We start from the raw sequence: 99587 nt of genomic DNA, 5'->3' as shown, positions 1-99587 counted from the left end.
ATCCTTTTTTTTTCGTATATTGTTTTTCTGTTTTTGTAACATTTGAATCAATACCGAATAGTCTATAGCATAAAGAAAATTGGAGGTATTTACCATGAGTGATTTATCAGCAACACAGTGCGGTTGTGGAAAAAACGGAATGTTTGGTTTCGGCGGAGGCAGCTGCTCCTGCATCATCATCCTTCTTCTTCTCTTCTCATGCTGCGGAAATGGTTTTGGAAATGACTGTGGCTGTGGCGGCGGAAGTAATGGATGCGACTGCATCTGGATCATCCTGATCCTCCTTTGCTGCTGTGGTGGATGCGGCAACGGAAATGACTGCGGTTGTGGATGTGGATGCTAATCCTGAAATTCTGACCCCCGACTGTCATAAGCTATATCAGTTCTATATCCTTAACAGCTATAAAGCCTCTGTACGGATATAAAACTGTAAAAAAAGAACTATATGCCGGAATTATCACCGAAATCGCCTGATAATTCCGGTTGTTCCTTTATAACAGACAGGGAACAACTCATTCTGTTGTTATTTCTTTTTCATATTTTTATGCATTATATATCCATTTCTTTCATAAATAATAATTGTAAGCACTACATTACATACCTGAAAAATCCATCCGGATAAACCGTCTCTTACTTTTGAAGAAATGAAGGGAGCCTTGCATTGTATGGCACAGATACCACATTCTCATCCTCTTGACAAATTAATATCCGATGATCGTCTGTTTCTTCTGGAAGCAATTCTCCCCTTTGTTGACGGACCTATGCGTATGCCGCTCATTATCTATCTGAAAATGATGGAACTCCAACAGATCATGCGTGTGATCAACAACCAGTCCTATGTTCGTCAGTGTGATTTCAACCGCGATTTCCATAATCAGAATGATATTCTGGCATCGTTAGCTCAATGTGGTTTTTCGGATATCGCCGATCAAATGAAAAATATGCAGCAGGCAATGAATATGATGCAGGTTATGAATGATATGAGCCGGACCGATTCTGCGTTTTCGGATTTTCAAAGCATTTTCCAGGCTTATGACCAAACCGTTCAAGCTGCACCGGATAATACATCTATATCCACAGATACAGAATATACAAATAATAATCCATCCATACAGGGGAACAGAACAGATGGGAAAATTCACGATTCCTCCACACATGAAAACACGGAAAATACCGGTACAACTGATCAGTCATCATCCCAACATAGCGACAATTCCATGGATCACATCATGCAGTTGTTACAGGAATACGACACGAACACCCGGTCTGCAATCTAACCGGTCATTATAGATTATCCATACATATAACCGGAATCAAAATAAATCCTATAAAACAGAAAGGACGATCCATTGCCATGAATCAATTTGAAAACGACCCCCGCCTGAAAAATCTTATGCCCCTGAAACGTCAGATTATTCTGGAGCTTGCAAACGGTTCCCACAATGCTACTATGGAACAGATGCTCCCTCAGATCATGCAGTTAAACCGGGAGCTTCAAAAACGTAATCTGTCTTTCTCAAAAGAGGAATCCAATCTTATCATGGATATTATGATGGAACAGGCTTCTCCTGCCGAACGCCGGAAGATCGCTATGTTCCGCAATTTCCTGTAAAATATAAATAAGCAGTTTTGCCTGCCTTGCAGGCACACTGCTTATTTTGTATTTTTATTTATGAAATAATATGATTTCTACGTTCTTCGAACTCCCGAAATCATCCCACAACATGCGCATTCCGAGCATCCGCTCTACATGCTTATGTTGTTTTTTATTTGCTTGACAGATTTATTTCATCACAATGTTTACGATTCTTCCCGGTACATAAATTTCTTTTACGATGTTACCGGTCAGCTTGTCTGCGATAGCTTCTTTTGCCTTTGCAATAACATCATCCTTTGGATCGTCTTTATTGATAGCAAGAGTCGCCTTCATCTTACCATTGATCTGAACTGCGATCTCTACTGTCGACTCAACTGTCTTTGCCTCATCGAATGTCGGCCAGGATGCCTGATAAAGATATCCTTCGTAACCAAGAATGCTCCACATTTCCTCTGTGATATGCGGTGCAACCGGGTTCAATAATGTAAGAAGCGTCTTCATTTCGCCCTTTGTTACTGCATTCTTCTTATAGAAATCATTTACAAGTGCCATCATAGCAGCAATAGCTGTATTATACTTCAGATTCTCAAAGTCAGTTGAAACCTTCTTGATCGTCTGATGCATCTTTGTCTCCATATCCTTAGAGTAAGCATCACCATCTACTACGATATCCTGCAGCTTCCATACTCTCTCAAGGAAACGACGACATCCCTTTACACCATCATCTGACCATGATGCAGCAAGATCAAAGGCTCCGATGAACATCTCGTATGTTCTTAATGTATCTGCACCATATGCATTTACAATATCATCCGGATTTACAACATTTCCTCTGGACTTACTCATCTTCTCGCCATTCTCACCAAGGATCATACCATGGGAAGTACGCTTCTGATATGGTTCCGGTGTAGGAACAACGCCCTGATCATACAGGAACTTGTGCCAGAATCTGGAATAAAGCAGATGAAGTGTTGTATGCTCCATACCACCATTGTACCAGTCAACCGGCAGCCAGTATTTTAATGCTTCCTTGCTTGCCAGTGCTTCTGTATTCTTTGGATCCGTGTATCTCAAGAAATACCATGATGAACCGGCCCACTGAGGCATGGTATCTGTCTCACGCTTTGCAGGTCCTCCACAGCATGGACACTTCACATTTACCCAGTCTGTCATAGCTGCAAGCGGTGATTCTCCGTTATCAGTCGGCATATAACTCTCTACCTCCGGAAGCATCAACGGAAGTTCACTTTCGTTAAGAGGGACATAACCACATTTATCACAGTGAATGATCGGAATCGGCTCACCCCAGTATCTCTGACGGGAGAATACCCAGTCACGGAGCTTATAATTAACCTTTGCCTTACCAATTCCCTTTTCTTCCAGGAACTCGATCATCTTCTCTTTTGCATCTTTTACCTGCAAGCCATTTAAGAAGCCGGAATTAATCAGAACACCTGTTGCAACATCTGTAAATGCTGCTTCATTGATATCTACTTCTTCTCCGTCCTTTGCTACTACCTGAATAAGCGGCAGGTCGAATTTCTTTGCAAATTCCCAGTCTCTTTCGTCATGTGCAGGAACCGCCATGATCGCACCTGTTCCATATGACATCAGTACATAATCGGATACCCAGATTGGGATCTCCTTCTCATTTACAGGATTGATCGCTACCAGACCATCGATAGCTACACCGGTCTTATCCTTTGCAAGCTCGGAACGCTCAAAATCGGACTTTCTGGCAGCCTGCTCTCTGTAGCTTTCGATCTCAGACCAGTTCTTGATCTCATCTTTATATTTATCAAGCAATGGATGCTCCGGTGATACAACCATATAAGTTGCTCCAAATAATGTATCACATCTGGTTGTGTAGATACGAAGCTTATCTTCTTTTCCTTTGATCCGGAAATCTACTTCCGCACCTGTAGAACGTCCGATCCAGTTCTTCTGTGATACTTTTACTCGCTCAATATAATCAACAGTATCGAGCCCTTCGATCAGCTTATCTGCATATTCTGTGATCTTTAACATCCATTCGGATTTGACCTTACGGACAACCGGCGCACCGCAACGCTCGCAGACACCATTTACAACTTCCTCATTTGCAAGACCAACCTTACAGGATGTACACCAATTGATCGGCATTTCTTTCTTATATGCCAGACCTGCCTTGAATAACTTCAGGAAGATCCACTGTGTCCATTTGTAATATTCCGGATCTGTTGTATTGATCTCACGATCCCAGTCAAATGAATATCCAAGGGAATGAAGCTGTGCCTTAAATCTTGCTACGTTATTCTTTGTTACTTCCTTTGGATGGATCTTGTTCTTGATCGCATAATTCTCGGTCGGAAGTCCAAATGCATCCCAACCCATTGGATAAAGAACATTATAACCCTGCATTCTTCTCTTTCTGGCTACAATATCGAGTGCTGTATATGGTCTTGGATGACCAACATGAAGTCCCTGTCCGGATGGATAAGGGAACTCAACTAATGCGTAATACTTTGGTTTACTGTAATCATCTGTTGCAGCAAAAGCCTTGTTATCATCCCAGACCTTCTGCCACTTCTTCTCAACAACTTTATGATTATATGCTGTTGCCATGTCATTTCCTCCTGAAAAATGTTTGTAAAGTGTAATAGGAGCCTAATCATATATGACCAGCTCCTACTATCTCTCTTATATTCTGATCGAATTAAACTCTTGAAAGATACTCGCCTGTACGTGTATCGATCTTGATCGTATCTCCTTCATTTACAAATAAAGGAACATAGAGTGTTGCTCCTGTCTCAACTACACAAGGCTTTGTAGCACCTGTAGCTGTATCACCCTTTACACCAGGCTCGCACTCTGTGATCAGTAATTCTACAAATAATGGTGGCTCTACACCGAATACAGAACCATTGTGAGAAACAAGCTTACAGATCTCGTTCTCCTTAACGAACTTTAATGCATCTCCGATCGCTGCTTTATTCAATGGAATCTGATCGTATGTCTCCGGATCCATGAAGTAGTAAAGATCACCGTCATTGTACAGATACTGCATATCTTTTCTCTCGATATGAGCCTTCTCGCACTTCTCTGTTGGACGGAATGTCTTTTCTACCACACCACCACTCTTGATATTCTTAAGCTTTGTTCTTACAAATGCAGCACCTTTACCAGGCTTTACATGCTGGAACTCTATAATCTGATAAATATTTCCTTCAAATTCAATCGTAACACCATTTCTGAAATCACCTGCTGAGATCATCTCTGCCATAATTTTCTTTTCCTCCTTAAGATATGAACTTCTTGTGACATTTTATAATATTCTACAGAATATTTCAACTACTTTTTACCAATTCCTTAGGCGTTTCCTGACCTCCCGGACGATTAGCGGCTTGATATGTCTCTTTCATAAGGCTCTTGCGCTCTATTTCAACGTAACGGCACTAAGCTCGCCGAAAAATCCGGCTCACTAAGGGCCGACGTTGAAAAAGGCTTATTACAGAGACATATCACAACCCCCAATCTGGGAATGGGGATATAAAAGTTCTACACCCTCTATCATTCTTGATTCAAAATTTTTTAATTGTTTCATACAACTATTGCGTATAATCCTAACAGTTTCTGAAATACATTATAGTTTTTGTTTTTAATTAAACACATAGTTTATCTTACATTCTGCTAATTATTTCTTCTGCAATATACTCAGGGGATTGTCCGGTGGCAGGAATTGTCAAATCTGCCACGCGTTCATATAACGGGGTGCGGTAGGTTAAGAGATCGCGTACCTTCTGTTCCGGATCGTCGCCTGATAAGAGAGGTCGGGTATTGTCCCCCGATAATCGAGATATGACCTCTTCCGGGGTAATCTGTAAATAAATAACTGTTCCGAGGGTTGCAAGCTCTGCTGCATTCTCCTCCCGGAGCGGAAGGCCACCGCCGGTCGAAAGTACCGCATGCGTTAACGATGCGTTCAGTTCTTTTAGTATATCTGTCTCTAACTGTCTGAAATATGCTTCGCCCTTTTTACTGAATAATTCAGCGATCGTACAACCACATTTTTCTTCTATATACTGATCTGTATCTATGAAGGTATATCCGTATCTTTCAGATAACAGCTTTCCGACTGTTGTCTTTCCGGATCCCATAAAACCTGTCAGGATGATATTATCCCGTGTCTTTTTAAGCAACTTCCGATAAATCTCATCTGCTGTTTCTTCATCTATCGTTATATCATTCCACAATTCATATGCAATTATGCCTTGGTACAGAAGCATCTTCAGCCCATTATAGCTCTTTGCTCCCGCGTATCTGCACAGAGACATGAATCCGGTAGAGAATGGTTTATAGATCAGATCGATTCCGACCGATACAAGCTTATAAAATGCCGGATCTTCAATCACTACTTCATCACTATGCGGATACAAGCCTTTTGAAGTCGATTGAAATACAATATATTTTTTCTCCGGAAGCTTGTGATAGTCCTGAATGCTCATAGCCGTCATACTCTGATTCCCAAAGAAATCATTCATATGATCCGCGATCGCCTGTGCTTTGGCTACAGTACGATTTAAGATATATACATGTCCTGCTCCGTTTGACACACACATATAAGCTACGGCTTTCGCCGCTCCGCCTGCTCCTAATATAATAACGTCCTGTCCGTCAAGCTCTACTCCATAAGATCTCACCTCACGAAGAAGTCCCATCATATCCGTATTATAACCTTTATATCCATTTTCTGTCCGTACCAGTGTATTAACAGCACCGATCGCCTGTCCGCCTTCATCTAACTCTGACAGATATTGCATAACCTCATTCTTATGCGGAACTGTCACATTTAACCCCAGAATGTTTAACGCATACGCACCTTTTACTGCAGCTTCTAGATTTTCTGCTTTTGTATGAAACGGAACATATACATTATTTAATCCGAGCTTCTCGCTTAATGTATTATGTATAAGCGGTGACATTGTATGCTCCACCGGATCTCCCAGAAGTCCCAGCGTTCTTGTTTTTCCATCTATCATCATATTGTCTCTTCTCCTGCTGTTCTGTTAATTTCATATAATGATCGTAAAATTCCCATAGGTTTTTTCATATGGCAGCATTTCGTAATCATCTAGTTGTTATAGTAGCATTTTCTTTCAGGTCTTACAAGCAAAAAGGCGGGCATTGCTGCCCGCCTCTGGAATTATAATATGTGTTTTTAATAGCTCATATTAAGCTAATGTATATTTTTCTGCTTCAATACCATCTACAGTTACAATACTGTTTGTATTGTTCTGTGTCAGGTTGAAGAGTGGATCAGCAGCTTTAATCTTGATGATCTTCTGTACTGGTGTAGCTTCACCGCCATAATAAACTTCAACAACAATATAAGTATAATTACCACCATACGGTGCAAAACACTCTTCTGAAGGTTTCAGCTTATTATTTGAATACTGATCTCTAACCTTAATCTTTTCTGTCGCATCATCAAACTGTACAAATCCATCAAAAGTAGCTAACCAAGTCATCTTTGCCTGCTTCTCTTCTTCTGTCAATGCAATGTAACCATGCTGTGATAACTCGTTTTTCTCTGCTTCTGTCAGATGAGATTTAATAGCATCATACGCTTTCCACTTCCAGATTTTTTCATCCGTTCTGTCTTTCAACTCTGCATCTGTAAACTTTACAAACTGTTTTTCGATATCCGAACGTTTCCAGCTCCAAACCAGTTTATCCTTTGTAGCAGAATATACCGGACTTAACTTCTTAGGATCCTGATCATTCAGATCCAGATCATAATACACATTGATCCGATCTACGGTGATACCGTCCGGAATATCAATTTTTGCATCAAAGTTTGGCGATGTTGTCTTATCTGCTATTTCAATCAGATAAATATTATTGCCTGCTGACTCATCCTTACCAAGCTCATTCACAAAGTTTGTATCCGGCTGGAACAATGTTACATCCGGCTTAGGCACTGATGCTAAAGCACTGTTAATAATAACATTGATGAACAATTTTCTCTCATCATTATTCTTTGTTCCATTACCTGTTACAGATGTATGACCGGCTCCACAATATGTGATAGCTCCGTTACCATACGCTGTTGTATAAATGAAGTAACTCTCCATTCCATCATAAGGTGATGCAGCATAATAAGATGACATTGTCTTTGCATTACCATTGTTATTACATCCTGCAAGTGTATACCAGACTGTTGTCTTCGTAGCCTCAAGATCCAGTGAATATGCCTGCTGATGTGTACCCGATATATTCAGGGATGAACCTATCGCAAACGGATACAGGGTAACCAGACCTTCATTTAATCTGGAAGCCTTTGCTGTCTGCGCAAATGCAGACTCATCTCTGTTACCATCATTGGTTGTGGTACGAAGTGCACCGTTTACATCCATCTTTGAATAAATATATGGTGTATTATTCTCTGCATGTATACTCTTATTCACTGCAAAATACAGATATGACATTGATAATGCACTTATATTCCAGCTAGACTTATCACTCGGAATCTGTGTTACATTATAATTTGAATTATAATTCTTTAATGTCTTAATCGTGCTGTCATAGATTCCCGATGTCTGATTCAGCTTTCCTGATATTCCGGCTGTTGTATTGAATCCGTATGGTGTCAGATAATATGTATCTGACTTATCCTTATATGACTTATACTCATAGCCATCATTTGTCTGAGCATATGAACTCTTCTGGTTTGTAAGATCCACATGGAATCGGTTCAGTCCAACCATATCAAGCAAGTTTGTAGTAAGTGTATAAGCACCACCCGCCTTCTTTGAATATGGTGACATTGTATCATGGAAGAAGAACAAATCTCCTCCGGCTTTTACATAATCCTTAATGTACTGACATGTCGTTGCATTCATATCAACATAAGCACTTGTGCTGTCTCCATATGGTGAGAATGCTGCAGAAGGACCAAGTACCAGGATAGAATACATCTTCTTAAGGAAGTCCTTACCATAAGATCTTCTTAAGTATTTATAATACTCATCCTTTGCATTCAGCTCTGCATCCTTTGCATCACGATATGCCGTAAATAATGTTCCATATGTTCCAAACTCATTGAAATTAGTTCCCTTGTCTCCATAATATTTCATGAAGATCATAGAATAATCTCCGGTCTTTATACAGTAGTTAAACAGCTGCACAATCTCACTTTCCGGTACCCATCTGTTCAATGCACCAAGCAGAGACTGTGAACCCTGTCTGTATTTACCATACTTTGCTGTATCTATCTTAGTTGCATCATTTCCAAACTGGTCGATTGCACCCTCCAGATACTTATCAATATTTTCCTTTGGAGTTTCAACAGCAGCCTTTGCATTCTGATATGCAGTCCATTTCTCCTGCAAGCCATCTGCATAATCCTGCCGAGTCATTCCATCAACTTTACCGCCTGCTTTGGACAGTGTCTCTGCATCTGCAACCCACTGCTCCAGGCAGTTATAAGTTCCGCTTGCATTATCTGCTGTTGTAAAACTTGCTTTATTCTTATTGATAACCGCCATATCAAGATTGATATTATAATCATCCGTAATCGTATCTGCAAGGTTTGAATACCAGTTATCATCTCCGGCACTCAGGTCATACTGTACAATTCCAAAACGGTTCTCATGACGTCCAAGTGATTTGTACTGTGATAATGCTACTTCTGATCCCAGTTTCGGTTCTGATGTAAGGCCATTGTAATACATGATCTTATGTGCCCACTGAGACTGAATATCAAAGTATAAAGTATCCTTAAAATTATGGAAGTCTGTTGTCTGGCCATCATACATTGTCTGGATCTGAAGGACATTGATATTGTTCTTATCAGCTGTCTCATTCACAACCTTACTAAGCCCTGAACTGGTTGCTATAAGCTCAGTTCCCTCATAGATCTCCAGATACCAGCTGGCTGATCCGAAAAAGTCTTCATCCAATTCCAATGTGGTTGATGCAGTATATGATGTCATTCCTGCAGAAGCAGCTCCTTTTGTAAGAGTTCCCTCTGTATGATAATCACTTGAATCAAATGTCATGTTACGATCTTTATCACAATATAACTTATATGTATATGTGGCATCCGACTTACTGCTTCTGACCTCGAACTCAAATGGAAGACTGGTCGTTCTCAGATAAGAACTCGTAATTCCTTCCTTATAGGTAGCAGGTTTATTTGTAAATACTACTCTCACTCTGCTTGCTGAACTCTTGATCAGACTGTTCAGTGAGGTCTTCATCGTATCAGATGGTACGACTGCATAAGACTTAATCACTGAAGGATCGTCATTCTGGAACCAGCTCTCATTCTCTACATCCGTAGTCAGATGAATCTTGTAAGATCCGCCTGTACCGATCTCTTTCGCCGTATATAAGGTCTGACCATACGTTCCATTCTGATTATCTATCATCTGCGTATCATCATGATCATATCCCCATAATACATTTTTCACACTTGTAGAAGCTGCTTTTTTATCATATGCATACTTCACAAGCTTATACACTCTGGAAGATGGATCCAGGTAATAATTTCCCTTTTCGATCGTTCCATCATCTTTAAACCAGTAACCTGAAAGAAGCTGAACCTGAGTCAATGCATTCACGCCGTTCTTAACATTGTAACCCTGCATCTTCTCATATACAGATGTCAGTTCATCACCGAAGATAACCGGTTTTCCGGCATCTATATATTCTACAAGTTCATCATACTTTGTCTTTGTAAGATCATTACCGTTTTCAGGCATGTATACTGCCTTACCTACCAGATCTGCCGGCATATAATTATCTGTAATATACTCTAACATACCTGTATGTGTGTACATAATGAATGTCGGTAAACCATAACCTAATGCTTTGATCGCATCACCATTCAGATTACCACTATGTGCAGAATAAACTTCCTCAACGCTTCTATCAAGTGCTGTATAATCACCACCGATATAAACCAGATCATAACTTGTTGCGATATCATCTTTCATACCGATCAATGCTTCCGTAGAAACCTGAGTAAGTTCGATATCACCATAGTTTAATCCATCTATTGCATATGCAAGTTTGGCCTTTGTCAGATCAAAGTCATAATACTCAACATTCTTCTGAAGTTCTTCTTTGGCCTTACCCTCAATCACATCTGACGGAACAGTATAATAATCACCCTTTATCTCTGAACCATCCATATGTTTTGAATAGGAAGAATTTTTATTCTTGGTTTCTGCTAACTCGCGATCAATCGGATAATCCGGTTGAATTTCAAGAACCTTGAACTTATTATCAGAGCCATCACGATACTGACCTGCATTAATGATATCTGCAATTGCTTTTGCTGACGGACTGATAATGGTCTTATTTCCGCCATTATTGTCATCATCACCATCTCCAGAGCCAACACCATCTCCGGCTTTATCACTGGCAATTACATATACACCACCTTCAACAGCGTCGCATAATGATTTATATGCATCTTTTCCAATCTCATCTTTATAAGCACCCGACTCGATAAAGATAAAATCAAACTGTGTAAAGTCAATCACCTGTTTTGTAGAATTCTTGGTAAGTGCTTCCGCTTTGTGATCTAGATATAACTTATTGACATAATTAAATGCCTTATCTCTACCTTCTGTAGAATCTTCTGAATAATCCAAAACAGTATATTCATAAGATAAGTTTGATGAATAATTTGCATCATAAGCAGGATCTGATTCTGTTGTCTTCTTTGTAAACTCTGCATATGTATCTGCAACGTTTGTATAATCATAATCTGCTGATTTCTGCTCACCATTCTTTGTAACAATGAAATTACATCCATTGCTGCCAACTTCATAAGCACCCGTCACTATAGTATCATCTGTTCCAGTTCCGGTTCCAGTTCCGGTTCCAGTTCCGGTTCCTGTTCCGGTTCCACTTCCTGCAGCTGCAACAAGCTCATCAATTGCTGTTCCGGCAGGCTCAATGATCACTCCATACTGGAATTCAGAACCGGCATTCAGATATGAGAAATTATAATTGTACACATAAGTATTTGTCGCACTGTCAAAAGAACCGTTTCCACCTTCTAAAGATGAAAGCATAACTGAATACTTCTCTGTCTCATTCTTACCAACCAGATAAGTCTTTCCGTCTATTGTAACAGTAAGATATACATTTGATCCGGTAAGATCTACAGATGAACGAACCTCTCCGGATAATTCCTTAGTTGCAACATCCTGAAAACCGGTATTTGAAAGATCGGTCGTTGAATAGACAGCACCTTCACCTGAGGTCAAAGCATTCTTGATATCACGGCTCTGAAGAACATAGATATTCGCACCACTTGGCACATATCTGTATCCACGGCTTGCATAAGCGGCTCCTGTGAATACACTGTTCTCTGCTGTTTCTTCTGCTTCCCAGGTATTAGTCTTCTTATTGAAAGTATAGGCACTTGCATCCATATGTGTGGAATCATTGTTTGCTGCTAATTCATCAAACATCCTCGATGACTCACCATTTGAAATAACAAGTACTTCTGCATTATCAAAATCCCATTTTGTTCTGGAAGCCGTAATACCACCAATAGAACTTGATACCTTAATATATGCAGAATCACTGTGATTCGTCTGGAAATTCAGGAAGTCTGTCAATGAATTATCTTCATACCATTTATAATATCTGTTTTTGTTGATATAGTCATTTCCACCCTCTGTCGCAGAACGTTCCGCTGTAAGGATGAAATCTGAAATTGTCTTTGTTGTCTTTTGGGTTGGATCCGGTACATCATTATCACTTGCTTCTTTATAAAGCACATTGAAATATCCCGGCTCTACTGCTAATACATTATCTATACGGGCTGTCAGATTCTTTGTAATCAACTTGAATGCTAATGTTCCCATACGATATGTATCATTATTTCCCTTTATCGAACTTGCATCTTTTACACAAAGTGTATATTTATCAAGAACGATCGGATGGCGGTCATCCATTGTATAGCTTACAAGCCAATTATATAATGCTTCGCTTATATCTTTGTCTTTTGATGCATATGCATTCTCATCCGGTGCAACGATATATATGAAATCCGCTGCAGATAAAATTGCTTTTGCATTTGTATCCATACTGTTCAGATTGTCAACAGTAACCGTTGTTAATGTCACTGCTCCGGCTGCCATCTTCTGGGATGCAATCGTCTTATAACCATCAAATACCGCATATCTGAAATACTCACCATCATACACATACTTCCATAATGGTGTTGTATTTGTATAATCAGACTCATTTTTGATATTACCTTTATAGTTTGATGCAGTAACTTTAGCAGTCATATCTGTATCTGCTTTCGCAATATCGTCATTTGATTTAGACTTTGGAAGGATCTGAACAATACGATATTTGTCATCACCTGTTGCCTTTAAACTGGCGCTGTTCGAATTGATAACCGCAAGGTCAATATTCGAATAGCCTACAAGTCCTGTTGCAGCACTCAGTTCTGCGTTATTTTCATTTACAGGAGTTCCAGAATTAGCTAATGTGAAATTGACGAATACCGCACTAACAATCAGTGTAAAGATGATTGCTACGGAAGATAAAACAACTTTTTTATTCTTAAACACTATTCTTTCCTCCTTTTAGTTTGAATGCGCTTTTAACACATTTGAATTTCTAAGGCTGACAACTCCATCCACTGTATAAGATGCTGCTGTCTGTGCATCCTGAAGTTTCATGGTGATTGCAAAACTATCCTCATCCGGATTCACCTTCACATCAAACTGCTCAACATTCTTTGCAAGCAGACAGGCCTCATCATTACTTGAATCAATAAATGATCCGCCTCCGGAATTAGACGCCTTCATTCTGTAAGCATATAACTTCTTGTTTGTCTTATCATATAATAGAGTACAACTTGTTATCTCGCTATCACCTGTTGTTGAATCCAGACCGGATGCATAATTAAGCTTAATATAAAGCTTATCCGCCGTCTTTGAACCTACCGTTGTCGATACCGTACTGAGTGCTACATCTTTATCCAACTCACCGATGTTGTAGCAAGGTCTTTTATTCGATCCGCTTGCAGGATTTGAAGAAGGGGCTACCTGCACTGTTTTGTTTCCGCCTCCTTCTTTATAAGAACCATCATCCTGTCTTAAATCCGACGCATCAGGAACCAGATATACGCCTTCTTTCGATGATGTTTCACCTACTCGCTTTGCTTTTGCATAAATCTTAACATCTGTTGCTGCCATCAGCATATCAGACATAGTATCATAGGCTTCTTCAGCCTGTGTCTGTATCTTCTTTCTGGATGTCATCTTCCGATTGGAAGCAACCACTGATCCAATCAGGGTTGTAACTGCTACCATAAATACACTTAAGATACCTATGTAAAGTACCAGTTCAATGAAAGTGAAACCCTTATTCTCTGTTTTTTTCACTATTCATCCCTCCTTATGATCCTGTATAATGACTACCAGTCGTTTTGTTTAATGTTACTTTACCTACTGATGCATTCGACCGCTCCTTATTGAAAGTATAAATACCATCTCCCGACCAAACCGAACCATCTGCTTTATTAAACATAACGATCATAAAACCCGCTGTGCCATTTACTTCAGTAACCTCTTTTGCGGTATCTGAAGATTTTGCCGCGTACATAATCTTTACGCGATCCAGCGTTATAGTATCTATTGATGTGTCTGCAGTAAAGTTAGCTCTGTCTTTAAAATCATCTGAAGGGTCTCCATTCGCTTTACGCGTAACATCACCCGTAAAGGTTCCGTATGTAATCTGATATTTATCGTCAACCTTTTCAATCAACATAGCAGCTTTTTTATTTTGAGATTTTGTCAATTTTACTAATGTAGACAATTCCTCATTGAATGACTCTTTAGCCGAGGTAGCCCGGGCAGTTGATATCGCTGATATCGTAACAGCTGCCAGTCCGGATAACACCGCTATTATTCCAAGAACAATAATCAGTTCTACCAGAGAATATCCAGCATTGTTTCTTTTCTTCATCTTCACCCCTCCTAATCTACATTCTTCTTCCAGTTCTGGAATTCAAGAATATCACTATAAGAGATGTCAGATAAAGTAGAACTCTTCACCTCTGCACTACTGTCTTTTTCTTCTTTTACATAGTTCTTTAAGATTTCTCTTGTAACTACGCTTACATCTGTATCTGTGCTGTCTGCGCACTTCTTCAGCACACTCGCTGTATAAGATACATCTGCTGATATACTAATGCTGCTATCACAGATAACCTTACCACCTGCTATAATCAATCCTCTGAATGACTTTACCTTGTTACTGAACTTCACATCGCCACCGCAGATAACAATACCCTGTAATGAATTGCCTGTAGCTGTATCAAGCGTTACATCTCCATCATTGATAACAAGAATCGAATCTGCTGATCCATCATCAGACGAAATCGTTTTACTGATATTCTTATGCGCTGTATGGTTAGTGCCGTCAGGCAGTGTATGCGTTCCAAAAATCTTTGTAAAGTCAACATAGTTATTTAATGGTGTCAGACTGTAATTATAAGAGTACGAATCACTTCTTACATAATCTCCCTTATACTTTCCATCTGCATCCTTGCCAACATATGTGTACTGATACTCGCCTGATGCTAACTGAGTTCTTGTATAATCACCTTTATTAGCACCTACATTTTTGAATTGTGCATGCTCGTATCTGTACTTCTGAGACTGCTTTCCATTACTGGTCTCTGTATAATCTGTATATTTTACTAATGCCCATGCAGATTGCTCTTCATCGGTCTCCTTACCTTCAGCATCCAACACCTTATTGTTTAATACAGACAGATGATCTTTCATGTTGATATACATGTAATTAAGGAAATTACTCACCTTATGTGCCTCTGTTTCAGAATCTGATCCAGTTAACTGTCCTGCACTTGTTTTAAGGTTTTCATAAGCAAGATTATTTGCTGTCGTGTCTCCATTTCCAAGCAACATGGTGAATGTCTTAGATGTAGCTGCTGCTTTTAAAGCCGTTTCAACACTCATCGTACTCTTTGTTGATGCCTGAATATATAAAGATCCGTCATTCTTATTCTGTGCCGTTACAGCCGCGCCTGAACCAACCTTAGAAGAATCTACCTTGCCATCTGCACCAACAGGAAGTAACAATGTCACATCGAAGCTGTCATAATTAGATACGTTATATATCTTCTTATTTGTTTCTTCCAGATTCTCTGCCAGAAGATCATAATACTTCTTTACAAAAGCTTCTGCTTCTTCTACATTACTCTGCTTATTATCTCCCGCTTTAATATAAAGATAATAATAATCATGACCAGACACCGTCTGTTTGATCGCATTAACTACCAATTCATTATTACTCAGTTTTTCAGTAAACTCTTTGTATAATTCCTTTAATTTAACATCATTGTTAAAACTATTTGGGAACTTCAACTTAACATGTGTATAACCATTTGAATCTACTGTCTCGCTGCCTGCAACCGGCTCCCACTGTGTCAGGAAAATCAACTGATTGGATTTCACATCAAGCGACTGACCAGTTGAATAATCCTTCAATGTTGTAAATGCATAGTCCAGATTCTTTTCATTTCCATCTGCATCAACAAGACCGAGTTCTTTTCTCTCATTAGCATCTGTGATAGAAGAAGCTGCCACTTTTGAGAACTCAATATATGATTTACCCGCAATATAAAGAGATTGTAAGCTCTTCAGATCCAATGTGGACTTCTTACCATTTACAATAATCGCACTATCACTAAAATGAGATTTTAAACTGTAATTTGTAGGGAGTTTGCCCGCATTCCCGAGAAGCTTAATGCTCCGAATATCATCTGTAGAATAGCTATATCCAAAGTATGTACCCTTAAAGAATGTCAAATTAGATTCTTCTGCATTTAACTCTGTATCATCATATACATAAGCGTTTGCTGCCGCTGTAATAGAACCGCCTTTATCTCCATCAATGATAATATTATCGGTCCAGAGCTCTGAAAGGTTCGAACTTCTACCTGAAAGAGTAATATCTGCACCATTATATGCTGTCAATGCACCAGAATTTACAATAACATCTGAATTCATTGTCAATGATGCTTTGTCAACAAAAATACCAGAATTAGCGCTTTCATCTGTAGCGCCCCAGTTTCTTACAACACTATCATTATATTTGTTTGTAACTTTTGTTGCAGTCACAGCATTATAATCTTTATTATAATAATCAGATGCTGTGTATACATTTCCTTTAACATTTACAACTGTTGCACTTGCATCGTTATAATTCGTAGTTGTTCCGGATACCTGCAGTCCCATATCTGCCAGAAATGCATAACTATACAAACTATTGCTGTTTATACCTGTCATATCAAACGAAACATTATATTCTGGTTTTTTAAGTACCAAGTCCGTCATAATTGACTGCTCATACGTTCCTGGAGCCATCGTCTCCCTATCTGTTGCAGCAGTCAATGTAATTGTTCTCTTAACACCTACGTTCTTAAATGCAATCGTCTCTACAGTTCCTGAATTAAATCCCGGTTCCGTATTTGTCTGTCCGGAAATATCTCCCGTCAGGGAATTCTTAACATATTTGATATAACTGTGTTTTCCCGCATTATCTGTATATACAATTCGAAGATTATCACAATCAAGTGTAACATTCGGATCTGTAATATAACCCTGCAATGTAGCTACTAATGTAGGGATTTTATTCAGATTATCATCATCCATAATTCCCTGCATAAAAAACTTTTTGAACAGATTATTTGCCTCTGTCTCAGAAAGATTCGTATACTTTCCATCTTTATAATATACAACTAACTCTGCAGTCGTTGTATATGCGGAATATAAGTGTTCATTTGTCGTTGCACCAATTCCTGCATAAATCTCATCCATTGCCTTCTCTACACTGTAGAAGTTATTCAATGAATTAATCTTGTAATATCTGAGTTTGTATGCTAATAACATACCCATTAACAGGGCGGATACCAGAATACTCAAAAACGTTGCAGATACAATTACAAGGACAAAACTGGAACCACGATTACTCATGTGCTTCAGTCTGCTCTTTAATTTTTTAAGCATCTTCTAATTCCCCCTTGTTCCTGATATAGTCGTCTTGTCAGTCGTCTTATCATTACTGTCTTTTTCTTCCATAAGAACAGTCAGATCGTACATATAGACATCGTCCGCCGTATCATCCTTTGTTCCCATAACACTTACAGTTGAATTTGGTTTATCTACTGTAAAGTTCGCATATACTTTAGTCTTTCCGGCTAATGTATTAATCTTTGCTTCATCTGCCGGTTTCTTAAGTGTTCCGGTTGAATCTGCAAAATTCACACGCACCTTTACAGATGATGGAGATACCTTATGCTGATTATTTACATAAATCAGATCATCAAGTGTCTTGCTGCTATCACCGCCCTGCAAAGCTTCATTGATAATTTCTGCATACTTATCATCAATATCTGCTACAGTCTGGAAAATATAAATCTTTGCCTTTTCATCCGCATCTAATGCATTTGTATCTATATTCACATAATCACGATTTACATAGATACCATTACTGGTTGCAGGAACATATAACAGATAGATTGGTGGCAGTTTATCATAATCATTCTGATATACTACACCTTCTCCATTTGCACTGGCTGGTTTATATACGTTATTTGTATTGTTCTCATATTCAGACTTAATAACGCCGATTGTTGTCTTATCTACATACTTTACGATACACTGCACACGATATTTGTTATTTGCAGTCTTTGACACTTTAATCGTCGTTGTCTTTGAGAACTCATCATTCTTCCAGAATTCATCACCATCACTGGAAAGCATCTGATTATACTGCACTGTATGACTCTTTAACAGTTCTGTCTTCTGATCCTTAAAATATGCACTTGCCTGATTATCCAGATTATTTCCATCTGCGGTTCCGGTATCACCTGTGTAAGTTGCCCCGGCAATGATCGCTGCCTGTTTATTATCCAGTGTACGAACAGTACCTACTGAAGATGTGATCTTAACATAATCACCATTTTCATCAACTTTTGCATCTCCTGTTGCCGGATCCCAGATATACCCCATCGCAGCAACCTGCTGTGCAAGATCACTGACCGTGACTGTACAGCCATACTTCGCGTAATTTCCTCCTATAGATATGTCATTACATGTGTATGTCTTCTCCGTATAATTCACCTTCTTCACTCCGGCAATCTTATTATCCGTTGTTTTCGGAGTTGTAGTTGTGCAGGTGAAATTATAGCTACCTGTAGAATTGCCATCAGGTATACTGATGGCACTACTACTCATATCTGCAGTTTTAAAGCTTTCCATGATCTGTTCTGCTTTATCAATGGCATACTGTTTCTTGGTTGATTTCTTATTGATATTAACAGCGGAAATCAACTGGGAGGTAAGAGGAACGATCAATATGGCAAATACGGCTACAGCAATGATTACTTCTATCAAACTAAAGCCTTTATTGTTTTTCTTTGTCATTTTCTACTTCTCACTCCGTTTAAAAACTGTTTACGGGTTTCAGGTTTATAACTACCTACTGAGCATTATCGCTTGATGTAGTTGTTGTAGCTGTTGACTTCTTTGTCGGGTTACCGAAGATATTATCCTTTCCGTTCTGAACATTAACATCTACCTGATCTGTAGTTCTGTCTCCACCATTTACTGCGTATGATGTGAATGACATATCACCTGTATATTTTCCTGTCTCCTCATCAAAAGCGATACTGATAGAATCAACAGTCATACGGAAGTCTCCACTCTGAATATAATCAATGACATCCTTAAGATCCTTGTATGAACCTGAATAGGTAACAGGGAAGTTCGCTGAATAGCAGTTATAATTATCTCCTGAAGCTGCAGCACTATCAGCTACGGTTGTGTCAGCCGCAGTCGTATCGGTTGCTGCTGCTCCATCTCCGAGTGTAGCATCACCTACCGCACCGGTTCCGAGTGTGTAGAATAACTGTTCTTCTCCCATCGTTACAGAAGGGAAGTCAAACTTATATTCATCCTTGATACCCTGTAAATACATAATTGTATTCTCCTGATAGAGCTCTGATGGGAATTCATCAAGGATTGCCTGATACTCTTTCTTATAGTTCTCTGTATCTTTAATATACTGGTCACGATTTACATCCTTTGACTTCAGATCATTATAGTAAACCTGCTGTTTGTCCTTTTCGGATATGATACTCTTCCGGTCTTCAAAATTATTCATAGCCACATAACGAATCGGCACGAATAATATTACAACACCCAATAAAAATAATAATAAATTTCTTTGTCCTTTTGTCATTGCATCCATGTTCGTACCCTCCTTACTGAGCTAATGTTGCATCTGTCTCTGTAGTATCTTCTGTTGATGCATTCGCATCCACATAGATACAGGTTACAGTGAAATCATATGTAGTCTTGCCTGATTCCTCATCTACATTCTCTGTAATGCTTCCGATGAATGAATTATCGATACAGTCAATTTCTTTTAAGCTGATCGCAAGACCCGCAACATCGTCATACTTTTCTGCAGTACCGGATATGGATACACCGCTCGCATCTGAATTGAACGCTGTTACTTCTGTTCCCTTTGGCATCTTCTCTTCTAAAGCATTGATAAAGGTTACTACATTCTCATTCAGATTCTTAGTGTAGCTGTACATGCTCATGGCATCCACATAGATGCTCTCTGCATCCTCATAGTCCTGTACAATGGTTTCAATATCTTTAATTGATTCAATCTTTCGGTTTACATCATCCAGCTCACTCTGTGCCTTATTCTTCATGATAAATGAAGCCGCAGTCACACCACCGGCAACGAGCACTGCCAGAATCAGAAATGCAACTACAAAAGGCGTAGAATCAACAGCTCCTTCTTTCTTAGATGCTGTTGCCCCTTCTGATATTACAAATCCCATAGGTGCAAAAGCCGCACCGATAGGAACCATAAGGTATACAGGATTATAAATCTTCAAATCAATCTTCGGGTCAAACTTGATATTGAATAAACTATCCATAACTCTGGTTGATACATTAAGCTGTACCTTGAATAAACCATCGATTCCTTTGATCAGTGCTCCATCGCCTGTCAGGAATACATCATCAATCGGCTTATCCGGATTTTTTGATGCAAAGAAATCCATCACACGTCCAATGTTATTGATCAGGTAACGGAATGAACCGGTGATCGCATTATCATCGAAATCAACTGTGATCAGACGTTCATTCTGAAGTAAGGTCATAGCTGTCGTTGCATCTACGCCCTTTGCATCCATTACTTCATTTACTACAACATTGGTACCATATGGTACAGTTCTCTGGAGTAAAAGGATATCTCCTTTTACAATATTTAATACGGTAGATTCACTACCTAACTGGATTACCATCGTTGTCATGTTCTCACTGGTCTGTGTCTTGATCAGCTGTAACATGGCATTTCCAATGTAATCGAGCGCCACTACTTTCAGTCCCGCAAGTGCTGCCACTTCATAGTAGGAACGAACCATACTGGTCGGTGCTGCTACAGCAAGGACTCTTAACTGTTTGTTATTTTCTTCATCAGTGACTGTCTCTAATACAGAATGGGATACGGTGTAATCCTCTATATTAACAGGGAAATACTCTGATGAGTTCGCATTAATAATTCCTTTGATTTTGTTCTCCTTAACGAAAGGCACAAGGACCTCTCTGTTAACGATCTTTGTAGAGGTAAGGACGAAAATCGCGTCCTTGTTAGTGATTCCGTTTGCAGCAAGCTGTGATCTGATTGCTTCTGCAATTCTTTCTTTGTCTCTGATAAAACCATCTTCGTATGAGTCTTCCGGAGTCTCAAAGATGATGGCATTATGTACGGTTGAAGTCTTCTTCTCAGAAGCGGTTACTTCTGTGATAGTAATACTTTCATTTGTAATGTCGATTGTTAAGACTTTTTTATTACTCGCCATTTTAAATAGCCTCCCTCGCTAATCAGTAGTTTTGTCGGGAATTCTCCCTTAATTGCCTGAGTACCAGCTTACATGCTGTTCACCCCATATAAATAAAAATAGAATACGCCTGTATCTTACAGGCTATAAGGTGAACAACCTGTCACCCTCAAAATGGTCTCTATGTTTGACCCTCCATATGCGACCATTCACTTGTTTTCCAGCTTATATGCAAGCCGGTTGCCGTCATTAGTTTAATCACTCACTAAACTACTGACTGCTTCCAAGACATCATATATCTTTTCTGCATTGCATTATGATATAGTGATGTCTATAAATCCACAAACATCTTACTCATGTTATCGAAAGGCAACAACTAGCTATAATATGTCATACGAGGAATTTCAAACAGCTTAATTTTGTTGCCTTTCAATACTATTAAAATAAAATATTTGTTTTCAGTTAAAGCCTAGTTCTGTGGGGAAAGTAATTTATTTGTATTTCCGCCTGAATAAACTTCAACTTTATTGTTTGCTACATCAATTAAAACTTTGAATTCAGAATTCTTGTCGTAATATTTACCCTTTAATGATGCGCTACCAAGAATCTCGCTAAGTTCCTGTCCAAAACTTCCTGATGCTTTCCATGAAGTTACAGTAGCTGTTTTTGCAGTACTTCCAAGTGAAGCCATAGCCTCTTCATTTGACATTGCGGTCTGACATGCAGAACGAATAGTGTCAGCATTTGAAATATCTGTTGATGCTCTTGACTTGTTAATGTACTTGATAAGTGCCGGTGCAAGTGCGCCTGCAAGGATTGCCATGATAGCAATAACGATAATTAATTCTACTAATGAGAAACCTTTGTTGTTCTTCTTCATAATTATTCTCTCCTTTTTCTTTCTTAATTATTTTATGTTGTTGTTGTGTCATATGACACTATATCAATACCGGCATCCTCGTTCTACCGGAATCAATCAATGTAAAACTGTGTAAGTAAATTATGTATTGTTTATTGGTTTATTGTATTAATACTGATCCATTGCATCGTACATACTCATGATAGGACCGTATACAGCTGCTACGATCATACCTACGATACAGGCAAGTATAACCATGATCAACGGTTCCATTGCTGCCGTTAATTTATTAGTAGCTGCGTCTACCTCTTCATCGTAGTAGTCGGCAACCTTACTGAGCATCTCCTCGATATCACCGGTCTCTTCACCGATCTTTGTCATCGCTGATAACATCGGCGGAAGAACCTCCATATCCTTTAATGGTTTTGAAAGCGGGATACCCTTTGCAACCTGTGTCTTTGCATCCATCAGGCCATCACGTATGATCTTATTATCCATCATCTTCGCTACCTGTTCTACAGCATCGATCATAGAGATACCGGATGCCATCAAAGTGCTCATGGTTCTTGCGAATCTGGAGCAAGCTGATTTGATCGTCAGGTTTCCGAATACCGGAGCCTTGATCGCGATATTCGAGAAGAACTGTTCACCAACCGAACTCTTCTTGAACGCCTTACAGGCAAACACGATCGCTGCTACAACAATGATCAATATGTACCATTTATGAATAATGAAGTTACTTGCCGCAACCATCATTCTTGTTGCAAGAGGAAGCTTTGTTCCCATGTCTTCAAACATACTGGTGAAGTTCGGGATTACCGCGATCATTACCACGATTACTACGATGATCATTACGATAAATACTACGATAGGATAAACCATCGCGCCCTTGATCTTACTGGATAATGCATTATCCTTTTCAAAGTGTTCTACCAGACGATCCAGACACACCTCTAAGTTACCGGACAACTCACCGGCAGCTACCATGTTGATCATGATCGGAGGGAATACATCTGAGTTTACTCGAAGGGCATCTGCAAGAGTACCACCTTTTTCAACATATGTCTTCGCATCCATAACCGCACGCTTCAGTGTTGGATTCTCGATCTGGTCGCCCATCAGTTCCAATGCGGAAATGATCGTAACACCCGCTTTTATAACAGCTGAGAACTGTTTACAAAAGACACCCAGGTCTCGTGATTTTACTTTCTTCTTAATTAAACCCCCTGAAAATGGATTGTTCTGCTCTGTCAGGCTCATGATCGAATAGCCATCCGACTTCAGCTTTTTCTCCGCTCCATCTCTGTTTGGGGCCTCGATGGTACCTTTTTTATTCTTACCATCTTTGTCAACAACCTTGTAGTTAAATACTGCCATTGTTTCTCCTCCGACCCTATCATATTTCTTCCGTGATCATATCTGACCACACCCTTTATGCGTCTTTAAGCGCATAAAATCTCATTCATATAGATTATATAATACTATAATTTGCTACCATAATCAATATTTTCTTATGTCCGCCAGTTTTTTTGTGAGATTTGCACAAAACTGTTATACATTTTACTGTCCGTTAATCTTCTTTCTGAGGTACTGCTGATCCTGTGCATATGTCATTGCCATCTCTCTGGTTATAGTTCCCGCAGAGAACAGATCGTACAGTGCATCATCCATCGTAATCATTCCAAGCTGTCTGCTTGTCTGAATCGTTGACTGGATCTGATGCGTCTTTGCTTCACGGATCAGACTCCGTATAGCAGGAGAAGCAAGCATAACTTCAAAGGCTGCTACTCGTCCCTGACCATTTGCCGTAGGCAGAAGTGACTGTGATATAACGCCTTCAAGGACCATCGCAAGCTGTACACGTACCTGCTGCTGCTGGTTTGTAGGGAAGATATCAATGATACGGTCGATCGTACTTGCCGCGCCGATCGTATGCAGAGTCGAGAAAACCAAATGTCCTGTCTCGGCTGCAGTGATCGCTGTTGAAATAGTCTCAAGATCTCGCATCTCTCCTACCAGAATGATATCAGGATCTTCACGGAGTGCTGCACGAAGTGCATTTGCGTAGCTGAGTGTATCCATACCAACTTCTCGCTGATTTACGATTGCCTTGTTGTGATGATGGATATACTCGATAGGGTCCTCCAGTGTGATGATATGATCTGTCAGGTTTTCATTTGCTTTATTTATAATAGAAGCAAGTGTTGTTGATTTTCCCGAACCGGTAGGTCCCGTTACAAGTACAAGCCCTCTCTTTCTCTTATAGAGATCAACAACCTCTCTCGGAATACCAAGCTGATCAGGTCTTGGGATCTGTGTCTCAACTCGTCTGTAAGCCGCCGCCATATTACCGCGATCCATATATACGTTCACACGGAAACGTCCGGTCTCCGGTGAGTCAAACGAGAAATCGACCTCACCTCTGTCCTTTAAGATCGCTACATGTCTTTCTTTCATGGTTGCTCCGATCGCTTCTGCCGCATCAGCAGGTGTAAGCGGAGGAACTTCAACTTCTGTCAATCGTCCATTGATTCTGAGCTTTGGTGGTATTCCGACTGCAATATGTACATCAGATGCCTTCGCCTCAACCGAGAATGCCAGGAGCTCCTTCATATCCAGCATATTGTTTCCTTCCTTTCCTTGTTGCATTTCATAATTTCAATTTATTTTTACAGAGTTATGTATGTAAGTTCTTCTCTGTTAAAAATCTGTTTGGATTATTTCTTTGTTAAAAACATCCCTTTTTCAAATGAACACTCTAATATGAATGTATTAATGTCTTTGCATGTTTTAATGTTTTAATATTTTAATGTCTTTATATCATTTAGTATTCGTCACCGGTTGTATAAACGATCTTCTTCATCTCCGAAAGTGATGTGATACCGTTTAATACATGCTTTGCTGCGCCCATCTTCAGTGTGAGCATTCCTTCTGATAATGCCTGCTTCTCAATCTTATCTGCCGTCGCTCCGGTCGAGATAACTGCCTGTAATGCCTTTGAAACCGGCATCATTTCATACACACCGATTCGTCCTGCATAGCCGGTATCATTACAAAGCGGGCATCCTGCAGGCTCATAGATGATTACGTCTTCTTCATCAGCCGGTACGCCAAGCACCTGTCTCTCATCATCTTCTATAAGTCGTGGCTGTTTACAGGTTGGGCACAGACGTCTTACCAGTCGCTGTGCGATAACACCTACAACCGCATCACCTACAACGTAAGGCTCGATACCCATATCTTCCAGACGAGTGATCGTAGATGCTGCCGAGTTTGTATGGAGTGTTGATACAACCAAGTGTCCGGTGATAGCCGCCTGAACCGCGATCTGGGCAGTCTCACCATCTCGAATTTCTCCGATCATTATGATATCCGGATCCTGACGAAGAATAGATCTAAGTGCTGCCGCGAATGTCATATCTGCTTTATTATTTACCTGTACCTGGTTGATACCGTTGATATTCGCCTCGACAGGGTCTTCTACCGTGATAATATTAACATCTTCTTTGTTCAACTCACTTAATGATGTGTACAGTGTAGTTGATTTACCGGAACCGGTAGGCCCTGTAACAAGGATGATTCCGTGTGGGTTACTCAGGATTCCATCAAATACTTTGATCTCATCCTCATCAAGTCCAAGACCGCTCTTCGGCTTGGTCAGTCCGTCTTTAGAAGTAAGTCGCATAACCGTCTTCTCACCGTATACTGTCGGAAGGATAGATACACGGACATCGAACTCTCGTCTGTCTACGAAAATGGTAATACGACCATCCTGTGGTTTTCTCTTCTCTGCGATATCCATTCCGCCTATGATCTTGATACGGGCTGTAATACCTGCCAGAATACTGAGGTCATATGACATTACCTGCTTCAACGCACCATCAATTCTGTATCTGACACGAACGCTGTTCTCCAGTGCTTCGATATGGATATCGGATGCTCTCTGTCTTACACCGCCCTCAATGATCTGCTTAACCAGAAGAACGATAGGTGAATTATCAATATCTTCGTTTGTTTCTTCTTCATCTCCGCCACCAAGTGCATCCGCCTGTTCCTGACGATACATCTCAGCCGCTTCCATCGCTTTTGAGCTTCCATAATACTTGCCGATCGCATCATTGATCTGTTCCTCCGTTGCGAGCATCGGCTCTACCTGCATATTTGTTACAAGTCCGATATCATCAATCGCATTGATATCCATCGGATCAGACATAGCAAGTTTTAATATATTCGGGTTTTCCGGATCGATCTCGATAGGAATAACCTTATATTTTGTAACCATATTCTCAGGTACCATATGAATAACTTTATCTTCGATCTTGGCACCTTTCAATTCTATGTAATCAATACCTAACTGCTGTGTTAGAAGAGTAATAAGGATCTCGTTACTGATCATTCCCAGATCTACGAGAACATTTCCGAGCTTCCCGCCGTTCTCTTTCTGATATGCCAGAGCCTCCTGTAACTGCTCCTCTGTAATTGCTCCTGCTGCTACAAGGATATCTCCAATTCTAATCTTTTTTCGGCCCATTCCTAATCGCATACTGGTCTGTCCTCCTACACTTTTTAAATATACGAACACTCATTTAGAGATTATAGCACACCCTGGTAAAAAATTAAACATTTTGAACAGATTTTGGTCAATTTTTTTTGATTTTTTTCACATTTTAACAAGTTTTCTTTTTGGGATATGCACGTTCTTTACAGTTTCATCATAAAATATATACAAATCGCTGGAGCAGAAATTGATGTGCAGACATTTAAAAAGCCTCTCTCACCAAAAGAGGAAGCATATTTTCTGAAATTATGCAAAGAAGGCGATCCCCGGGCCAGAAAAACTCTGATTGAATATAATATGCGGCTGGTTGCCCATATTGCAAAAAAATACAATGGGAGCCACGAAAATGATGATCTGATATCCGCAGGCACGATCGGACTGATCAAAGCCATCGACACCTACGACTCAAAAAAAGGAAAACGACTGGTCACCTATGCATCCCGATGTATTGAAAACGAACTTCTGATGCTTCTCCGTCAGAACCGAAAGCACGCCCGTGAAGTATCCTTGTTTGAACCCATCGGCACAGACAAGGAAGGAAACGAGATCAGTCTGATGGATATCATCAGTCCCGATACTCCATCCATTCTTGATTCCATGGTACATGATTATAATCTGAAACAGCTTCCGGATTGTATGCTGCACCACCTTACAAAACAGGAAATGGTGCTCCTGTCCAGACGTTACGGTCTGTCCGGTGAAGCACCATGTACTCAAAAAGAAATTGCCTCCGCAATGGGCATTTCCAGATCATATGTTTCCAGGATCGAGAAACGTGCATTGCTCAAGCTTCGCAAAGCTCTCGAAACCTGACCTCCCTATTCCTGCCGTCTGAGTATCATCCCCGCTGATACCGGGCGGTCAAGTCTTACATAGAGCTGCATCTTCGGATGCGGTGCAGACTCCATTTTCTCCATCTTGTCATTGTAGATTTCTTCTACCCGGCACGAGATATTTGTGCCGTCAAAGTCCATCGCCTCTATCATCTCTCCAACAGAAAACTTATTCTTCTGTTCAAATACCGCAAGTCCGTCTTCTGTCACCAGCTGCACATTTCCGATATAAGTATAATTCTTGATATAAGTATTGTTATCATAGATCTGAGAGTCACTATCTGTCTTTCCGAAATAAAATCCAGTTGTGAACTGTCTGTATGTGCATTTTGCTATCTCTGATTTATAATATTCCATATTCGACCTGTAAAGCTCCGGCGACTCCATATAATCATCGATTGCCTTTCTATATGTTCTGGCAACCGTTGCAACATATAGCGCAGTCTTCATTCTGCCCTCTATCTTAAAGCTATCGATACCCGCATCGATCATCTCGGGAATGTGTTCTACCATGCAGAGATCCTTTGAGTTAAAGATGTAGGTTCCCCTGTCATCCTCATTAACCGGCATATACTCACCCGGTCTTGTCTCTTCTACGATGTGGTACTTCCATCTGCAAGGATGTGTGCACGCACCACGATTCGCATCTCTGCCTGTAAAGTAACTACTGAGCAGGCATCTTCCCGAATAAGAAATGCACATAGCTCCATGCATGAACGATTCAATCTCCATATCATCCGGAATATGATCCCTGATCTGTCTGATCTCAGCAAGCGACAGTTCTCTGGCTGTAACCACGCGTTTTGCCCCAAGCTTATACCAGAAGTTATATGTCAGATAATTGGTGTTATTTGCCTGCGTACTGATATGAAGCTCCATATCCGGCATAGTTTCCTTTGCGAGTGTAAAGATACCGGGATCAGACACCAGAACAGCATCCACGCCGGTATCCTTTAACTGTTCAAAATATGTTTTCATTCCATCGATATCATAATTATGTGCAAATATATTCGCTGTCACATACACTTTTGCGTTTTTTGCATGTGCATATGCTGCTGCTTCTTTCATCTCATCAATCGAGAAATTATCTGCTTTCGCACGAAGCCCATATGCCTGTCCGCCGATATAAACCGCATCGGCACCATAATCTACCGCAACCTTTAAAACTTCAAGACTGCCTGCCGGAACAAGCAGTTCCACTTTACGATCTGTCATTTATCCAATCCTCTTTTCAATTCTTATTTATCTTCTTTCATTCTGTAATATCATACACCAACCGCGCATATTCATATGTCGATTATTTACAGCATTCGTCTTTTCGTACAGACAGGCTCATTCCGTCCCCAATATTTAAAATAGCTGTTTCAAGCCGTTCATCATGTTTTAATTCATACAGATATTCTCGCATTCTTGCATGAATCGTCCGATTTCTTCTCGTTACCGCGAACCTGGATTCAAGCACGTCTCCATCCTGTAATACATTATCACACAGCAGGATTCCTTCCGGAGCAAGTAATGGGATCGTTTTTTGAAAAAAGCTTCCATACTGTCCTTTTGCCGCATCCATAAACACCAGATCAAATGATCCCTGTAATGTCGGAAGGATCTCGTTTGCATCCCCCTCCAATAAGGTAATCCGATCTTCAGCCTGTGCAAGTCTTATATTGGCCTTTGCCTTTTCTATTCTCGGTCGATAGTTCTCTATCGTTGTAATATGTCCTTCTTCTCGCAAAAACCTGCTCATAAAAATAGCAGAAAAGCCGACCGCCGTTCCTATCTCCAGTATATTTACCGGTTTCTTTATCATCATCAGAAGCTTGATGAACTCGCCTGCTTCTCTACGGATGATAGGAACCTCCTGCTCTTCTGCTTCTTTTCTGATAGCAGTTATCACATCGTCATAATCACTGTTAAATGAATTAATGAAGGACGCAATTCTTTCATCTGTTATCATTCACTTTTCTCCGTTGTATCATTTTCCGACTTGGCATCAGTCGTGCTGTCCGACGTCTTATCTTTTGCCTTTTCTTCCTTTTTGCTTTCGGCTTTTTTCTCCTTCTCGTCCAGCTTGCCACCCGTTATCACGGTTATGATCTCGTCATTTGTATAGTTCGGAGCAATCTCATACGTTCCCGGCTGGATCTTTGCTGCATAAGAACCGATTCTGATACGAATCATCAGTGCATATGCATTCTTTACAACTCCGGCATCATCTAATGTCTCACAGACATCTTTGATCGATGAATCCGGAAGTATCGTAACTGCTACTACCTTTGTATCCGCCTTATCTTTGCAGCTGTTACTTGCAAACACATCATAAGCAAAGCCGAATCCGAACGCAAACACCTTAACCAATATAAACAGGATAAATACATTCACAAGTAAACCGACCGAGAATCGCAGTACTCGTTTCATTGTCAGTGCTCCATCTATAGCCATATCTTAATCTCCTTATCCATTCGTGCCTTCAGACACTACGTAACTGTTGTAACATATCCTACTGCTTTATGTCAACATCCAGCCCATCAGCTATCTCATCATACATTGTTTTCAGCATCCTGCAAAGCTTTCGTTCTGCCCGAAGGAAATCATTTACAATAGTGTCATGAACGATCGGATCATATTCCTCGAATAATGCAACTACCTCATCATAAGGATTATCATTCGAAGCATTGTTCTGAATATCCGAGTTCTTCTTTTTGAACTCATTCAGCCCCCGAAGCAGATCCGGATGTTCGTATAATCTTTCGCGGCACACCAGATAGTGCCTGTAGAATTCCGATTCCTTTATCGTTTCATTCAGTTTTTTACTGAGTTCAACAACATCGCTCATTGTTCATTCCTCTTTTCTTCTTAGCCTATACCCATGCATGAGGTAATTATCAAAGCGTCTTATACTTCTGTAATGATCGGAAGGATCATCGGGCTTCTCTTCGTCCGTTTCCACAGGAATTCACTCAAGGAATCCTTGATCGTCGTCTTGATCTTGCCCCAGTCTGTAACATTCTTACGCAAGCATTTCTCCAATGCTTCCTCCACTACTGCACGACAGTCCTCCATCAACGTCTCCGATTCTCTTACATATACAAATCCTCTGGAAACAATATCCGGACCCGCTATCAGGTTATTGCTGTATTTATCAAGTGTCACCACAATGATCAGCAGACCGTTCTGTGACAGAAGCTGTCTGTCTCTTAAAACAATGTTACCGACATCTCCGACTCCAAGTCCGTCGACAAAGACTCCCTGTGCCGGAACTTTTCCGGTCACCTCAAGCTTATCTTCGCTTACTTCCAGAACATCTCCTGTTGTCAGAATCTTGATATTCTCTTTCGGAATACCCATCTCCTGTGCCAGCTCTGCGTGGCGTTTCAGATGCCTGTACTCACCATGTACCGGTATCGCATATTTCGGTTTTGTGAGCGCATAGATCAGCTTCAATTCCTCTCTGCAGGCATGTCCCGATACATGTGTGTCTTCAAAGATTACATGGGCGCCCTTCATTTCCAGCTCATTGATCACCTTGAATACTGCTTTTTCATTACCCGGGATCGGGTGTGAACTGAATATGACCACATCTCCCGGCATGATCGAGATCTTGTTATGGATTGACGCTGCGATTCTTGACAGAGCCGCCATGTTCTCACCCTGACTTCCTGTCGTGATCAGAACAAGCTTCTCATCCGGATAATTCTTGATCTGACTGATATCTATCAATGTGTTATCCGGTATATCGATATAACCGAGCTCGGAAGCCGTACTGATGATATTCACCATACTTCTTCCTTCGATGATTACTTTTCTTCCATACTTATATGCTGAATTGATGATCTGCTGCACACGGTCTACATTCGATGCAAATGTAGCTATGATGATTCGATGATTCTGATTATCATTGAACAGATTATCAAACGTTCTTCCTACTGTCTTTTCTGACTTTGTAAAGCCCTCACGTTCTGCATTTGTGGAATCTGCCATCAATGCCAGAACACCTTTTTTGCCAAGCTCTGCAAACCGCTGAAGATCGATCATATCTCCAAATACCGGTGTATAATCAATCTTGAAATCTCCGGTGTGGACAAGCAGTCCTGCCGGCGTATAGATCGCCAGTGCTGCGGAATCAGCAATCGAATGGTTTGTCTTAATAAATTCTATGCGAAATTTTCCAAGAATGATATTCTGTCCATATTTTACAACCTTACGTCTGGTGTTGTTCATCAGATTATGTTCTTTCAGTTTATTCTCGATCAGTCCCATCGTAAGCTTTGTTGCATAAATCGGCATATTGAGTTCTTTCTCAATGTAAGGAATGGCTCCGATATGATCTTCATGACCATGGGTAACCACAAGCCCTTTGACTTTGTCCGCGTTTTCCTTAAGGTAAGTGACATCCGGTATTACAAGATCGATTCCTAACATATCGTCCTCAGGGAATGCCAGACCGCAGTCAATGACTATAATAGAGTCCTCATACTCTATTGCGGTAATGTTCATTCCAATCTGTTCCAATCCGCCCAATGGAATAATCTTTACCGCATCGCTATTCAATTTTTTCAATGTTCTATACCTCCAAATCTACGTCCTCTAGCAGCTCTTCAAATATCTTCATAACTGCTTCTAATTCTTTGTCATCTTCAACGATGTCAAATGCTGCCATCTCACCTTCACTGTCTGAAGCATTCTCCTTCAGTATCAGGAAAGAACCATCATCTTCATCGTCTCCGTCTTCCGTAACAAGCAGATAATTCACTCCGCCAAGAGTCGTCTGCTCCATAACAGAAAAAGCAACTTCATTGCCATCTTCATCTGTAAATACTATGCTGTCGTTTTCCATTTCTGTTCTAATCCTTTCGACTATTCGGTCTGCCCTTCATGAGCCTGACTGTCAAGATAATTCTGCAAAATAACCGCAGCGGCCATCTTGTCTACATACTGTTTCCGATTTTCTCTTCTGACTCCGGTATCCATCAAAATCCGTTCTGCTTCTACCGTAGAAAGTCTTTCATCCCACAGGATAACCTCAAGGCCTGTTCTACGTTCCAGATCTTCCTTAAACTGTTCGGTCGCTTCTGCACGTTCTCCAATCGTATTATTCATATTCTTCGGATATCCGAGAACGATCCGTTCTGCCTGATATTCCTCAATAATACTCTCTATTCTCGCAAGTGTCTGTCGAAGTTTGTTTGCTGATTTTCTTTCTATTGTTTCAAGTGGCTGTGCCGTGATCATCAGCGCATCACTGACCGCAACTCCTACTGTCTTTGTTCCGTAGTCCAATCCAATTATCCGCATATTCTTATCCTGTTCTTCTCTCCATGTAATCCGAGCTTTTTTCGATGGGATTTTTTTCATCCGACCCCATCATTTTCGACACGATCCCGATCTACTTGATCAGATTATTCTTAATGTAATCTTCAAACAGAACTTCTATGATCTCATCCCGCTCTGCTTTCATGATCAGACTTCTTGCATTCTTATAGCTGGTGATATATGTAGGATCACCGCTCATAATATAACCGACAAGCTGACTGACCGGATTATAGCCTTTTTCTGTCAGTGCTTCATATACCTGTCCTATGATCTGTGTTACATCTATCGTGTTATCCTTCAGCTGTGCAATATGTTGTGTATTCTCTTTGTTATTCATATACTCACATCCTTACTTTTATCAAGTGCCATCAGCATCTTTGCATAAAAACCTTACCCTATAATAATATAAACCCATGCAAAATTCAACCTAAAGCCGCATATTTGTATATGTTGTAACGCATTTTGCGCATAATCCGGCTGTGCAATCTGCTCATTCCACGCCCACACCGTATGGAATCTTCACCACATGATTAATGATATCTGTCTGCCGGTCACAGATCCTGTGCATGCATTCTTCCTCCACAAAAATATCCATATATCGTTCCGTATGTCCACGATATCCGTCTTTTCCCTCTCTCCGGACTTTTTCTTCAACAAGAACATCGAGATTTTCTCCCCGGAAGGACGCTTCATATGCCTGTTTGTTCCTTTCGGATAAAGCCAATAGAACATCGCTTCTTTGATTTTTAATCTCAGGCGCAACCTGATCCTTCATTCCGGCAGCAACCGTTCCCTGTCTTGGCGAGAACTTAAATATGTGCATCTCGTACAAATTAAGCTTCGTCAGATAATCCACCGTCTCCCGAAACTCTTCTTCCGTCTCCCCCGGGAATCCTACGATTACATCCGTAGTCAGTGCCGGGCGGTCAAATGCCTTACGAAGCATCTCACATTTTTCAAAGTATTCTTCGCAGGTATACTTCCTGTTCATCCTTTTTAATACTGTATTACAGCCACTTTGCAGACTTAAATGGAAATGCGGACACACCTTTTCATTATCCACAATGCGGTCTATAAATTCATCTGTAATAATACTAGGTTCCAGCGAACCAAGACGGATTCTTTTAATTGATTCGATTTTTGAGATTGCATCAATTACATCTGCGAGTCCTACCTCATTTTCCTTATCCTTACCATAAGAGGAGATATGGATACCTGTCAGAACAATTTCTTTTACTCCGGTCAACGCCAGTCGTTCAACTTCTTCTATAATGGATGCGATGTCCCGGCTCCGAATCCTTCCTCTGACGTAAGGAATAATGCAATAAGAGCAGAACTGGTTACAACCGTCCTGAATCTTCACATATGCCCGTGTATGCTCTAAAGTACTGTTAATGGTCAAAGGCTCATATTCTTTTTCCGCTGATATATCGAGCATACCTTCATCTGTCACGCCTGCCTGCAGATAATCCTCCAGAATCCGAACAATATCTTTCTTTTTATTGTTTCCTATAATAATAGATATACGATCATCTTCCATCAGCTTATCCTTTGCAGCCTGAACATAACAGCCCGCCGCTATTACGACTGCATCCGGATTCAGTTTCTTCGCTCTGTGTATCATCTGTCTGGATTTTTTATCTGCCATATTTGTAACAGAGCATGTATTTATCAGATATACATCTGCTTTTTCTTCGAAGGAAACAGCCGTCATTCCGGCCTCTTTTAAGAGTTCGATCATGCCATCTGTCTCGTATTGATTTACCTTGCAGCCCAGTGTCAGAGGGGCTACTGTTTTTCCCTTCAGCATTCCTTATTTTTCCTTTCTTATTATTGACTTTTCCCTCTCCAAAAGATATTATAAATATATAAACATCCGCGGTCGTTATGGCTCCGGATAATCTAACTTTTAGGAGGGTAATCATGAAAGCATTAATGGTTTCTTTAAATTCAATCGATAAGGTAAAAGCATTCTGTAACGAAATTGCAAAATTTGACGCAGAATTCGATCTCATCTCAGGACGTTATGTTATTGATGCAAAATCAATTATGGGTATATTCAGTCTTGATATTTCAAAACCAATTGAATTGAACATTCACGCTGATGAAAAGGATCTTGCTGATATTCTTGCAGCAATCAAACCTTACGTTGTTGAATAATCACAATCGACTATTTGCATACATACAGAATGCCTGTTTTAACAGTCATTCTGCATAAAAAAGCTTGCGCCTTATAGTGGCAAGCTTTTTTCATGTTATTCTGTCATGAGTACAGTTCACTCCTTGCATTCCGCAAAATCAACATCCTGGCAAGCAAATAATTTTGCATGTGTTGCATAATGTCTCTGCTTCACCTTATCTCTGTGCTCTGCACATTACAGTCTCAACAGACTCTAACGCTTTTTCATATAACGGCTCGATAATGCCGGCAAGCTTTGCTTCTGATTTCTCGATCGCAGATAATATCGGTTTTGTTACCGGGTGCTTTGCTACAAATGTTGTACAGCAGTCCTCATAAGGAAGGATCGATGCCTCATATGTTCCGATTTTTTCCGATATATCAACAATCTCCTGCTTGTCCAGTCCGATACACGGACGGAACACCGGCAATGTACTGACATCATTGATAACAGCAAGACTGAATACTGTCTGGCTGGACACCTGCCCGATACTCTCACCTGTCACCGTACACTGACAGTCATTTCTCTTTGCCAGTTCTTCTGCAATCTTGATCATATAGCGTTTCATAATGATCGTAAGCTCCTCGTGCGGGCAATTATCATAGATCGCCATCTGAACATCTGCGAAATTTACAACATGCAACTTGATCGCACCTGCATAATCCGCAACCAGACATGCCAGATCAATTACTTTTTCTTTGGCACGCTCACTGGTAAATGGCGGTGCATGGAAATATACAGCCTCCATCTGGACACCGCGTTTTGCGATCATATAGGTTGCAACCGGGCTGTCAATTCCACCGGATAATAATGCCATTCCCTTTCCGTTTGTGCCGACAGGAAGTCCTCCCGGACCCGGAATCGTGATCGAATAAATATATACCGTCTTCCGGATCTCTACATTAATGATCTCATCCGGTTCATGAACATCAACGGAAGTATCCGGGAATGCCTCTAACAGATAATGTCCGAGCTCTGCATTGACCTCCATCGAAGTCATAGGAAAGCTCTTATCATTTCTTCTTGTATTTACTTTAAAGGTAAAGTTCTTCTTACGATATGCCTTATCCACATATTCGATCACCTTTTCTTTGATGGCTTCAAATGATGTATCTTCCTCTACCACGATCGGACAGATTCCCACGATACCGAATACCTTGGTCAATGCACCCACTACATCTTCATAATCATAGTCTGATTTTGCTTCGATAAAGATTCTTCCCTGTTCCTTACGGATATAAAAATCACCGTAATTTTTGATCTTACGATTAATGTTTTTTACAAGGATATCTTCAAATATATACCGGTTTTTACCTTTTGTACCGATCTCGGCATATTTGATCATAAATGCCTTATACTGCATATGCTTCTCTCAACCTCCGATTTTCATTCTATTTATTTGTTCTTCGCCTGTTTTATACTATTATAATCAAACCTTCCATTCGTTTGACGCTACTTTTTTCTGACATATTTTCTATATATCGGCAGGATCTCTTCTATCACATCCGCCGCATAGTCTGCCTGTTCCACTGTGTTCTCTGCTGAAAAACTGAAACGGATCGTGGATTCCAACCGATCCTTCGGTAACCCGATCGAAGCTAATACATGGCTGACTGCCGGTTTATTCGACGAACATGCCGATCCGGAAGAAACATAGATTTCCCGTTCTTCTAATGCATGCAGCATCACTTCACTTCGAACACCAACAAATGATACACTTAGGATATGTGGTGCTTCCCCTTCATTGATATATACATCCGGAAGTGTCTTTAGACGTTCGGTCAGACGGTCTTTCACCGCCCGCATACGAACAGTTCTGGCTTCCAGATCTTCATAAACCATCTTTGTTGCCAGTCCAAATCCTGCAAATCCCGGAACATTCTCTGTGCCGGATCGCATTCCGCCCTGCTGTCCGCCGCCGTATATGATCGGCTTCACCTTCGTACGGTTCTTGATAAACAACGCTCCGGTTCCCTTTGGTCCATGTATCTTATGCCCGCTTACGGACATCAAATCGATCCCCATCCGTTTCGGGTAAATGTGATATTTGCCAAATGCCTGAATCGCATCCACATGAAAGAGCGTCTTTGGATTCTTCTCTTTGATAATCTCTGCAATCTCCTGAATCGGTTCTACTGTCCCGATCTCGTTATTTACATACATAACAGACACAAGAATCGTATCCTCATTCACTTCCTGTTCCAGCTGTTCCAAATCCACAATTCCGTGCTGATCTACATTCAGATATATGATTTCAAATCCAAGACTCTCCAAAAATGCCATCGTACTTGATACCGATGCATGTTCCACCTTTGTTGTTATGATCCGGTTTCCGCTTCTTTTATTTGCAAGCGCAGCCCCGATCAATGCAAGATTATTGGATTCCGTTCCGCCGGAAGTCAGTACAATCTCTTTGCTGTCTACCTTCCATTCTTTTGCAAGGATCTCTTTCGTCTCCTTGATATAGTGTCCTGCATCCAGACCTTTCTGATGCAGGGAGGAAGGATTACCATAATCTTCTTCCATTAATTTTACCACCAGATCTTTTACTTCCGGAAATACTTTTGTTGTTGCTGCATTATCAAAATATGCTTCCATCTCTATCTATCCTCTTCCAGTTCAAACATTATGATCGACATAACCGCCATTCCCGCTGTCTCGGTACGCAGAATCCTGTGTCCAAGCGTAACCATCTTCGCACCCATGTCTGTCGCTGCCACGACTTCTTCTCCGGCAAATCCACCTTCCGGGCCTATAAATATACCAAGACTTTTCTTTCCCTTGATCGATGCAAAGACCTCTTTCGAATATGCAACTCCTTCTGCTTCTTCATACGGGATCATATTCATATCAAGCTCCTTTGCCATAGCAAGAGCCTCTTTCCATGTTACAGGAGCAGTTACCTCCGGGATCACACCTCTGCCCGACTGCTTCGCTGCCGCAAGTGCGATCGCCTGATAACGTTCCGTCTTCTTTCCTGCTTTCTTTGCATCCAGCTTGACAACCGTCCGTTTCGTCATGACCGGTACGATCCTTGTAACGCCAAGCTCTACCGTTTTCTGGATGATCCACTCCATCTTATCCGCTTTCGGAAATCCCTGAAACAACGTAATCTCTGTTTCAAGTTCTGCAAAATTATCACATACATCCAGAATATCTGCAACTACTTTTTCATGATCCATAACTGAAATCTGGCAGCGGTAATCTCTACCCCTGCCATCACTTATTATGATCTCATCATTTACTTTTAAACGAAGAACATTCTTAATATGATTGACATCCTCACCGGTAATATCAATGCTCTTATCAAATACCCTTCCATCAAAATCTACAAAAAAACGATTCATCTTCCCAATCCTGTCTCTTTATGACTAATTATCCTTCTCAGCTACAAAACTGATCCAGTCTTTCATAGAGACAGTATCCACTATTCTGAAGTGATTGTCAAGAAGTGCCTGTCTGACCTCGTCTTCTTTTGTATTGATAATTCCGGAACAGATAAACTTCGCATCATCCTTCATAAACTGCTGCACAACACCGGAAAGCGGGATGATTACATCCGCCAGAATATTTGCAACTACGATATCATACTTCGGTTCGATCGACTGAACAAGCTCTTTATCCGCGAGTACATTACCACAGAGAAACCGAACCTGATCTTCTGTAATATGATTGATATCCCTGTTCTCGATGCTGACATGAACCGCTGTCTCATCAATATCGATTCCGAGAACCTCTTTTGCGCCAAGATTACTGCATACAAAGGAAAGGATCCCGCTTCCGCTTCCACAGTCAAGAACCAGATCTCCTTCTTTCATATATTTCTTCAGCTGTCCGATACATAATCTGGTCGTCTCATGGGAGCCGGTTCCGAACGCCGCACCCGGATCAATATCAATCACAATATCATCATCTGTCACATCAGAAGGTGCATCCTCCCATGTCGGTTTGATAACGATATTGTCATACAGACGAAACGGCTTAAAATATGCCTTCCAGTTGTTCATCCAATCCACATCTTCCGTCTCGGATTCTATGATATTGCAGGCTCCAACCGGAATAAATTCCGATAACCGTTCCAGTTCATTTTTTATCTTGGTCTTTATCTCTTCCTTGTCAAAGGAATCATCCAGATAGCAGGAAACCTTTGCTGTTCCGTCATCCGTCGGCATCTCATCCGGCAGAAGATCTACAAACATAGCTGCCATTTCTTCATCTGTCAGAGGCACATTGTCATCGACTTCTATACCCAAAACGCCTTCCTCATCGAGGAAGGCGCTGAGTAAATCGACAGCCTCACACGTTGTTTCAATCGTGATTTGTGTCCATTTCATAATCTATTTACCTATTTCTTCTTTCTTTTTTTGTGATCTCCAAACGAAAATGATGTTCCTACCGAATCTGTTGCAGGTCTGGTCTCAACCAATGTTGCCTGCTCGTATTCATTCAAGATACGCTTCTGTTCTGCAGTCAGCTTCTCAGGAACCTGTACAACCAGTGTTACATAATGATCACCACGCTGAGTAGGATTCTTCAGGTTTGGCACACCTTTTCCCTTCAGCTTAACCTTGGTATCGGTCTGTGTTCCTGGTGGAATCGTGTAATCAATTTCTCCCTCGATCGTATGGATCTTAATATTTCCACCCAGTGCTGCCTGTGTGAATGAGATCGGTTCGGAGGAGTAAAGATTGTATTCCTGTCTCTGGAACTTCGGATGACGATCAACAAGGATCGTAACATGAAGATCTCCTCTTTCACCACCATTAAATCCAGGTTCACCTTTTCCTTTGATACGGATATTGGTTCCGTTATCTACTCCAGGCGGAACAGCGATCTGAATCTTCTTTCTGCTCTTTACATAACCGGTTCCCGCACAGTTGCTACATTTATATCTAATGATCTTACCGGATCCGCCACAGTCCGGACAAGTCGATACATTTCTTACTACGCCAAACAAGGACTGCTGTGTTGTAACGATCTGACCTTTTCCGCCGCATTTGCCACAAACCTCCGGCTGATGTCCCGGCTGTGAACCGGTTCCCTTACATACTTCACATTCATCCTTTAACGGAAGATCCAGTTCTTTCTGTGTACCAAATATTGCTTCCTCAAAAGCAACTCTGATCGTTGTCTTGATGTTAGCACCCTTTACAGGTCCGTTTGAATTTCTCTGTCTGCTTCCACCACCGAACATATCTCCGAAAATATCTCCGAAAATATCTCCCATATCAGCAAAATCAAAGCCGCCGAAGCCACCAAAGCCACTGCCGCCGGCATTTGGATCAAATGCCGCATGACCATACTGATCATATTTTGCTCGCTTCTCCGGGTCACTAAGTACTGCATAAGCTTCCGCTGCTTCTTTAAATTTTCTTTCAGCCTCCGCATCGCCCGGGTTCATATCAGGATGATATTTCTTGGCTACGACACGATATGCTTTTTTTATCTCTGCCTCTGAGGCATTCTTGGTTACACCAAGGACCTCATAGTAATCAGTTTTTGTTTCTGCCATAACTTTTAACCTTTCATCTGCGATATACATTCATATCCACAGTAAAACAGGAAACCTTTTTCCCGTTTTACTGCCAGATATTTACTATAGACTACATTTCATATTATTTCAAGGCTTAAACCTCTGTGAAATCTCCATCTACTACATCACCCTCTGAAAAGTCCGGTGTACCTGTACCTGTTCCTGCATTTGCTCCAGGACCATTCTGCTCATAAAGCTTAGCAAACAGATTCTGAGCACTTTCCATAAGCTTATCCTTAGCAGCCTTGATCTTATCCACATCAAGATCTGTCATATTCTCTGCATCTGTGCTTTCAATTGTTGACTTTAATGAGTCTAAGTCAGCCTGTACGGCAGACTTATCTGCATCTGAGAGCTTATCTCCGACTTCATTCAGTGCTTTTTCTGTCTGGAATGCAAGTGCATCTGCTTCATTTCTTGCTTCAATGCCTTCCTTACGTTTCTTATCCTGTGCTTCGTATTCTGCAGCTTCTTTTACTGCTCTCTCGATATCATCATCTGAAAGTGATGTACCGGAAGTAATTGTAATGTGCTGTTCTCTTCCTGTTCCGAGATCCTTAGCAGATACATTTACGATACCATTCGCATCGATATCGAATGATACTTCGATCTGAGGAACGCCTCTTCTTGCAGGAGCGATACCATCCAGTCTGAAACGTCCAAGACTCTTATTATCTTTTGCAAACTGTCTTTCACCCTGTACTACGTTGATATCTACGGCATCCTGATTATCCTGTGCTGTTGAGAAAATCTGGCTCTTCTTTGTAGGAATTGTAGTGTTTCTCTCGATCAGATGTGTTGCGATACCACCCATTGTTTCGATAGAAAGTGTAAGTGGTGTAACATCAAGAAGAAGGATCTCACCGGCACCGGCATCACCTGCAAGCTTACCGCCCTGGATAGATGCACCGATTGCAACACACTCATCAGGGTTGATACCCTTGAACGGCTCTTTACCTGTTAATCTCTTAACTTCTTCCTGTACAGCGATGATACGTGTAGAACCACCGACTAATAATACCTTATCAAGATCTGCTGCAGTAAGTCCTGCATCTTCAAGTGCTGTCTGAACAGGTACCTTTGTTCTGTCAACCAGATCTGCTGTTAACTCATCAAATTTTGCTCTTGTCAGGTTCATATCAAAATGCTTTGGTCCATCCTGATTTGCTGTAATGAAAGGAAGGTTGATGTTTGTTGTCATAGCAGATGAAAGCTCTTTCTTTGCCTTCTCTGCTGCTTCCTTCAATCTCTGCATAGCCATCTTATCGCCTGAAAGGTCGATACCCTCTGCCTTCTTGAATTCATCTAACATATACTGTGTAACAGCATTATCAAAGTCATCACCACCAAGCTTATTATCACCGGCTGTTGCCAATACTTCAATAACGCCTTCACCGATCTCAATGATAGATACATCGAATGTACCACCACCTAAATCGTATACCATGATCTTCTGTTCCTGTTCATTATCAAGGCCATAGGAAAGAGCTGCTGCTGTAGGCTCGTTGATGATACGCTTTACATCAAGTCCTGCAATCTTACCGGCATCCTTTGTTGCCTGTCTCTGTGCATCTGAGAAGTAAGCAGGTACTGTGATAACGGCCTCTGTAACCTTCTCACCGAGATATCCTTCTGCATCGGATTTCAGTTTCTGAAGAATCATAGCTGAAATCTCTTCCGGTGAATACTTCTTGCCATCGATCTCTACTCTGTAATCTGTACCCATATGACGCTTGATGGATGAAATTGTCTTATCTGCATTTGTAACTGCCTGACGTTTTGCAGGCTCACCGACTACTCTCTCACCTGTCTTTAAGAAACCTACTACAGATGGTGTAGTTCTCATACCTTCTGTATTCGCAATAACAACAGGCTTACCACCTTCCATTACTGCTACACATGAATTTGTTGTACCTAAGTCAATACCAATTATCTTACCCATGATTATATTCCTCCTAAATAAAATTCTGTTTTCTTAATTTAATAAAATTTATATGCTATAGTCATTTGACTATTAGTTTGCAACCTTTACCATGCTGAATCGTAATACCTGATCCTTATACATGTAACCACGCTGCATCTCTTCGACGATCACGTTCTCTCCGTAATTCTCATCCTCTACATGCATTACTGCATTGTGGAACGCCGGATCAAACTGTTCACCCTCGCAGTTCATCGGGGTAACGCCGATGGATTCCAGTGAAGTCATAAGTGATTTGTAGATTTTATCAACTCCTGCTTCAAACGGTCTGTCTTTATCCTCTTCCGGAATTGCTGCAATCGCTCTTTCAAAGTTGTCAACTACCGGAAGTAATTTTCCAAGAACATCCTTCGCTCCGAAATCATACATTTTGGATGACTCCTTTTCATTTCTCTGACGGATATTCTCGCACTCTGCAAGAAGACGTTTATATTTGTCTTCTGCATCCTGACAGCGCTCTTTCAATTTATCATTTTCTTCTCTTAAAGCCTTACTGCCGCGTCTGTTCTCTTTTGCAACCGGCTTCGGTTTTGCTGCTTCCGCCTGCTCTTCAGGGACATCCACAGTTTCTGTAACATTCACATCTGTAGTTGTTGTTTCTGCAGTATCTGTTGACTCTGCTGTAACTTCATCTACAATTGTTTCTGCTGCCTTTTCATCTGTCTTTACTTTCTTAGTATCTTTCTTGGTGTCTGCCATTATCGGACCCCCTATTCGTTATTATTAAATATATCATCCAATTCATCGGTCAGATTTTTTAACATCGTAACGACTTTCTTATAGTCCATACGTTTCGGACCGATGATACCTATAGTTCCTTTTGCGCCTTCCGGCATCTTATAAGTTGCCGTTACAAGGGAGCAATCTTTCAGATCCTCACTGGAATTCTCATCACCGATTCGGATCTCTATATCAGAGTTATCTTTATTGATAACTTCTTCTACATATTTTACAAATTCCTCTTTGTCTTCTATATCTTCAAAAGTTCCAAGCAGTTTTTCTGCTGTTGCCGAATCCATCAATTCAGGATACTTTAACATGTTGGTCGCTCCGCTTGTATAAACCTTCAGGTCATCCGCTTCATGAATAGCTTCCATGATCCCCTGAAAGATGTTTTCTAAGATATCCGCATATTCACCTGCCTGCATCTTCATCGTCTGTATCAGTTCCAGATTAATATCTTCTAATGCAGCTCCCTGAAGGAACGTGTTTAATAAAATATTGAATTTTAAAATCTCGTCATTCTTCAGATCGTACGTGGTATCGATCAGCTTATTCTTTACGATATTTCCATCCACCATGATCACCGCAAGAAGCTTTGACTCAGCAACCTTGGAAAGCTGTATAAACTTCACGGTATTATTATACTGAGGTGTGGTAACCAGTGTGGCATAATTCGTATTTGCCGCTAATACCCGGGCAACCTGCTTCAGCATCTTCTCCATTTTATCAACTCGTTCAAGAAGATTTCCCTTCTCTGTCTCAGCCTCTATCTTCTCATTCATAAGGCTGTCAACATAGAACCGATATCCTTTGTCCGTCGGAATTCTTCCTGCAGATGTATGCGGCTGACATATATAACCCATGTCCTCCAGATCAGACATCTCATTCCTGATCGTCGCCGAACTTAAGTTCAAATCTGTATACTTTGAAATTGTCCGCGATCCTACAGGTTCTCCGGTCTCTAAATAATTGGAAACGATAGCTTTCAGAATTTTGACTTTTCTTTCGTCAAGTTCCATCTGCTCATCCCTTTCATTTTTGTTAGCACTCAAATACCCCGAGTGCTAACCACTAAAATTAATCTAACACCCACTACCTTGTTTGTCAACATTTATTTTGAAAAAAATCAAGAAAATTTATAATTTTTGAGCTTTGAAAAAATGAATACCGAGTCCTGTAGAAATCACGGCATATAAAAGACTGATGATAATCGCAGCTAACGCATCTGTTCCGTTAAATGTAAGGTCACTTGTCATACCGAGAAGCTGCACGATCCAGATGTTATCCGACCACGCCGGCAGATTAAACAGATCCACAAGGACACGAACTCCGGGTGTAAATAACAGCACCAAAAGGACCGCGGCAGTCATAGACAAAACCGAATGTCTGATCAGCGAAACCAACATAAATGCAAACATCGTGCAGGCTCCGATCATTATAAACTGCAGCACTATCGCAAGCATTGTTTTTCCAATCCGGGAAGCTTCTGAAGCTTCAGGGACATTTCTAAAAAACAAAGCAGCCGCAATCCCTGAAATCAGAATATATTCCAGTAAGATCCCCCATGCATAAGTAACTGCCGCCAGCACTCTGGCAATATAACAGGCCGCTCTGCTTTTACTTCTCTGCAGCTCGCAGCGTATGGTATTCTGTTCGTAGTCTTCGGATATATGAAGGATAACCGGAAACATCATAAGAAGGACCAGAAGCTCCGAAGCAGAAAAAGCCGATGCAATATAAGCGATTCCGTCCATCTGACCTTTGATCGCTGTAATCGTCTGTTCTGAAAAGCCTGCTGCCGCCAGGAAGTCGCTGCTTACCCCTGCACTTACATAATGAAGAAAAGCTGCTACAAGAATCGCAAACGGAATCACCAGAATCATGATCATTCTGCCATAAAAGCTTTTGCCATATCGAAATACTTCTGCTCTGTAAACATTCATACTGTTGCCTACGCTCCCTCTAAATAGGAAATAACCGGATCTATCTCCTGTTTTTAATATACCCGTGAGTGGTTTTTTATATTACAGATAAATAATCCGGTCACAGACCTGTTCCAGATCTCCGGGTATGTGGCTGGTAAGAATAACCGCCATTCCTTGTTTTCTTCGTTTCTCCAGATAAGATAAAAACGATGCTCTCGTAAACGGATCAAGCCCGTTCAACGGTTCATCAAGCAACGCCAGTCTTGTCTCTTTATGGATTGCAAGACAAAGCGCAAGCTTCTGTTTATTGCCAAGTGACAGCTTAGATGCTTTGATCCGGTCAAATTCATGGATACCCAAAAGATCGATCAAAGCTTCATCCGTAAGCTGCTTATCTCCGTTCATATGCTCCATCATTTTTATATTATCACGCACGGAAAGGTCTGAAAAAAAAGAGGGTCTGTCGATCACACATGCCATATCTCTGCCGGATATATCTGTTACATTTATCTGTCCTGAGCAGCTGCCCTTTTTCCGGGGAATAAAGCTCGCCAACATACGAAGTAACGTGCTCTTTCCACTTCCATTTTGTCCCGCCAGTCCGACAATCTCGCCTTTTCGCAGTACAAATGTCAGATTCTTCTCCCACAACGGCTGTTCTGTTCCAGGATAGGTATAATTCAGTTCATTTATTTCTATAATAACAGCAGTCTGCTGCTCATTCGTCTCTTTTATCATATCCGAACCTGTCCCCGACTATCATTTCATTTATCTTTATCCTGTAAAAAATCTACAAGAATCCTGTTACTTACATCGATTCCCTTTCTGGTAAAACATACCATCCCCTTTTCATCTTTCATATGTCCGCTTGCCACATACCCTCTTATAATATCCCCATAAACATCATATAAGGAATGGCCGAATCGTTCATAGAAATCCGCCGCACTGATCCCTCTGGTCATTCTAAGCCCAAATATCACATACTCTTCCATCAATGTATCAATATCTACAGTTTCATCAATATGTCTGATTGAAAGCAGCTCCGGTATCCGGTACGCTTCATCGATCGAGCGTTTTTCAAATACTTCCTCCATCGTATCGACATACTGTTTTATATCTGACGTATTCGAATATCTTCTTCCGTTAAAAAAGGAAGCCGCACCTATACCGATCCCGATATATTCATCCATCGTCCAGTATACGATATTATGTCTGCATTCATATCCGGGCTTTGCATAATTTGAAATCTCATACCTTTTATATCCTGACATCTCGAGTACCTTTCCGGTTGCTTCATACATTTCACGGTCTGTTTCCTCATCCGGAAGCTTTGAAAGGAGTTTCTGATCCCCCGCAAGCGGTGTTCCATCTTCCACGATCAGGCTATATGAAGAGATATGCTCCGGTCTGCACTTCAATACACGCTCTAGTGTATCCAGGTAGGAATGAAGCGTCTGCCCCGGGATCGCAGAGATCAGGTCGACATTGATATTTCTGAAGCCTGCGTCACGTGCTGTCTGATAGGATGTCAGAAACTGTTCATATGTATGTATCCTGCCAAGCATGGCAAGCTCATCATTGTGTGCGGACTGCAGTCCGATACTCATACGATTGATCCCGGCCGCCAGATATTCCGCTGCTTTGATCGCAGTCAGGGTACCCGGATTCACCTCAATCGTAATCTCAGCTTCTTCGTCCACTTTAAAAATGCTTCTAAGGGTCGCCAATATATTCATGATCTCGCCCGGTAAAAGTATAGACGGAGTTCCTCCGCCTATAAATATCGTTTTTACAATATAGTCCTTTGATATGCTTTTATAGCTTAATAATTCTCTGCAAATGCTCTGGACATATGCCTTTCTGACCGCACCGCTCCGGTTGATCTGCGGGTCATCCGCACCAAAAGACAGGAAATCACAATATACACACTTCTTAACACAAAACGGAATATGTATATAAATGCTCAGTTTTTTTCTCATGTGTTTTTCCTGCCTTCTCGTTTTTTCTGTAAGCTGCTTTCTGCTTATATCAAAATCATTTTTGATTTATTTCATTCTAAATGCCCTGATTCAACCTGCAATTTTTTTATATTTATTCCTCATCAAGTTTTAATACGCTCATAAACGCCTGCTGCGGAATCTCTACATTTCCGATCTGACGCATACGTTTCTTACCTTCCTTCTGTTTCTCCAGAAGCTTCTTCTTACGGGAGATATCTCCGCCGTAACATTTTGCAAGGACATCCTTTCTGACTGCTCTTACCGTCTCTCTGGCAATGACCTTGTTGCCGATCGCTGCCTGGATCGGAATCTCAAATAAATGTCTTGGGATCTCCTGCTTTAACTTCTCGCACATCTTTCTTCCGCGTTCGTAAGCAGTATCCTGATGAAGAATGAAGGATAACGCATCGACCTCTTCTTTATTGATCAGGATATCAAGTTTTACAAGCTCGCTCCGCACATAGCCCTTCATCTCATAGTCAAAGGACGCATAGCCTCTGGATCTTGATTTTAATGCATCAAAGAAATCATAGATGATCTCATTTAACGGAAGGTCATACCGAAGCAGTGCTCTGGTTTCTTCCATATATTCCATTCCCTGATATACGCCACGGCGTTCCTGACAGAGCTGCATGATCGCACCTACATATTCTGTAGTGACCATGATCTCCGCGGATACAAACGGCTCTTCCATATATTCGATATTCGACGGATCCGGCAGATTGGACGGATTCGTCAGTTCGATCATCTTGCCATCCGTTGTATGCACACGGTAAACAACGCCCGGCGCAGTCGTAACAAGATCCAGATTGAACTCGCGCTCCAACCGCTCCTGTATGATCTCCAGATGCAGAAGTCCAAGGAAACCGCAACGGAAACCGAAACCAAGTGCGATCGATGTCTCCGGCTCAAAGCTTAAGGACGCATCATTTAACTGAAGCTTCTCCAATGCATCGCGAAGATCCGGGTATTTGGCTCCATCTGCCGGATAAAGTCCGCAGTAGACCATAGGCTGTGCCTTCTTATATCCCGGAAGCGCCTCTGCGCATGGATTGTCGTTATCTGTAACGGTATCACCGACTGTAGTATCTCTGACATTCTTTAAGCTGGCAGTGATATAGCCTACCATTCCTGCCGATAATTCATCACATGGAACGAATCTGCCAGCCCCGAAGATTCCTACTTCTACTACCTCTGCAACAGCTCCGGTTGCCATCATGCGGATGGACGTCCCACGTTTTACCACACCGTCGAATAAACGGCAGAATATGATAACACCTTTATATGAATCGTAAATACTGTCAAATATAAGTGCCTGAAGCGGTTTTTCCGGATCTCCTGCTGGTGCCGGGATCTTCGTAACGATCTGCTCTAAGACCTGATCGATATTGATACCATTCTTTGCCGAAATTCTCGGAGCATCCTGCGCTTCGATTCCGATCACATCTTCAATCTCATTTACCACACGTTCCGGTTCGGCCGAAGGAAGATCGATCTTATTGATAACCGGCATAACATCCAGATCGTGATCGATCGCAAGATATACATTTGCAAGTGTCTGTGCCTCGATTCCCTGTGCTGCATCCACAACCAGGATCGCACCCTCGCAGGCAGCCAGACTTCTTGATACTTCATAATTAAAATCAACATGCCCCGGGGTATCGATCAGATTGAAGATATATTCTTCTCCATCCTGTGCTTTATAGATCGTACGAACGCACTGTGCCTTGATCGTGATTCCACGTTCCCGCTCCAGATCCATATTATCAAGCACCTGATTCTGCATCTCACGTTCAGTCAATAAGCCAGTCTTTTCTATAATCCTGTCCGCAAGTGTCGATTTACCATGATCGATATGCGCTATAATGCAAAAGTTTCGTATCTTTGACTGATCTATATGAGCCATCCTGTTTTCCTCCGGTATCTGAATTTCTTTTCTCTTTTTATTTTAAGCATGCATTTCTGCAGGCAAATAATTTCGTGTTCATTATCATAACACAATCTCACTTTCCGCTCAATACTTTGTAAAGAATTGCAGACAGCGGTTCCATGGCATTTTTTGCCTCTTCTACCGTATTCGTCTGGCTGCCGACCTCTACTAATAACGACCGGGGCTTCAGATCCAGGTTATATCGATATCCCTTAACAAATATCTTTCTTACAAAGGACCCATAATTTGCCTGTGCCGTCAGATACATCTGCAGACTGAAGGCAAGATTTTCTGTTTTGTATGGATTTGCCAGATATGATATATCTCCGTTCTTATTTAATCGGCTCACTCCGTTTAAAAACATAATCTGCGCAGTCTTTTTTCCCCCGATCTCCGTGATCAGATATGTATCCTCGGCTACACCGTCTCTGTGAATATCGATCACGACATCAATAGACGGGTATTCCGTAAGAATCTTCTGAACTCCCTCTCTTGCATAATCATATGCCGCGCTTCGATCCAGCTCCCCACCGGTCATATCGTAGGCTGTCGTATCGTGATAGACTGCCACCCCGTAATTCTCTTCGAGAAGCTGCGTCAGGTAATCACCAACGCCGATCACGGTATCCTCAACCTTGCCCGGCTCGGAATCTTTAAAGCTCTCCGTTCCGTGTGTATGATAGATCAGCACCTTATAGTTCTTATCCTCTGTATCGATCGTCAGATCCATAGAGGCAAGATCCTGCCCGTTTAATTCTTCCCTGGATACATTTGTCGTACTGTCGATCACATAGAAGTGATTTTTTATATAATCATAATCAGCAAGCTTTTCCTGCATATAACTGCGACATCCTGCCATCGCAGCTATCGATGCTGTCGCTTCTCTTTTCTCCCGCATGACATTTTTCGATAGATCCTTCCGAATGTCCGTCTCTGCAATATCCGTCTCCTGTTCTGATGCACAGGACACAAATGCACCTGCAAGGCAATATTCCTGCAAACAATCTTCTAAAAAACAGGATGCTTCTTCATGTTGCTTTCCCTCCTGCTGTATATTCGGCTTCTGATCCGACGATATCGTTCCTGTCAGAAGCTGTCGCAGCATATCCGTCTTTGTCTCATCATCACATTTTGCAAACCATATTGCAAAAAAGGCTATGACCAGAAAAAAACAATAACGCATTCTTCTTTTTTCGCATCTTGTCTGACAGTTTCTCATTCCGGATAAACTCATTACTTTTTATTATTTATCAGTATATGAGTCCTTCCTGAAAATAATACCATTTATTGCTTCGGATATTGTGAAGCTGATTCGTCTTACCAGTTCATCAATATTTTTTGGAGTAACAAACATATCCGCAAGCTCCGGTTCTACCAGATGATATGCGATCTGATATCTCTGCTGCTCGGACAATTCTTTCACCAGCTTCTTCCCATGTATCTGATCAAATGCATCGGCGATCTCATCAAGAGAATCATCAATGATAGACGGAACCGATATAACTGTCGGAACTCCAAGTGCGATGACCTTTGTTTTTATATTATCTGAGTTGATCTCCATCCGGTTATTTCCGACGCCGGAGCCCGGACTGATCCCGGTATCCGTAAGCTGCACAGTCTTGTTCAACCGCTTACTGCTTCTGGCCGCAAGAGCATCAATTACAAGAACCGCATCTACCTTAATATTCCCACAGATTCCTTTTATGATCTCCACCGTTTCAATTCCTGTCTGTGCCATAACGCCCGGACAGATCGCCGATATATCATATTCCTGTCTGCCCGATACAGGGATCTTCTCGATTCCCAGATGTCTGGTTATAAAGAGATGATCAACAACCAGCGGACCGAGTGAATCCGGTGTCACCTCACGGTTTCCGAGACCTACGACCAGAACGGAGCTTGCATCTCCCAGTAATTTTTTAAGATTATTTGATAGTTCACGGCACAACGGCTCATGGATCGTTTCATCAAATTCCCGGATCTCCGGACATTCGATCGTAATATAAGTTCCAAGAGGCTTGCCAAGTGTCTCTGCCCCTTTCTCATTTGTTACATTGATCGTCGTTGTCCTGATACCCTGCCGGTGGATCTTTGTCGCAATCTGTATTCCATCCAATTCTCCGCGATCTTTTATATCTTCTCGTAATTCTATCGCAAGGTCTGTCCGAATCGTTCGTTCCATAGCCGTTCCCCATTTCTGTCTATTCTCTCTCCGGCAGAAAATCGTAGTTTCAGCCGGTATGCTCTGGTATATAAAATGCCCCGAATGAATATTTCTATTCACCGGGGCAATGCCTGTTCCACATAATCTTACATAATCTTTTTAATTATCCGGTTTATTACCTCAGGATATCCGCAGATCGTCATAACCGGTGGGTTCCATTTTACAAATGCCGTATCCTTAAAACAGGTAGATACACCAACCTCTATTCCTCCCTCCATCTCGGAAGAACGGACGATCCGTTTAAATTTGCTCTTGTCTTTTACAAGGCTCCATGCGGCTTTACCGATCGTGAAATCCACAATCGGATAGCCGCCCTCATAACCGGTTACAACTGCATCTTCAATAAATGAGTATTCTTCTTTCCATGTAGCAACTGCATCTTCAATCGATTCAAACATAGTGTCTGTATTCCTTTCTTTTTTATTCTGACTTTTATGCTTATTCATATCGTATTTTTTACATATAATACAAGTATAGCACACAGTTTTTTAAAATGCCTTAATTTTATTTCAGAAATGATTTTATACTTTATTATTATGTAAATCTCTGCTATAATGAGTTGTATTTATGATCGAACTTAATTTAAGGAGGATTTTCCATGGATTTTAGCAAAAAGGGCGTGGAAAAGAAACAGAAAGCTCTCGTTTCTAAACTACCCCGAAATAAAAAGAAACTGACGGTTTCTCTGTTCAAGGCAATGCTTGTCTTATTTCTGGCGATCATTGTTCTTGGTATCGGAGCCGGCTTCGGTGCACTAAAGGGTATTCTGGATGATACACCGGAGGTAAATGCAAAGGATCTGATCCCGAAAGGATATCAGACAACCCTGTACGATCAGGACGGCAAGGAACTCAAAGTTCTTGCAAGCTTCGATGCAAATCGCGAATATGTCTACTATGATGATATTCCGGAAAATCTGGTCAATGCATTTATCGCTATCGAAGATCAACGTTTCTGGGAACATAACGGTATCGACGTTCAGGGTATCATGCGTGCATTTGCCCATGGTCTTCAGTCAGGTGACTTCGATCAGGGTGCAAGTACTCTGACACAGCAGCTGATCAAGAACCAGATCTTCAATGTCGGTCTGGATGAGAAAACCATGTTTGACAAGATCGAACGTAAGGTTCAGGAACAGTATCTCGCTGTTGAGATTGAAAAAGTCCTGCCAAAGAAAAGTATCGCTGAATACTATCTGAATACTATCTACCTTGGTCAGGGACGATACGGAGTAGAAACCGCATCCCAGTATTATTTTAATAAACAGTTAAAAGACCTGACGATCTCCGAGTGTGCGGTTCTCGCTGCAATCCCTCAGAACCCAAGCAAATTTGATCCGGTTGTATTTCCGGAAGAAAATGCAAAAAGACGTCTGATGGTTCTGGATAAAATGTCAGAGCTGAACATGATCTCCCAGTCAGATTATGATACAGCAATTGCCGATGATGTATATGCTGAGATCAAAAAGGTATCATCCATAAAGAAATCATCACCGACAAAGATAAACTCCTATTACATCGATGAAGTAATTAACCAGCTGGAAGATGACTTCATGGCAATGGGATATTCCAAATCAGAAGCAGACAGTATGATCTACTCCGGCGGTCTGCAAGTTCATACCTGTCAGGATACAGAGATTCAGGATATCTGTGATACTGTATTAAATGATGAGGACAACTATCCAACTGACAGTTACCAGCTCTCCTATGCACTGACTCTCGTAGATGACAATGGTGAACAGTATAACTACAGTCAGAACATGATGGTAACATGGTTCCAGGAAGAAAAAGGACAGTCTTCTTTCGACCTGATCTTCTCAAGTGAGGATGACGCAAGAGCTGCCGCTGATGAATACAAAGCACATCTGATTGCTGAGACCGGATACAAAGAACAGCTCGAAAGCTATAAGGTAACCGTTGAACCACAGATTTCCTTCACATTGATGGATCAGGAAACCGGTCAGGTAAAAGCAATCGTCGGTGGTCGTGGTGAAAAGACAGAAGATCGTTCCTTTAACCGTGCAACCGAAGCAACCAGACAGCCCGGTTCTACATTCAAAGTCGTTGCCGCTTTCCTCCCTGCACTGGACGGATGTGGTATGAGCCTTGCAACAGTATACAAAGATGAACCATACACCTATACAAATGGCGGCGAAGTCAGGAACTGGTACAGTGGCTACCGTGGTCCAAGCACGATCCGACAGGCTATTCAGAATTCCATGAATATTCTTGCTGTTAAGACGATCACCGATGTTACACCGGAGCTTGCCTACGAGTATCTGTTAAAGCTTGGATTTACAACTCTTGTAAAGAGCCGTACAAATTCAAGTGGCGGTATTGAATCTGATATCAACCAGTCTCTCGCTCTTGGCGGTCTGACAGATGGTATCACAAATCTTGAGATCACAGCTGCATATGCTACGATCGCAAATGAAGGTAATTATATCAAGCCTGTCTTCTATACAGAAGTATATGACCATGACGGAAACCTGCTGATCGATAACCGGAAGCCGGAAGAATCCGCAGTTATTTCACCTCAGAATGCATGGTTATTAACAAGTGCAATGCATGATGTAGTAACGATCGGTACCGGTACTGCCGCAAACCTTTCATGTGGTCTTTATACAGCAGGTAAGACAGGTACAACTTCCAGTAACTATGATGCATGGTTCTGTGGATACACTCCATACTATACCGCATCTATCTGGATAGGATTCGATGTGAATACAAACTTTGCCGCAGGAAACTATCATAAGAATATGTGGCGTAAGATCATGGATGAAATTACAGAAGTCAAAGGCTTAGATACTTCAAAGACATTCGAAATGCCGGATGGAATTGTTCGTGCAACCGTTTGTAAGGATACCGGTCTTCTTCCGGTAGAAGGCTGCGATACAGTTACAGATTATTTTGCAAAGGGAACTGTTCCAAAAAAGAAATGTGGTGGTAATAAAAAGATTGTGATCTGTAATGAATCTCATAAGCCTGCAACAAACACATGTAAAGAAACAACCACTTATTATTATACAGTTGATGACGATGGCAAGATTGAGATCCTTGATGCCGACTTCGAATACGATCAGAATATTTTAAAGGAAAAATGTCCACTTCATCCTGAGGAAGAAGAAACGGAGGATACCACAGAGGAAGAAAAGAAAGAGTACAAGATCTCCTCATCTTCAGAAGGCGGCGGTTCGATCTCACCGACAACAACCGTTAAAAAGGGCAAATCAACAACCTTCTATATCACACCTGATAAGGGATATACCATTTCAGATGTAATCGTAGATGGAAGCTCCGTCGGTGCTGTAACCTCTTACAAATTCTCGAAGGTAAAGGGAAATCATACGATCAAGGCTGTCTTCAAGAAGAAAGACAAGCCTACGACAGAGGAACCTACCACAGAACCTCCGACACCGGAGCCTACTACAGAACCTACTACGGAACCTCCGACACCGGAGCCTACTACAGAACCTACTACAAATCCTACAGCAGAGCCTGAAACAAGCTCGGACGGTGAGTAATAGAGAATAAGAGTAATACACATAAAAGAGAACGCTGGTGTTTATCTGTTATGTAGCAAGCCTATCCACTCTGTGTAACTTCGAACTAACCTCAGCATTGCTTCGCTAAGGTCTCAGTTACTCGTGTCGGCACATAGGACAGCGTATTTTGCTGTCCTATGTGCCGTTACACCGAGGATAGAACGAAAGTGTCTTGCGTAATAATAGGATAAACATCAGCGTTCTTTCTTTTATGTGGATTAATTCTATTTCGTCATCTTTGGTTTAAATATCAGTGAGGCTATATAGGAAAAGATCAATGCCGCGGAGGTTCCCACTGCTGCCATTTTAAAGCCTCCCCGGAACAGCCCTATGAATCCATCCTGATCTACCGCTTCTTTGATTCCCTTCCAGAGGTTATATCCAAATCCCGATAAGGGAACGGATGCTCCACAGCCTGCAAATTCTAAAAATGGTTCATACACCCCTATCGCACCGAGAACCGCTCCCGTACAGACAAGAAGTACCATTATACGTCCCGGCAACAGCTTTGTATTATCCATAAGGATCTGAACCAGAACACAGATCAATCCACCAATAATAAATGCTTTTATATAATCCATATACTATCTCTACTCCCTTTCTATTATTACACCATGTGCAATACCCGGTATATTCTGACCTTCGTTGTAACTGACCGTAGACAGAAGGGCTCCCGTAGGCACGAAAAGTACCCTTTTCCATGAACCCTCACGAAGCTGTTTTAATATATACCCTGCAAGTGTGATCGCCGAACAGCCGCATCCCGAGCCGCCTGAATGTGTATCCTGTTCTTCATTATCAAATATCTCAATTCCACAATCCATATGCTGTCTGCTGATATCTACACCATTATCTTTTAGCAGATCAATCAAAATTTTCCGACCGATCTTTCCCAGATCGCCGGTAATGATCCGATCATAATATGTCGGTTTCACATCAAAATCCTGTAGATTCTGATAGATCAAATCTGCCGCAGCAGGGGCCATACATGCTCCCATATTAAAGGAATCTTTTACACCATAATCAACGATCTTCCCTGTTGTAACTCCTTTGATCCTGACAGATACAGGTGCATCATCATCTTTTTTACTTCCTATTACAAATGCTCCGCTTCCGGTTACCGTCCATGTCGCGGACAACGGACGCTGATTTCCGTATTCCAGTGGAAACCGGAACTGTTTCTCCGCACTTCCATAATGACTGGAGGTTGCCGAGACAGCATAATCTGCATATCCTGCCGCAACTGTCATCGCCGCAAGTGATAAACCCTCACCGCAGGTCGAACAGGCTCCATATAAACCAAAGATCGGTATATCCATATCCTTGACACCGAAGGTTGTCGCGATCAGCTGCCCCAGCAGATCTCCTGCGAACAGATAACGGATATCAGATTTCTCTTTACCTGCCTTTTTGATCGCAAGCTCCACTGCTTGCTTTACCATCTCGCTCTCTCCTTCTTCCCATGAATCTTTTCCAAATGTCGGATCTTCCGATACGATATCAAAATATCCCGCAAGCGGTCCGTCTGCTTCTTTCGGTCCGCAGACAGATGCCTCTCCCAATATATATGGGGGATCCGTAAAACTAACACTCTGTTTTCCTATCATCCTGTTCATGTTATGTGTATCCTTTCTTTTTACATTGTAATAATATTTATTCATTTGTAATTTGCAGGTAATTTATACATGCAGAATATGCGCTGGACAAATTCTTCATTTCGGAGTAATCTTAAACAGATGCAAATTATCGACTGCATATAAGATCAGATATCCGGTATGCAGATTTTAAAAGAAAATCTGAAATGGAGTTAATTATGCTTTTTACAAAAGAATATTGGTTAAACTGTATTGATCGAATAAAACGATATATTAAAACATTTATAAAATGGATAATATGTTCTATTATAATCGGAACAACCTGTGGTGCTGTCGGAACAGCCTTCCACTACAGCGTTGAATATGTTACAAAATATCGGGACAGTCATTCATGGATCATATATCTTCTGCCTCTTGCCGGTCTGGTCATCATCTTCTTATACAGAAGCTGCGGACTTAAGCACGACAAAGGTACAAATCTGGTCATCGGTTCAATCCGAAATTCAGAGTATAATGTTCCATTTCGAATGGCTCCGTTAATATTTATCTCAACCGCTATCACTCATCTTTTCGGGGGATCCGCCGGTCGTGAAGGAGCTGCTTTGCAGATTGGCGGAAGCATCGGCGCGTCAATCGGAAAACTGGTAAAAATGAATGATAACGATAAGCACATTATGACGCTGTGTGGCATGAGTGCTGTATTTGCTGCTTTATTCGGAACACCGGTCACCGCTGCCTTATTCAGCGTTGAGGTTATCAGTATCGGTATTCTCTACTACAGTGCTCTGGTGCCTTGTATCCTGTCAGCAACCATTGCATATGCGATCACTGAAAAATTTCATATAACTCCAACTTACTTTATACTAAATCAGGTTCCCGATATGTCCCTGGCAACCGGTATTCGTGTTGTTATCCTCGCAGTTGTCGTTGCGATAGTCAGTATATTATTCTGCCTGTCTATGCAGGCAACAGGAAAAGCCTTTAAGAAATTTTTCAAAAATCAATATGTACGGATCTTCGTTGGTGGTGTCCTTGTGGTTCTGCTCACTATATTAGTTCGTTCCAATGATTACAACGGAGCAGGTATGAATATCATCGAGCAGGCAATTCATGGAGAAGCAAAACCGGAAGCTTTCCTGCTCAAACTGATCTTTACCTGTATTACCATCGGCTGTGGCTTCCGTGGCGGTGAGATCGTTCCTTCTTTCTTTATCGGCGCTACAGTCGGTTGTACCGTAGGTGGCTGGATCGGACTTGATCCCGGCTTTGGAGCCGCTATGGGGCTTGTATGCCTGTTCTGTGGCGTTGTAAACTGTCCACTGGCATCTTTAGTCCTCAGTATTGAATTATTCGGTGCAAGCGGCATTCTGCTCTTTGCTATCGGAGCCAGTGTCAGCTATATGTTATCCGGCTACTACAGCCTGTACAGTGAACAGAAGATCATCTATTCGAAGCTTCGTCCTCACTATGTAAACCTTTACACAAACCAGGAAGTGAAGACGATCGAGCATGATGAATAGCTCTATTGTATAGAACAAAAGAAAAAGAAGACATTTGTCTTATATAATGTCTTACTGCGGTTTCTGTTCGATGCATATGCCTGATTCGTAAATACTCCTGTGCCAACTCGCTCTTCGAGCTCAAACAGGCACCCGTATTTACTGGCACTATGCATCTCTCAACGAAATCCTCGTAAGGTCACTACATAAGACAAATGTCTTCTTTTTCTTTCTGCCATATATATTATTTTCTTTATAAGCTTTTATATATTATTTTATTCTGCTTTGTCCGTTTCTTCTGTTGTCTTATCGTCGGACTTGTCTGTTTTTGTATCATCTTTTTTATCTGACTTTTTGTCTGACTTTTTATCCGATTTCTTATCGTCTTTCTTTTCGGAATCTTTCTTCTCCTCAGTTGTCTCTTTCTCTTTTGTTCCTCGAAGAATGACTTTGTTACGTTTGTCATAGACACTGACGGATTCCGGTTCGGATGATATCTTCTCACCATTTTCATCATATACGGTACGATAGGTCTGAACCTTAAGTCCGGTGATACCTGTTACGGAGACTTTTTCTTCTCCTTCTTCCAGCGTATCATCGTCCTCATACTCTGTCTCATAATCATATGTTGCAACAACTTCACTGGATAATGACACCTTAAAATCTTTTAACTTTGTGCCATAGAGCACACAGGTAACAACACCTCCGCCATAAGATGATACGATCTTGATCGGATATTCAGTATTATTTGTAAATTTATAATCCGGACCGCCCCAGGATACTGTTGCATCAAATCCTGTATCTACATAGGCAGACGGATGTGGATGACAGTGTCTTTCGTTGATCTGAAGATTCGCATACAGACATGCATCATACAGTGTAGACGATACCTGACAGATTCCTCCTCCAACTTCATCCACGGATTCACCATTAACATAAGAAGGTGCTGCGCTGAAACCATTTTCAATCGTTCTCTGTCCTACAACATTGTTAAACGAGAACTGCTCACCCGGCATAAGAATCGTTCCATTACAATTCTCAGCGGCCTTTGCAACATTAGACTTTCTCGCTTCTGTCCCTCCAACATTCGTGCTGAACGAACTTAAGGTATCACGGAACAGATAGGACTGTAAAGTCTCCTTTGACAATTCAGGTTCTGTATATACCAGATCTATACTGACCTCTTCACCATCCTTGGCTGCCTCTAATTTCTTTGCAGCTGCATCTTTATCAAAGCTGACACCGGTTACAGAATCTGTTACACTATAATCATTTTCAGGATCAAGTGTAGCATCTGTGGGTTCAACATAGACCTCATCATAGATCAGATCAAGATCTACATCTCCATATGTAAGCGGACATTCGATCGACTCTGCATAGTTACCGGCCGTGATCAGCTCAGCCATCCGGTCAACCAGCGCATCGGTATCTACAACATAACCGCCTCTACCCTTTGTTACGATAATCTTATCTTTTTCTACCGTATAATACTTATCTTCAAGCCCTTCTAACTTATTAAGCTCAGACTGCTTAACTGCCGTATATAACAGCTTCTTATCCTTCAATGAAGGTTTTGCCTGAATCTCCTGATCTCCGAACAGGGCAGCTACAAAATTCCATCCTCTTGCAAGGAAGGAATGCTTCTCATCATTTGCCTTTTTTACTGCATCCGTAACATCCAGATCAAGTGCATCTTCAATCACGATACAGTATTTCTTATCCTTAACCGTTACGTCAATGGATGCATTGCTGTATTCCGTCCGGAACTGCTCTTTTACTTCCTCTGCCGCCTGTGCCACTGTCATACTGCTGACATCAATTCCGTTAATGCTTGTATTCGGGAAAAATTTTTTATTTCCGATACATGCACATGCGATCAGATAAAACACACCTAATGCAACAATAACACATATCGTTGTAGTAATACTTCTTTTTGCTTTTTTCATGATGTATCTCCATTTTACTACATTTGAGGATATACGCATCAAACTGATGGTTAAAATCCCCTACATTAATATATTCAACCATTTGTTAAAGTTATCATAGGAATTTTTATATGTCAATACGGATTCCAAAGGAAAGAAATATTTCACAAAAGCTATATTCTTTCATAAAAAATATGTAACAATTTTGGAACAAACACATACCGGCAGGGTTATACCCAGCCGGCAAGTTTACAGATCCAATAAATAACTCCGAGTCCCCATGACACGAAAATTCCATACATGATAACAGGTCCTGCGATCGTGAAACATTTCACACCTTTTCCAAACACCTCACCTTCGGTCTGAAATTCTATGACCGGGGCACAGACGCCATTTGCAAAACCGGTGATCGGAACAAGCGCTCCCGCCCCACCGTATTTGGCTATCTTCTTATAAAGATTAAACCCTGTCAGGATAACGCTGATCAAAACAAGAATAACAGACACATAGGAAGAACTGTCGTTCTTATTCCATCCAAAATACTGTAACAGGTTAAACAAACCCTGCCCGATCGTACAGATGAGTCCTCCAACCAGAAACGCCCAGAGACAGTTTCTGAATGAATTCGATGTCGGAGTTACTGTTTCTACATACTGATTATATTCCTTTTCTTTTGGTTCATATTTCATACCGTACACCTCTGTTTCTTTCATTTTTATACGTTTTCTTTGTTTTGTCTGTCAGACCAGTCCGGTAGAGATCAGTCCTATTATCGATCCTACAAGTTTACCTGCAGCCACCGCATAGATCACATAGGGAATATACCGTCTGACGGAAAACCGCCTTGAAATGATCGGGAACACATTTAACACTTCTGCCAGAGCTCCAACCAGACAGCCGGTAAATATACCGCCGAACAAAGTGACAAATGCCAGACCGGGAAGTAAAAGCGGAATTCTGATATTAAACAGATAAATGACATTACCCACAACTGCACCATAGGCAAGCAGACATTCAATCAACATATAGTGCCTGTCACCTTTTACCTTTTCCGCAAGCTTCGGAAATACACCGATCAGGGAAATAAATGCAAAATATCCACTGGATATTGCTGCACCGCCAATAAATGCAACAGCCGCATAACAGATAAGTCTAATCAGCATCCCGGACATCCTTCTTTCTTGTAGCATCCGTTATGATCGTCTGGTTCACTTCCTGTTCATATTGGCGCATCTGGACCTGAAGCGGTGTCGGATCATCCGTGAATTTCTTATTGGTTCCGTGATTAAAAAATATGATGATTCCGATAAATAACCCGATTGAATAGGAGACGGCTCCTATCGCAGCCCCGGACTCACTTCCCCCGGTAAATACATTTTGCAGCAGGTCAAGCTGTCCAAGCAGGTTTACATCGGAATTATAAGATATGATAGAAAATCCCGCCCCAAAGAATGCGATCAGACAGAGCAGAATAAACTTAAATGTCTGCTTGATCCGGTCTGACGGATCAAATGCTTTGTAATATACAACCACATTGGGCTGGCCAAGATTTGTAATGCTGACTTCCTCGTCGCAATTCTTCTTGATCTCCTCAATGATATCCAGAATCGATATGACCTGTTGCCCTTTTGAACCGGTTGAAAAATTCATAAGCACAAGCTTTTCGATTTTGTTCTTCAGATCCGGATTATCCGCTACAACCTTTGATACATCCTTTATCCGAACCTTCCGCTGTTCGGCAAGAACATTTTCAGCCAGCTGCAGATAAACCATATATGCCATTTTTCATCACCCGCTTTATTCCATATTCCTATAGAAAATAGGATGTCAGCATTTGTTATATTTTATACATATTCTTTGAGCTTCTCTAAAATTTTTTTCTCCTTCCTGCTTACCTGAACCTGACTGAGTCCAAGCGCCTTTCCTGTCTCTGTCTGTGTACGGTCTTCAAAATATCGAAGTCTGATCAGCATCTGTTCGTCCGGATCAAGCCGATCCAACAGCTGTGACAACGTAATATGATCCACAATATCCTGACTGTATTCCTCAGTCTTTGATAGGACTCCGGGCGTATCTAAAGATTCAATCTCCATCGACGCTTCCATCGCCATTACAATATCTCCGGCATCAAAGGACAGCGCAGCAGCTATCTCCGTAATCTCCGGTTCATAACCTTTTTCTTTCTTTATCTTCTGTCTGTACTGTTCTACCTTCATATTCATTTCTTTCAGGCTTCTGCTCACCTTGATCGCACCGGAATCCCGTAGAAAACGTCTGATTTCTCCCTGAATCAGCGGTACTGCATATGTGGAAAATTTTACATCATACTCAAAGCTGAACTTGTCAATACATTTGATCAGTCCTATACATCCGATCTGAAACAAATCCTCGATGTCATATCCTCGTCCTGTAAATCTTCTTGCTACACTCCATACAAGCCCAAGATTCTGTTCAATCAGTTTCTCTTTTGCATGGTCATCCCCATTTTTCGCCTGTAAAAGAAGATCCAGATTATTTTCCATTTACATCGCACATCCTGTCCCTATTTTTTTCGTCATCTTTACTACTGTTCCGACTCCCGGCTCCGATTCCACCGTCAGTTCATCCATAAACGCTTCCATAAATGAAAATCCCATTCCTGATCTTCCATCTGTTCCGGTTGTATACATCGGTTCCATAGCTTTATCAACATCTTCGATTCCGCATCCATGATCTGTGATCTCTATGTACAGGATTCTGTTTGCAATACGGGATACAATTTCGATCACACCATCTTCTCCTTTATATCCATGGATGATCGAATTCGTAACAGCCTCTGATACCGCTGTTTTTACATCTGCCACTTCTTCTAATGTCGGATTTGTTCTTGTCATAAATGATGCAACAACAACTCTTGCAAAGCTCTCATTTCTTGGATCACTTCCAAATTCTATTTTCATTTCATTTCTGTCCATTTCCGTCTTCTCCTTTTCTTCTATGAGGTATGTACAGTCCGATACGCTTCCTCAAAATTTCCTGCTTTTGTTACGATCTTAAATATTCCGGACATCGTAAGCAGCCGTTCCATTCTGTCATTACTGTTTATGACAAATGCCTGTCCGCCTCGGTCATAGACATTACGAAACCGCCTGGTTATAAATCCAATTCCGGAGCTGTCCATCATATTTGTGTGCTTAAAGTCAAAGACCACATAACGAACCCTGGAATCAGAAAAAGCATCTTCCGTTTCTTCTACCAATCCGGCTGCACGATAATCGTCTACTTCCTCAGGAAGTTCGATCAGTATAGTATCCCCAATCTTTTCATAATTATTCATATTTCCCTCCTTTTTTCATACATGTATTTTTGTATATATATTACTGTCTGATATCGCATGATTAATTCCACAAAAAAAGACAAACAGGCGTGTCTATCTCCTATTTGTCTTTTGTATTTTATAATATTTATTTTTTTACACATCTATTACTCATTCAAAGGATCCGGTCCGGGCTCTGTGGTTCCCGTCTCTTGCGTTGTTCCTTCCTCTTGAGTGGTTCCCTCGGTAGTAGTATCAACAGTGCTTTCCCCGTCTCCCGCATCTTCACTTGGCTTAACGCCGGATAATGAAACCGCAACTGTATAGTAGATAGAATCCGGACATTTATCAAGGAAGGTTTCAAATGCCGTCTTTGCTTTATCTTCATCCTCTGTACCAAGGTAACAAAGTGCTTTGTAATATAACGCAACATCATAATCCGGGCTGGTCTCCAATACTTTATCAAACTCTGTCATAGCTTTATCATACTGTGTATCGTTATAATATTTGAGTGCCAGCTGCATAGATACTTTATCTGCATCTGCTAACTCTGCCTTACTTTTCTTCTCATACTCCGACACCTGTTTTGTCAATGTATCATTCTTTGTCGTAAGCGTATCAAGCTGATCCTGCAATGACGAAATCTTGGTATTTTTATCTGCCAGATCTTCACTGTAAGCGATCTTCACATCCCGACTCTCGTTATCCGCATTCTTGCTATGTTGCGGCATTATAAGGAACCACATAACCGCCAGTCCAAGCAGAAGTCCCGCAAATACATATGCAAGTGAATATTTGTAAAAATTGATATCCTTATATCTGCCAACCGGAACCGGTTTTCCTTCATAATCAACCGAGTCAGTATCTACATATGCCCGTGGCTGGTCTTCCACAAATAAAAGATCTGCGTCATAATCATCATCCGGATAATCACGAAAACTCATGATCTCCTCATCCGTATGTCCCATCTCGTTAAAATAACGGACAGCCAGCGGGTTCGTTCTGTCGATCTTGATAACACGTTTTAATGCTTTTCTCGCCTTATCATATTTGTTATCATCGATCAGAAGAAGTGCCATCAACAAATATCCGTTTACAAACTTCGGATTATCCGACAAGACTTTTCTAAGCTGGATAAAGGCAAGATCCTTACTGCCCTGTCTGGCATAGTTTACTGCCTGATTGTATTTTCTCGCCGCATTATTCGTCGTCTCAAGCTTATGGGGATTTCCCTTTACTTCTTTGATGTAGCGTTTTGCAACATTACGTCCGCTGAAATAATTCACACTGATGACCCAGTGGCTTAATGCCAGAACAACTTCACCGGTTTCATAATATACAAGTCCCAGAAGATTTCTGGCATCAATGTTCATTTTATCATATTTAAGAGAGATCTTTAATGCTTCCTCTGCACCGCTCATATCACGGACTCTGGCTTTATCCAGACCGATATTATAATAATATTTGGATGTGTTCAGTGCTTTATTTACAAACTCACTCTTTAATCCGCACTGGCTGCAATATCCGGTAACAAGGATCTTACCGCCACAATGCTTACAATTCAGTACATCTGCCATCTTATTTCTCCGTTTCCTTTGCTACACGAAGCATCTCCTGCATAATATCCGAGATATCCTTCAGATCATTATTATAAATGGCATCTTCTGCCTGATCTACTTCCAGAGTCGGTCTGAATTTTTTTACTTCTTCATCAAAGTTTATCATGATATTCCTCCATATTTGCAGATTGCTCTTTTATCCCTGAAAGCCATCGTTTAACTTCACCAACCAGATAAAGAGAACCCACACAATAGACTGCTGAATCTGTAATCTGTTCTTTATAACGGATAGCGGCATTCATTGCTTCTGCAATATCCTCATATGCCTCCACCGCATGTCCTGTGTATTTTCGAAATCTGTCAGCGATCAATGCAACAGGTGCTTTCCGTTTATTATCCACACTCGTAACTATGATCTTCTCAAATGAAAGTTCTTCTGTCAGATCCCGTATCATCGTATCATAATCCTTATCCTTTACTGCTGCAAAGACCAGGATCTTCTTTTTCTTCGTATAAAGCGTCCGAAGTGTTCTGCAATAACATTCGACCGCTTCCGGATTATGCGCACCATCTACAAACAGATCAGGTGCAATCTCCTCCATCCTGCCTTCCCATGAAAAATCAAGCAATCCGCTTCTGACTGCCTGCTCTATCCTGACATCAGCACCTGCATTTTTCTCGTATTCCATATCCCTGATCTGCATCAGGATATCAAAGGATGCAACTGCAAGGCAGGTATTTTCGACCTGATAAAGAGACGTTTTCGGTATCCTCAAATGGTCATAATTATAATACCGATTATGAAATGAAAAATCAATGGTTTTATCATCTATTTCATTTATTATATAGTTTGATTTTTCGACCGCTGTTACGGCAGAATCCAATTCTTTTGCACAAGTCTCTATGATTCCAGACGAAACCGCATCCCGCTTGAAATATACGACCGGAACTGACGGTTTGATGATCCCTGCTTTCTCTCCTGCGATCTTAGCGATCGTATCTCCAAGATATTCCATATGATCAAGTCCTACCGATGTGATGATGCAAAGCTCCGGTCTTACGACATTAGTTGCATCCAGCCTGCCACCCATTCCGGTCTCATAAATCACATAATCCGGCTGCTTCTTCTCATAATAAACAGCCGCCATCGCAAACATCACTTCAAAGAAAGACGGATGAACGATGAACTTCTTCCGCACCTGCTCAAACGCCCATGTAAAATCTTCATCCGATATCATTTCATCATCATATCGGATCCGCTCATTGATCGAGACAAGATGCGGTGATGTAAACAATCCTACATGAAAGCCTGCATGCATCAGTATCGTAGCAAGCGCCTTTGCCGTTGATCCCTTACCGTTTGTTCCTGCTATATGGATCACTTTACTCTTATCCTGCGGATTCCCTAAACGTTCAAGAAGACTGGCAAGATTCTCTGTGCCAATCTTCTGTGCGAACAGTGGAATGCTTAGGATATACTCAACTGTTTCCCTGTAATTCATCTGACATTCCGCCTATCTGTTATCTATCTTTTCCGGATACAGGTCATGATTTGACATTCTGTTCCATGCAACTTCTTCCCATTTTGTTCCCGGTCTTCCGTAATTACAATATGGATCGATCGAGATACCGCCTCTCGGAGTGAATTTGCCCCAGACTTCAATATATTTCGGATCCATCAATTTGATCAGATCCTTCATGATAATGTTCATGCAGTCCTCATGGAAATCTCCGTGATTTCTGAAACTGAACAAATATAATTTTAAAGACTTGCTCTCTACCATCTTCACATCCGGAACATAGGATATATATACGGTTGCAAAATCCGGCTGTCCCGTGATCGGACATAAGCTGGTAAATTCCGGACAATTGAACTTGACAAAATAATCATTGTCCTGATGTTTATTGATAAAGGTCTGTAACATCTCTGGTGCATAGTCCATGCTGTATTTTACATTCTTATTGCCGAGAAGTGTTACATCTTCCATTTCTTCTGCGGTTCTTCCCATCTTCTGTTACCTCCTTATGCATCTGCTTCTTCTGCTGCCTTTGACACACATTTGATCAGGATCTGAACAGCCTTATCGCACTGTTCCTTTGTTACGATCAGTGGCGGTGCCATACGGATCACATTTGGTCTTACCGCTGTGATCAACAGTCTGTTCTCAACAGCCAGATGCTTTACTTCGTTTGCGATCGGTTTGGTGAATTCAACGCCAACCAGAAGTCCGCGTCCGCGTACTTCCTTCACATACGGAAGGGAATAAAGCTGTTCTGCAAAATAAGCTCCTGTCTCTTTTGCATTCTCTGCAAGATGATTGTCTAAGATCTCATCGATCTCTGCAAGTGCGGCTGCACAGCATACAGGATTGGCTGCATAAGTAGAACCATGTGCCCCCGGTGTAAATGCACTTGCAAGCTCTGCTGATGTACAAAGTGCGCCGATCGGCATACCGCCGCCGATTGCTTTTGCCATAGATACCATATCAGGCTTCACTCCATAGGTCATAAATGCCATCGTATCTCCGCATCTGCCCCATCCGGTCTGTACCTCATCGAATAACAACAGGATGCCGGTCTCGTCACAGTAAGCACGAAGTCCTTTTAAGAATTCCTCCGTTGCCGGATATACACCACCCTCGCCCTGAACAGGCTCTACCATGATTGCAACTGTGTCTTTGGTACATTTGCTCTTGAAATCCTCAAGATTATTGAACTCTGCATATGTGAAGCCCGGAAGCATCGGCTTGAAACCGATCTGACATGCATTGTCCGGCTGTCCGGTTGCTGATAACGCTCCATAGGTTCTGCCATGGAAGCTGTTAATGGCTGTAACGATATGATAATGCTCCGGTCCGTAATGATCGGTTCCGTATTTTCTTGCCATCTTGATCATTGCTTCATTTGTCTCTGTTCCTGAATTCTGGAACAGAACCTTCTCCATACCGATCGTCTCACAAATCTTCTTTGCAAGCAGGATCATAGGAAGTGTATATGCGTAATTGGATGCATGGATCACATTCTGGCACTGGTCTGCGATCGCTGCCGCAACTTTCTTGTTACAGTTACCGGTACTGTTTACTGCGATGCCGCCGAAGAAGTCAAGATATTCATTCCCTTCCTCATCGTACACATACATGCCGTCTCCCTTTTCTTCAATAAAATTCCATCTTCTGGACTGCTCGGCGAGGTATTTGTCTACTATGTCAAGTAATTCGTCTTTTGTATATCCGCTTTCACTAACTTTCATCTTCCTGTCTCCTTTATATAAATACAAATTTTTAGTTCCTACTAATGTGCAAACTGTGAATTGTAAAGGGTGTAATAGAATCCTTTCTGTGCTAAAAGTGATTCATGATTACCCTGCTCTATGATATGTCCATCCTTCATAACCAGTATAATATCAGATTCTTTGATCGTTGACAAACGATGCGCTACGACAAAGCTCGTTCTTCCCTTCATCATCTTCGCAAATGCACGCTGGATCCGGATCTCGGTTCTTGTATCGATCGATGATGTTGCTTCATCAAGGATCAGCATCGGTGGCAGATCAAGCATAACTCTGGTAATACATAAGAGCTGTTTCTGTCCCTGTGACAGTCCGCCGCCATCCTCTGATATCATGGTATCATACCCCTCCGGCAAACGCTTGATAAAGCTGTGTGCGTGGGACTGTTTTGCTGCTTCTATAATCTCCTCATCCGTCGCATCCGGTCTTCCGTATGCGATATTCTCCTTGATCGTTCCGGTCTTTAACCAGGTCTCCTGAAGAACCATACCATAGTTATCACGAAGGCTCTCTCTCGTTACCTGACGAATATCATGGTCATCTACAGAAATGGCTCCGGCATCTACATCATAGAACCGCATTAAAAGATTGATAACGGTACTCTTACCACATCCGGTCGGTCCGACGATCGCTACACGCTTACCCGGTTCAACCTTCAGATTCAGATTCTTGATCAGTTCTACATCTTTATTATAAGAGAAATCCACATGAGACAGATCCACCTGTCCATCTGCTTTCTCGATCACATAGGCATCCGCAGGCTCCGCGATCTCCGGTTCTTCATCGATCAGCTCAAATACTCTGGCTGCGGATGCAAGTGCATTCTGAAGCTCCGTTACGACGCCTGAGATCTCATTAAATGGCTTTGTATACTGGTTTGCATAGCTTAAAAAGCTGGTAAGCTGACCAACGGATATTCTTCCCTTGATCGCCATGACCGCACCGATGATGCCAACGCCGGTATATACTAAGCTGTTTACAAAACGGGTACACGGATTGGTAATAGATGAGAAGAAGGTCGCATCCAGTCCTGCCTTATTCAATCTCTTATTTACTTCGTTAAAGCTGTCATTTACATTTTCTTCCATGGAAAAGGCTGTTACAACCTTCTGGTTTTCTACCATCTCATTAACAAGTGATGTCATCTCACCCTTGATCTCTGCCTGCTTTCTGAACATATGGTAGGTTTTCTTTGCGATAAATGCCGCAACAAACAGAGAAACCGGAGTGATCACAACAACCGCAACCGTGATCACAGCGTTAATCGATAACATGAAACAAAGCGTTCCAACGATAGTCATAACACCGGTAAATAACTGTGTAAAGCCCATCAGCAGACCATCTGAAAACTGGTCTACATCTGCGATCACACGGCTTACGATATCACCATGGGTGTGAGAATCCACATAGGATAACGGAAGCTGTTCTAACTTCTTATATGCAGATGTACGGACATCATTTACAACATGATAGGTAACTTTATTATTCAATATATTCATGATCCACTGGCAGACTGCCGTAACCGCAACTACGATCACAAAACGGATTGCCAGTGTCTTTAAGGCTCCGAAATCAACGGCTCCTTTTCCGACGATCTTATCTACCATATGTCCGGTAATGATCGGTGCATATAAGGTCAGAACAACGGATATCGCTGCACAGATCAGGGAAAGGACAACTAAGAAACTGTATCGTTTGATATACTTTAATATTCTGCCAAGTGTTTTCTTATTGACAGACGTACTTTTTTCTTTTTTACTCATCGTCGCTTCCTCCTTCCTATGCCATTGCATTTCCGGCAGAAGTCTTTTTACCGGATACTTCATTTGCCGATAACTGTGACTGACATATCTCCTGATATACCTCACAGGACTGTAACAATTCTTCGTGGGTTCCGATACCTGCAACCTGTCCATCATCTAATACAATGATCTGATCGGCTCCCATGATCGTCGATGCTCGTTGGGAAACGATAAATACGGTCATACCCTTTGTCTGCTCTTTGATCGCACGCCGAAGAGCTGCGTCTGTTGCAAAGTCAAGTGCCGACGCACTGTCATCCATGATCAGGATCTCAGGCTTTCTTACAACTGCTCTTGCGATCGTAAGACGCTGCTTCTGCCCACCGGATAAGTTCTTGCCACCCTGTGTAATCTTAAAGTTCATGCCATCTGTTTTCTGATCAACGAATTCTTTTGCCTGTGCGATCGTAAGTGCCTCATTGATCTCTTCTTCCGTTGCGTCATTTTTACCCCAGCGGATATTCTCGGCGATCGTGCCCTGGAACAGAACTGCCTTCTGCGGAACCACACCTACCTTCATTCGAAGGGAACGGAGATCATAGTCCTTTACATCCACACCATCGATCTTAACCGCACCACCGGTGGCATCATAGAATCTCGGGATCAGGTTGACCAGAGAACTCTTACCGGAACCCGTACCACCGATAATACCGATCGTTTCTCCTGCTTTTGCCGTAAAGGATATACCGGTCAGTGAATCTTCCGATGCTTTACCATACCGTAAGGCTACGTTGTCAAATACCACCTTAGGAACATCCTGTCCGGCTGCCTTCTGTGCTTCTGATAAAGCAGAACCTTCTGCAACCTCTGTGATCGATGGCTTCGTATCAAACACAACATTGATTCTCTTTGCACATGCGATCGACTTTGTGATGTTAATGATCAGATTGGCAAGCTTTACAAGCTCAACTAAGATCTGTGACATGTAGTTGATCAGTGCAACAACCTTACCTTGTGACAGGATACCGATATCGGTCTGTCCGGCTGCAATCCAGATGATCGCAACAGTTGCAAGATTGATGATCACATATGTGACAGGATTTAAGAATGCCGAGATTCTTCCGACATACAACTGAATATCCATCAGATCATCGGTTGACTTATCGAATTCATCAACCTCTTTTTGCTGTCTGTTAAATGCCCGGATCACACGGGCACCTTCCAGATTCTCTCGGGTCAGAAGCATGACCTTATCCAGTCTTGCCTGTACCTTCTTAAACAATGGAATGCTGACAAGCATAATTCCGAATACAACGATCGACAATGCCGGTATTGTAACCACAAAGGTCATGGCTGATTTGACATCGATCGTAAATGACATGATCATCGCACCGAATACGATAAACGGAGAACGTAGGAACAAACGGAGCACCAGATTGACACCTGTCTGGATCTGGTTGATATCACTGGTCATTCGAGTAAGCAGTGTCGATGTTCCGATCGTATCGATCTCATTATAAGAAAGACTTGTGATATGACGGAACAGATCACTTCGAAGTGCCGTTCCGAATCCGGTTGCTGCTTTTGCGGAAAAATACTGTGCTGTCAGAGAACAGCTCAGGCCGATGATACCAAGTGCAATCATAACGAGACACATCCGAAGAACATATCCCATGTCCTGATTCTTAATACCGGTATCAATAATATGTGCCATTACGATCGGGATCAGCAGTTCGAAACAGGCTTCCAGCATTTTAAATAATGGTGCCAGAACCGATTCTTTTTTATAGTCCCGTAAATATCTTAATATTCCCTTCATTCTACGCTCCTACTCTTGTTGTAAAATGTATATATGCTCTCTGCATTTGTTTTTAACATACCATATGCCAGGCGTGCTGCCAAACGGCTTTCTGCCGTCCTGCTGCCTGCCTGGCATACATATATGGTAGAATCTCCACACCCCCTTACATAAAATTGCATGTGGATTCTGTGGAAATTCTTTCATGCACAAATGGCATGAACGATATAATTATTCCTCATCCGGAAGATTTGCATTGTGATATACGGCCTGTACATCATCATCTTCATCTAAGAGATCCAGAATTCTTGTAAACTTCTTTACAACCTCAGGATCTGTCAGATCTACATAGTTCTGTGGGATCATGGTAAGCTCTGCTTCTGCCATCTTGATTCCCTCTTTTTCAAGAGCCTCTCTGACTGCTGAGAAATCATCCGGTGTTGTGATGATCTCAAAGCTGTCTTCCTCTTCACTGAAATCCTCAGCTCCGGCATCCAGTGCCATCATCATAAGATCATCTGCATCCATATCACATTCTTCTTTATCGATAATGATCTGTCCTTTATTATCAAACATATAAGATACACAACCGGTCGTTCCTACGTTTCCGCCGCCCTTTGTAAATGCGTTTCTTACATTTGCAGCCGTTCTGTTCTTATTATCTGTAAGAGTATCAACGATGATCGCTGTACCGTTCGGACCATATCCTTCGTATGTATTAGCAACATAATTTACTGAGTTTGCATCACCTGCTGCTCTGTCGATACCACGCTTGATCGTATCGTTTGGCATATTGTTTGCCTTTGCCTTTGCGATTACATCACGAAGCTTACTGTTGTTATCAGGGTTTGCACCACCTTCTTTTACAGCGATTGCAATTTCCTTACCGATAATGGTAAAGATCTTACCCTTTGCAGCATCGTTCTTTTCTTTCTTATGTTTAATATTTGCAAATTTTGAATGTCCTGACATTTTTTTACTCCTTAACTCTGTAATTCTATCTTTTGAATATCCATTTTCGGATATCGGTTTCTTTTTTGAAGCTTTATAAGCCCAACTGGTTCATAATATCATACCTGATTTTCATTTTCAACCTTGGTTATCCGCACCTTATCGATCATCTTATCCTTGATCCCAATGGTCTCAAAATTATATCCCTTATATGTAATATCTATTTTTTCGTTCTCATAAGGGAGCCTTCCCAGTTCATACAGCATAAACCCGTTCAGTGTCTGAAAATCCTCATCTGGAAACTCAATTCCCAGATGTTCCGACAATTCATCCAGTTCTGCTCTGCCGCCCACGATATATCCATGACCCGCAAGTGCAATATCATCTTCATCATCGTCGTATTCATCAAAAATATTGCCGACAATTTCTTCCAGAATATCTTCCATCGCTATGATGCCTTCTGTCTGACCATACTCATCCACCACAATAACCATATGGATTTTCTCTTTCTGCATCCGTTTGAATAATTCCGATATATTCTTAGTCGGATGCACAAATGTCGGCTCAACCATGATCTGTTCGATCGTCTGGTTCTTATCCTGCAGATACGCTTTTACAAAATCTTTAAAATAAAGGATTCCGACTATATTGTCCAGATCATCATCAAACACCGGATATCTGGAATAATTATTCTCCAGCATGATCTTGATCGTTTCATCCATTGTGGTATGTTTGTCGATTCCAACTACATCGGAACGCGGAGTCATAACATCCCGGACTTCTTTCTCACTGAATTCAAAAATATTTGTGATCATCTCTACTTCGTCATCATGAATGAGTCCCTGTTCATTTCCCTCGTTGACCATGGAAATAATCTCTTCCTCAACTTTTTCTTCATCAGCTTTTCTGTTATTAAATAATTTCATATACCAGACAGTCTCTGTCTACAAATCACCTCTCCTGTTCGTTTCATTCTGCATTCATTCTTAATCCCATACGAATGCAAATATAATGGAAATATATCATTAATTCCAACATTCGTCAATTTTTTCATATGAGAATCTGCATAATCCGTATTCATATGGAAATCTGTATAACTGTATGATTATACAATGTCTGTAATTACCATGCCACAAAGATCAATACAGATCCAGACTGATCTTTAATGCAATATCTACCTTTTTCAGAATGTCATCTCCCATATGGCATACTTTTTCTTTTAATCTCTGTTTATCGATCGTACGCACCTGTTCCAACAGCACAACCGAATCCTTTGCCAGATCATACCGACTGGAATCAATCTCAACATGTGTAGGCAGCTTCGCCTTGTTCATCTTGCTGGTGATCGCTGCACAAATCACCGTAGAACTGTGTTTATTTCCCGCTTCATTCTGTATGATAAGTACCGGTCTGACTCCTCCCTGTTCCGAACCAACGACAGGTCGTAAATCAGCATAAAATATATCGCCTCTTCTGATTACCAATTCTTTTCACTCCATTTATTTATTAATATCTTCTGTTGTGAAAAGTATTTCCAATTCTATTCTATGATATTCAGTTCCGGCGTAGATAATTCACTTCCCCGACTTCTTTTCCATCCCTAATATAGACTCTTGGTACACGTCTTCCGATATTACAGATCAGTTCATAGTTGAAGCTGTTTGCCGGTTCCGCAACTTCTTCCACCGTGATCTCTTTATCTCCGCATTTTCCGATCAGAACAACTGTATCACCGACTGCCGTCTCCGGTATATCACTTACATCGATCATAAACTGATCCATACAGACACGTCCGGTGATTGGTGCATACTTACCATGAATGATCACACGTCCGATATTGGACTGTGCTCTTGGATATCCGTCAGCATAACCGGCAGACACGGTTGCTATTCTCATATCATGCGGTGCGACAAATGTCCATCCATAGCCGATACCTGTTCCTGCTTTCACATCCTTCACATGAACTACCTTGGCAAGTAGTTCCATTGCCGGCTTAAGTGCCGCGATCGAATGATCGACTTCATCCGATGGATATAGTCCGTATGTTACGATACCGGATCTTACCATATCAAAGCCTTCATTATCCATCTCCATGATTCCTGCGCTGTTTGATATATGCTTTACAGGAATCGATATACCCCGTTCTTCTAATCTGCCGATCACAGACCGGAATAACGCAAGCTGTCCATTTGCAGCTGTTTTATCGTATTCGTCCGCCTTTGAATAATGTGTAAATATTCCCTCGACCTCAATTCCCGGCATATGCGCAATCTCTACGATATCATTGATACCTGCATCATCACACTGGAAGCCGATCCGACTCATACCGGTATCCATCTTGATATGGATCTTTGCTTTTGTTCCTTTCTTTACCGCATCATCTGAGAGAATGGCACATTCAGCTTTATCATACATAGCAGGTCTTACATCGTATGTGATCAGTTCATCATACTCTGATGGGTCTGTATATCCAAGTATCAACAATGGCTTCTCACATCCTGCATGACGAAGCTCTACCGCCTCATCAATACAGGCAATGGCATAAAAGTCTGCCAGATCAGAAAGGGCTCTTGAAACCTCTACTGCTCCGTGGCCATAGGCATCTGCTTTGATCACGGCAAGCATCTTCATGCTCTCCGGCACACATGCCTTCATCATTTTTATATTTTCTCTGATATTATCCAGATTGATATCTGCTTCTATTCTTCTATATTTATTCATTTGTCTGCGCCTCTGCCTATTATATTTTATACATAAGAACTCATGACCGGACCGATCTCATCGATCAGACTGCCGGCGGTCATAGCCGCCTTTCCATACCGTTTCTTTGCACGATCCCCTGCCAGTCCGTGTATATACACCCCAAGTCTTGCTGCCTCTGCCGGAGATATTCCACCGGCGGATAGCCCTGCGATCATTCCTGCAAGGACATCACCTGATCCTGCTGTTGCCATGCCATCATTACCCGAAGTGTTCATGTAAGTATGCACACCTCCTGCACTGACACAGGTTCTTGCATCTTTTAATACACACACAAGTGTTTCTGCTTCCGCAAATATCCTACACTCACGAATCGGTGCTTCTTTTAATTCAGCCACTGTCTTTCCTGTCAGTCTGGACATTTCCTTTATATGTGGTGTAATAACAAGTGATATATTTCCCGTCTGTCTGCTTATCTCTCCTGCCGTAAGCAAATCTTTATGAGCTGATAAAAGATTAAGGCCATCGGCATCAACAACGATCGTTCCTTTGAAATCCTCCAACACTGTCTTAAGCATACATTCCGCTTCTTTTCCGGTTCCGATACCCGGTCCGATCAGTATAACATCTGCCCATGCACATGCATCCTCTGCACAGAGGACAGCCGTTTTCTCATCCTGATATGTCTTCATCAATGCCTCCGGTAGATATCCGCCTACGATCACTCTGTTATCCTTATGGGTATATACCTTTACCATACCACTTCCAACCCGGTAGGCTGCCGATGCCGCAAGACAGGCTGCTCCCGATATCTCCTGACTACCGGCTATGACTGCTACTTTCCCAAATGTACCTTTATTTCCGTCTTCTGCTCTTTTTGGAAGACGCATCAAGTCTTTTTCTTCGTATGTATATATTTCCGGCATTACTATATCGACTGCTTTTCCCGGAAATCCTATATCTTTTACAAGGATTTCTCCGCAACAAGCACATCCCGGATAAAGTACCATTCCGACCTTCATTAATCCCATTGTTACTGTAAGATCCGCCTTTACTGCAACATTCATCACCTGCCCGGTAGTTGCCGACACCCCGGATGGAATATCTATCGATACGACATATGCCGGAGTATCATTGATCTTCTCAATAATTTTTTGATGAATACCCCTGATATCCCGTTTTAATCCTACACCAAATATCGCATCAACGATAATATCATACTTCTGATCAGGATATTCATCAAGAAGCTTTATACCGAGCTACTCTAAAATATTCTGCTGAACAGCAAAGCTCTCCGTTGCTTTCCGGATCTGCCCTATGCAATATACATCCGTCTGATAACCCTTTTCTGACAAGATCCGCGCTACTGCCAATCCATCGCCGCCATTATTTCCCTTTTCAACAATAATCAGAACCTTAATATCTGCCATGGTTTCTACACATTGTCCGCTTCTCTGATCAATCGGAAATCTATTTTCAATTTCTCCTGCTACAGCCATAGCCGCTCGCTCCATTAATACGATTCCCGGGATTCCGATCTGATCGATCGAGTTACGATCAATCTCCTGCATCTCATTCCCTGTTGCAAGAAATTTCATAAAACTGCTACCTCCTTCCGTTGGTATATACAAATGCCATGGCTATTACGCCATGGCATTTGTATATATCTGATTGCATTTCTGCTATTTATCTTTTCTTTAAAAACTCAGGTATTCTGATACTGTCATTTGCCTGTGCTGCAGGTCTTGCCGGCTTTGGTGTCGGTGCACTGACATGTGGTTCAACCGGTGTCGTTGTTCTTGTTGTGTTCGGAACTACCGGCTTTACTGTCTGTGCGGAAGAAGCCTCTGACAGGAATGTAGGTCTGATCGATGAACTGCTAAGTGCCTGTCCACCATAAGTAGGTGTCGTTGTCTTTCTTGTCTCACTAAATGAAGCTGTTGTATTCACACTGTCAAGCTTTGGAGCAGCGGTTCCCGCAAATCTGCTTACAGGCGCAGCTGTCTCAGCTTTCTCAAGTCCTGTTGCGATAATCGTGATACTGATCTCCTCACCCATATTATCATTATCAACCGTACCAAAGATGATGTTTACACCATCGCCAGCCTGTTCGGTAAGATAAGTAACTGCATCGTACGCTTCTACGATGCCAATATTTCCTGAGAAGTTTACAATAATATCGGTTGCACCTGATACGGTTGTCTCCAGTAATGGTGAATCCATAGCCTCTTTGATCGCATCAACTGCTTTATTCTCACCGCTTGCTGAACCGATACCGATATGTGCAATACCCTTATCTCTCATAACTGTCTGGATATCAGCAAAGTCAAGGTTGATAAGACCCGGTTTATTGATCAGATCTGTTACACCCTGAACACCCTGCTGAAGAACCTGATCTGCTTTCTTTAACGCATCAGGAATACTTGTTCTCTTATCACAAATCTGCAGTAACTTATCATTTGGAATAACAATCAGGGTATCCACATTCTCTTTTAATCTTGCAATACCATCCATCGCATTCTTCATACGTGGCTTTCCTTCAAAACCAAAAGGCTTTGTTACTACACCAACGGTCAGTATACCAAGATTTCTTGCCATCTCGGCTACAACCGGTGCAGCACCTGTTCCGGTTCCACCACCCATACCACAGGTTACAAATACCATGTTGGCATCCTTTATAATATCAACAATTTCTTCTCTATTCTCCTCAACTGCACTGGCACCGATCTCAGGCTTTGCACCTGCACCAAGTCCCTTTGTCAGCTTCTCACCAATCTGAATCTTAGTTGTGGCTCTGCTTAATGAAAGTGCCTGCTTATCGGTATTGATCGCTATCAGCTCAACACCCTCTACATTTTCATCAATCATTCTGTTTACCGCATTGTTACCTGCGCCACCCACTCCAATTACCAGTATTCTAGCTGGTGTTCTCTCATCGTTAGACTTTATTTCGAGCAAGGTTATTTCCTCCTTCTATATATTTCTTTTATTTCTTGTACGTACGCTCCTACCCCCAGTTTTCTATTCTGTCATAAAATACTTCTCCGCGAAAATATTATCCGCGTGGCAAAAGTATGAGGAGTGTACATCTATATAATCGCATTAATATCTTAATAATACGATTTTTTTATAAATAACGCAACAACTTTTTATCGTAAATTTTACTTATTTTCCTTAAATATTGCATTTCCTGTGCCTGCCGTATAGTCTGTCAGGTCCAATGTTCCGCTTTTTCCTTCAAGTTTTGCAAGAATACTTTCCAGATTCATCAGCTTGTCCTCAAGACCGGTCCCGCTTCCAAGTTCAATCTTTATCTTATCCTTATACAAGACAATCTCGTTATCACTGTTGAACCGGATCTCATCGATCAGGAGCTCGTTCTTATCAATCAACTGTGTCATGGTAAGAATCTCCTGAAACATCGCATCATTGGTTACCGGGAGCTTCTCTCCTACAACGATACGATCAAATTTGAGTCCCTGTATACATGGCACATCAGGAAGCTTCTCAGCCGAAGTCTCAAGCACACGGCCGTCATTATCAAAATAAATATACTGATCCATATAAATCACACAGCCTGCCATGGATTTCTCATATACTGTGATAGTCACTGTATGCTTACCGATCACCTCTAGCTGAAACTTATCAACAAACGTTACATCCTCTACCGGATGAAGTTTGTTTTCAATATAGAAAAATAATGTATTGTCTGCTTTCTTTCCTTTTGTAACAATGTCGATCACTTCATCCTTTGTGTAATGGACATTTCCGGACACCTGTATCTTCGTCAGGCTATAGGACTTTATAACATAAATGTATGCACCCATGCACAGCAACAATAATGCAGCCAAAATGATCAAAAATATCTTTCCGGCTTTCTTCTTTTTCTTCTGTTCAGATTTTTGCACATTCTGTTCTTTCTGCATATCTACATTCATCCTATACTACATCTTCTATCTTCCCGGTTTTATCTGCCTTGCAACTGCAAACATCAGTCCCATTTCAAGTAACAGGAAGAAAATCGAACTGCCACCGTAACTGATAAACGGAAGCGGCACACCTGTCGGAGGTATCGTATTTGTAACAACACTGATATTGATCAATACCTGTACTGCAATATGTGCCATGACCCCAACCGCTATCAATCCTCCAAATCGATCACCTGAATTGATAGCAAGCACTGTACATCTGTAGATCAGTAAAATAAACATTATGATCGTAAGCACAGCTCCAAATAAGCCCAGTTCCTCACATATAACAGAAAATATCATATCATTATGTGATTCCGGAATAAATCCCATCTTCTGAATACTGTTTCCAAGCCCTCTGCCAAAGAATCCACCGGAACCAATCGCGTATAGCGACTGCATGGTCTGGTATCCATCATCGTATTTCTCCGGAGCAAGCCAGATACGGATACGATCTGCACGGTATCCTGCTGTAGCGATAAATACCACACACATCAGGATTCCCAGAACGCCCATCAATATAAAATGCCAGTTCTTCGGGCTCGCTACAAATACAATGATCATCACGATCCCAAAACAGATGATCGCCGTACTCAAGTTCTCGATCGCGATCAACACGATCGTTATGAGCGGAAGCAGGAGCATCTTTGCAAGTCCCTTGATCGTATTCAGGCTTCGGGGTTTTCTGGTACAAATATCTGCTGTATAAACGATCAGTGCCAGCTTTGCAAATTCGGATGGCTGAAAGCCAAATGCTCCGATATATATCCATCTGGTCGAACCATGACTCGCACTTCCTATAATGTACACCAGCACCAGAAGTGCTATTGCCACATACAGAAAATATTTGGAGTATCTCGCATATCTGCGATAATCAATCTTGGATACCAGAAACATTCCAACCAGTGCAACAAGTTCAAAAACAAGCTGTCGTTTTGCAAAATATGTACTGTCGTCATACAATTCATCCGCCCGGTATGAGCTGGTACTGTATACCATAACCAGCCCGAACAGGACAAGCCCCAATACAATTCCAAACAGCGGATAGTCGAAGTAGCGTCCGCTGTACCATAACGGCTGTTTTCTGCTATCTATCTCATTTGTATCTGTTTTCCTGTTTCTGTCATTCAAATATTTCACTCCTTAAAATCGCGGACATATTCTTTGAACATTCTTCCTCGCTGTTCATAATTGTCGAACATTCCCCAGCTTGCACATGCCGGAGAAAGGAGAACTGCTTCCCCATCTTTTGCATTTTCATGACAATATTTTACTGCTTCTAACAGATCGTCTTCAAATACAATATTATGGAATCCGTGTTTTTTGGCAGTCTCTGCAATCTTCTTCGCTGTCTGACCGATCAGAACAAGGCATCTGACTTTTCCGTCAAATGCATCAATCCACTCATCATAAGTAGAGCCTTTATCATAACCTCCACCGATCAGATAGGTTGGTTTTACCATTGCCTGAATTCCCTTGATGGCTGCATCCGGGTTCGTTCCCTTGGAATCATTATAATAATCCACGCCAGCTACAGTCTTTACATACTCTATTCTATGCTCTACAGCCTTAAAGCTTACTGCAACATCACGAATAATATTAACCGGCACTCCCATATAATATGAGATACCGACAGCTGCAAGTACATTTTCAACATTATGTGCCCCAAGCAGGATCAGATCCTTTAACGCAAGAACATCAATCTTTTCTCCGTTTGCTTCAATCTTGATATGACCATCCTCTACATATACACCTCCGGCAGGCTTCTCCAGTCTGCTGAAATATACAACTCTCGGACGAATCCCCTCTGCCATTGCTCTTGTATGTTCATCATCATAGTTTAATACAACCACATCTTCTTCTGTCTGATTTTTTGTAATCGATTTCTTGACATTTCCGTAATTCTCAAATGTATAATGACGATTCAGGTGATCCGGTGTAAGATTTAAGACAGCACTGACATTTGGATGAAAATCCACGATCGTTTCTAACTGAAAGCTGCTGATCTCCGCTACTGTCGCACTGTCGTCATCTGTTGTATCGCAAAGCTCTGTATATGGGATACCGATATTTCCGACTACGATAGTCTTTGGATTCCATGCTTTGACGATCTCTCCGACAAGTGCAGTTGTGGTTGTCTTGCCATTGGTTCCTGTGATCGCAGCGATCTTACCTTTACCGAAATAATATGCAAGTTCAATCTCACTCCATACCGGAATACCTGCTTTTTTTACTTCTTCTACAAAAGCAGAATCAACCGGAATACCGGGGCTTATAACCATAATATCTGTCTGCTTCAATACTTCATCTGTTAATTTCCCAAGAAGGATCGTAACAAGCTCCGACCGGGAAAGCTTCTCCATCAGATCATTCTTATCTCTTTTTTCGTTTTCATCAAACAACGTAACCTTTACGCCGTGCGCGATCAGAAGCTTTGCCGCACTGATTCCGCTCTTACCTGTACCTGCCACTAAAGCATTTTTAAAATTCATTTTTCATATCCTCCGTATTAAACAGCCAGTAAACCTACAACACAAAGCACGGCTGTTACTATCGCAAATATTGATACAACCTTTGTCTCAGGCCATCCGGAAAGCTCAAAATGATGATGGATCGGTGCCATTTTGAACACTCGTTTTCCGGTCAGCTTGAATGAAACTACCTGAATGATAACCGATAATACTTCTATAAAATAAATGAATGCCACGATCAGAATAAATAACGGCATCTTAAGCATATATGCGATCGATGCTACAAATCCTCCAAGCGCAAGTGAGCCGGTATCACCCATGAACACTCTTGCCGGGTATACGTTATAAACAAGGAATCCTAATAAACTTCCCGTAGCTGCACAGGAGATCGGTGCAAGTCCTGAACCGGTTCCGATTGCAACAACTGTAAAGAATGTAGCGATCAGCGCTGTTACAGATGATGCAAGGCCATCTAATCCGTCTGTAAAATTTGCTCCGTTTACAGTTCCAAGTACTACAAAGAACAGTAATACGATGTAAAACCACTTATTAAGAACAACTGTCTTCCCGATAAACGGAATAATGATCTCATTGTTGATCTCGGTATATTTCTCAATATAATATGCAAATATGGTAGTTACAACGAACTGTCCCAACATCTTCTGCCAAGCACGAAGCCCCATGGAACGTTTCATCACTACCTTAATGTAGTCATCGAGAAATCCAATCAATCCAAAACCAAGTGTTACAAATAACACCGGCAGAATATCCGGATAATCTTTCATATAAAATAACGAGGTGATCACCAAACTGAGCAGAATGATCAAACCACCCATCGTCGGGGTTCCTGACTTCTTCAAATGCGTTTCCGGGCCATCATCTCGTACAAACTGTCCAAATTTCAGTTTCTTTAAAAACGGAATTACGATCGGGCTTAACACCACACTGATTCCAAATGCTATAAGTATCGGTAAAATAATTGAAAAATCCAAGTTCATTTTTTGTACTCCTTACCTGCCATTTTTTATGAAACGGCTATATTTTTTCCTCATGTATGAGGTAACTTTCTTATTCTTCCTTCTGTATTCCCAAGTATGGCAGAATATTGGAAAAAACTTCCTGTACAACCGGAGCTGCAATAGTACCGCCATAATATATGCCCATCGGTTCATCGATCATAACAAATGCCATTATCTGCGGATCATACGCCGGTGCAAAACCTATGAACGATGATATGTATTTTCCCGTTCCTCTGGGATATTTCTCACTGGTTGCTGTCTTGCCACCGATCCTGTAGCCTTCAACCTGGGCTTTACTTCCACCGCCTTCCGCTACTACCGATTCCAACAGATCCCGCATCAATGCTGATGTTTCACTGCTGACTGCCTGTTCTGTGACCGGATATTCCAGATTTGTTGTCACCTGATTATCTGCATCCGTCACCTTCATACCGATATGCGGTGTAATCTTATTTCCACCATTTATAACAGTAGCTGCTGCTGTCACAAACTGGATCGGTGATATCTGAATCGATTGTCCGAATGACATTGTTGCCAGTTCCACCGGCCCGATATCGGAAAGCTTATGCATAATGGAATTTGCCTCACCCGGAAGATCAATCCCGGTTTTCTGAAACAAGCCAAGCTTCTGATAGGTCTGATACAGATTCGTGGCTCCTGTTTGTTCCCCGATCGTCATAAATGCCGGATTACAGGAATTCATCAGTGCATGCCGGAAGTCTTCCGAACCATGCCCCGTCGTCTTATGACATCGAATCCGTCGATCCTCTACGATCTTATATCCCGGACAGTAAAAGGTATCGGATAAGGACACTGTTCCTGCCTCCAATGCCGCCGTCGCTGTTACAATCTTAAATGTCGATCCCGGTTCATAAGTATCACTGACTGTAAAATTACGCCACATATTATTCAGCGCATCCATCTTCTGCGCTTCCGTCATACTCTCATAACCGTCAATCCCTGTATTTAACTGAAACGGATGGTTCAGATCATACTCCGGAACATCAACCATGGCATATATCTCGCCATTTTTCGGATTCATGATAATCATCGCCACACGTTTTGCCTGCTTTTCTTCCATAACAGCAAGCGCTGCCTGTGTTGCATATTTTTGTATTGTCAAGTCCATTGAAAGTACCAGATTATCTCCCGGTACAGGACTTACTCTCGTTTCCTTTACATTTGGTAATTCGATTCCTTTTGCATCCGTTACTGTACGGATGCTGCCATCTTCTCCTGCCAATATCGCATTATACCATACCTCAAGACCGACAATACCCTGATTGTCAGATCCTGTGAATCCAAGGACCTTGGAAGCAAGACTTCCATAAGGATAATACCTTTTATAGTCCTCGTCAACCTTAATTCCGGCAACATTCAATTCTCTTATGGCATCTCCGGTTGTTTTATCTATATTGGCTGCTATCAATTCTCTCGATGAAACCTTTTTCACCTTTTTGCGGATATCCGCTTCAGCCTTATCCAGACGTTCATTTAAGACACGGATAACTTCTTCCTCATCTTCAATCTGGCTGTGGATAACAGATACAGAACAGACTGCCTTGTTATCAGCCAGAATGTTGCCATTTCTGTCATATATCTTTCCTCTCGGCGCCTTGATGCTTCGCTCTCTTTCGTGAAGTTGTGTCGCTGCGCTGTCATAATAGTCTGCTTTTGCAACCATCAGATATGCGAGTCTTCCCATCAGCAATACCGCTGCCATTACCAGTGCGATACACATAAAATATATCTTACGTCGGTTAAAACTATATAGCTTCATGCTGACCGCCGCGTTTGTTTATCCTTATATCTTATTACTTTTCCCGGACAAATATGCCACCGGCGATAATGTCCCGGATATTTCCATTTTTATTCATCTGTAACCTTGGCTTCTGTCGTACCCTCTGTTGTGTCCTCGGATGACGCTGTTGTATCATCCTCTGTGGTATCGTCTTCTGCTGTACTTTCTTCTGTAGAAGAAGCTTCTCCTGTCGAATCTTCTACATCACCTTCAAATGGAGAACTGATCGGTTCATCTTTACCATTATAGGTTACATCTTCATCACTGCTCTGATATACATTCATATACGGAAGCAGATCTTCCATGATTGCATGAAATAAAAGTGCTCCGGCACCTGATGTAGACTGACTCTCTACATCCGGCTCATCTACTGCTACATAGAGCATGATCTGTGGATTCTCTACAGGTGAAAATCCTATAAATGATAATACATAATTTCCCTTATTTCTCGGGATCTTTTCTGCTGTACCTGTCTTACCGCCGATCGTATAGCCTTCAACCGCTGCTCTGGAACCGGTACCCTCAGTAACTACGCCGGCCATATACTGCTTCATCAGATTCGATGTGCTCTTTGATACTGTCTTACGAACAAGTTCCGGTTCATTGTTCTCTATGATGCTTCCATCCTCATCTACAATCTGTCTGACCGTATGAGGTGTATAATAATTACCACCGTTGATCAATGAACAAAAGGCCGCTGCCATCTGGATCATTGTTACATTGATACCCTGTCCAAAGGATGAAGTAGCAAGCTCAACCGGATTCAGATTTTCTTCCGAATATACAAGTCCGCTTCCCTCACCGGAAAGATCGATACCTGTCTGGCTTCCAAAATTAAATATATCCTGATACTTGGAAAAGGTTTCTTTTCCTTCTGACTTTGCAATCTGCATTAATGCCACGTTACAGGACTGTTCTAATGCCTGCTTTAATGTAAGTGTACCGTCACCAGTTCGGTTATGACAATAGATCGGATCTGTACCATCCGCTACGATCTCGTAACCCTTACAATAAAATGTATCTCCGTCTTTGACCACACCATCTTCAATCGCTCCTGCAATCGTAAACGGTTTAAATGTAGAACCCGGCTCTAAGATATCACTGATACAGTAATTTCTCCAAACCGCATCTAAGGCTTCATATGTCTGATCACTTGTCAGATCATCGATCGTCTTCTTAAATTCATCATCTGTCATGGATGAAAAATCATATGTGATCTTTTCCGGATCTTTCGGTTCTTCCGTTGTTGCATCTGTAGTGTCCTCAGAAGATCCTTCTTCACTGCTGTCTTCCGTCGCAGCCTCTGTACTCTCTGTAACAGTAACTTTCATATTACGAAGCGCATCTGTATCCATCGGCTCATTCGGATCATAGCTGTAAGATGTACTCATACCGAGAACCTCTGCTGTATCCGGATCCATCGCAATAACACCGATCTTCTTTGCGCCGGTCGTTTTCATGTATTCTTCTATATTATCTTCAATGATCTTCTGAATATTCAGATCGATAGTCGATACTACTGTATATCCATTCTGCGCGGGCACCGTAACCGATTCTACGGTATTATCATTTGTCAGATATCCGTAGGTCTTACCGTTTACGCCATTCAGATAGCTGTTATAGTAGCCTTCGATTCCACCCTGTCCGACATTTCCGCTTACTGTATAACCAAGCAAATGGCAGGCAAGACTGCCATTTGGATATTTTCTTTTATATTCCTCTTCAAAGCGCACACCGATCACATCTGCGCCGTCTTTTGTACTGCAAAATTCCTGAAAGGCTTTCACATCTGTATAAGCAAGTCCCTTCATGGCGACACTGTAAAAGGAATCCGTATTCTGCATACACTCATCGAACTTCGATTCTTCCATGTTGAAATATTTTATCAGCGCAGCCTTTGTTGCTTTCTTGCCTGCTTCTGTCCGCAGAATATTTTTTGGCTCAAGTATAAGATTATATACCTTCTCGCTTGTTGCAAGAACATTTCCGTTTCGGTCTACGATATCTCCCCGTTCAAATGGTATATCAAGACTATCATAAGATTTCTGATCCAGCACTTCCTCCTGATACTCCTGACCTTTTGCAACACTGATATAAATAACTCTTGCAACTAATACCGCAAAGAATATTACTGCCGCGAAAAAAATGATAAGCAGTCTTGTCTTCATTCTTTTTAAGAACTGTTTTCCTTTTATTGACATATAGTTCCACCTTTATAAAATATTTTCTGTTATGCTGTTCTTCCTGCTCCTGCATAACGCAAAATTTCCTGAGGCTTATTTAGTCTCAGGAATGTTCTTGTACTGTACAACATAATCATCGCTGTTTTGTGAATAATAAACAGTTTGTCCCGGCTTTGAATATGTCATACCAAGTTCTGTTGTAGCGATCTTATATATTTCATCCAGATCTGTCATGCTGTCCAGACCTGAGCTGTATTCTGCATTTGCATTCAGCTGTTCATTCAGCTGGCTCTGAAGGCTTGTAACCTCTTTCTTGCTTTCTTTTACATCTGCAGATAATTTCAGTACAATAAAACATAATCCTACTGCACATATTACCGCAAATGTCAAGAACAGTCCATGCCTTAATTCATCTACCCATCTTCTGTCTCTCTGTCTGACAGCCGGTGCCTGTTTTGTTCTTACCTGTTTCTTTCTCTGTGGCATCTGCTTTCTTGCAGGTGCTGCTGTCTGTCTCTCCGGTCTTCTTCCGGCAGGATGACGTTCCGGCATCTCAGTTTTCCTTACAGGTTCATATTCTCTTCTGACCGGTTCTGCTGAATAATCCAGCTTTCGAACCGTACTTCCGTCTATGTAGTAGTGATTCCGTCTTTCTGACATTTTAAAACACCCCTTTTATATATTCATACCTTTTTCAAACACCCTGAGTTTTGCACTTTTGGATCTTGAATTTATTTCCATTTCTTCTTCTGTTGGAAGAATCGGTTTTCTTGTTATCACTTTTCCTTTTGATTTTCTTCCGCATGTGCACACCGGAAAATTCGGTGGACAAATGCACGGGTTTTCATTTTTACGAAATGCATTTTTCACAATCCTGTCTTCTAACGAATGGAATGTGATGATACATAATCTTCCGCCCGGTTTTAAACAGTCGATCATTCCATCAATGGAATTCGTCAGTACTTCAAGCTCATGATTCAATTCGATGCGAATCGCCTGAAATGTCTGCTTTGAAGGATGTCCCTGAGCATTTCTTACTTTTGCGGGAATCGATCCACGGATGATATCGTTTAATTCTTCTGTCGTTTCTATCTCTTTATTCTCACGATATTTCACAATATGATATGCAATGCTTTTTGCAAATCGTTCTTCGCCATATTCCTTAAGTATATGAAAGAGCTCCTGCTCGGTATATCCATTTACGATATCCTTCGCAGTCTTTGTCTGGCGATCATCCATACGCATATCAAGGGGAGCATCAACCCGATATGTGAATCCTCTATCCGCATTATCGAGTTGATATGAAGATACGCCGAGATCCAGCAGTATCCCGTCCACCTGACTTATATTTAGCTCGTCTAGTATGCTTTTAAAATTCTGATAGTTATCTCTTACGACTGTGATACGATCACCGTACTCTGCCAGTCGTTCTTTCGCTGTCGCGATCGCCTCACCATCCTGATCGATGCCGATCAGATGACCATCCGATCCAAGTCTTTTCGCTATTTCTCTCGAATGTCCGGCTCCCCCAAGGGTTCCATCCATATAAACACCATTCGGTTTGATATTCAAATTTTCAATGGTTTCATCCAGTAAAACCGATGTATGTTTAAATTCCATAACTACCACTTCTGTCCTTATATTCTGAAATCCAGTTCGTCCAGCTTGTCTGCAATCTCATCCATATTCAGGGATTCTTCATTATTGATCTCATCCCATGCTTCCTTATTCCAGATTTCTGCTTTTTCTCCGTTACCTATGATGACAACATCTTTTTCGATATTGGCAAATGTACGAAGTGTCTGTGGAATGATCACTCGACCCTGTGCATCCGTTTCGCACTTTACTGCTCCTGAGTTGAAGAAACGCTTGAACTGTCTCGCACTCTTATTCGTCATCGGGAGCTGGTTCAGCTTGTCCGCAAACTGCTGCCATTCATCATTCGGATAAACATACAGACAATTGTCCAGACCTTTTGTGATCATGAAGGTGCAGCCGAGTTCCTCTCTAAGCTTGGATGGCATGATAAGTCGCCCTTTGGTATCTAATCTGTGTTCATATTCACCTGTTAAACACTTGGACACTCATTCCACCTTCTTTCGACTCATTTCCTCCACTTTGTGGCACCAATCCACCACTTCACTCCACTTATAGGGTAATTCTATACTACTTAACTAAAAAAAGCAACCACAAATATGAAAATTTCACATTTGTAGCTGCCTTAATTTTTTGTGCATCGTAGTTTCGTAGTTGCCCCTGCAATCTCCTGTATAATAAGTATTGACATTTGCGTAGTTTCGTTTATGAGACTTGCACTAGCTGTCAGCACCAAGCCCTTGTTTGAACCCATAAGGGTGAGTTAGGGCGACTGCTGACAAATCGGCGTGCGAGTCGAATAGAAACTTAGCAAGTCAGGCTTATTATACAGGAGGCTGCAGGGGCAACTACAGAACTACGATACACAAAAAAGGACATCCACGCCATTGTGGATGTCCCGTTTGTATGTTTGTATGTGTTTTTACACCTGAGTGTACATTCCGGTGGGGGATGATCCCATTTTTAGAAACACGCAACCTTGTACATATTCTTTCTGCTGATCACACCTATGTCTTCCAGAGTGTTCACCATTCTGTATACCGTTGCGATTCCTATGCTGTCATCTCTTTTGACAGCCTTGTAATATATTTCCTTACAAGAAGAACAGTCTTCATCCAGAATAATATCTAACAGAATGCATCTCTGTTTTGTAATGCGAAATCCCTGTTTTCTAAGCTTCTCGATCACTGCATCCTTCCGGTTTGGTTCTCCCTGATATCTTACATAACCAAACACATTGTCATTACGGATTTCCTGAACAATCATTTTATTCCTCCATTTTTATATCAATAAATATAACTACTACGTTCTTATGTTGGTTAGTATATTCTAACATTCGTTAGTTGTCAATAATTATTTATATATTTTGTGAACAAATAACTGTTTTTTCCGAATCCCGGTGACTACTGTTCAATATCTATGGCTTCTGCAGCTTCTGTCTGATCCACATCCTGATCTTCCTGTGGTTCTTTACAGTATGCAAATGTAATCACAGCCTTAAACAGATCTCCATCGATCACAATGTTAAAATCCGCATGTTGAAGCTGACACAGGCTTCTTGTAATGGATAAGCCGAGTCCGCTTCCCTCTGTATTTCTGGAACTGTCACCTCTTACAAAGCGTTCCATCAGTTCATCACTTGAAATATTCAGCGGTGCTTCTGATATGTTCTTGAACTCTATACATACCTTCGCAGGTTCTTTGATGCTCTTTTTAAGATCACGGATCACATTTCCATCTTCATCGGTTATATAAGTATTTACATATAACCGAGTCCCCGGCATCGTATATTTGAATGCATTATTTAATAGATTATCAAATACTCTCCAGAGGTGTCTGCCATCTGCTTCGATCCCTGCGCGATCCTTTGCGAGATTCGTTACCAGCGTGATGTTCTTCTGCATCAATTTGTCAATATATTCACCGGATGCCTGTTCTGCGATCATATTCGCATCCATGTTTACAAGCTCTACCTTTACATTTCCGGTCGATGCCTTAGAAGCATCCACAAGATCCACGATCAGTTTTTTTAACCTTGCTGACTGCCTTGCTATTACTTCTATATAAGAAGCCTCAGGTTCTTTTTCAATATCCTCCTTCTGAAGCAGATCGACATAGTTAATAATAGAAGTAAGCGGTGTCTTGATATCATGCGATACATTCGTGATAAGCTCCGTCTTCATCCGTTCACTTTTCATCCGGTCATCTACCGCAAGCTGGACACCTTCATTGATATGATTCAGATTCTCGCCATGTTCTTTGAACTTTCCAAACATGAATCTTGTATTTACCTTATGACCATACTCGCCCTTTGCAAGCTTGTCACCACCCTGGAAAAGCTCCTGCATCATACAGACAAATGCCATATAGGCAATTGCACAGATGATCTTCAACAGCATTAATACAATAAATCCAGCTTCATTTATATATACAGCATTAAAAACAAGCAATGCTACTATAATTTCAACGATCGTAATTACGATATACAAAAGGAACGCTTTTATTATAAATGGAACCTTGCTGAATACATACCGGAAAAATGCGGTTATCTTTCCCGATTTTCCAAATAGTTTGCGACCCAGTCTGACAATCCATGATGTATTAAGCAGATTCGACTGTTTGACTCTTGCGATCAGATTGTTGATCAGTAAAAGTCCGACCGTACAGATACAACCCAAACCGATCAGACATACAATAGTCTCAATATCATGTCCTGTAATATTGCTATCAATAAAATAATGAAGCCGGTCTGTACCGCTGTAACTATAATAAGCATATGATAAGGAATAACTGATATTCTGTGCAAAAGCAATCAACAGACTTATCAAAACGACTATTCCAGTCAATATAATTTCAACCGGAACCTTTTCTGTTTTTCTTACAACACCGTCTTTACCGGATAATACCATACTTGTGATCATGAATATGATACACAAAACAAAATCAAGTCCAAAGAAGAGCAGGATTCTGTTCTTTCCCGAAGCAGCCTTGCTGATCGCCTGTAGGCTCTTATTCATACGTGAAGAAACGTCAGATGTGCCGTCGATATATAAATTACCGGAAGCATATATCGTAATATCGTCTCCTGCATAATTGCCAACGATTACGGTATATCCATCTTTTATGATCGGATAATACATATCATCCTCCGCATAATACTCGTACTGCTTTGTCGTTCCGTTTGCTGTGATCGCTATCTGATTTCTATTATAAGAAATCGTTACTCCCTCCGGCGTATTGTATGAACCGGAACTCTCTATTTCCTCCTCCATTGTTGTTGAATCTTCTGATGTTGCAGACTCTTCCGATATTCCTGAATTCTTGGTTTCGGCTTCCGTCTCTGCTTCCGTATCTGTGGTATTTCCCTCCAGATCACTCAGATCAATTCCATAATCATCAGACACCTCTGACCTGGAAAGAGCTGCTTCATCCGGCATACGCAGGTTAACATAATTATAATTGTTTCCTTCTTTTTCCACACCGATACTCTGTGCTTCCTTATAGGTATCATATCTCAGAATCTTTCCTGTAGGAATACCGGTCGTCGTACTGACAACTGCTTTCTCTCCTAAAACTCCATATACTAATGCTTTTTCCGGCAGATTATCTGTCTGCGCCAGCATAATGGAATTTGATTCACCCGTTTTTGAAGAATCCCAATCATCACCAACACTCACATACAGATCTGTTTTCGCATATCCATATATTTTCTCCAAATCCTCTTTATAGGTACGATCATATTTATCAAATGCATTTTCCTTTTCCGACAACAGCATCAGAAAATCACTTGCATCGACAACATTATCATGATTCATATCCTTTTTCTGCAAAGCATCGGGATCGTATTCATAGTCTCCCCATTCATCATCACTGTAACTGATATCCAGAGTATTTCTAATATACTCGGCACCACGATTCACACAGGTAGTCAACATCTCGCTCTGATAATCCGCTTCCAGTTCTGCCCGCAGCTCCGATTCCGATCTGCCCTGAAATATTCCGGCTTCATACATATCAAGCAGTACATAACCCAATATAAATCCAACGCTGCAGGTGATAAAAAATAACGTATAGATCAGTAATTTAAAGGGATTGTTATTTTTTAACTTATTCATGTTTCGCATTCTCCATTCCTGTCAGACTGTATAGAGGTTTACTGATATTCCATCTTATAACCTCTGCCCCAGATCACCTTGATATATCTTGGTTCTCCGGGATTAATCTCTATCTTTTCACGCAAATGACGGATATGGACAGCTACCGAACCTTCGGCTCCGAGCGGTGTTTCTTTCCAGACTTCCTTGTAAATATCTCTCGGTGAAAATACCTGTCCCGGATGTTCCATCAGAAGTCTTAAAATATCATATTCTGTCGGTGTCAGACTGACCAGTTTGCCATCGACCGTAACCTGCTTGGAATTATCATTCAACTCAATTCCCCCGATCACGATCGCATCTTTCTTGATCTGTCCGCTTCCAAGCTGCATATATCTTCGAAGCTGCGATTTCACTCTGGCGATCACCTCTACCGGATTAAACGGCTTGGTAATGTAATCATCTGCACCCACTTCCAGTCCAAGGATCTTATCTGTATCTTCACTCTTTGCGGTCAGAAGGATAACCGGCAGATTCGTCTCCTCGCGGATCTTTAACATCGCTGTGATCCCATCCATCTCCGGCATCATGATATCCATTAACACCAAATGGATGTCATGCTCTTTGATCTGCTCTAACGCTTCTTTTCCGTTGTAAGCTTCATAAATATTGTAGCCGGATGTTTTCAGGTAAATCTTTAAAGCTGATACGATATCTTTCTCATCATCGCAAATTAGTATATTATACATTTCTTTTCTCCTCGTCCGAAAATATGATTGTTGTCTGTATCTTATCGGGTACGTGTGCGCACCACGCATTCCTTTTTAGGATACAGCAAACCGCTGATATTTTCCATATCTTTCTTTGACGGTATCATTGTAAGGCTTTCTACCATTAAGATACAATTTGGGATATCCTTAAGATTTATTAAGATGTGGGGACGATAGAAGTGTGGAATGATATATCTTCATTTCGCAAATCACTCTCGTTCTATCCTCGATGCAGCGGTACATAAAGTTGCAAAAGACGCAACTTAAGTACCGGCACTCGGATAGGTTTGCTACATGAAATATATCATTCCACACTTCTATCTGTATATTGGTATGGCAATATACTTATTACACATTTGTTTTTACAAATCTAAATATCATTGTTAACCATGTGAAATATTAAAAGTTATGGATGTCAATTCTTGTCTTTGTTTTTTTTAGGTGATACACTTATTAGGCTTATTTTAGATTTTTTAAATGCATAGAATGCATGAAACACATAATGCACTATTAAAGTTTTTATAAAGGAGTTTGATACATATGACAAAGAAAGAGGTTCTGGAAATCCGGCATCAGTTTGCGCAGGCTACCTGTTCGATCGATAAGATCTGTGGCTGCTATGTGGATGGTGACAGACGTAAAATTGCGACAATGAAGGAAGCATTTCTCTCTCTGCCGGAGGAGGAAGCATTTAAATATTTTGAGATCTTTAAGAAAAATCTGTCCGGCTCGATCGGAAAGAATCTGATCACGATGCCGTTTCCCACAGATTCGGAATTTGACGGCGGTACGCAGGAATTTCTGTTAAAGCTGCGTAACAGCAAATTAGAGGATGATGAACTGATCGACCAGTTCTATGATAAGGTAATCGAGAATTATGACTATACCGGAAACTATCTGATCCTGCTGATCCATGATATATATGACGTACCCGGAAAGACCACAGACGGACTGACAATGGATGATGCCTCGGATGAGATCTACGAATACATCATGTGCTGTATCTGCCATGTTAATCTGTCAAAGGCAGGACTTAGTTATTTTGATTCGGAGAACACCTTCCACAACCGTATCCGTGACTGGATCGTGGATGTTCCTGATATCGGTTTCCTGTTCCCTGCATTTATCGACCGGACAGCCGATATCCATAATGTCCTCTACTATACGAAGAAGCCGGAGGAAATCCATGAAGAATTTATCCGCTATATTCTCGGAACGGGAATGCCTGTAACTGCCGGTAATCAGAAAGAGGCGTTCCAGACGATCATCACCGATACACTCGGAATGGACTGTGATTATGAAGTGATCCGGAATATCCATGAGAATCTGAATGAAATGATCGAGGAACAAAAAGATAGTCCGGAGCCACTGACCTTATCCAGAAATTCATTAAAGAATCTTCTGGAAACCTCGGGAGTATCCGAAGAAAAACTGCAGACCTTTGATGCAAACTTTGATCGCGCCGCTGCTGCTTCCGTGAACCAGCGTCCGGTTGCCGAAGGTTCCGAAGAGACGCTGCCTGCACCGGCTCCGGGAAAAGTACAGCTCTATGCAAATAATATCGCCAGTACAAAATCATTTGAAGTAAAGACTCCGGAGGTTGTGATCAAGGTCAATCCTGACCGCGCCGATCTCGTAGAGACCCGTGAGATCGATGGACGGAAATGTATCGTAATCGAGATCACAGATGAAGTATCCGTAAACGGAATTCCTGTAAAATATTAAAAAATGCCCCACTGATCATACAAATGCCTGTAAGCAGATATCTTCCTATGATCAGTGGGGTATATTTTTTACACCTGTATCTCCACATGACTGCCGCCCTGATGATCCTTAGTAACCAGGATCTGGCGGTCGATACGATGCTTCAGCTCTTCCACATGAGATATGATACCAACCAGATGATCGGACTCGGACAACTCAGCCAGTACATTTAATGCCTGCTCCAGAATATCAGAATCCAGTGAGCCAAAGCCTTCATCGATAAATAATGTATCAATTCTTACACCTGCCGCATTTGCAGATACAATATCGGCAAGTCCAAGTGCCATAGACAGAGATGCTACAAATGCTTCCCCGCCGGACAGTGTTTTGACATCTCTTTCTTTTCCCGTCCGATGATCCAGCACGAACAAATCAAGCCCTCTGTTTCCTGCAGTCTTCTGTCCGCGTTTCAGCTCAAACTGGTTGCATACGATCTGGCGCAGTCTGTGATTCGCACTGTCTATAATGCGGTCAAAATAGACCTCCTGTATATAGGTTTCCAGCTTATAATTACCAAGTGCGGCCTGTGAAAGATCCTGAAGCTTACTGTATTTCTTATAGATATTCAGATATGCTCCATAATCCTTCTTTAATTTGCTGTATGCTGCCTTATTCTTAACTAATCGTTCCGCGATTGCATCATGCCTGATGGCAACACTGTTTTTCTTCCGGATCGTGCGTTCTATCTGCCCGGATATCTGTTCAAGCAGAACCGTTGATGTCGTACAGAAATGTGTATAACATTCTCCGTAGCCGCCTGCCTGCTTTTCCAGTTCCTGTTCATCTGCAAAATCATTTTCTTGATTGCTGTCAGGAAGCTTCTGTATCACACTTTCGTCATTTACAGATGTGTTCATTTCTCCGCTGTCCGTTTCAAGTGCAGAAAGAACATCTTTCTCCAACTGCCATTCCTGTCTGTATTGCATATTCTGATCTTCTGCATCACGTTTCAGATTTGTTTCCAGTGCAGAGAGTTCCTTTGCAAGTTTATTATAAGTATCTCTTGCCTCTGTCTTCTTCCGGTTCACCTCGGCAATCTCATTTCTCACCTGTTGCAGTTGCTTCAGGATATCCGACTCATCCCCCCGGATCTCCTGTCGCATCTGTGCCGCGGCTGCCTGCTTTGCCGTGTAACTCCGGTCTGCCTCCTGATATTCCTCTGTTACCCGCACTTCCGTTTCTTCCAGTTCTTTTATCTGCAAACGAAGCTCGCCAAGCTGCCTTTTATGTTCCTGATAACTTCTGTGCTCTTTCTCAAGTGTCCGCAGTCTGGCTTCTGTTTCCTCTGTCCTTTTCTCCCAGATTACATGTAGTTTTCTGACCTCATCTATCAGAACATCAGCCTGTGCTGTCTGATCCGGTATGGTAAAGGCTGCCATCTCCATAACCGCTGCTGTTGTCTGATTCCGTTTTTCTTCCAGACGACCATTCAGGCTTCCAAGTTCATTTTCTTTTCGTCTGAATGAAGCATCCGCCTGATCAAATGCAGCACGAAGCTTCTTTACCATTTCTTCTGTTACAACAGCTCCGTCACAATGTGCCTTTTCCGGATGTGTCTTACTTCCACAGACCGGACACGGTGTTCCCTCCTGTAGGTTCGCTGCCAGTTCTCCACAGATCTGATCATTCCGATTTCTGATAGCTTCCTCGTAATTCGCATTTGCCTGATTCCGCTTCTCAAATGCGCTCCGATTATCAACCACCATCTGCTGTTTCTTAATTTCCAGATGATCAATCTCCAGACATTCTTTTTCAAGCTCCTGTAACCGCTGCATACGTTCTGCAATCTGCTTCTTTTCTGTCTGAACCTTCTCAAGCTTCACCTGTGAAGTGTCACCCGGATTCACGATCTGTTCCAGCTCCTCGGTCTGCTTCTGAAGTTTCTTCTTTGTTGCAAGAATATCCTGTCTTTTCTTTCCTGCCTGATGGCATACCTGCTCCACAAGCAGCAGTTCTTTCTCCATCTCATTTAACCGCACAAAAGAATCTGCCTGTTTCTGAAGCTCCGCCTGTCTCAGCATAAGCGGTTCTGTAGACTGTGCTTCCATACTATGATTCTGTGCTTCTGCACTGACAAATTCCTGCTTCACCTGTCTGTATGCATCGAGATGTGCCACATAGCCATCATAGGTCTGACCAATGATTCTCTTATTTTTCTCGATTGCTGTATACCAGTTGTCATATTGGTTATTGGTCTGTGTATAACTCTCAATCTGATGATGCAGATCTTTCGCCTGCTTTTCTTCGATCTGATTCAGGCTGTGCAGCTCTTCCAGAATATCATCAAATGCCAGATGACGATTTTCCAGATGCTCCGGCAGATCCTGAAGCCCTGTTTTATAAAGCTCCGTTTCATCCGGCAGCTCTACTCCCTCTATCGTACGATCTACCTTTGCAACAAGCTCTGTATAGACCCCCTCTGCCTCTTTACAGTCCTGTGCGATCCTGTTCTGGATATATTCATAAATCTTCGTATCAAATATCGTCTTAAAGATATCGCTTCGGGTCTTCGTATCCGCAACTAACAGCTTCTTAAAATCTCCCTGTGCGATCATCGCAACCTGTCGGAACTGATCGGCCGTAAGTCCCAGCACCTCTCTTACCCTGCCGATCACCCCTGCTGTCCGCTTACCATCAATATCTGCCGCTTTCAGCTCTGTCTCCTGTCCATCCTCCATCCAGCGCACTTCTGCCTGCTTCATGGATTTGTATCCCGGTCTCTCATACGCCGGACTTCGCCAGACCTTATATTCATGACCGCCGCTTTCAAATAACAGCTCTACATAAGTAAGCTGCTTTGGATCTGCAAAATCACTTCGGAGCATTTCACCGTTTCGTCCGGTGTTATTCTTCCCGCTTCCTGCGCTGGTCTCTCCGTAAAGGGCATACATGATTCCGTCAAATATCGTTGTCTTTCCCGATCCGGTATCTCCCGAGATCAGAAAAAGTCCCTGTTTCCCAAATTTTCGAAAGTCAATCTCCGTTTTTTCTATATACGTTCCAAACGCTTCCATTGTAAGTACCAGTGGCCGCATCATCTTCACCCCTGTCTCTGTTCATAATAATCCCGGATCAACTGTCTGATATAAACCGCATTTTCATCGGACAGCTCCCGTTTCATCTTTCTGTTATAGAAATCCGCAAATGCCTCATCAGGTGCAAGATTCTTCACATCCTCAAGTGTCCGTTCCTGTTCCGGTCTGCTGCCATCTGCCATCTGGAATTCTACTGACATCAGGTTCTTATACACGGTCCGAAGTCTCGCCTGAACATCAATGATCGTTTCCTTATCCGTTAGCACAATTCTCGCATAATCTTCATTTGCTTCCCGGCTCATGGCTTCATCAAGTGTACCCGTAAAATTGTACCACGCATGAAGCTGGTGCAGGGGCAGTTCACGGATCGAAAGCTTTCCTTTTTCTCCAAGTTCTACCACTGTGACAGATTTCTGATCGTCGGCTTCCGACATAGAATAGATAACCGGTGTGCCACAGTACCGAATCTCCGGCTTTCCGATCTGCTGTGGAGAATGAAGATGTCCAAGTGCCACATAGTCAAATATATCAAATACAGTACGGTCAATATTATCCAGTCCACCGATCGATATTGTCTCCGAATCCGACCGCCGGTTCACTCCACTATTTGTTACGTTCTGATGGGCGATCAGTACATTCCTTTTCCCCGGATCAACTTGCATGGCTGCAACTGCCTGCTGCATGGCTTCTGTATATGTTAAGGCTGCTGACTCTTTCTCCGGTTCTTCTGTTAAATCCGATAATGTATTTTTTACGTTTGACGGCTTTACAAACGGCATCAGATAAAAATTCACATCTCCCCATTTATCCTGCATCGTCACCTTCATGGCTTCTCCACCATAGGTTCCTTTCATATATATATTCTGCTTTTTCATGATACTGCTGGCAAAATCCAGACGTTCTGCCGAATCATGATTGCCACTGATAATGAGGATGATCGTTCCGCTGTCTGCAAGTTCAGTCAGGAATTCATCAAATTCTGTTACTGCTTTTGCGGATGGAACTGCTTTGTCATAGATATCTCCTGCGATCATCACGGCATCCGGCTGTTCTTCTCTTACATATGCAAGGATCTGGTCAAACACATAGCGCTGGTCTTCCCACATCTCATATCCATTTACGATCTTGCCAATGTGCAGATCCGACAAATGAAACAGCTTCATCGTTGTTGTCTCCTTTCCCACGTTTCCCAGACGAAAGTTTCTATCCTTAGTAACTTATTACGCAAATCGCTCTCGCTCTGTTTTCATGCAGCGGTTCTAAGCTCCCACTTCGTGGATCGCTAAGTACCGGCATTCAAACAGGTTTGTTCCATAAGTTCTAAGGATAGAAACTTTCTGTCTTTGAAATGAATGTTGGTTTTTAAATAAGTTAAGTTTAGCATTATGAGGCAAGAGGGTCAACATTCTTCGAACTTTCGAAAT

82 protein-coding genes and 1 pseudogene are annotated in these 99587 nt (G+C 41.6%); 8 read left to right on the top strand and 75 right to left on the bottom strand.

Going from position 1 to position 99587, the window contains the following annotated elements:
• The first annotated feature begins 94 nt into the window (after nucleotides 1-94).
• From CLOL250_RS13030 to CLOL250_RS13020, 3 genes are all read left to right on the top strand, one after another.
• Nucleotides 95-343 (top strand): hypothetical protein, encoded by a 249-nt coding sequence (locus CLOL250_RS13030; RefSeq protein ID WP_008403060.1) that lies wholly within the window; start codon nucleotides 95-97, stop codon nucleotides 341-343.
• A 322-nt stretch (nucleotides 344-665) separates the two neighbouring features.
• On the top strand, nucleotides 666-1277 hold the full coding sequence (locus CLOL250_RS13505) for a hypothetical protein (protein WP_049941113.1): 612 nt from the start codon (nucleotides 666-668) through the stop codon (nucleotides 1275-1277).
• Between the two features lie 77 nt (nucleotides 1278-1354).
• The gene (locus CLOL250_RS13020) at nucleotides 1355-1612 is read left to right on the top strand and encodes a hypothetical protein (protein WP_008403057.1); all 258 of its coding nucleotides are present in this window, start codon (nucleotides 1355-1357) and stop codon (nucleotides 1610-1612) included.
• 171 nt (nucleotides 1613-1783) lie between these two features.
• On the opposite strand, the gene leuS is transcribed toward CLOL250_RS13020, so the two are convergent.
• From leuS to CLOL250_RS12950, 14 genes are all read right to left on the bottom strand, one after another.
• The gene (gene leuS / locus CLOL250_RS13015) at nucleotides 1784-4201 is read right to left on the bottom strand and encodes a leucine--tRNA ligase (protein ID WP_008403056.1); all 2418 of its coding nucleotides are present in this window, start codon (nucleotides 4199-4201) and stop codon (nucleotides 1784-1786) included.
• Between the two features lie 91 nt (nucleotides 4202-4292).
• Nucleotides 4293-4850 (bottom strand): elongation factor P, encoded by a 558-nt coding sequence (gene efp / locus CLOL250_RS13010; RefSeq protein WP_044946272.1) that lies wholly within the window; start codon nucleotides 4848-4850, stop codon nucleotides 4293-4295.
• Nucleotides 4851-5256: 406 nt separating this feature from the next.
• The gene (aroE, locus tag CLOL250_RS13005; RefSeq protein ID WP_008403054.1) at nucleotides 5257-6618 is read right to left on the bottom strand and encodes a shikimate dehydrogenase; all 1362 of its coding nucleotides are present in this window, start codon (nucleotides 6616-6618) and stop codon (nucleotides 5257-5259) included.
• A gap of 189 nt (nucleotides 6619-6807) precedes the next feature.
• Nucleotides 6808-13182: a DUF5057 domain-containing protein gene (locus tag CLOL250_RS13000; protein ID WP_008403053.1), complete on the bottom strand. Its 6375-nt coding sequence runs from the start codon at nucleotides 13180-13182 to the stop codon at nucleotides 6808-6810.
• A 15-nt stretch (nucleotides 13183-13197) separates the two neighbouring features.
• The gene (locus CLOL250_RS12995; RefSeq protein WP_008403052.1) at nucleotides 13198-14001 is read right to left on the bottom strand and encodes a prepilin-type N-terminal cleavage/methylation domain-containing protein; all 804 of its coding nucleotides are present in this window, start codon (nucleotides 13999-14001) and stop codon (nucleotides 13198-13200) included.
• 13 nt (nucleotides 14002-14014) lie between these two features.
• Nucleotides 14015-14584 (bottom strand): pilus assembly FimT family protein, encoded by a 570-nt coding sequence (locus tag CLOL250_RS12990; protein WP_008403050.1) that lies wholly within the window; start codon nucleotides 14582-14584, stop codon nucleotides 14015-14017.
• An 11-nt stretch (nucleotides 14585-14595) separates the two neighbouring features.
• Nucleotides 14596-17652 carry a hypothetical protein gene (locus CLOL250_RS12985; protein WP_008403049.1) on the bottom strand — a complete coding sequence of 1019 codons (3057 nt, stop codon included), beginning with the start codon at nucleotides 17650-17652 and terminating at the stop codon, nucleotides 14596-14598.
• 3 nt (nucleotides 17653-17655) lie between these two features.
• Complete coding sequence (locus tag CLOL250_RS12980) at nucleotides 17656-19071, bottom strand: type IV pilus modification PilV family protein (protein WP_008403048.1); 1416 nt, start codon at nucleotides 19069-19071, stop codon at nucleotides 17656-17658.
• 55 nt (nucleotides 19072-19126) lie between these two features.
• Nucleotides 19127-19897, bottom strand: a complete 771-nt coding sequence (locus CLOL250_RS12975) for a hypothetical protein (RefSeq protein WP_008403047.1) — start codon at nucleotides 19895-19897, stop codon at nucleotides 19127-19129.
• A 13-nt stretch (nucleotides 19898-19910) separates the two neighbouring features.
• Entirely contained in the window at nucleotides 19911-21530 is a 1620-nt protein-coding gene (gene pilM / locus CLOL250_RS12970; RefSeq protein WP_008403046.1) for a type IV pilus assembly protein PilM, read from the bottom strand.
• Between the two features lie 448 nt (nucleotides 21531-21978).
• Nucleotides 21979-22389, bottom strand: a complete 411-nt coding sequence (locus CLOL250_RS13500) for a type II secretion system protein (protein WP_008403045.1) — start codon at nucleotides 22387-22389, stop codon at nucleotides 21979-21981.
• Nucleotides 22390-22536: 147 nt separating this feature from the next.
• Complete coding sequence (locus CLOL250_RS12960) at nucleotides 22537-23745, bottom strand: type II secretion system F family protein (RefSeq protein WP_008403043.1); 1209 nt, start codon at nucleotides 23743-23745, stop codon at nucleotides 22537-22539.
• A 183-nt stretch (nucleotides 23746-23928) separates the two neighbouring features.
• Entirely contained in the window at nucleotides 23929-24990 is a 1062-nt protein-coding gene (locus tag CLOL250_RS12955; RefSeq protein ID WP_084770790.1) for a type IV pilus twitching motility protein PilT, read from the bottom strand.
• Between the two features lie 202 nt (nucleotides 24991-25192).
• Nucleotides 25193-26911 carry a GspE/PulE family protein gene (locus CLOL250_RS12950; protein WP_008403040.1) on the bottom strand — a complete coding sequence of 573 codons (1719 nt, stop codon included), beginning with the start codon at nucleotides 26909-26911 and terminating at the stop codon, nucleotides 25193-25195.
• A gap of 147 nt (nucleotides 26912-27058) precedes the next feature.
• Between CLOL250_RS12950 and sigK the strand changes: the two genes are divergently transcribed.
• On the top strand, nucleotides 27059-27739 hold the full coding sequence (gene sigK / locus CLOL250_RS12945; protein ID WP_008403039.1) for an RNA polymerase sporulation sigma factor SigK: 681 nt from the start codon (nucleotides 27059-27061) through the stop codon (nucleotides 27737-27739).
• A gap of 5 nt (nucleotides 27740-27744) precedes the next feature.
• Here sigK and CLOL250_RS12940 read toward each other — a convergent pair whose 3' ends face one another.
• From CLOL250_RS12940 to mtaB, 9 genes are all read right to left on the bottom strand, one after another.
• The gene (locus tag CLOL250_RS12940) at nucleotides 27745-28974 is read right to left on the bottom strand and encodes a peptidase U32 family protein (RefSeq protein ID WP_008403038.1); all 1230 of its coding nucleotides are present in this window, start codon (nucleotides 28972-28974) and stop codon (nucleotides 27745-27747) included.
• Nucleotides 28975-29056: 82 nt separating this feature from the next.
• The gene (locus CLOL250_RS12935; protein ID WP_008403037.1) at nucleotides 29057-29713 is read right to left on the bottom strand and encodes an O-methyltransferase; all 657 of its coding nucleotides are present in this window, start codon (nucleotides 29711-29713) and stop codon (nucleotides 29057-29059) included.
• A complete protein-coding gene (locus CLOL250_RS12930) occupies nucleotides 29710-30198 on the bottom strand; it encodes an endolytic transglycosylase MltG (RefSeq protein ID WP_008403035.1) in 489 nt (162 codons plus the stop codon). Before CLOL250_RS12930 ends, CLOL250_RS12935 begins: the two co-directional genes overlap by 4 nt.
• A gap of 58 nt (nucleotides 30199-30256) precedes the next feature.
• Nucleotides 30257-30592, bottom strand: coding sequence for a YlbF family regulator (locus tag CLOL250_RS12925; protein ID WP_008403034.1), 336 nt, complete (start codon nucleotides 30590-30592; stop codon nucleotides 30257-30259).
• Nucleotides 30593-30651: 59 nt separating this feature from the next.
• Nucleotides 30652-32316 carry a ribonuclease J gene (locus CLOL250_RS12920; protein ID WP_008403032.1) on the bottom strand — a complete coding sequence of 555 codons (1665 nt, stop codon included), beginning with the start codon at nucleotides 32314-32316 and terminating at the stop codon, nucleotides 30652-30654.
• Nucleotides 32317-32320: 4 nt separating this feature from the next.
• Nucleotides 32321-32593: a DUF1292 domain-containing protein gene (locus tag CLOL250_RS12915; protein ID WP_008403031.1), complete on the bottom strand. Its 273-nt coding sequence runs from the start codon at nucleotides 32591-32593 to the stop codon at nucleotides 32321-32323.
• Nucleotides 32594-32613: 20 nt separating this feature from the next.
• A complete protein-coding gene (gene ruvX / locus CLOL250_RS12910; protein WP_021943459.1) occupies nucleotides 32614-33051 on the bottom strand; it encodes a Holliday junction resolvase RuvX in 438 nt (145 codons plus the stop codon).
• Nucleotides 33052-33142: 91 nt separating this feature from the next.
• Nucleotides 33143-33406, bottom strand: coding sequence for an IreB family regulatory phosphoprotein (locus CLOL250_RS12905; RefSeq protein ID WP_008403029.1), 264 nt, complete (start codon nucleotides 33404-33406; stop codon nucleotides 33143-33145).
• A 153-nt stretch (nucleotides 33407-33559) separates the two neighbouring features.
• Nucleotides 33560-34879, bottom strand: coding sequence for a tRNA (N(6)-L-threonylcarbamoyladenosine(37)-C(2))-methylthiotransferase MtaB (gene mtaB, locus CLOL250_RS12900; protein ID WP_008403028.1), 1320 nt, complete (start codon nucleotides 34877-34879; stop codon nucleotides 33560-33562).
• Between the two features lie 113 nt (nucleotides 34880-34992).
• Between mtaB and CLOL250_RS12895 the strand changes: the two genes are divergently transcribed.
• Nucleotides 34993-35229: an HPr family phosphocarrier protein gene (locus CLOL250_RS12895; RefSeq protein WP_044946242.1), complete on the top strand. Its 237-nt coding sequence runs from the start codon at nucleotides 34993-34995 to the stop codon at nucleotides 35227-35229.
• 195 nt (nucleotides 35230-35424) lie between these two features.
• On the opposite strand, the gene thiI is transcribed toward CLOL250_RS12895, so the two are convergent.
• The 15 genes from thiI to CLOL250_RS12820 form a co-directional block, all read right to left on the bottom strand.
• Nucleotides 35425-36612: a tRNA uracil 4-sulfurtransferase ThiI gene (gene thiI / locus CLOL250_RS12890; protein ID WP_008403026.1), complete on the bottom strand. Its 1188-nt coding sequence runs from the start codon at nucleotides 36610-36612 to the stop codon at nucleotides 35425-35427.
• An 89-nt stretch (nucleotides 36613-36701) separates the two neighbouring features.
• Nucleotides 36702-37847, bottom strand: coding sequence for a cysteine desulfurase family protein (locus CLOL250_RS12885; protein ID WP_008403025.1), 1146 nt, complete (start codon nucleotides 37845-37847; stop codon nucleotides 36702-36704).
• Nucleotides 37848-37849: 2 nt separating this feature from the next.
• Nucleotides 37850-38596, bottom strand: a complete 747-nt coding sequence (locus CLOL250_RS12880) for a 16S rRNA (uracil(1498)-N(3))-methyltransferase (RefSeq protein WP_008403024.1) — start codon at nucleotides 38594-38596, stop codon at nucleotides 37850-37852.
• 24 nt (nucleotides 38597-38620) lie between these two features.
• Nucleotides 38621-39583, bottom strand: coding sequence for a 50S ribosomal protein L11 methyltransferase (gene prmA, locus CLOL250_RS12875; protein ID WP_008403023.1), 963 nt, complete (start codon nucleotides 39581-39583; stop codon nucleotides 38621-38623).
• A gap of 11 nt (nucleotides 39584-39594) precedes the next feature.
• Nucleotides 39595-40761 carry a molecular chaperone DnaJ gene (gene dnaJ, locus CLOL250_RS12870; RefSeq protein WP_044946265.1) on the bottom strand — a complete coding sequence of 389 codons (1167 nt, stop codon included), beginning with the start codon at nucleotides 40759-40761 and terminating at the stop codon, nucleotides 39595-39597.
• A 115-nt stretch (nucleotides 40762-40876) separates the two neighbouring features.
• Nucleotides 40877-42724 carry a molecular chaperone DnaK gene (gene dnaK / locus CLOL250_RS12865; protein ID WP_008403021.1) on the bottom strand — a complete coding sequence of 616 codons (1848 nt, stop codon included), beginning with the start codon at nucleotides 42722-42724 and terminating at the stop codon, nucleotides 40877-40879.
• A gap of 72 nt (nucleotides 42725-42796) precedes the next feature.
• On the bottom strand, nucleotides 42797-43462 hold the full coding sequence (grpE, locus tag CLOL250_RS12860; RefSeq protein WP_008403020.1) for a nucleotide exchange factor GrpE: 666 nt from the start codon (nucleotides 43460-43462) through the stop codon (nucleotides 42797-42799).
• An 11-nt stretch (nucleotides 43463-43473) separates the two neighbouring features.
• On the bottom strand, nucleotides 43474-44505 hold the full coding sequence (gene hrcA, locus CLOL250_RS12855; protein ID WP_044946238.1) for a heat-inducible transcriptional repressor HrcA: 1032 nt from the start codon (nucleotides 44503-44505) through the stop codon (nucleotides 43474-43476).
• A 117-nt stretch (nucleotides 44506-44622) separates the two neighbouring features.
• On the bottom strand, nucleotides 44623-45429 hold the full coding sequence (locus CLOL250_RS12850) for an ABC transporter permease (protein WP_008403018.1): 807 nt from the start codon (nucleotides 45427-45429) through the stop codon (nucleotides 44623-44625).
• A gap of 81 nt (nucleotides 45430-45510) precedes the next feature.
• Nucleotides 45511-46149, bottom strand: coding sequence for an ATP-binding cassette domain-containing protein (locus CLOL250_RS12845; protein WP_008403017.1), 639 nt, complete (start codon nucleotides 46147-46149; stop codon nucleotides 45511-45513).
• A 26-nt stretch (nucleotides 46150-46175) separates the two neighbouring features.
• On the bottom strand, nucleotides 46176-47390 hold the full coding sequence (gene hemW, locus CLOL250_RS12840) for a radical SAM family heme chaperone HemW (RefSeq protein WP_008403016.1): 1215 nt from the start codon (nucleotides 47388-47390) through the stop codon (nucleotides 46176-46178).
• 112 nt (nucleotides 47391-47502) lie between these two features.
• The gene (gene lepA / locus CLOL250_RS12835; protein ID WP_008403015.1) at nucleotides 47503-49317 is read right to left on the bottom strand and encodes a translation elongation factor 4; all 1815 of its coding nucleotides are present in this window, start codon (nucleotides 49315-49317) and stop codon (nucleotides 47503-47505) included.
• A gap of 97 nt (nucleotides 49318-49414) precedes the next feature.
• Complete coding sequence (gene spoIIP / locus CLOL250_RS12830; protein WP_008403013.1) at nucleotides 49415-50524, bottom strand: stage II sporulation protein P; 1110 nt, start codon at nucleotides 50522-50524, stop codon at nucleotides 49415-49417.
• Between the two features lie 60 nt (nucleotides 50525-50584).
• Nucleotides 50585-51523 carry a GPR endopeptidase gene (gpr, locus tag CLOL250_RS12825; RefSeq protein WP_008403012.1) on the bottom strand — a complete coding sequence of 313 codons (939 nt, stop codon included), beginning with the start codon at nucleotides 51521-51523 and terminating at the stop codon, nucleotides 50585-50587.
• 128 nt (nucleotides 51524-51651) lie between these two features.
• Complete coding sequence (locus tag CLOL250_RS12820) at nucleotides 51652-51963, bottom strand: hypothetical protein (protein ID WP_044946236.1); 312 nt, start codon at nucleotides 51961-51963, stop codon at nucleotides 51652-51654.
• Nucleotides 51964-52163: 200 nt separating this feature from the next.
• Here CLOL250_RS12820 and CLOL250_RS12815 point away from each other — a divergent pair, with 200 nt between their 5' ends.
• Nucleotides 52164-55088, top strand: coding sequence for a transglycosylase domain-containing protein (locus tag CLOL250_RS12815; RefSeq protein ID WP_008403008.1), 2925 nt, complete (start codon nucleotides 52164-52166; stop codon nucleotides 55086-55088).
• Nucleotides 55089-55333: 245 nt separating this feature from the next.
• On the opposite strand, the gene spoVAE is transcribed toward CLOL250_RS12815, so the two are convergent.
• Complete coding sequence (gene spoVAE / locus CLOL250_RS12810; RefSeq protein WP_008403006.1) at nucleotides 55334-55690, bottom strand: stage V sporulation protein AE; 357 nt, start codon at nucleotides 55688-55690, stop codon at nucleotides 55334-55336.
• A gap of 9 nt (nucleotides 55691-55699) precedes the next feature.
• Nucleotides 55700-56725, bottom strand: a complete 1026-nt coding sequence (gene spoVAD, locus CLOL250_RS12805) for a stage V sporulation protein AD (RefSeq protein ID WP_044946262.1) — start codon at nucleotides 56723-56725, stop codon at nucleotides 55700-55702.
• 197 nt (nucleotides 56726-56922) lie between these two features.
• On the opposite strand from spoVAD, the gene CLOL250_RS12800 reads away from it, so the two are divergent.
• Nucleotides 56923-58224: a chloride channel protein gene (locus tag CLOL250_RS12800; protein ID WP_044946234.1), complete on the top strand. Its 1302-nt coding sequence runs from the start codon at nucleotides 56923-56925 to the stop codon at nucleotides 58222-58224.
• Nucleotides 58225-58478: 254 nt separating this feature from the next.
• On the opposite strand, the gene CLOL250_RS12795 is transcribed toward CLOL250_RS12800, so the two are convergent.
• The 33 genes and pseudogenes from CLOL250_RS12795 to CLOL250_RS12645 all read right to left on the bottom strand — a co-directional run bounded on the left by CLOL250_RS12795 (nucleotide 58479) and on the right by CLOL250_RS12645 (nucleotide 93343).
• Nucleotides 58479-60149 carry a VanW family protein gene (locus tag CLOL250_RS12795; RefSeq protein ID WP_008403002.1) on the bottom strand — a complete coding sequence of 557 codons (1671 nt, stop codon included), beginning with the start codon at nucleotides 60147-60149 and terminating at the stop codon, nucleotides 58479-58481.
• 209 nt (nucleotides 60150-60358) lie between these two features.
• Nucleotides 60359-60841, bottom strand: coding sequence for a SpoVA/SpoVAEb family sporulation membrane protein (locus tag CLOL250_RS12790; protein ID WP_008403001.1), 483 nt, complete (start codon nucleotides 60839-60841; stop codon nucleotides 60359-60361).
• 27 nt (nucleotides 60842-60868) lie between these two features.
• On the bottom strand, nucleotides 60869-61291 hold the full coding sequence (locus tag CLOL250_RS12785; RefSeq protein ID WP_008403000.1) for a stage V sporulation protein AB: 423 nt from the start codon (nucleotides 61289-61291) through the stop codon (nucleotides 60869-60871).
• Nucleotides 61281-61910 carry a stage V sporulation protein AA gene (locus CLOL250_RS12780; RefSeq protein WP_008402999.1) on the bottom strand — a complete coding sequence of 210 codons (630 nt, stop codon included), beginning with the start codon at nucleotides 61908-61910 and terminating at the stop codon, nucleotides 61281-61283. Before CLOL250_RS12780 ends, CLOL250_RS12785 begins: the two co-directional genes overlap by 11 nt.
• 62 nt (nucleotides 61911-61972) lie before the next feature.
• Nucleotides 61973-62650 carry a sigma-70 family RNA polymerase sigma factor gene (locus tag CLOL250_RS12775; protein WP_008402998.1) on the bottom strand — a complete coding sequence of 226 codons (678 nt, stop codon included), beginning with the start codon at nucleotides 62648-62650 and terminating at the stop codon, nucleotides 61973-61975.
• A complete protein-coding gene (gene spoIIAB, locus CLOL250_RS12770; RefSeq protein ID WP_008402997.1) occupies nucleotides 62651-63082 on the bottom strand; it encodes an anti-sigma F factor in 432 nt (143 codons plus the stop codon).
• Between the two features lie 20 nt (nucleotides 63083-63102).
• Nucleotides 63103-63444: an STAS domain-containing protein gene (locus CLOL250_RS12765; protein WP_008402996.1), complete on the bottom strand. Its 342-nt coding sequence runs from the start codon at nucleotides 63442-63444 to the stop codon at nucleotides 63103-63105.
• A 146-nt stretch (nucleotides 63445-63590) separates the two neighbouring features.
• Entirely contained in the window at nucleotides 63591-65000 is a 1410-nt protein-coding gene (locus CLOL250_RS12760; protein ID WP_008402993.1) for a tetratricopeptide repeat protein, read from the bottom strand.
• 1 nt (nucleotide 65001) lies between these two features.
• On the bottom strand, nucleotides 65002-65148 hold the full coding sequence (locus CLOL250_RS14290) for a hypothetical protein (RefSeq protein ID WP_008402992.1): 147 nt from the start codon (nucleotides 65146-65148) through the stop codon (nucleotides 65002-65004).
• Nucleotides 65135-66484 (bottom strand): bifunctional folylpolyglutamate synthase/dihydrofolate synthase, encoded by a 1350-nt coding sequence (locus CLOL250_RS12755; protein WP_008402991.1) that lies wholly within the window; start codon nucleotides 66482-66484, stop codon nucleotides 65135-65137. Before CLOL250_RS12755 ends, CLOL250_RS14290 begins: the two co-directional genes overlap by 14 nt.
• Before the next feature lie 12 nt (nucleotides 66485-66496).
• A complete protein-coding gene (queF, locus tag CLOL250_RS12750; protein ID WP_008402990.1) occupies nucleotides 66497-66991 on the bottom strand; it encodes a preQ(1) synthase in 495 nt (164 codons plus the stop codon).
• A gap of 14 nt (nucleotides 66992-67005) precedes the next feature.
• Nucleotides 67006-68232 carry an aspartate aminotransferase family protein gene (locus CLOL250_RS12745; RefSeq protein ID WP_008402988.1) on the bottom strand — a complete coding sequence of 409 codons (1227 nt, stop codon included), beginning with the start codon at nucleotides 68230-68232 and terminating at the stop codon, nucleotides 67006-67008.
• Between the two features lie 41 nt (nucleotides 68233-68273).
• Nucleotides 68274-70034, bottom strand: a complete 1761-nt coding sequence (locus CLOL250_RS12740) for an ABC transporter ATP-binding protein (protein ID WP_044946229.1) — start codon at nucleotides 70032-70034, stop codon at nucleotides 68274-68276.
• A gap of 16 nt (nucleotides 70035-70050) precedes the next feature.
• Nucleotides 70051-71832: an ABC transporter ATP-binding protein gene (locus CLOL250_RS12735; RefSeq protein WP_008402985.1), complete on the bottom strand. Its 1782-nt coding sequence runs from the start codon at nucleotides 71830-71832 to the stop codon at nucleotides 70051-70053.
• A 210-nt stretch (nucleotides 71833-72042) separates the two neighbouring features.
• Nucleotides 72043-72783 carry a YebC/PmpR family DNA-binding transcriptional regulator gene (locus CLOL250_RS12730; RefSeq protein ID WP_008402983.1) on the bottom strand — a complete coding sequence of 247 codons (741 nt, stop codon included), beginning with the start codon at nucleotides 72781-72783 and terminating at the stop codon, nucleotides 72043-72045.
• A 98-nt stretch (nucleotides 72784-72881) separates the two neighbouring features.
• Nucleotides 72882-73688 carry a hemolysin family protein gene (locus tag CLOL250_RS12725; protein WP_008402982.1) on the bottom strand — a complete coding sequence of 269 codons (807 nt, stop codon included), beginning with the start codon at nucleotides 73686-73688 and terminating at the stop codon, nucleotides 72882-72884.
• 213 nt (nucleotides 73689-73901) lie between these two features.
• Nucleotides 73902-74246: a type II toxin-antitoxin system PemK/MazF family toxin gene (locus tag CLOL250_RS12720; protein ID WP_008402980.1), complete on the bottom strand. Its 345-nt coding sequence runs from the start codon at nucleotides 74244-74246 to the stop codon at nucleotides 73902-73904.
• A gap of 70 nt (nucleotides 74247-74316) precedes the next feature.
• Nucleotides 74317-75483 carry an alanine racemase gene (gene alr, locus CLOL250_RS12715; protein ID WP_008402979.1) on the bottom strand — a complete coding sequence of 389 codons (1167 nt, stop codon included), beginning with the start codon at nucleotides 75481-75483 and terminating at the stop codon, nucleotides 74317-74319.
• A gap of 26 nt (nucleotides 75484-75509) precedes the next feature.
• Nucleotides 75510-76388: an NAD(P)H-hydrate dehydratase gene (locus CLOL250_RS12710; protein ID WP_274922294.1), complete on the bottom strand. Its 879-nt coding sequence runs from the start codon at nucleotides 76386-76388 to the stop codon at nucleotides 75510-75512.
• 33 nt (nucleotides 76389-76421) lie between these two features.
• Nucleotides 76422-76976: pseudogene (locus tag CLOL250_RS14285) on the bottom strand (NAD(P)H-hydrate epimerase); the annotation flags it as partial.
• 172 nt (nucleotides 76977-77148) lie between these two features.
• The gene (gene ftsZ / locus CLOL250_RS12705; RefSeq protein ID WP_008402976.1) at nucleotides 77149-78420 is read right to left on the bottom strand and encodes a cell division protein FtsZ; all 1272 of its coding nucleotides are present in this window, start codon (nucleotides 78418-78420) and stop codon (nucleotides 77149-77151) included.
• A 203-nt stretch (nucleotides 78421-78623) separates the two neighbouring features.
• Nucleotides 78624-79388 carry a cell division protein FtsQ/DivIB gene (locus tag CLOL250_RS12700; protein WP_274922293.1) on the bottom strand — a complete coding sequence of 255 codons (765 nt, stop codon included), beginning with the start codon at nucleotides 79386-79388 and terminating at the stop codon, nucleotides 78624-78626.
• A 27-nt stretch (nucleotides 79389-79415) separates the two neighbouring features.
• Nucleotides 79416-80570 (bottom strand): putative lipid II flippase FtsW, encoded by a 1155-nt coding sequence (ftsW, locus tag CLOL250_RS12695; RefSeq protein ID WP_008402974.1) that lies wholly within the window; start codon nucleotides 80568-80570, stop codon nucleotides 79416-79418.
• Nucleotides 80567-81922 (bottom strand): UDP-N-acetylmuramoyl-L-alanine--D-glutamate ligase, encoded by a 1356-nt coding sequence (gene murD / locus CLOL250_RS12690; RefSeq protein WP_008402973.1) that lies wholly within the window; start codon nucleotides 81920-81922, stop codon nucleotides 80567-80569. Before murD ends, ftsW begins: the two co-directional genes overlap by 4 nt.
• 17 nt (nucleotides 81923-81939) lie before the next feature.
• Nucleotides 81940-82899 (bottom strand): phospho-N-acetylmuramoyl-pentapeptide-transferase, encoded by a 960-nt coding sequence (mraY, locus tag CLOL250_RS12685; RefSeq protein WP_008402972.1) that lies wholly within the window; start codon nucleotides 82897-82899, stop codon nucleotides 81940-81942.
• A 70-nt stretch (nucleotides 82900-82969) separates the two neighbouring features.
• Nucleotides 82970-84700, bottom strand: a complete 1731-nt coding sequence (locus CLOL250_RS12680; RefSeq protein ID WP_008402970.1) for a peptidoglycan D,D-transpeptidase FtsI family protein — start codon at nucleotides 84698-84700, stop codon at nucleotides 82970-82972.
• Nucleotides 84701-84789: 89 nt separating this feature from the next.
• Nucleotides 84790-86922: a peptidoglycan D,D-transpeptidase FtsI family protein gene (locus CLOL250_RS12675; protein ID WP_008402969.1), complete on the bottom strand. Its 2133-nt coding sequence runs from the start codon at nucleotides 86920-86922 to the stop codon at nucleotides 84790-84792.
• A gap of 75 nt (nucleotides 86923-86997) precedes the next feature.
• Nucleotides 86998-87564, bottom strand: coding sequence for a hypothetical protein (locus CLOL250_RS12670; RefSeq protein WP_008402968.1), 567 nt, complete (start codon nucleotides 87562-87564; stop codon nucleotides 86998-87000).
• 15 nt (nucleotides 87565-87579) lie between these two features.
• The gene (gene rsmH / locus CLOL250_RS12665; protein ID WP_008402967.1) at nucleotides 87580-88524 is read right to left on the bottom strand and encodes a 16S rRNA (cytosine(1402)-N(4))-methyltransferase RsmH; all 945 of its coding nucleotides are present in this window, start codon (nucleotides 88522-88524) and stop codon (nucleotides 87580-87582) included.
• Between the two features lie 17 nt (nucleotides 88525-88541).
• A complete protein-coding gene (gene mraZ / locus CLOL250_RS12660) occupies nucleotides 88542-88988 on the bottom strand; it encodes a division/cell wall cluster transcriptional repressor MraZ (RefSeq protein ID WP_021944496.1) in 447 nt (148 codons plus the stop codon).
• A 475-nt stretch (nucleotides 88989-89463) separates the two neighbouring features.
• The gene (locus CLOL250_RS12655) at nucleotides 89464-89766 is read right to left on the bottom strand and encodes a transcriptional repressor (protein ID WP_008402965.1); all 303 of its coding nucleotides are present in this window, start codon (nucleotides 89764-89766) and stop codon (nucleotides 89464-89466) included.
• Between the two features lie 137 nt (nucleotides 89767-89903).
• Entirely contained in the window at nucleotides 89904-92615 is a 2712-nt protein-coding gene (locus CLOL250_RS13490; RefSeq protein ID WP_008402964.1) for a sensor histidine kinase, read from the bottom strand.
• A gap of 38 nt (nucleotides 92616-92653) precedes the next feature.
• Nucleotides 92654-93343, bottom strand: a complete 690-nt coding sequence (locus CLOL250_RS12645; RefSeq protein WP_008402963.1) for a response regulator transcription factor — start codon at nucleotides 93341-93343, stop codon at nucleotides 92654-92656.
• 561 nt (nucleotides 93344-93904) lie between these two features.
• Here CLOL250_RS12645 and CLOL250_RS12640 point away from each other — a divergent pair.
• Nucleotides 93905-95089, top strand: coding sequence for a DUF4317 domain-containing protein (locus CLOL250_RS12640; protein ID WP_008402960.1), 1185 nt, complete (start codon nucleotides 93905-93907; stop codon nucleotides 95087-95089).
• Between the two features lie 68 nt (nucleotides 95090-95157).
• Here CLOL250_RS12640 and CLOL250_RS12635 read toward each other — a convergent pair whose 3' ends face one another.
• The gene (locus CLOL250_RS12635) at nucleotides 95158-98166 is read right to left on the bottom strand and encodes an AAA family ATPase (RefSeq protein ID WP_044946227.1); all 3009 of its coding nucleotides are present in this window, start codon (nucleotides 98164-98166) and stop codon (nucleotides 95158-95160) included.
• A gap of 2 nt (nucleotides 98167-98168) precedes the next feature.
• Nucleotides 98169-99326 (bottom strand): exonuclease SbcCD subunit D, encoded by a 1158-nt coding sequence (locus CLOL250_RS12630; RefSeq protein WP_008402958.1) that lies wholly within the window; start codon nucleotides 99324-99326, stop codon nucleotides 98169-98171.
• Between the last annotated feature and the right edge of the window lie 261 nt (nucleotides 99327-99587).

It is taken from the genome of Clostridium sp. L2-50, assembly GCF_000154245.1.
GTDB lineage: Bacteria > Bacillota > Clostridia > Lachnospirales > Lachnospiraceae > Coprococcus.
Note: the sequence above shows the minus strand (reverse complement) of the source record. Positions and strands in the feature narration are given on the sequence as shown.

What these genes read in the sequence shown, in the direction of transcription:
- CLOL250_RS13030 (WP_008403060.1), top strand. Translation starts at nt 95, where the DNA reads ATGAGTGATTTATCAGCAACACAGTGCGGTTGTGGAAAAAACGGAATG.
- CLOL250_RS13505 (WP_049941113.1), top strand. Translation starts at nt 666, where the DNA reads ATGGCACAGATACCACATTCTCATCCTCTTGACAAATTAATATCCGAT.
- CLOL250_RS13020 (WP_008403057.1), top strand. Translation starts at nt 1,355, where the DNA reads ATGAATCAATTTGAAAACGACCCCCGCCTGAAAAATCTTATGCCCCTG.
- leuS (WP_008403056.1), bottom strand. Translation starts at nt 4,201, where the DNA reads ATGGCAACAGCATATAATCATAAAGTTGTTGAGAAGAAGTGGCAGAAG.
- efp (WP_044946272.1), bottom strand. Translation starts at nt 4,850, where the DNA reads ATGATCTCAGCAGGTGATTTCAGAAATGGTGTTACGATTGAATTTGAA.
- aroE (WP_008403054.1), bottom strand. Translation starts at nt 6,618, where the DNA reads ATGATGATAGATGGAAAAACAAGAACGCTGGGACTTCTGGGAGATCCG.
- CLOL250_RS12990 (WP_008403050.1), bottom strand. Translation starts at nt 14,584, where the DNA reads ATGAAGAAAAGAAACAATGCTGGATATTCTCTGGTAGAACTGATTATT.
- CLOL250_RS12985 (WP_008403049.1), bottom strand. Translation starts at nt 17,652, where the DNA reads ATGCTTAAAAAATTAAAGAGCAGACTGAAGCACATGAGTAATCGTGGT.
- CLOL250_RS12980 (WP_008403048.1), bottom strand. Translation starts at nt 19,071, where the DNA reads ATGACAAAGAAAAACAATAAAGGCTTTAGTTTGATAGAAGTAATCATT.
- CLOL250_RS12975 (WP_008403047.1), bottom strand. Translation starts at nt 19,897, where the DNA reads ATGGATGCAATGACAAAAGGACAAAGAAATTTATTATTATTTTTATTG.
- pilM (WP_008403046.1), bottom strand. Translation starts at nt 21,530, where the DNA reads ATGGCGAGTAATAAAAAAGTCTTAACAATCGACATTACAAATGAAAGT.
- CLOL250_RS13500 (WP_008403045.1), bottom strand. Translation starts at nt 22,389, where the DNA reads ATGAAGAAGAACAACAAAGGTTTCTCATTAGTAGAATTAATTATCGTT.
- CLOL250_RS12960 (WP_008403043.1), bottom strand. Translation starts at nt 23,745, where the DNA reads ATGGCAGTATTTAACTACAAGGTTGTTGACAAAGATGGTAAGAATAAA.
- CLOL250_RS12955 (WP_084770790.1), bottom strand. Translation starts at nt 24,990, where the DNA reads ATGCTGGATATGAAGGAGCTCCTGGCATTCTCGGTTGAGGCGAAGGCA.
- CLOL250_RS12950 (WP_008403040.1), bottom strand. Translation starts at nt 26,911, where the DNA reads ATGCGATTAGGAATGGGCCGAAAAAAGATTAGAATTGGAGATATCCTT.
- sigK (WP_008403039.1), top strand. Translation starts at nt 27,059, where the DNA reads ATGCACGTTCTTTACAGTTTCATCATAAAATATATACAAATCGCTGGA.
- CLOL250_RS12940 (WP_008403038.1), bottom strand. Translation starts at nt 28,974, where the DNA reads ATGACAGATCGTAAAGTGGAACTGCTTGTTCCGGCAGGCAGTCTTGAA.
- CLOL250_RS12935 (WP_008403037.1), bottom strand. Translation starts at nt 29,713, where the DNA reads ATGATAACAGATGAAAGAATTGCGTCCTTCATTAATTCATTTAACAGT.
- CLOL250_RS12930 (WP_008403035.1), bottom strand. Translation starts at nt 30,198, where the DNA reads ATGGCTATAGATGGAGCACTGACAATGAAACGAGTACTGCGATTCTCG.
- CLOL250_RS12925 (WP_008403034.1), bottom strand. Translation starts at nt 30,592, where the DNA reads ATGAGCGATGTTGTTGAACTCAGTAAAAAACTGAATGAAACGATAAAG.
- CLOL250_RS12915 (WP_008403031.1), bottom strand. Translation starts at nt 32,593, where the DNA reads ATGGAAAACGACAGCATAGTATTTACAGATGAAGATGGCAATGAAGTT.
- ruvX (WP_021943459.1), bottom strand. Translation starts at nt 33,051, where the DNA reads ATGCGGATAATTGGATTGGACTACGGAACAAAGACAGTAGGAGTTGCG.
- CLOL250_RS12905 (WP_008403029.1), bottom strand. Translation starts at nt 33,406, where the DNA reads ATGAATAACAAAGAGAATACACAACATATTGCACAGCTGAAGGATAAC.
- mtaB (WP_008403028.1), bottom strand. Translation starts at nt 34,879, where the DNA reads ATGCTGAAGGGAAAAACAGTAGCCCCTCTGACACTGGGCTGCAAGGTA.
- CLOL250_RS12895 (WP_044946242.1), top strand. Translation starts at nt 34,993, where the DNA reads ATGAAAGCATTAATGGTTTCTTTAAATTCAATCGATAAGGTAAAAGCA.
- thiI (WP_008403026.1), bottom strand. Translation starts at nt 36,612, where the DNA reads ATGCAGTATAAGGCATTTATGATCAAATATGCCGAGATCGGTACAAAA.
- CLOL250_RS12885 (WP_008403025.1), bottom strand. Translation starts at nt 37,847, where the DNA reads ATGGAAGCATATTTTGATAATGCAGCAACAACAAAAGTATTTCCGGAA.
- CLOL250_RS12880 (WP_008403024.1), bottom strand. Translation starts at nt 38,596, where the DNA reads ATGAATCGTTTTTTTGTAGATTTTGATGGAAGGGTATTTGATAAGAGC.
- prmA (WP_008403023.1), bottom strand. Translation starts at nt 39,583, where the DNA reads ATGAAATGGACACAAATCACGATTGAAACAACGTGTGAGGCTGTCGAT.
- dnaJ (WP_044946265.1), bottom strand. Translation starts at nt 40,761, where the DNA reads ATGGCAGAAACAAAAACTGATTACTATGAGGTCCTTGGTGTAACCAAG.
- dnaK (WP_008403021.1), bottom strand. Translation starts at nt 42,724, where the DNA reads ATGGGTAAGATAATTGGTATTGACTTAGGTACAACAAATTCATGTGTA.
- grpE (WP_008403020.1), bottom strand. Translation starts at nt 43,462, where the DNA reads ATGGCAGACACCAAGAAAGATACTAAGAAAGTAAAGACAGATGAAAAG.
- hrcA (WP_044946238.1), bottom strand. Translation starts at nt 44,505, where the DNA reads ATGGAACTTGACGAAAGAAAAGTCAAAATTCTGAAAGCTATCGTTTCC.
- CLOL250_RS12850 (WP_008403018.1), bottom strand. Translation starts at nt 45,429, where the DNA reads ATGAATGTTTACAGAGCAGAAGTATTTCGATATGGCAAAAGCTTTTAT.
- CLOL250_RS12845 (WP_008403017.1), bottom strand. Translation starts at nt 46,149, where the DNA reads ATGATAAAAGAGACGAATGAGCAGCAGACTGCTGTTATTATAGAAATA.
- hemW (WP_008403016.1), bottom strand. Translation starts at nt 47,390, where the DNA reads ATGAGAAAAAAACTGAGCATTTATATACATATTCCGTTTTGTGTTAAG.
- lepA (WP_008403015.1), bottom strand. Translation starts at nt 49,317, where the DNA reads ATGGCTCATATAGATCAGTCAAAGATACGAAACTTTTGCATTATAGCG.
- spoIIP (WP_008403013.1), bottom strand. Translation starts at nt 50,524, where the DNA reads ATGCGTTATTGTTTTTTTCTGGTCATAGCCTTTTTTGCAATATGGTTT.
- gpr (WP_008403012.1), bottom strand. Translation starts at nt 51,523, where the DNA reads ATGGAACGAACGATTCGGACAGACCTTGCGATAGAATTACGAGAAGAT.
- CLOL250_RS12820 (WP_044946236.1), bottom strand. Translation starts at nt 51,963, where the DNA reads ATGTTTGAATCGATTGAAGATGCAGTTGCTACATGGAAAGAAGAATAC.
- CLOL250_RS12815 (WP_008403008.1), top strand. Translation starts at nt 52,164, where the DNA reads ATGGATTTTAGCAAAAAGGGCGTGGAAAAGAAACAGAAAGCTCTCGTT.
- spoVAE (WP_008403006.1), bottom strand. Translation starts at nt 55,690, where the DNA reads ATGGATTATATAAAAGCATTTATTATTGGTGGATTGATCTGTGTTCTG.
- spoVAD (WP_044946262.1), bottom strand. Translation starts at nt 56,725, where the DNA reads ATGAACAGGATGATAGGAAAACAGAGTGTTAGTTTTACGGATCCCCCA.
- CLOL250_RS12800 (WP_044946234.1), top strand. Translation starts at nt 56,923, where the DNA reads ATGCTTTTTACAAAAGAATATTGGTTAAACTGTATTGATCGAATAAAA.
- CLOL250_RS12795 (WP_008403002.1), bottom strand. Translation starts at nt 60,149, where the DNA reads ATGAAAAAAGCAAAAAGAAGTATTACTACAACGATATGTGTTATTGTT.
- CLOL250_RS12790 (WP_008403001.1), bottom strand. Translation starts at nt 60,841, where the DNA reads ATGAAAGAAACAGAGGTGTACGGTATGAAATATGAACCAAAAGAAAAG.
- CLOL250_RS12785 (WP_008403000.1), bottom strand. Translation starts at nt 61,291, where the DNA reads ATGCTGATTAGACTTATCTGTTATGCGGCTGTTGCATTTATTGGCGGT.
- CLOL250_RS12780 (WP_008402999.1), bottom strand. Translation starts at nt 61,910, where the DNA reads ATGGCATATATGGTTTATCTGCAGCTGGCTGAAAATGTTCTTGCCGAA.
- CLOL250_RS12775 (WP_008402998.1), bottom strand. Translation starts at nt 62,650, where the DNA reads ATGGAAAATAATCTGGATCTTCTTTTACAGGCGAAAAATGGGGATGAC.
- spoIIAB (WP_008402997.1), bottom strand. Translation starts at nt 63,082, where the DNA reads ATGGACAGAAATGAAATGAAAATAGAATTTGGAAGTGATCCAAGAAAT.
- CLOL250_RS12765 (WP_008402996.1), bottom strand. Translation starts at nt 63,444, where the DNA reads ATGAATAATTATGAAAAGATTGGGGATACTATACTGATCGAACTTCCT.
- CLOL250_RS12760 (WP_008402993.1), bottom strand. Translation starts at nt 65,000, where the DNA reads ATGGCAGATGTACTGAATTGTAAGCATTGTGGCGGTAAGATCCTTGTT.
- CLOL250_RS14290 (WP_008402992.1), bottom strand. Translation starts at nt 65,148, where the DNA reads ATGATAAACTTTGATGAAGAAGTAAAAAAATTCAGACCGACTCTGGAA.
- CLOL250_RS12755 (WP_008402991.1), bottom strand. Translation starts at nt 66,484, where the DNA reads ATGAATTACAGGGAAACAGTTGAGTATATCCTAAGCATTCCACTGTTC.
- queF (WP_008402990.1), bottom strand. Translation starts at nt 66,991, where the DNA reads ATGGGAAGAACCGCAGAAGAAATGGAAGATGTAACACTTCTCGGCAAT.
- CLOL250_RS12745 (WP_008402988.1), bottom strand. Translation starts at nt 68,232, where the DNA reads ATGAAAGTTAGTGAAAGCGGATATACAAAAGACGAATTACTTGACATA.
- CLOL250_RS12740 (WP_044946229.1), bottom strand. Translation starts at nt 70,034, where the DNA reads ATGAGTAAAAAAGAAAAAAGTACGTCTGTCAATAAGAAAACACTTGGC.
- CLOL250_RS12735 (WP_008402985.1), bottom strand. Translation starts at nt 71,832, where the DNA reads ATGAAGGGAATATTAAGATATTTACGGGACTATAAAAAAGAATCGGTT.
- CLOL250_RS12730 (WP_008402983.1), bottom strand. Translation starts at nt 72,783, where the DNA reads ATGTCAGGACATTCAAAATTTGCAAATATTAAACATAAGAAAGAAAAG.
- CLOL250_RS12725 (WP_008402982.1), bottom strand. Translation starts at nt 73,688, where the DNA reads ATGAAATTATTTAATAACAGAAAAGCTGATGAAGAAAAAGTTGAGGAA.
- alr (WP_008402979.1), bottom strand. Translation starts at nt 75,483, where the DNA reads ATGAATAAATATAGAAGAATAGAAGCAGATATCAATCTGGATAATATC.
- CLOL250_RS12710 (WP_274922294.1), bottom strand. Translation starts at nt 76,388, where the DNA reads ATGCCGGAAATATATACATACGAAGAAAAAGACTTGATGCGTCTTCCA.
- CLOL250_RS12700 (WP_274922293.1), bottom strand. Translation starts at nt 79,388, where the DNA reads ATGCAGAAAGAACAGAATGTGCAAAAATCTGAACAGAAGAAAAAGAAG.
- murD (WP_008402973.1), bottom strand. Translation starts at nt 81,922, where the DNA reads ATGAATTTTAAAAATGCTTTAGTGGCAGGTACAGGTAAGAGCGGAATC.
- mraY (WP_008402972.1), bottom strand. Translation starts at nt 82,899, where the DNA reads ATGAACTTGGATTTTTCAATTATTTTACCGATACTTATAGCATTTGGA.
- CLOL250_RS12680 (WP_008402970.1), bottom strand. Translation starts at nt 84,700, where the DNA reads ATGAAGCTATATAGTTTTAACCGACGTAAGATATATTTTATGTGTATC.
- CLOL250_RS12675 (WP_008402969.1), bottom strand. Translation starts at nt 86,922, where the DNA reads ATGTCAATAAAAGGAAAACAGTTCTTAAAAAGAATGAAGACAAGACTG.
- CLOL250_RS12670 (WP_008402968.1), bottom strand. Translation starts at nt 87,564, where the DNA reads ATGTCAGAAAGACGGAATCACTACTACATAGACGGAAGTACGGTTCGA.
- rsmH (WP_008402967.1), bottom strand. Translation starts at nt 88,524, where the DNA reads ATGGAATTTAAACATACATCGGTTTTACTGGATGAAACCATTGAAAAT.
- CLOL250_RS12655 (WP_008402965.1), bottom strand. Translation starts at nt 89,766, where the DNA reads ATGATTGTTCAGGAAATCCGTAATGACAATGTGTTTGGTTATGTAAGA.
- CLOL250_RS13490 (WP_008402964.1), bottom strand. Translation starts at nt 92,615, where the DNA reads ATGAATAAGTTAAAAAATAACAATCCCTTTAAATTACTGATCTATACG.
- CLOL250_RS12645 (WP_008402963.1), bottom strand. Translation starts at nt 93,343, where the DNA reads ATGTATAATATACTAATTTGCGATGATGAGAAAGATATCGTATCAGCT.
- CLOL250_RS12640 (WP_008402960.1), top strand. Translation starts at nt 93,905, where the DNA reads ATGACAAAGAAAGAGGTTCTGGAAATCCGGCATCAGTTTGCGCAGGCT.
- CLOL250_RS12635 (WP_044946227.1), bottom strand. Translation starts at nt 98,166, where the DNA reads ATGATGCGGCCACTGGTACTTACAATGGAAGCGTTTGGAACGTATATA.
- CLOL250_RS12630 (WP_008402958.1), bottom strand. Translation starts at nt 99,326, where the DNA reads ATGAAGCTGTTTCATTTGTCGGATCTGCACATTGGCAAGATCGTAAAT.